118 protein-coding genes, 15 tRNA genes, 1 other RNA gene and 5 pseudogenes (2 of these 139 cut by a window edge) are annotated in these 115,343 nt (G+C 15.8%); 94 read left to right on the top strand and 45 right to left on the bottom strand.

The window, feature by feature from the left end; all coding sequences use genetic code 11:
• The 48 genes and pseudogenes from NAREPO1_RS00985 to rplQ form a co-directional block, all read left to right on the top strand.
• Positions 1-340, top strand: partial view of a hypothetical protein gene (locus NAREPO1_RS00985; RefSeq protein WP_130624147.1) — the final stretch only. The gene continues 662 nt to the left of window position 1, outside the view; 340 of the gene's 1,002 nt are visible here — the last part of the coding sequence; its start codon lies beyond the left edge, outside the window; the stop codon is at positions 338-340.
• A 103-nt stretch (positions 341-443) separates the two neighbouring features.
• Positions 444-1,403, top strand: a pseudogene (recA, locus tag NAREPO1_RS00980) (recombinase RecA); the annotation flags it as partial.
• Between the two features lie 63 nt (positions 1,404-1,466).
• The gene (locus NAREPO1_RS00975; protein ID WP_130624145.1) at positions 1,467-2,789 is read left to right on the top strand and encodes an alanine--tRNA ligase-related protein; all 1,323 of its coding nucleotides are present in this window, start codon (positions 1,467-1,469) and stop codon (positions 2,787-2,789) included.
• A 27-nt stretch (positions 2,790-2,816) separates the two neighbouring features.
• Positions 2,817-2,990: a carbon storage regulator CsrA gene (gene csrA, locus NAREPO1_RS00970; protein WP_130624144.1), complete on the top strand. Its 174-nt coding sequence runs from the start codon at positions 2,817-2,819 to the stop codon at positions 2,988-2,990.
• Between the two features lie 18 nt (positions 2,991-3,008).
• Positions 3,009-3,097: transfer RNA gene (locus tag NAREPO1_RS00965), tRNA-Ser, on the top strand.
• Between the two features lie 9 nt (positions 3,098-3,106).
• Positions 3,107-3,181, top strand: a tRNA-Arg gene (locus NAREPO1_RS00960).
• Positions 3,182-3,244: 63 nt separating this feature from the next.
• Positions 3,245-3,317 (top strand) — tRNA-Thr (locus tag NAREPO1_RS00955).
• A gap of 15 nt (positions 3,318-3,332) precedes the next feature.
• Positions 3,333-3,416 (top strand) — tRNA-Tyr (locus tag NAREPO1_RS00950).
• 30 nt (positions 3,417-3,446) lie between these two features.
• Positions 3,447-3,518: transfer RNA gene (locus tag NAREPO1_RS00945), tRNA-Gly, on the top strand.
• Between the two features lie 49 nt (positions 3,519-3,567).
• On the top strand, positions 3,568-4,752 hold the full coding sequence (gene tuf, locus NAREPO1_RS00940; protein WP_130624143.1) for an elongation factor Tu: 1,185 nt from the start codon (positions 3,568-3,570) through the stop codon (positions 4,750-4,752).
• Between the two features lie 33 nt (positions 4,753-4,785).
• Positions 4,786-4,983 carry a preprotein translocase subunit SecE gene (gene secE / locus NAREPO1_RS01235; protein ID WP_130624142.1) on the top strand — a complete coding sequence of 66 codons (198 nt, stop codon included), beginning with the start codon at positions 4,786-4,788 and terminating at the stop codon, positions 4,981-4,983.
• Positions 4,984-4,989: 6 nt separating this feature from the next.
• Positions 4,990-5,532 (top strand): transcription termination/antitermination protein NusG, encoded by a 543-nt coding sequence (nusG, locus tag NAREPO1_RS00930; protein ID WP_172597198.1) that lies wholly within the window; start codon positions 4,990-4,992, stop codon positions 5,530-5,532.
• A 32-nt stretch (positions 5,533-5,564) separates the two neighbouring features.
• The gene (gene rplK, locus NAREPO1_RS00925) at positions 5,565-5,984 is read left to right on the top strand and encodes a 50S ribosomal protein L11 (protein ID WP_130624140.1); all 420 of its coding nucleotides are present in this window, start codon (positions 5,565-5,567) and stop codon (positions 5,982-5,984) included.
• A gap of 18 nt (positions 5,985-6,002) precedes the next feature.
• Positions 6,003-6,689, top strand: a complete 687-nt coding sequence (locus tag NAREPO1_RS00920; RefSeq protein WP_130624139.1) for a hypothetical protein — start codon at positions 6,003-6,005, stop codon at positions 6,687-6,689.
• 18 nt (positions 6,690-6,707) lie between these two features.
• The gene (gene rplJ, locus NAREPO1_RS00915) at positions 6,708-7,202 is read left to right on the top strand and encodes a 50S ribosomal protein L10 (RefSeq protein ID WP_130624138.1); all 495 of its coding nucleotides are present in this window, start codon (positions 6,708-6,710) and stop codon (positions 7,200-7,202) included.
• A 29-nt stretch (positions 7,203-7,231) separates the two neighbouring features.
• Positions 7,232-7,591 (top strand): 50S ribosomal protein L7/L12, encoded by a 360-nt coding sequence (gene rplL, locus NAREPO1_RS00910; protein ID WP_130624137.1) that lies wholly within the window; start codon positions 7,232-7,234, stop codon positions 7,589-7,591.
• A gap of 86 nt (positions 7,592-7,677) precedes the next feature.
• On the top strand, positions 7,678-11,667 hold the full coding sequence (gene rpoB / locus NAREPO1_RS00905) for a DNA-directed RNA polymerase subunit beta (protein WP_130624136.1): 3,990 nt from the start codon (positions 7,678-7,680) through the stop codon (positions 11,665-11,667).
• A gap of 7 nt (positions 11,668-11,674) precedes the next feature.
• Positions 11,675-15,700: a DNA-directed RNA polymerase subunit beta' gene (gene rpoC / locus NAREPO1_RS00900; RefSeq protein WP_130624135.1), complete on the top strand. Its 4,026-nt coding sequence runs from the start codon at positions 11,675-11,677 to the stop codon at positions 15,698-15,700.
• A gap of 99 nt (positions 15,701-15,799) precedes the next feature.
• The gene (rpsL, locus tag NAREPO1_RS00895) at positions 15,800-16,168 is read left to right on the top strand and encodes a 30S ribosomal protein S12 (protein ID WP_130624134.1); all 369 of its coding nucleotides are present in this window, start codon (positions 15,800-15,802) and stop codon (positions 16,166-16,168) included.
• Between the two features lie 17 nt (positions 16,169-16,185).
• Positions 16,186-16,662 (top strand): 30S ribosomal protein S7, encoded by a 477-nt coding sequence (rpsG, locus tag NAREPO1_RS00890; protein ID WP_130624133.1) that lies wholly within the window; start codon positions 16,186-16,188, stop codon positions 16,660-16,662.
• 13 nt (positions 16,663-16,675) lie between these two features.
• Positions 16,676-18,775: an elongation factor G gene (gene fusA, locus NAREPO1_RS00885; protein ID WP_130624132.1), complete on the top strand. Its 2,100-nt coding sequence runs from the start codon at positions 16,676-16,678 to the stop codon at positions 18,773-18,775.
• Positions 18,776-18,780: 5 nt separating this feature from the next.
• Positions 18,781-19,095 carry a 30S ribosomal protein S10 gene (rpsJ, locus tag NAREPO1_RS00880; RefSeq protein WP_130624131.1) on the top strand — a complete coding sequence of 105 codons (315 nt, stop codon included), beginning with the start codon at positions 18,781-18,783 and terminating at the stop codon, positions 19,093-19,095.
• A 15-nt stretch (positions 19,096-19,110) separates the two neighbouring features.
• Positions 19,111-19,737: a 50S ribosomal protein L3 gene (rplC, locus tag NAREPO1_RS00875; RefSeq protein WP_130624130.1), complete on the top strand. Its 627-nt coding sequence runs from the start codon at positions 19,111-19,113 to the stop codon at positions 19,735-19,737.
• A gap of 19 nt (positions 19,738-19,756) precedes the next feature.
• Positions 19,757-20,365 carry a 50S ribosomal protein L4 gene (rplD, locus tag NAREPO1_RS00870; protein ID WP_130624129.1) on the top strand — a complete coding sequence of 203 codons (609 nt, stop codon included), beginning with the start codon at positions 19,757-19,759 and terminating at the stop codon, positions 20,363-20,365.
• Positions 20,362-20,715, top strand: a complete 354-nt coding sequence (gene rplW, locus NAREPO1_RS00865; RefSeq protein WP_130624128.1) for a 50S ribosomal protein L23 — start codon at positions 20,362-20,364, stop codon at positions 20,713-20,715. Before rplD ends, rplW begins: the two co-directional genes overlap by 4 nt.
• On the top strand, positions 20,705-21,535 hold the full coding sequence (gene rplB / locus NAREPO1_RS00860; protein ID WP_130624127.1) for a 50S ribosomal protein L2: 831 nt from the start codon (positions 20,705-20,707) through the stop codon (positions 21,533-21,535). The genes rplW and rplB overlap by 11 nt, the downstream gene beginning before the upstream one ends.
• A gap of 5 nt (positions 21,536-21,540) precedes the next feature.
• Entirely contained in the window at positions 21,541-21,822 is a 282-nt protein-coding gene (rpsS, locus tag NAREPO1_RS00855) for a 30S ribosomal protein S19 (RefSeq protein ID WP_130624126.1), read from the top strand.
• A gap of 7 nt (positions 21,823-21,829) precedes the next feature.
• The gene (gene rplV, locus NAREPO1_RS00850; RefSeq protein WP_130624125.1) at positions 21,830-22,186 is read left to right on the top strand and encodes a 50S ribosomal protein L22; all 357 of its coding nucleotides are present in this window, start codon (positions 21,830-21,832) and stop codon (positions 22,184-22,186) included.
• Positions 22,170-22,796, top strand: a complete 627-nt coding sequence (gene rpsC / locus NAREPO1_RS00845) for a 30S ribosomal protein S3 (protein WP_130624124.1) — start codon at positions 22,170-22,172, stop codon at positions 22,794-22,796. The genes rplV and rpsC overlap by 17 nt, the downstream gene beginning before the upstream one ends.
• Before the next feature lie 13 nt (positions 22,797-22,809).
• Positions 22,810-23,223 carry a 50S ribosomal protein L16 gene (gene rplP / locus NAREPO1_RS00840; protein WP_130624123.1) on the top strand — a complete coding sequence of 138 codons (414 nt, stop codon included), beginning with the start codon at positions 22,810-22,812 and terminating at the stop codon, positions 23,221-23,223.
• Complete coding sequence (gene rpmC, locus NAREPO1_RS00835) at positions 23,213-23,395, top strand: 50S ribosomal protein L29 (protein WP_130624122.1); 183 nt, start codon at positions 23,213-23,215, stop codon at positions 23,393-23,395. The genes rplP and rpmC overlap by 11 nt, the downstream gene beginning before the upstream one ends.
• Before the next feature lie 4 nt (positions 23,396-23,399).
• Entirely contained in the window at positions 23,400-23,651 is a 252-nt protein-coding gene (locus NAREPO1_RS00830; protein WP_130624121.1) for a small ribosomal subunit protein uS17, read from the top strand.
• 11 nt (positions 23,652-23,662) lie between these two features.
• Positions 23,663-24,037, top strand: coding sequence for a 50S ribosomal protein L14 (rplN, locus tag NAREPO1_RS00825; protein ID WP_130624120.1), 375 nt, complete (start codon positions 23,663-23,665; stop codon positions 24,035-24,037).
• Positions 24,038-24,063: 26 nt separating this feature from the next.
• Entirely contained in the window at positions 24,064-24,285 is a 222-nt protein-coding gene (gene rplX / locus NAREPO1_RS00820; protein WP_232616960.1) for a 50S ribosomal protein L24, read from the top strand.
• A gap of 8 nt (positions 24,286-24,293) precedes the next feature.
• A complete protein-coding gene (rplE, locus tag NAREPO1_RS00815; protein WP_130624118.1) occupies positions 24,294-24,836 on the top strand; it encodes a 50S ribosomal protein L5 in 543 nt (180 codons plus the stop codon).
• Between the two features lie 11 nt (positions 24,837-24,847).
• On the top strand, positions 24,848-25,153 hold the full coding sequence (gene rpsN / locus NAREPO1_RS00810) for a 30S ribosomal protein S14 (protein WP_130624117.1): 306 nt from the start codon (positions 24,848-24,850) through the stop codon (positions 25,151-25,153).
• 7 nt (positions 25,154-25,160) lie between these two features.
• Entirely contained in the window at positions 25,161-25,547 is a 387-nt protein-coding gene (rpsH, locus tag NAREPO1_RS00805; protein WP_130624116.1) for a 30S ribosomal protein S8, read from the top strand.
• 14 nt (positions 25,548-25,561) lie between these two features.
• Positions 25,562-26,125: a 50S ribosomal protein L6 gene (locus NAREPO1_RS00800; protein ID WP_130624115.1), complete on the top strand. Its 564-nt coding sequence runs from the start codon at positions 25,562-25,564 to the stop codon at positions 26,123-26,125.
• 3 nt (positions 26,126-26,128) lie between these two features.
• The gene (gene rplR, locus NAREPO1_RS00795; RefSeq protein WP_130624114.1) at positions 26,129-26,503 is read left to right on the top strand and encodes a 50S ribosomal protein L18; all 375 of its coding nucleotides are present in this window, start codon (positions 26,129-26,131) and stop codon (positions 26,501-26,503) included.
• A 38-nt stretch (positions 26,504-26,541) separates the two neighbouring features.
• Positions 26,542-27,024: a 30S ribosomal protein S5 gene (rpsE, locus tag NAREPO1_RS00790; protein ID WP_130624113.1), complete on the top strand. Its 483-nt coding sequence runs from the start codon at positions 26,542-26,544 to the stop codon at positions 27,022-27,024.
• A gap of 20 nt (positions 27,025-27,044) precedes the next feature.
• Positions 27,045-27,482 carry a 50S ribosomal protein L15 gene (gene rplO, locus NAREPO1_RS00785; RefSeq protein WP_130624112.1) on the top strand — a complete coding sequence of 146 codons (438 nt, stop codon included), beginning with the start codon at positions 27,045-27,047 and terminating at the stop codon, positions 27,480-27,482.
• Positions 27,483-27,516: 34 nt separating this feature from the next.
• Positions 27,517-28,803 (top strand): preprotein translocase subunit SecY, encoded by a 1,287-nt coding sequence (locus tag NAREPO1_RS00780; protein WP_130624111.1) that lies wholly within the window; start codon positions 27,517-27,519, stop codon positions 28,801-28,803.
• A 21-nt stretch (positions 28,804-28,824) separates the two neighbouring features.
• The gene (rpmJ, locus tag NAREPO1_RS00775; RefSeq protein ID WP_130624110.1) at positions 28,825-28,941 is read left to right on the top strand and encodes a 50S ribosomal protein L36; all 117 of its coding nucleotides are present in this window, start codon (positions 28,825-28,827) and stop codon (positions 28,939-28,941) included.
• A 44-nt stretch (positions 28,942-28,985) separates the two neighbouring features.
• Positions 28,986-29,333 carry a 30S ribosomal protein S13 gene (gene rpsM, locus NAREPO1_RS00770; RefSeq protein ID WP_130624192.1) on the top strand — a complete coding sequence of 116 codons (348 nt, stop codon included), beginning with the start codon at positions 28,986-28,988 and terminating at the stop codon, positions 29,331-29,333.
• A 25-nt stretch (positions 29,334-29,358) separates the two neighbouring features.
• On the top strand, positions 29,359-29,754 hold the full coding sequence (gene rpsK / locus NAREPO1_RS00765) for a 30S ribosomal protein S11 (RefSeq protein WP_130624109.1): 396 nt from the start codon (positions 29,359-29,361) through the stop codon (positions 29,752-29,754).
• 55 nt (positions 29,755-29,809) lie between these two features.
• Positions 29,810-30,430, top strand: a complete 621-nt coding sequence (rpsD, locus tag NAREPO1_RS00760; RefSeq protein WP_130624108.1) for a 30S ribosomal protein S4 — start codon at positions 29,810-29,812, stop codon at positions 30,428-30,430.
• Between the two features lie 29 nt (positions 30,431-30,459).
• Positions 30,460-31,476, top strand: coding sequence for a DNA-directed RNA polymerase subunit alpha (locus NAREPO1_RS00755; protein ID WP_130624107.1), 1,017 nt, complete (start codon positions 30,460-30,462; stop codon positions 31,474-31,476).
• Positions 31,477-31,495: 19 nt separating this feature from the next.
• Positions 31,496-31,858, top strand: coding sequence for a 50S ribosomal protein L17 (gene rplQ / locus NAREPO1_RS00750; protein ID WP_130624106.1), 363 nt, complete (start codon positions 31,496-31,498; stop codon positions 31,856-31,858).
• On the opposite strand, the gene NAREPO1_RS00745 is transcribed toward rplQ, so the two are convergent.
• The 10 genes from NAREPO1_RS00745 to thrS all read right to left on the bottom strand — a co-directional run bounded on the left by NAREPO1_RS00745 (position 31,848) and on the right by thrS (position 41,178).
• Positions 31,848-32,774 (bottom strand): methionyl-tRNA formyltransferase, encoded by a 927-nt coding sequence (locus NAREPO1_RS00745; protein WP_130624105.1) that lies wholly within the window; start codon positions 32,772-32,774, stop codon positions 31,848-31,850. The genes rplQ and NAREPO1_RS00745 overlap by 11 nt on opposite strands.
• A gap of 4 nt (positions 32,775-32,778) precedes the next feature.
• On the bottom strand, positions 32,779-33,231 hold the full coding sequence (gene def, locus NAREPO1_RS00740; protein WP_130624104.1) for a peptide deformylase: 453 nt from the start codon (positions 33,229-33,231) through the stop codon (positions 32,779-32,781).
• A 168-nt stretch (positions 33,232-33,399) separates the two neighbouring features.
• Entirely contained in the window at positions 33,400-33,846 is a 447-nt protein-coding gene (locus NAREPO1_RS00735; RefSeq protein ID WP_130624103.1) for a SufE family protein, read from the bottom strand.
• A gap of 2 nt (positions 33,847-33,848) precedes the next feature.
• Positions 33,849-35,063 carry an aminotransferase class V-fold PLP-dependent enzyme gene (locus NAREPO1_RS00730; RefSeq protein ID WP_130624102.1) on the bottom strand — a complete coding sequence of 405 codons (1,215 nt, stop codon included), beginning with the start codon at positions 35,061-35,063 and terminating at the stop codon, positions 33,849-33,851.
• Positions 35,064-35,092: 29 nt separating this feature from the next.
• Positions 35,093-37,351 carry a phenylalanine--tRNA ligase subunit beta gene (locus NAREPO1_RS00725; RefSeq protein WP_130624101.1) on the bottom strand — a complete coding sequence of 753 codons (2,259 nt, stop codon included), beginning with the start codon at positions 37,349-37,351 and terminating at the stop codon, positions 35,093-35,095.
• 5 nt (positions 37,352-37,356) lie between these two features.
• On the bottom strand, positions 37,357-38,358 hold the full coding sequence (gene pheS, locus NAREPO1_RS00720; RefSeq protein WP_130624100.1) for a phenylalanine--tRNA ligase subunit alpha: 1,002 nt from the start codon (positions 38,356-38,358) through the stop codon (positions 37,357-37,359).
• A gap of 1 nt (position 38,359) precedes the next feature.
• On the bottom strand, positions 38,360-38,707 hold the full coding sequence (gene rplT, locus NAREPO1_RS00715) for a 50S ribosomal protein L20 (RefSeq protein WP_130624099.1): 348 nt from the start codon (positions 38,705-38,707) through the stop codon (positions 38,360-38,362).
• Between the two features lie 28 nt (positions 38,708-38,735).
• Positions 38,736-38,939 carry a 50S ribosomal protein L35 gene (locus tag NAREPO1_RS00710; protein ID WP_130624098.1) on the bottom strand — a complete coding sequence of 68 codons (204 nt, stop codon included), beginning with the start codon at positions 38,937-38,939 and terminating at the stop codon, positions 38,736-38,738.
• Between the two features lie 12 nt (positions 38,940-38,951).
• Complete coding sequence (gene infC / locus NAREPO1_RS00705) at positions 38,952-39,488, bottom strand: translation initiation factor IF-3 (RefSeq protein WP_130624097.1); 537 nt, start codon at positions 39,486-39,488, stop codon at positions 38,952-38,954.
• Positions 39,481-41,178, bottom strand: coding sequence for a threonine--tRNA ligase (gene thrS / locus NAREPO1_RS00700; protein WP_130624096.1), 1,698 nt, complete (start codon positions 41,176-41,178; stop codon positions 39,481-39,483). The genes infC and thrS overlap by 8 nt, the downstream gene beginning before the upstream one ends.
• Before the next feature lie 85 nt (positions 41,179-41,263).
• Between thrS and NAREPO1_RS00695 the strand changes: the two genes are divergently transcribed.
• Positions 41,264-41,740, top strand: a complete 477-nt coding sequence (locus NAREPO1_RS00695; protein ID WP_130624095.1) for a metal-dependent hydrolase — start codon at positions 41,264-41,266, stop codon at positions 41,738-41,740.
• A 75-nt stretch (positions 41,741-41,815) separates the two neighbouring features.
• On the opposite strand, the gene NAREPO1_RS00690 is transcribed toward NAREPO1_RS00695, so the two are convergent.
• A complete protein-coding gene (locus tag NAREPO1_RS00690; RefSeq protein ID WP_130624094.1) occupies positions 41,816-42,871 on the bottom strand; it encodes a PCRF domain-containing protein in 1,056 nt (351 codons plus the stop codon).
• Positions 42,872-43,028: 157 nt separating this feature from the next.
• Between NAREPO1_RS00690 and lolB the strand changes: the two genes are divergently transcribed.
• Both lolB and pth read left to right on the top strand, forming a co-directional pair.
• The gene (lolB, locus tag NAREPO1_RS00685) at positions 43,029-43,700 is read left to right on the top strand and encodes a lipoprotein insertase outer membrane protein LolB (protein WP_130624093.1); all 672 of its coding nucleotides are present in this window, start codon (positions 43,029-43,031) and stop codon (positions 43,698-43,700) included.
• 6 nt (positions 43,701-43,706) lie between these two features.
• Entirely contained in the window at positions 43,707-44,270 is a 564-nt protein-coding gene (gene pth, locus NAREPO1_RS00680; protein ID WP_130624092.1) for an aminoacyl-tRNA hydrolase, read from the top strand.
• Here the strand turns inward: pth and aroB are convergent.
• From aroB to NAREPO1_RS00625, 11 genes and pseudogenes are all read right to left on the bottom strand, one after another.
• Positions 44,267-45,361, bottom strand: coding sequence for a 3-dehydroquinate synthase (aroB, locus tag NAREPO1_RS00675; protein ID WP_130624091.1), 1,095 nt, complete (start codon positions 45,359-45,361; stop codon positions 44,267-44,269). The two genes, pth and aroB, sit on opposite strands and share 4 nt — an antisense overlap.
• Positions 45,333-45,893: a shikimate kinase gene (locus tag NAREPO1_RS00670; RefSeq protein ID WP_130624090.1), complete on the bottom strand. Its 561-nt coding sequence runs from the start codon at positions 45,891-45,893 to the stop codon at positions 45,333-45,335. Before NAREPO1_RS00670 ends, aroB begins: the two co-directional genes overlap by 29 nt.
• Before the next feature lie 73 nt (positions 45,894-45,966).
• Positions 45,967-46,695, bottom strand: coding sequence for an RluA family pseudouridine synthase (locus NAREPO1_RS00665; RefSeq protein ID WP_130624089.1), 729 nt, complete (start codon positions 46,693-46,695; stop codon positions 45,967-45,969).
• A 4-nt stretch (positions 46,696-46,699) separates the two neighbouring features.
• Positions 46,700-47,800 (bottom strand): chorismate mutase, encoded by a 1,101-nt coding sequence (locus tag NAREPO1_RS00660; protein ID WP_130624088.1) that lies wholly within the window; start codon positions 47,798-47,800, stop codon positions 46,700-46,702.
• Between the two features lie 8 nt (positions 47,801-47,808).
• Positions 47,809-48,855 carry a 3-deoxy-7-phosphoheptulonate synthase gene (locus tag NAREPO1_RS00655; protein ID WP_130624087.1) on the bottom strand — a complete coding sequence of 349 codons (1,047 nt, stop codon included), beginning with the start codon at positions 48,853-48,855 and terminating at the stop codon, positions 47,809-47,811.
• A gap of 103 nt (positions 48,856-48,958) precedes the next feature.
• On the bottom strand, positions 48,959-49,276 hold the full coding sequence (locus tag NAREPO1_RS00650) for a 50S ribosomal protein L19 (protein WP_232616959.1): 318 nt from the start codon (positions 49,274-49,276) through the stop codon (positions 48,959-48,961).
• A 15-nt stretch (positions 49,277-49,291) separates the two neighbouring features.
• Positions 49,292-50,021: pseudogene (gene trmD, locus NAREPO1_RS00645) on the bottom strand (tRNA (guanosine(37)-N1)-methyltransferase TrmD).
• Positions 50,022-50,036: 15 nt separating this feature from the next.
• Positions 50,037-50,279: a 30S ribosomal protein S16 gene (rpsP, locus tag NAREPO1_RS00640; RefSeq protein WP_130624085.1), complete on the bottom strand. Its 243-nt coding sequence runs from the start codon at positions 50,277-50,279 to the stop codon at positions 50,037-50,039.
• Complete coding sequence (gene murB / locus NAREPO1_RS00635) at positions 50,273-51,349, bottom strand: UDP-N-acetylmuramate dehydrogenase (RefSeq protein ID WP_130624084.1); 1,077 nt, start codon at positions 51,347-51,349, stop codon at positions 50,273-50,275. Before murB ends, rpsP begins: the two co-directional genes overlap by 7 nt.
• Entirely contained in the window at positions 51,346-53,241 is a 1,896-nt protein-coding gene (mnmG, locus tag NAREPO1_RS00630; RefSeq protein WP_130624083.1) for a tRNA uridine-5-carboxymethylaminomethyl(34) synthesis enzyme MnmG, read from the bottom strand. Before mnmG ends, murB begins: the two co-directional genes overlap by 4 nt.
• The gene (locus NAREPO1_RS00625; RefSeq protein WP_130624082.1) at positions 53,232-54,296 is read right to left on the bottom strand and encodes a transglycosylase SLT domain-containing protein; all 1,065 of its coding nucleotides are present in this window, start codon (positions 54,294-54,296) and stop codon (positions 53,232-53,234) included. The genes mnmG and NAREPO1_RS00625 overlap by 10 nt, the downstream gene beginning before the upstream one ends.
• 263 nt (positions 54,297-54,559) lie before the next feature.
• Here NAREPO1_RS00625 and trmB point away from each other — a divergent pair.
• The 3 genes and pseudogenes from trmB to NAREPO1_RS00610 form a co-directional block, all read left to right on the top strand.
• Positions 54,560-55,114: pseudogene (gene trmB / locus NAREPO1_RS00620) on the top strand (tRNA (guanosine(46)-N7)-methyltransferase TrmB); the annotation flags it as partial.
• Between the two features lie 15 nt (positions 55,115-55,129).
• Positions 55,130-56,284 (top strand): phosphoglycerate kinase, encoded by a 1,155-nt coding sequence (gene pgk / locus NAREPO1_RS00615; protein WP_130624080.1) that lies wholly within the window; start codon positions 55,130-55,132, stop codon positions 56,282-56,284.
• 111 nt (positions 56,285-56,395) lie between these two features.
• Positions 56,396-57,055 (top strand): ribose-5-phosphate isomerase A, encoded by a 660-nt coding sequence (locus tag NAREPO1_RS00610; protein ID WP_130624079.1) that lies wholly within the window; start codon positions 56,396-56,398, stop codon positions 57,053-57,055.
• 7 nt (positions 57,056-57,062) lie between these two features.
• Here the strand turns inward: NAREPO1_RS00610 and asnS are convergent, their stop codons facing one another.
• Complete coding sequence (asnS, locus tag NAREPO1_RS00605; protein ID WP_130624078.1) at positions 57,063-58,391, bottom strand: asparagine--tRNA ligase; 1,329 nt, start codon at positions 58,389-58,391, stop codon at positions 57,063-57,065.
• Between the two features lie 84 nt (positions 58,392-58,475).
• Here asnS and NAREPO1_RS00600 point away from each other — a divergent pair.
• A tRNA-Ser gene (locus tag NAREPO1_RS00600) sits at positions 58,476-58,562 on the top strand.
• Here the strand turns inward: NAREPO1_RS00600 and NAREPO1_RS00595 are convergent.
• The gene (locus tag NAREPO1_RS00595; protein ID WP_130624077.1) at positions 58,560-60,356 is read right to left on the bottom strand and encodes an Rne/Rng family ribonuclease; all 1,797 of its coding nucleotides are present in this window, start codon (positions 60,354-60,356) and stop codon (positions 58,560-58,562) included. The two genes, NAREPO1_RS00600 and NAREPO1_RS00595, sit on opposite strands and share 3 nt — an antisense overlap.
• A 180-nt stretch (positions 60,357-60,536) precedes the next feature.
• On the opposite strand from NAREPO1_RS00595, the gene NAREPO1_RS00590 reads away from it, so the two are divergent.
• From NAREPO1_RS00590 to NAREPO1_RS00570, 5 genes are read left to right on the top strand one after another with little or no spacing between them, the layout of a single operon-like run.
• A complete protein-coding gene (locus NAREPO1_RS00590) occupies positions 60,537-61,460 on the top strand; it encodes an RluA family pseudouridine synthase (RefSeq protein ID WP_130624076.1) in 924 nt (307 codons plus the stop codon).
• A gap of 2 nt (positions 61,461-61,462) precedes the next feature.
• Positions 61,463-61,639: a 50S ribosomal protein L32 gene (gene rpmF, locus NAREPO1_RS00585; RefSeq protein WP_130624075.1), complete on the top strand. Its 177-nt coding sequence runs from the start codon at positions 61,463-61,465 to the stop codon at positions 61,637-61,639.
• Between the two features lie 25 nt (positions 61,640-61,664).
• Positions 61,665-61,904, top strand: a complete 240-nt coding sequence (locus tag NAREPO1_RS00580) for a phosphopantetheine-binding protein (protein ID WP_130624074.1) — start codon at positions 61,665-61,667, stop codon at positions 61,902-61,904.
• Positions 61,905-61,923: 19 nt separating this feature from the next.
• Positions 61,924-62,880, top strand: a complete 957-nt coding sequence (locus tag NAREPO1_RS00575) for a DNA polymerase III subunit delta' C-terminal domain-containing protein (RefSeq protein ID WP_130624073.1) — start codon at positions 61,924-61,926, stop codon at positions 62,878-62,880.
• Positions 62,873-63,226 carry an HIT domain-containing protein gene (locus tag NAREPO1_RS00570; RefSeq protein ID WP_130624072.1) on the top strand — a complete coding sequence of 118 codons (354 nt, stop codon included), beginning with the start codon at positions 62,873-62,875 and terminating at the stop codon, positions 63,224-63,226. The genes NAREPO1_RS00575 and NAREPO1_RS00570 overlap by 8 nt, the downstream gene beginning before the upstream one ends.
• Here the strand turns inward: NAREPO1_RS00570 and mnmA are convergent.
• Positions 63,221-64,291, bottom strand: a complete 1,071-nt coding sequence (gene mnmA / locus NAREPO1_RS00565; protein ID WP_232616963.1) for a tRNA 2-thiouridine(34) synthase MnmA — start codon at positions 64,289-64,291, stop codon at positions 63,221-63,223. The two genes, NAREPO1_RS00570 and mnmA, sit on opposite strands and share 6 nt — an antisense overlap.
• 351 nt (positions 64,292-64,642) lie before the next feature.
• Between mnmA and murJ the strand changes: the two genes are divergently transcribed.
• Positions 64,643-66,187, top strand: coding sequence for a murein biosynthesis integral membrane protein MurJ (murJ, locus tag NAREPO1_RS00560; protein ID WP_130624070.1), 1,545 nt, complete (start codon positions 64,643-64,645; stop codon positions 66,185-66,187).
• Here murJ and argS read toward each other — a convergent pair.
• Together argS and NAREPO1_RS00550 are read right to left on the bottom strand one after the other, a co-directional pair.
• Positions 66,184-67,944: an arginine--tRNA ligase gene (argS, locus tag NAREPO1_RS00555; RefSeq protein WP_130624069.1), complete on the bottom strand. Its 1,761-nt coding sequence runs from the start codon at positions 67,942-67,944 to the stop codon at positions 66,184-66,186. The two genes, murJ and argS, sit on opposite strands and share 4 nt — an antisense overlap.
• A gap of 9 nt (positions 67,945-67,953) precedes the next feature.
• Complete coding sequence (locus NAREPO1_RS00550; RefSeq protein ID WP_130624068.1) at positions 67,954-68,433, bottom strand: RNase H family protein; 480 nt, start codon at positions 68,431-68,433, stop codon at positions 67,954-67,956.
• A gap of 49 nt (positions 68,434-68,482) precedes the next feature.
• On the opposite strand from NAREPO1_RS00550, the gene dnaQ reads away from it, so the two are divergent.
• The 7 genes from dnaQ (at position 68,483) to NAREPO1_RS00515 (ending at position 72,622) form a co-directional block, all read left to right on the top strand.
• Positions 68,483-69,178 carry a DNA polymerase III subunit epsilon gene (dnaQ, locus tag NAREPO1_RS00545; RefSeq protein WP_130624067.1) on the top strand — a complete coding sequence of 232 codons (696 nt, stop codon included), beginning with the start codon at positions 68,483-68,485 and terminating at the stop codon, positions 69,176-69,178.
• 33 nt (positions 69,179-69,211) lie between these two features.
• Positions 69,212-69,285 (top strand) — tRNA-Asp (locus NAREPO1_RS00540).
• Positions 69,286-69,344: 59 nt separating this feature from the next.
• Complete coding sequence (gene lon / locus NAREPO1_RS00535) at positions 69,345-71,684, top strand: endopeptidase La (protein WP_130624066.1); 2,340 nt, start codon at positions 69,345-69,347, stop codon at positions 71,682-71,684.
• 374 nt (positions 71,685-72,058) lie between these two features.
• Positions 72,059-72,340, top strand: a complete 282-nt coding sequence (locus NAREPO1_RS01230) for a phosphatase PAP2 family protein (protein WP_232616962.1) — start codon at positions 72,059-72,061, stop codon at positions 72,338-72,340.
• 29 nt (positions 72,341-72,369) lie between these two features.
• Positions 72,370-72,441 (top strand) — tRNA-Asn (locus tag NAREPO1_RS00525).
• Between the two features lie 18 nt (positions 72,442-72,459).
• Positions 72,460-72,533 (top strand) — tRNA-His (locus NAREPO1_RS00520).
• Positions 72,534-72,548: 15 nt separating this feature from the next.
• Positions 72,549-72,622: transfer RNA gene (locus tag NAREPO1_RS00515), tRNA-Pro, on the top strand.
• Positions 72,623-72,639: 17 nt separating this feature from the next.
• Here the strand turns inward: NAREPO1_RS00515 and gltX are convergent.
• Positions 72,640-74,031 carry a glutamate--tRNA ligase gene (gene gltX, locus NAREPO1_RS00510; protein WP_130624065.1) on the bottom strand — a complete coding sequence of 464 codons (1,392 nt, stop codon included), beginning with the start codon at positions 74,029-74,031 and terminating at the stop codon, positions 72,640-72,642.
• 75 nt (positions 74,032-74,106) lie between these two features.
• Between gltX and NAREPO1_RS00505 the strand changes: the two genes are divergently transcribed.
• Positions 74,107-74,178 (top strand) — tRNA-Val (locus tag NAREPO1_RS00505).
• A gap of 11 nt (positions 74,179-74,189) precedes the next feature.
• Positions 74,190-74,262 (top strand) — tRNA-Lys (locus tag NAREPO1_RS00500).
• Positions 74,263-74,268: 6 nt separating this feature from the next.
• Here NAREPO1_RS00500 and ligA read toward each other — a convergent pair.
• The gene (ligA, locus tag NAREPO1_RS00495) at positions 74,269-76,020 is read right to left on the bottom strand and encodes an NAD-dependent DNA ligase LigA (RefSeq protein ID WP_130624064.1); all 1,752 of its coding nucleotides are present in this window, start codon (positions 76,018-76,020) and stop codon (positions 74,269-74,271) included.
• 102 nt (positions 76,021-76,122) lie between these two features.
• Between ligA and NAREPO1_RS00490 the strand changes: the two genes are divergently transcribed.
• The 5 genes from NAREPO1_RS00490 to rsmA are packed head-to-tail and all read left to right on the top strand — an operon-like array spanning position 76,123 to position 81,570.
• Entirely contained in the window at positions 76,123-76,389 is a 267-nt protein-coding gene (locus NAREPO1_RS00490) for an HPr family phosphocarrier protein (RefSeq protein WP_130624063.1), read from the top strand.
• Between the two features lie 22 nt (positions 76,390-76,411).
• Positions 76,412-78,085 carry a putative PEP-binding protein gene (locus tag NAREPO1_RS00485; protein WP_130624062.1) on the top strand — a complete coding sequence of 558 codons (1,674 nt, stop codon included), beginning with the start codon at positions 76,412-76,414 and terminating at the stop codon, positions 78,083-78,085.
• A gap of 31 nt (positions 78,086-78,116) precedes the next feature.
• Positions 78,117-79,499: a metallopeptidase TldD-related protein gene (locus tag NAREPO1_RS00480; RefSeq protein WP_130624061.1), complete on the top strand. Its 1,383-nt coding sequence runs from the start codon at positions 78,117-78,119 to the stop codon at positions 79,497-79,499.
• A gap of 21 nt (positions 79,500-79,520) precedes the next feature.
• Positions 79,521-80,786: a hypothetical protein gene (locus NAREPO1_RS00475; RefSeq protein WP_130624060.1), complete on the top strand. Its 1,266-nt coding sequence runs from the start codon at positions 79,521-79,523 to the stop codon at positions 80,784-80,786.
• 10 nt (positions 80,787-80,796) lie between these two features.
• Entirely contained in the window at positions 80,797-81,570 is a 774-nt protein-coding gene (gene rsmA, locus NAREPO1_RS00470; RefSeq protein WP_130624059.1) for a 16S rRNA (adenine(1518)-N(6)/adenine(1519)-N(6))-dimethyltransferase RsmA, read from the top strand.
• A gap of 15 nt (positions 81,571-81,585) precedes the next feature.
• Here rsmA and ileS read toward each other — a convergent pair whose 3' ends face one another.
• Complete coding sequence (gene ileS / locus NAREPO1_RS00465; RefSeq protein ID WP_130624058.1) at positions 81,586-84,405, bottom strand: isoleucine--tRNA ligase; 2,820 nt, start codon at positions 84,403-84,405, stop codon at positions 81,586-81,588.
• Positions 84,406-84,518: 113 nt separating this feature from the next.
• On the opposite strand from ileS, the gene rpsT reads away from it, so the two are divergent.
• Positions 84,519-84,761 carry a 30S ribosomal protein S20 gene (rpsT, locus tag NAREPO1_RS00460; protein ID WP_130624057.1) on the top strand — a complete coding sequence of 81 codons (243 nt, stop codon included), beginning with the start codon at positions 84,519-84,521 and terminating at the stop codon, positions 84,759-84,761.
• Positions 84,762-84,830: 69 nt separating this feature from the next.
• On the top strand, positions 84,831-86,039 hold the full coding sequence (locus NAREPO1_RS00455) for a hypothetical protein (protein WP_130624056.1): 1,209 nt from the start codon (positions 84,831-84,833) through the stop codon (positions 86,037-86,039).
• Between the two features lie 8 nt (positions 86,040-86,047).
• On the opposite strand, the gene tsaD is transcribed toward NAREPO1_RS00455, so the two are convergent.
• Positions 86,048-87,079 carry a tRNA (adenosine(37)-N6)-threonylcarbamoyltransferase complex transferase subunit TsaD gene (tsaD, locus tag NAREPO1_RS00450; protein ID WP_130624055.1) on the bottom strand — a complete coding sequence of 344 codons (1,032 nt, stop codon included), beginning with the start codon at positions 87,077-87,079 and terminating at the stop codon, positions 86,048-86,050.
• A gap of 110 nt (positions 87,080-87,189) precedes the next feature.
• Between tsaD and rpsU the strand changes: the two are divergent.
• From rpsU to rpoD, 3 genes and pseudogenes are all read left to right on the top strand, one after another.
• Positions 87,190-87,336 (top strand): annotated as a pseudogene (gene rpsU / locus NAREPO1_RS00445) (30S ribosomal protein S21); the annotation flags it as partial.
• Between the two features lie 25 nt (positions 87,337-87,361).
• On the top strand, positions 87,362-89,116 hold the full coding sequence (gene dnaG / locus NAREPO1_RS00440; protein ID WP_130624053.1) for a DNA primase: 1,755 nt from the start codon (positions 87,362-87,364) through the stop codon (positions 89,114-89,116).
• Positions 89,117-89,186: 70 nt separating this feature from the next.
• A pseudogene (gene rpoD, locus NAREPO1_RS00435) lies at positions 89,187-90,725 on the top strand (RNA polymerase sigma factor RpoD); the annotation flags it as partial.
• Positions 90,726-90,731: 6 nt separating this feature from the next.
• Here rpoD and NAREPO1_RS00430 read toward each other — a convergent pair.
• The 4 genes from NAREPO1_RS00430 to glyA form a co-directional block, all read right to left on the bottom strand.
• Positions 90,732-90,806 (bottom strand) — tRNA-Ile (locus tag NAREPO1_RS00430).
• A gap of 47 nt (positions 90,807-90,853) precedes the next feature.
• Positions 90,854-93,319, bottom strand: a complete 2,466-nt coding sequence (locus NAREPO1_RS00425; protein WP_130624051.1) for a valine--tRNA ligase — start codon at positions 93,317-93,319, stop codon at positions 90,854-90,856.
• Positions 93,320-93,325: 6 nt separating this feature from the next.
• Positions 93,326-94,819, bottom strand: a complete 1,494-nt coding sequence (locus NAREPO1_RS00420; protein ID WP_130624050.1) for a leucyl aminopeptidase — start codon at positions 94,817-94,819, stop codon at positions 93,326-93,328.
• A 173-nt stretch (positions 94,820-94,992) separates the two neighbouring features.
• Positions 94,993-96,246 carry a serine hydroxymethyltransferase gene (gene glyA, locus NAREPO1_RS00415; protein ID WP_130624049.1) on the bottom strand — a complete coding sequence of 418 codons (1,254 nt, stop codon included), beginning with the start codon at positions 96,244-96,246 and terminating at the stop codon, positions 94,993-94,995.
• A gap of 107 nt (positions 96,247-96,353) precedes the next feature.
• Between glyA and murA the strand changes: the two genes are divergently transcribed.
• Entirely contained in the window at positions 96,354-97,622 is a 1,269-nt protein-coding gene (gene murA / locus NAREPO1_RS00410) for a UDP-N-acetylglucosamine 1-carboxyvinyltransferase (RefSeq protein WP_130624048.1), read from the top strand.
• On the opposite strand, the gene NAREPO1_RS00405 is transcribed toward murA, so the two are convergent.
• Positions 97,609-98,964: a trypsin-like peptidase domain-containing protein gene (locus tag NAREPO1_RS00405; protein ID WP_130624047.1), complete on the bottom strand. Its 1,356-nt coding sequence runs from the start codon at positions 98,962-98,964 to the stop codon at positions 97,609-97,611. The genes murA and NAREPO1_RS00405 overlap by 14 nt on opposite strands.
• A gap of 134 nt (positions 98,965-99,098) precedes the next feature.
• Here NAREPO1_RS00405 and rplM point away from each other — a divergent pair, with 134 nt between their 5' ends.
• Together rplM and rpsI are read left to right on the top strand one after the other, a co-directional pair.
• Positions 99,099-99,536 (top strand): 50S ribosomal protein L13, encoded by a 438-nt coding sequence (gene rplM / locus NAREPO1_RS00400; protein ID WP_130624046.1) that lies wholly within the window; start codon positions 99,099-99,101, stop codon positions 99,534-99,536.
• 11 nt (positions 99,537-99,547) lie between these two features.
• Positions 99,548-99,943, top strand: coding sequence for a 30S ribosomal protein S9 (rpsI, locus tag NAREPO1_RS00395; protein ID WP_130624045.1), 396 nt, complete (start codon positions 99,548-99,550; stop codon positions 99,941-99,943).
• Here rpsI and NAREPO1_RS00390 read toward each other — a convergent pair.
• The 3 genes from NAREPO1_RS00390 to NAREPO1_RS00380 all read right to left on the bottom strand — a co-directional run bounded on the left by NAREPO1_RS00390 (position 99,933) and on the right by NAREPO1_RS00380 (position 101,423).
• Positions 99,933-100,505 carry a hypothetical protein gene (locus NAREPO1_RS00390; protein WP_130624044.1) on the bottom strand — a complete coding sequence of 191 codons (573 nt, stop codon included), beginning with the start codon at positions 100,503-100,505 and terminating at the stop codon, positions 99,933-99,935. The two genes, rpsI and NAREPO1_RS00390, sit on opposite strands and share 11 nt — an antisense overlap.
• A gap of 37 nt (positions 100,506-100,542) precedes the next feature.
• Positions 100,543-100,908, bottom strand: an RNA gene (rnpB, locus tag NAREPO1_RS00385) — RNase P RNA component class A.
• A 17-nt stretch (positions 100,909-100,925) separates the two neighbouring features.
• Positions 100,926-101,423 (bottom strand): redoxin domain-containing protein, encoded by a 498-nt coding sequence (locus NAREPO1_RS00380; protein ID WP_130624043.1) that lies wholly within the window; start codon positions 101,421-101,423, stop codon positions 100,926-100,928.
• Positions 101,424-101,603: 180 nt separating this feature from the next.
• Here NAREPO1_RS00380 and aroC point away from each other — a divergent pair, with 180 nt between their 5' ends.
• The 4 genes from aroC to NAREPO1_RS00360 all read left to right on the top strand — a co-directional run bounded on the left by aroC (position 101,604) and on the right by NAREPO1_RS00360 (position 104,118).
• The gene (aroC, locus tag NAREPO1_RS00375; RefSeq protein WP_130624042.1) at positions 101,604-102,674 is read left to right on the top strand and encodes a chorismate synthase; all 1,071 of its coding nucleotides are present in this window, start codon (positions 101,604-101,606) and stop codon (positions 102,672-102,674) included.
• Between the two features lie 32 nt (positions 102,675-102,706).
• Entirely contained in the window at positions 102,707-103,822 is a 1,116-nt protein-coding gene (gene dnaX, locus NAREPO1_RS00370) for a DNA polymerase III subunit gamma/tau (protein WP_130624041.1), read from the top strand.
• Positions 103,823-103,873: 51 nt separating this feature from the next.
• Positions 103,874-103,946, top strand: a tRNA-Gly gene (locus NAREPO1_RS00365).
• A gap of 88 nt (positions 103,947-104,034) precedes the next feature.
• Positions 104,035-104,118 (top strand) — tRNA-Leu (locus tag NAREPO1_RS00360).
• Here the strand turns inward: NAREPO1_RS00360 and cysS are convergent.
• A complete protein-coding gene (cysS, locus tag NAREPO1_RS00355) occupies positions 104,119-105,276 on the bottom strand; it encodes a cysteine--tRNA ligase (RefSeq protein WP_130624040.1) in 1,158 nt (385 codons plus the stop codon).
• Between the two features lie 54 nt (positions 105,277-105,330).
• Between cysS and ybeY the strand changes: the two genes are divergently transcribed.
• The 7 genes from ybeY (at position 105,331) to NAREPO1_RS00320 (ending at position 113,366) form a co-directional block, all read left to right on the top strand.
• The gene (ybeY, locus tag NAREPO1_RS00350) at positions 105,331-105,777 is read left to right on the top strand and encodes an rRNA maturation RNase YbeY (protein ID WP_130624039.1); all 447 of its coding nucleotides are present in this window, start codon (positions 105,331-105,333) and stop codon (positions 105,775-105,777) included.
• 28 nt (positions 105,778-105,805) lie between these two features.
• Entirely contained in the window at positions 105,806-108,271 is a 2,466-nt protein-coding gene (leuS, locus tag NAREPO1_RS00345; protein ID WP_130624038.1) for a leucine--tRNA ligase, read from the top strand.
• A 20-nt stretch (positions 108,272-108,291) separates the two neighbouring features.
• Positions 108,292-109,251: a hypothetical protein gene (locus tag NAREPO1_RS00340; RefSeq protein ID WP_130624037.1), complete on the top strand. Its 960-nt coding sequence runs from the start codon at positions 108,292-108,294 to the stop codon at positions 109,249-109,251.
• Positions 109,236-109,604, top strand: coding sequence for a ribosome silencing factor (gene rsfS, locus NAREPO1_RS00335; protein WP_130624036.1), 369 nt, complete (start codon positions 109,236-109,238; stop codon positions 109,602-109,604). Before NAREPO1_RS00340 ends, rsfS begins: the two co-directional genes overlap by 16 nt.
• Positions 109,591-111,438: a penicillin-binding protein 2 gene (gene mrdA, locus NAREPO1_RS00330; protein ID WP_130624035.1), complete on the top strand. Its 1,848-nt coding sequence runs from the start codon at positions 109,591-109,593 to the stop codon at positions 111,436-111,438. Before rsfS ends, mrdA begins: the two co-directional genes overlap by 14 nt.
• Positions 111,439-111,440: 2 nt before the next feature.
• On the top strand, positions 111,441-112,523 hold the full coding sequence (gene rodA, locus NAREPO1_RS00325) for a rod shape-determining protein RodA (RefSeq protein WP_130624034.1): 1,083 nt from the start codon (positions 111,441-111,443) through the stop codon (positions 112,521-112,523).
• A gap of 93 nt (positions 112,524-112,616) precedes the next feature.
• Positions 112,617-113,366 carry a Bax inhibitor-1/YccA family protein gene (locus tag NAREPO1_RS00320; protein ID WP_130624033.1) on the top strand — a complete coding sequence of 250 codons (750 nt, stop codon included), beginning with the start codon at positions 112,617-112,619 and terminating at the stop codon, positions 113,364-113,366.
• 7 nt (positions 113,367-113,373) lie between these two features.
• Here the strand turns inward: NAREPO1_RS00320 and rplI are convergent, their stop codons facing one another.
• The 5 genes from rplI to NAREPO1_RS00295 form a co-directional block, all read right to left on the bottom strand.
• Positions 113,374-113,835, bottom strand: a complete 462-nt coding sequence (gene rplI / locus NAREPO1_RS00315; RefSeq protein WP_130624032.1) for a 50S ribosomal protein L9 — start codon at positions 113,833-113,835, stop codon at positions 113,374-113,376.
• Between the two features lie 36 nt (positions 113,836-113,871).
• Positions 113,872-114,108, bottom strand: a complete 237-nt coding sequence (rpsR, locus tag NAREPO1_RS00310) for a 30S ribosomal protein S18 (protein WP_130624031.1) — start codon at positions 114,106-114,108, stop codon at positions 113,872-113,874.
• Positions 114,101-114,421: a 30S ribosomal protein S6 gene (rpsF, locus tag NAREPO1_RS00305; protein ID WP_130624030.1), complete on the bottom strand. Its 321-nt coding sequence runs from the start codon at positions 114,419-114,421 to the stop codon at positions 114,101-114,103. Before rpsF ends, rpsR begins: the two co-directional genes overlap by 8 nt.
• A 25-nt stretch (positions 114,422-114,446) precedes the next feature.
• A complete protein-coding gene (locus NAREPO1_RS00300; RefSeq protein WP_130624029.1) occupies positions 114,447-115,223 on the bottom strand; it encodes an RNA methyltransferase in 777 nt (258 codons plus the stop codon).
• A 110-nt stretch (positions 115,224-115,333) separates the two neighbouring features.
• On the bottom strand, positions 115,334-115,343 hold the end of the coding sequence (locus NAREPO1_RS00295) for an SPFH domain-containing protein (protein WP_130624028.1). 716 nt of this gene lie beyond the right edge of the window; 10 of the gene's 726 nt are visible here — the last part of the coding sequence; its start codon lies beyond the right edge, outside the window; it ends in the stop codon at positions 115,334-115,336.

Here is a 115,343-nt window from a genome sequence, read left to right as displayed (position 1 = left end):
AAATAATTTCATGATAGAAAAAATACTATTTTTTAGCGAAAATATATTTATTTATAAAAATAATATTTATAAAAAGAATTATCTATTGGTAGAATTAATTTCAAATATAAACGATATAAATTTATTTTTTAATAAATTAGAGTATAATAAATGTACTTTATTAATAATAAATGATTTTTTTTCTTTAAAACATAATTTAAAGTTAAATAATATTATAAAATTTTTGTTAAATAAAAAATTTTTATTTTCTATATTAATATCTAATTATGATTTATCTTATATAATTAATTTATTAAAAATTTATAAAATTGATAAATTAGATATAGATTCCATTTCTTAAATAAAATATAAAAAATATTTAAATTTTATAATAAAAAATTTATATAATATATATAGTTGTATAAATTTAAAAATTATAAATACAAAATAAAATAAAATATTTTATGGAAGACAAAGAAAAATTATTATCAATAGCACTTGATCATATAGAAAAACAATTTGGAAAAGGTTCTATAATGAAATTAGGAGAAGATAAAACTATGGATATAGAAACTATTTCTACAGGATCTATTAGTTTAGATATAGCTTTAGGGGCTGGAGGTTTGCCTTTAGGAAGAATAGTAGAAATATATGGACCTGAATCTTCTGGTAAAACTACTTTAACTCTTCAAATTATAGCAGAAGCTCAAAAAAATAATAAAATTTGTGCTTTTATAGATGCGGAACATGCTTTAGACCCTATATATGCAAAAAGAATAGGGGTTGATATTAATAATTTATTATGTTCTCAACCTGATACTGGAGAACAAGCATTAGAAATATGTAATTTATTAACTAAATTTAAAGCTGTAGATGTAATAGTTGTAGATTCTGTAGCAGCATTAGTTCCAAAAGCTGAAATAGAAGGAGAAATAGGAGATTCACATATAGGAATAACTGCAAGAATGATGAGCCAAGCTATGAGAAAATTAGCTGGTAATTTAAAAAATTCTAATACATTATTAATATTTGTTAATCAAATAAGAATGAAAATTGGAGTAACTTTTGGAAGTTCTGAAACAACTACTGGAGGTAATGCATTAAAATTTTATTCATCTATAAGATTAGATATAAGAAGAATTGGATTTGTAAAAAATGTAGAATTAATAATAGGAAATGAAACTAGAGTAAAAGTAGTTAAAAATAAAATTTCTTCACCATTTAAGCAAGCAGAATTTGAAATAATATATGGACATGGTATAAATAGATATGGTGAAATAATAGATTTAGGAGTACAAAATAATTTTATTTTAAAATCTGGATCTTGGTATAGTTATAATGAAAAAAGTTTAGGGCAAGGAAAAATTAATGCATGTAATTTTTTAAAATCTAGATTAGATATTTATAATGATATAGAAAAAAAATAAAAGATGCTTTAATTAAAAAAAATAACGATAAATAAATGTTAAAATTATAAAAAATATAATATGAATTACATAAAATCCCTTGATGAAATAAGAAATATATTTATAAATTTTTTTAAATTTAATAATCATATTTTAATTAATGGTAGTTCTATAATTCCTTATAATGATAATAGTATATTATTTACAAATTCTGGTATAAGTCAATTTAAAAAAAAATTATTAGGAAATAAAAAATTTCAAAATAAAAATGTTATTACGATACAAAAATGTCTTAGAGTTGGTGGTAAACATAATGATTTAGATCAAATAGGTTATAGTAATTATCATCATACATTTTTTGAAATGTTAGGAAATTTTAGTTTTAATGGTTATTTTAAAAAAGAATCTATTTGTTTAATATTTGAATTAATTACAGGATCTAAATGGTTTAATATTTCAAGAAATAATTTAATAATTACTGTTCATAATATTGATGATGAATCTTATAAAATATGGTTAAGTTTAGGAATAAATAAAAATAATATATTTAAAATAGGAAGTAGTAAAAATATATCATATTCAGACAATTTTTGGAAAATGTCAAATTATGGTTTATGTGGTACAAGTACTGAAATATTATATATTAATGATTATAATTTGAAAAAATCTAAAAATCTTATTAAAGATAGTTTAGAAATATGTAATATCGTATTTATACAATTTAATTTATTAAGAAATGATAAATTAATTAATTTACCATATAAATCTATAGATACAGGAATTGGTTTAGAAAGAATTTCATCTGTTATACAACAGGTTGATTCTAGTTATAAAATAGACGTTTTTAATAAAATAATTAATGAAATATTAAATTTAAATTTATTTGTTAATATAAATAATAACTATATATCTTTAAAAGTTATATCTGATCATATAAGATCTATAATATTTATAATAAATGAAAATATATATCCTTCTAATGAAGGAAGAGGATATATATTAAGAAAAATAATAAGAAGAGCTATATGTTATGGGATTTTTGCTGGTATTAATGAAAAGTTTTTATATAAATTAGTAGAACCTGTTATTAATATAATGTTTTTTTATAAAAAAGATTTTAATAATATAGATAATATTAAAAATATTATTTTAATAGAAGAATCAAAATTTTTAAATATATTAAAAAATGGAATAAAAATATTAAATAACAAAATAAAAAAAAATGATAATATTTTTTTAAATGGAGATTTTATATTTAAATTACATGATACATATGGATTACCTATATTTTTTATAGAAAAATATCTAAAATATAAAAATATAAAATTTGATAAAAAAAAATTTATTATATTAATGAAGTTACAAAGAAAAAATTCATCTATAAATAATAAAAAATTTTTATAAATATAAAAAATATTGGTGTATATTTTAATGTTAATTTTAACAAGAAAATGCGGAGAAAAATTAATTATAAATAATGATATAATAATTACTATATTAAATATAAAAGTAAAAGATAGTCAAATTAAAATTGGAATAGATGCGCCAAAATTAATTAAAATATATAGAGAAGAAATTTTTAATAAAATAAAAAAAAATATCTAAATATTAAATATTATTTTTGATGAGATGGCTGAGTGGATTAAAGCACTTCTCTGCTAAAGAAGAATGTAATTAATTTTACATCGAGGGTTCGAATCCCTCTCTCATCATATTTTAAAGTACTCGTAGTTCAAATTTGGTAGAATACTCGGATACGAACCGAGAGGTTAGAGGTTCAAATCCTCTCGAGTGCATATAATATTTTTTTGTTGATTTTATTTTATAAAAATGATAAAAATTATATATATAGTTGTTTTGCCGACATAGCTTAGTTGGAAGAGCATCTGACTTGTAATCAGAAGGTCAAAGGTTCGAATCCTTTTGTCGGCATTTTGTAGTTTTTTTGGTGAGGTTCCTGAGCGGCCAAAAGGAGCAGACTGTAAATCTGTTGTCAATAAGACTTCGAAGGTTCAAATCCTTCCCTCACCATATTTATTATTTGTTGATTTTTTTTTATTTGCGAACATAATATAATGGTTATTATATTAGCCTTCCAAGCTAAGTATGTGGGTTCGATTCCCACTGTTCGCTTTTTAAAAAAATATTAATAAAATATAATTAAATAATGGTAATATAAAAAATGTCAAAAGAAAAATTTAATAGAACTAAAACTCATATAAATGTTGGGACTATAGGTCATGTTGATCATGGTAAAACTACTTTAACTTCAGCTATAACTATAGTATTATCAAAAAAATTTGGTGGTAATATATATAATTTTGATCAGATAGATAATGCTCCAGAAGAAAAAAAAAGAGGTATAACTATAAATACATCTCATGTTGAGTATGATACTAAATTAAGACATTATGCTCATGTAGATTGTCCAGGTCATGCAGATTATATTAAAAATATGATTACTGGAGCAGCTCAAATGGATGGTGCTATATTAGTTGTTTCTGCTAATGATGGACCTATGCCTCAAACTAGAGAACATATTTTATTAGCTAGACAAGTTGGAGTACCAAAAATTATAGTTTTTATAAATAAATGTGATCTTGTTGAAGATAATGAAATATTAGAATTAATAGAAATGGAAATAAGAGATCTATTATCAAAATATGGTTTTTCAGGAGAAGAAACACCAATAATAAAAGGTTCTGCTTTAAAAGCAATAGAAGGAGATGTAAAATGGGAAAATAGTATTATAGATCTATCAGAAACTTTAGATAAATATATACCAGATCCTAAAAGAGATATAGATAAACCGTTTTTATTACCAATAGAAGATGTTTTTTCAATACCTGGCAGAGGAACTGTTGTTACTGGAAGAATAGAAAAAGGTATTATTAAAATAGGAGATGAAGTAGAGATTGTAGGTATTAAAGATACAATTAAAACAATATGTACAGGAATAGAAATGTTTAGAAAAATTTTAGATGAAGGTAGAGCTGGAGAAAATGTTGGTATTTTATTAAGAGGTGTTAAAAGAGATGATGTTGAAAGAGGGCAAGTTTTATCAAAACCAGGATCAATAAAACCATATACTAAATTTAAATCTGAAGTTTATATATTAACTAAAGATGAAGGAGGTAGACATACTCCATTCTTTAATGGATATAAACCTCAATTTTATTTTAGAACAACTGATGTTACAGGTATAATAGAACTTCCAGATAATGTAGATATGGTTATTCCAGGAGATAATATAAATATTGTTTCTGAATTAATATCTCCTATAGCTATGGAAAATGGTTTAAGATTTGCTATTAGAGAAGGAGGAAAAACAGTTGGAGCTGGATTAGTTACAGAAATTATATTATAAAAATTTTTTAGTAATAAAATAAAAAAATAGTATATGAAAAAAAAATTTAATATTAAATTATTTTTTCTAAATATTAAAAATGAATTTAATAATATTTCTTTTCCTAAATATATTGATACATTTTATTTCTCATTATTTATTATTTTTTTAATTTTTATAATATCTTTATTTATATATATATTAGATTATGTTATTATAAAAATCATATATTATTTAATAAAATTTAAGTAAAATATTGTGGAAAATATAAATAATAAATGGTATGTATTAAAAGTATTATCAGGTTCTGAAGATAAAGTTTTAAAATATATAAAATACTATTCTAATTATTTTAATGTTGATAAATATTTTAAACAAATTATCATACCTAAAGAAGAAATAATAGAAATAAAAAATGGAAAAAAAATAAAAAGTAAAAGAAAATTTTTACCAGGTTATATTTTATTAAATATGGAAGTTAATGATAAAACAATAAATATGATTAATAAAATAAAAAATGTTTTTGGCTTTATTAAAAGCGGTTCTCATTTATCATATATACCAGATGATAAAATTAATAATATTTTAGAAAAAATAAAAATATCATGCGAAAATCCAAAACCAAAAATATTATTTAATATTGGAGAAATAATTAGAATTAAAGATGGACCTTTTGTTGATTTTAATGGTAAAGTTGAAAATATTGATTATTCTAAAAATAGAATTACAGTATATGTCTCAATATTTGGTAGAAATACTCCAGTTAATTTAAATTTTTCTCAAATAGAAAAAATAATTTAATTTTTATAGTTTATTTATATTATATATAATTTATGAAAAAAATAATTTCTTATTTAAAGTTACAAATATATGCTAAAAAAGCTACTCCTAATCCTCCTATAGGATCAATTTTAGGTCAAAAAGGAATTAATATAATTTCTTTTTGTAATAAATTTAATGATAGAACAAAAGATTTTTCTGATATTTTAGTTTCAGTATTTATTACTATTTATGATGATAAATCTTTTGATTTTATTATAAAAACAACTCCTACTTCTATTCTTTTAAAAAAAGAATTAAATATAAATAAAGGATCTTCAAATTGTAAAAACAAAATAATAGGTAGTATAAGTAAAAGCAAAATAGAAGAGATATCAAAAATAAAATTTAATGATATGTTAAATGATGATATAAATATTATATCAAAATCTATTATTGGAACAGCTAAATCAATGGGAATAGAAATAATATAAAGTATAAAACTTATTTTTATGAATAATAATAAAAATGAATATATAAAAATAATAAAAAATATTAATAAGGAAAAAATATATAACTTAAACGACTCTATTAATATATTAAAATCTATTTCATATAGAAATTTTATAGAAAATATAGAAATAGTTATTGTTTTTAATTTAAAATTATTAAAAATTAATTTTAACAATTTATATGGTAATTGTTTATTACCATATTCTAATGGGATATTTCCTAAAATATATATTATATCTTTATATGAAGATAAAAATAATATAGAAAAATTAGGTTTTAATTTTATAAATATTAATGATAATAATATTAAAAAATTAAATTTTAAATTTTCTAATTTATTTTTTATTAAAAATAATATATATATTAATAATAAAAATAATAATTTTATAAAAAATTTAATTAAATATATGATTTTTGATAAAAAATACGGAAATCTAATAAATAATTATGATTTTATAGAAGATAACATAAAAAATGGTAAAAAAATTTTTTATAGATGTAAAAATGGAATATTGAATTTAGTAATTGGGAAAATTAATTATAAGAATGAATATTTAGTAGATAATATAATTTCTTTTTATAAACATTTATTAAATAATAAAATAATAATTAATAATAAAAAAAATATATTTAAAAAAATTTATATAACTTCTACTATGGGAATTAGTTTAAAAATAAATATATAAAAAGAAAAAATACCTTATATGAATAATAAAAATTTTATTATAAAAAAAAATATAATAGATAAATTTGATATTTTATTTACTAAATTTAAAATATTTTTTTTTATTAATATTAATAATATGCCTTCTAGAGATATTAATATTTTTAGAAAAAATTTAAAAAAAAATAATTCTGTTTCTTTTTTTATTAAAAAAACATTATTAAATAATTATTTTAAAAAAAATAAATTAAATAATTTAATTAATTTAAATATATTTGAACAAAATTTAATAATATTTTCAAATGAAGATGTTTTAAATATAGTTAAGTTTTTAGTAAATTTTATTAATATTATAAATATTAGTAAAATTAGTTATTTATATTATAATAAAAATATATATGATACTAATTATATAAAATATTTATATAATATTCCTACTTATGAAAAATCTATATTTAATTTAGTAATAATTCTAAAATATTTATCTATTGGTAAATTTTTAAATTTATTGCATATAATAAATAAAAAACATTAAGAGTTTATTAATTTATATATAAAAAGATTATGATTTCAAAAGAAGATATTGTAGAAACTATATCAAATATGTCTGTTTTAGAAGTATCTGAATTAATATTAATGATAGAAAAAAAATTTTCTATAAAATATTCTGATATTATTTTAAATAATAATAAAAAAGAAAATATAGAAGAAAAAAAAATATTTAATTTAACATTAAAATCTGTAGGTTCAAATAAAATATCAGTTGTTAAATTAGTTAGATCTATTACAAATTTAGGATTAAAAGAATCTAAAGATTTAGTTGAATCATGTCCTGTTATAATAAAAGAAAACATTGATAAAGAAGAATTTATTAAAATTAAAAAAATGTTTGAAGATATAGGATCTATTGTTGATTTAAATTAAACTAATATTTTAATAAAAATATTTTATATATATTTATTATATTATATATATATTTTTTATTAATATTTTAATAAAATGATAAAATAATGAATATTTTAAAAAAGAATTTTAGAAAAAGTTTTAATAAATATAATTCAATTATAGAATTACCAAATTTATTAGATATACAAAAAGAATCTTTTTCAAAGTTTATAGAATTTGGAATAAATAATATATTAAATTCTATATTTCCTATATTTAATTATAATAATAATATAGAACTTAGATACATAAATTATAATATAGAAAAAAATGTTAATGTAGATTCTGATGAATGTAAATTAAAAGGATTAACTTATTCAATTTGTTTAAAAATTATATTAGAATTAATTATTTATAATAAAAATAATGAAATAATTAATAAAATTGAACAAGAAGTTTATATTGGAGATATTCCTAATATGACAAAAAATGGATCATTTATAATTAATGGAGTAGAAAAGGTAATTGTATCTCAATTACATAGAAGTCCTGGAGTTTTTTTTGATATTGTAAAAGAAAAAAATATACAATTAAAAAACTTATATAACGCTAGAATAATTCCATATAGAGGATCATGGATTGATTTTGAATTTGATATAAAAGATTGTATATTTGCTAGAATAGATAGAAAGAAAAAATTTCCAGTTACAATGTTTTTACATTGTATAAATTATTCTAATAAGGATATAATAAATCTATTTTATAAAATTTTAGAAATAGACATTATAGATAATAAATTTTATATAAATATAGATTTTTTATTGAATAAAAAATCTAATTTTAATATATATATTGAAAATGTTTTAGAAATTAATAAATCAGAAATTTTTACATTAGAGATTATATTAAATTTAAAAAGTAAAAATATAAGTTTTTTAGAAATAGAAGATAATGAAATTATTAATAGTATAATATTTGATGATTGTTTTGATAATAGTAAAAATATATTTTTAAAATCTTTTAGTAAAATAAGTAAAGATTTAGTAAATAAAATTTTAAAATTTTGTAATAAATTATTTATAATAGATATTTTAAATTCTAGTTATGGGTTATCTATATTTAATACGTTGAAAAAAGATTATACTATTGATTATAAAGATTCTATAAATGAAATACAAAAATATATTAGACCTGGTGAATTTTCTTCTTTTGAATCGTCAGAATATTTATTTAAATCTTTATTTTTTAAAAAAAATAAATATGATTTATCAAATGTTGGTAGATTGAAAATAAATCAATCTATAAACAATTATGATAGTAATGAAAATATATTAAATAATAATGATATTATATTAATATTAAAAAAATTAATTAATATAAAAAATGGAATATATAAAATAGATGATATAGATAATTTAGAAAATCGTAGAATTAAATTAGTAGGAGAAATGATAGAAAATCAATTTAGAATAGGATTGTTAAGAATAGAAAAAAATGTTAAAGACAAATTATCAGTAGTAAATGATTTATGTAATATAACTCCACAAAAAATAATAAGTTCTAAACAGCTTTCTGCAACAATAAAAGAATTTTTTAATTCTAGTCAGTTATCTCAGTTTATGGATCAAAATAACCCTTTGTCAGAAATAACTCATAAAAGAAGAATATCATCTTTAGGTCCTGGTGGATTAACAAGAGAAAGAGCTGGATTTGAAGTTAGAGATGTTCATTATACTTATTATGGAAAATTATGTCCTATCGAAACTCCGGAAGGGCCAAATATAGGTTTGATTAATTCTTTATCTATATATTCAAGAGTTAATAAATATGGTTTTTTAGAAACTCCATATAGAGTTGTAAATAATGGAATAGTTACTAATAAAGTTAAATATTTATCTTCTAATGAAGAATTTAATAATATAATAGTTCAAGCTAATTATAATTTGGATAAAAATAATAAATTTAAAGATATTAAATTAATATGCAGATATAATGGAGAATTTAATTTATTTAATTCAAATGATATTAATTATATGGATATATCAAATCAACAAATAGTTTCTGTTGGTTCTTCATTAATACCTTTTTTAGAACATAATGATGCTAATAGAGCATTAATGGGAGCTAATATGCAAAGACAAGCAGTTCCATTAATGATTTCTGAATCTCCATTAGTTGGAACTGGTATGGAAATAATAGTTTCTAAAGATACTAATTATACTATATATGCTAAAAGAGGAGGAATAGTTAGTTATTTAGATAGTGACTGTATTATTATAGAAGTAAATAATGAAGAGGTAAATGAAAGTAATCCATTATATATTGATATATATAGATTAAAAAAATTTAATAAATCTAATCAAAATACATGTATAAATTATATACCTATTGTAAATATAAATGATAAGATTAATAAAAATGATATAATATCTGATTCACAATCAACAAATTTTGGAGAATTATCTTTAGGCAAAAATATAAGAGTAGCATTTATGTCTTGGTATGGATATAATTTTGAAGATTCTATGATAATTTCTGAAAAATTAGTAAGAGATAATATATTTACAAGTATACATATACAAGAATTTTCTTGTATATGTAGAGAAACAAAATTAGGAAAAGAAGAAATAACAGCTGATATTCCTAATATTTCTGATTCTTTACTTTCAAAATTAGATGAATGTGGAATAATATATAAAGGTTCTTATGTTAGTCCAGGAGATATATTAGTTGGAAAAGTTACTCCGAAAAATGAAACTCAATTGACTCCAGAAGAAAAGTTATTAAGAGCTATATTTGGAGAAAAAGCTTCTGATATAAAGGATACTTCATTGAGAGTTCCTAATGGTATTTTTGGAACTGTAATAGATGTTCAAATATTTATAAAAGATGGAATTAAAAAAGATAAAAGATATATTGATATAGAAAATGATAAATTAAATAAATTTAAAAAATTTATTGATGATGAAAAAAATATATTATCAAATATTTTAATAAATAATATAAAAAATTTATGTATAAAAAATAATATTAATTATGATTATAATAATTTAAAAAATAAACAATTTGAATATTTATTAAAAGATAATAAAATTACAAATGATTTAAAAAAAATAATAAAATACTTAGAAAGTATAGATAGTATATATGATAACAAATATGCTTTATTTAAAAATAAGATTATTCAATATGATGATTTGTCTAATGATATATTAAAAATAGTTAAAATATATATAGCTACTAAAAAATATATTCAAATAGGAGATAAGATGGCTGGTAGACATGGAAATAAAGGAGTAATATCTAAAATAAATTCTATAGAAGATATGCCTTTTGATGAATATGGAAATACTATAGATATTATACTTAATCCATTGGGAGTACCATCTAGAATGAATATAGGTCAAATATTAGAAGCACATTTAGGATCTTCTTTAAAGAATATAGGAAAAAATATTCAATATTTATATGATAAATATAATGATATAGAAAGAATAAGAAAATATTTAAGTAAAATATATAATTTTGATAAGAAAGATAATATAATAGATTTTAATAAATTTACAAATTCAGAAATATATATTATTTATAATAATATAAAAAATGGTCTTAAAATTTCTACTCCTGTATTTGATGGAATTAATGAATACGAAATTAAAAAAATGCTAAACTTATCAAATTTGCCAGATTCTGGACAAATTGATTTATTTGATGGATTTACTGGAGATAAATTTGATAGAAAAGTTACTGTTGGATATATATATATGATGAAATTAAATCATTTAGTTGATGATAAAATGCACGCTAGATCTACTGGATCTTATAGTTTAATTACTCAACAACCTTTAGGAGGTAAAGCTCAATTTGGAGGTCAAAGATTTGGAGAAATGGAAGTTTGGGCTTTAGAGGCTTATGGAGCCGCATATACATTAAAAGAAATGTTAACAGTTAAATCAGATGATGTAGATGGTAGATCTAATATGTATAAAAATATAATTTATGGTAATAATAATATTGAATCAAATATACCAGAATCATTTAATGTATTATTTAATGAAATAAAATCTTTAGCTATAAATATAGAACTTAATGAAAAAACAAAAAATAATGAGTAAATAAATAATGAATAATTTATATAAAAAATTTAATTCAATAAAATTGTCTATAGCTTCACCTGATATTATAAGATCATGGTCGTATGGAGAGGTAAAAAAGCCTGAAACTATAAATTATAGAACATTTAAACCTGAAAGAGATGGATTATTTTGTTCTAAAATTTTTGGTCCTATAAAAGATTATGAGTGTTTATGTGGAAAATATAAAAAGGTTAAATTTAAAGGAATAAAATGTGAAAAATGTGGTGTTGAAATTATAGAATCTAAAGTTAGAAGAATTAGAATGGGTCATATAGAATTATCTTCTCCTGTTGCTCATATATGGTTTTTAAGATCATTACCTTCAAAAATAGGTTTATTATTAGATATGTCTATTAAAGACATAGAAAAAGTTTTATATTTTGAATCTTATATTATAACTAAAAGTAATAATAATAAATTTCCAATAGGAAAAATAATATCTGAAAAAGAATTTTTAGATATTAATAATTTTGATTTTGAAGTTAAAATGGGAGCTGAAGCAATTCAGATTTTATTAAAAAATATAAATTTACAACAAGAACTTATAAAATTAAATAAAATATTAAGTTATACTCAATCAGATTTTAAAAATAAAAGAATATTAAAAAGAATTGATTTAATAAAATCTTTTATAAATTCTAATAATAAACCTGATTGGATGATATTAAATGTATTACCTATATTACCTCCAGATTTAAGACCTTTAGTTCCATTAGACGGTGGAAGATTTGCTACATCAGATTTAAATGATCTTTATAGAAGAGTAATAAATAGAAATAATAGATTAAGAAAATTAATAAATTTATCTGCTCCTGATATTATAATAAAAAATGAAAAAAGAATGTTACAAGAATCTGTTGATTCTTTATTAGATAATAGTCGTCAAGATAAAACTATAAGTTCTAAAAGACATTTAAAATCATTATCTGATATGATAAAAGGTAAACATGGTAGATTTAGACAAAATTTATTAGGAAAAAGAGTTGACTATTCTGGAAGATCTGTTATAACTGTTGGACCATATTTAAAATTGAATCAATGTGGAATTCCAAAAGAAATGGCTTTAGAATTATTTAAACCATTTATTTATAATAAACTTATTGAAAATGGTATATCAAACAATTTAAAGTCTTCTAAAAAAATTGTTGATTCTAAAGATTCTATTGTTTGGGATGTATTATTAGAAATAATTAAAGATTATCCAATTCTTCTTAATAGAGCTCCTACTTTACATAGATTAGGTATACAATCTTTTTATCCTATATTAATAGAAGGAAAATCTATTCAATTGCATCCATTAGTATGTACAGCATATAATGCAGATTTCGATGGAGATCAAATGGCTATTCATATACCTATATCAATAGAATCTAAGATAGAATCTAAAATATTAATGATGTCTACTAATAATATTTTATCTCCTTCAAATGGAGATCCTGTTATAATACCTTCTCAAGATATAATAATAGGAATATATTATCTAACTGTTAATATAGATGAAAATATAAAATATAATTCAATATTTTCTAATTTAAATGAAGTTAAAAAATATTATGATATGAATATTATAAGTATTCATACAAATATAAAAGTTAGAATATTAGAAATTATAAATAATGAAGAAATATATAATATAGTATCTACTACTGTAGGAAGAATATTATTATGGGATTTTTTTCCAAAAAAATTAAGATTTAATTTAATAAATAAATGTTTAAGAAAAAAAGATATATTAAATCTTATTAATATAAGTTATAAATTACTTGGTATAAAAGATACTATAAAATTAATAGATAATTTAATGTATATTGGTTTTATATATGCATCTAAATCTGGAATTTCTGTTAGTCTTGATGATTTAGTAATACCAGATAAAAAATTTAATATAATAAATAAAGCTGATATTGAAGTAGAAAATATACAAAATCAGTATAAATCAGGATTATTAAGTAATGAAGAACGTTATAATAAAATTATTAATATATGGTTAAATGTTAGTGAAGAAATAACTACTGAAATGATAAATAATTTATCTAAATATAAAAATAGTTCTAATTATAAAGAATTATTAAATAGTATTTTTATAATGTATGATTCAGGAGCAAGGGGTTCTTCAACTCAAATTAGACAATTATCAGGTATAAGAGGTTTAATGACTAAACCAGATGGTTCTATAATAGAAAATCCTATAAAATCTAATTTTAAAGAAGGATTAGATGTTTTTCAATATTTTATATCAACTCATGGAGCTAGAAAAGGTTTAGCTGATACTGCTTTGAAAACGGCAAATTCTGGATATTTAACTAGAAGATTAGTAGATGTAGCGCAAGATTTAGTAATAACAAAATATAATTGTAATACAAAAGAAGGAATATATATATATGATATATTAGAAAATGAAAAAATAAAAGAAGAAATATATAATAAAATTTTTGGAAGATTTATTATAAATGATATATGTATTAATAATAAAATCATAATACGTGATAATACAATAATAGATAGTAATATTTGTAATATAATAGAATTTAATTTAATAAATAAATTAAAAATAAGATCTGTTATAATGTGTGATAATGAATTTGGAATATGTTCTGTGTGTTACGGAATAGATTTATCAAATGGAAATATTGTTAGTCAAGGAGAATCTGTTGGAGTTATTGCTGCTCAGTCTATAGGTGAACCTGGTACTCAATTAACTATGAGAACTTTTCATATAGGAGGAGCTGCTTTTAGTAACTCCATAATAGATTCAAATATATATTCCAAATATTCGGGAATATTAGACTTTAATAACCTTAAATATGTTAAAAATAAATTTGATCAATTTGTAGTTATATCAAAAAATTCTGAAATTAAAATATTTAATAATAATGAATTACAAGGCAAATATAAAATTCCATATGGATCAATAATATATAAGATGAATAATGATTTTGTAAAATCTGGAGATTTATTAATAAAATATGATCCATATTATATACCTATAATTTCAAATATTGACGGTAGAGTAAAATTTAAAGATATAATAGTAGATAAAACTGTTATAAATAAATTAGATGAAATAACTGGAATAGATTTTATAATGATAATAGATTATCATGATAGATTAATAGAAAATAGAAATTTTTTACCAACAATAGAAATTATAAATAGTAATAATGAATCATATCAATTTATAATTCCTGATAAATCTATAATTCAAGTTCATGATAATGAGTATATTAATTGTGGAGATATTATAGCAAAAATACCTCAGAATAAAGGATCAATAAAAGAAGATATAACTGGAGGTTTACCTAGAATTTCTGATTTATTTGAAGTTCGTAATCCTAAAAATCAAGCTATTTTAGCAGAAGAAAATGGAATTATTTTTATTAATAATTTACCTAAAGGTAAAAGAAAAATTATTATAAAATCTATTGATAATAATAAAATACTATATGAAACAATAATTCCAAAATGGAAAAATTTACAAGTTTTAAATGAGAGTTTAGTAGAAAAAGGAGATATTATATCAGATGGTCAAGCTTCTTTAAATGATATATTAAGATTAAGAGGATTAAATAAATTAATTAATTTTATGATAGATGAAATACAATCTATATATAAATTACAGGGAGTTAAAATAAATGATAAACATATAGAAATTATAATTAAACAAATGTTGAAAAAAGTTTTAATAATTGATCCAGGAGAATCATTTTTAAATAAAAATGATAGTATAGAGTTTATAAAGGTAAAAAAAATTAATTATGATTTAAACAAAAAAAATAAAAAAAATATTAAATACCAACATATTTTATTAGGAATTACAAAATCATCATTAATAACTGATTCATTTATATCTTCAGCATCATTTCAAGAAACTACTAGAGTTTTAACAGAATCTTCTATATTAGGAAAAATAGATTTTTTAAAAGGATTAAAAGAAAATGTTATTGTAGGCAGATTAATACCTGCTGGAACTGGGTATATTGACTATCAAAAAAAAATGAATTTTGAAAAATAAAAAATAAAATAAAATTAATTTATTAGATTTTATTATTAAAATTTAGTATAATTAATTTATTTATTTTTTTTTTAAATTTAATTTCAATTATATTTTAAAGTGACTACTATAAATCAATTAATAAAAAATTCTAGAAAAAAGAAAAAATATAAAAGTAATACATTGGCATTAAATAAATGTCCTCAAAAAAGAGGGATATGTATTAAAGTTTATACTATTACTCCTAAAAAACCCAATTCTGCTTTAAGAAAAGTTTGTAGAGTAAGATTAACTAATAATTATGAAATAACAGCATATATATCAGGAGAAGGTCATAATTTACAAGAACATTCTTCAGTTTTAGTAAGAGGTGGAAGAGTTAAAGATTTACCTGGTGTTAGATATCATGTTATTAGAGGAATATTAGATTGTAATGGCGTTAAAGATAGAAAAAAAAGTAGATCTAAATATGGAACAAAAAAAATATAAATTTAAAAAATAATTTTATGTCTCGTAAAAATTTATCATTTAATAAAAAAATATTACCAGATTATAAATTTAATTCTAAAATAATATCTAAATTTATAAATTTATTAATGTTAAAAGGAAAAAAAACTTTAGCAAGATATATTGTTTATAAATCTTTAGATATTTTTTTTAATAAAATAAATAACTTTGATATATTAAATTTTGAAAAAAATGTAATAGAAAAAGTTAAACCAATTATTGAAGTAAAATCTAGAAAAATTGGTGGATCAAAATATAGTATACCTGTTGAAATAAGTATTAATAGAGCAAACACTTTAGCTATTAGATGGATAATAAATTCAGCTAGAAAAAGATTAGAAAATAAGTTTATGTTTATTAAATTATCTAATGAATATATTGATATATTAAATAATAAAGGGTTTTCTTTAAAAAAAAGAGATGAAATTCATAAGATAGCTGAATCAAATAAAGCTTTTACTCATTATAAACTATAAATAAAAAATTTTTATGACTAATATAAAAAATTATAGAAATATAGGAATAAGTGCTCATATAGATGCTGGAAAAACAACTTTAACAGAAAGAATACTTTTTTATACAGGAATAAATAGAAAAATTGGTGAAGTTCATGATGGTTTAGCAACTATGGATTGGATGAAACAAGAACAAGAAAGAGGTATTACAATAACTTCTGCTACTACAACTTGTTTTTGGTCTGGAATAGATAATAAATATGATCAACATAGAATTAATATAATTGATACACCAGGTCATGTTGATTTTACTATAGAAGTGGAAAGATCTATGAGAATATTAGATGGAGCTATAATGGTTTACTGTTCTGTTGGTGGAGTTCAACCTCAATCAGAAACAGTTTGGAAACAAGTTAATAAATATTCTATACCTAGAATAGCATTTATAAATAAAATGGATAGATTAGGTTCTAACTATTTTGATATAATTAATCAAATAAAAAATAAGTTAAATTGTAATGCAGTTCCTTTATTTTTGCCTATAATCTTAAAAGATACTTTTTTAGGATTAGTTGATTTAATAGAAATGAAATCTATTTATTGGAATGAAAATAATTATGGATCTGAATTTTTTTTTGATAAAATTCCAGATGATATGTTAAATATATCTAATTATTGGAGAAATAATTTAATAGAAATTTCTGTAGAATCTTCTGAATCTTTATTAAATAAATATATAGATAATAATTTATCTAATAAAGATATTATATTTGGATTAAGAAAAAAAACATTAGATAATTCTATTATGTTAATAACATGCGGGTCTGCATTTAAAAATAAAGGAGTTCAGCCATTATTGGATATGATAATAGAATATTTGCCATCTCCGTTAGATATTCCTGATATAAAATGTATAGAAATTGGTAAAGAAAATAAAAAAGAAATATATATTAATGCATTAAATAAAAATTTTTCAGCCTTAGTTTTTAAAATTTATTCAGATCCATGTATAGGAAATCTAACATTTTTTAGAGTATATTCTGGAAATATAAAATCTGGAAATTTTGTATTTAATTCAAATAAAAATTGTAAAGAAAGATTAGGTAGAATTGTTCAAATGCATGCTAATAATAAATTTGAAATAAAAGAAGTTAATTCAGGTGATATAGCAGCAGTAATAGGATTAAAAAATGTTTCAACTGGTGATACTTTATGTGATATAAAATTTAATCCTATTATTTTTGAAAACATAGAATTTCCAAATCCGGTTATTTCTATAGCTGTTGAACCTAATACAAAATTAGATCAAGATAAAATGAGTATAGCAATATCTAAATTATTGCAAGAAGATCCATCATTTAAATCTTATGTTAATAACGATACTGGACAAACAATAATTTCTGGAATGGGAGAATTACATTTAGAAATATTAACTGATAGAATGAAAAGAGAGTTTAATATTGATTTTAAAATGGGAAAACCTGAAGTTTCATATAGAGAAACTATAAAAAAACTAGTTAGAAAAGAAGGTAAATATATTAGACAAACTGGAGGTAGAGGTCAATTTGGACATGTATTTATTCAAATAGAACCTTGTTATGATAAAAATTATATATTTGTTAATAATATAATAGGAGGAGCGATACCAAAAGAATATATACCATCTATTGATAAAGGTATACAAGAACAAATGAAAATAGGAATTTTAGCAGGATACCCTATTGTTAATATAAAAGTTTCATGTTATGATGGATCATATCATCCTGTAGATTCATCTGAAATAGCATTTAAAATAGCTGGATCTATTGCATTTAAAAAAGCTTTTTTAGATGCAGATCCAGTAATATTAGAACCAATTATGAAAGTAGAAGTTATAACTCCTATAGAATATATGGGAGATATTATAGGAGATTTAAATAAAAGAAGGGGAATAATAAATAATATAAAAGAAAATTTTAATAATAAAATAATTATTTCTTATGTTCCATTATCAGAAATGTTTGGTTATTCAACAGATTTAAGATCTAAAACTAAAGGTAGAGCCAATTATTCTATGGAATTTTTAAAATATAAAGAATCTCCTAAATATATATTAGATAAAATAATTAATAAAAAAAATATTAATAATAAATAATTTTTATGATTAATAAAAATAAAATACGCATAAAATTAAAATCATTTAATTTTAAATTTATAAATAATTCTTCAAAGGAAATAATAAATACTGCTAAAAAAACAGGAGCAAATGTTATTGGACCCGTTTTTTTACCTACTAGAAGAGAAAGATATACAATATTAACCTCCCCTCATGTAAATAAAGATGCTAGAGATCAGTATGAAATTTTGACTTATAAAAGATTAATAGACATTAATAATATATCTAATAAAACAATAGATGCATTAATGAAATTAGAATTAAATTCAGGCGTTAGTGTACAAATAATTTTACTTTAAATTTTTTAAAAAAATATGATATATATGATTGGTTTTAAATGTGGCATGACTAGATTTTTCTTAGAAAGCGGCTCTATTCCTATAACTGTAATTAAAATTTTTGATAATAGAATAATATCAATAGATAATATTAATAATAATAGATCTATTATTAAAATAACTTCTGGAGTAAAATTAAAAAAAAAATTTAATAAACCATTTTTAGGTATTTTTAATAAAAAAAAAATAACTCCAAGTTCTATAATAAAAAGTTTTATTATAGATAATGATTATTTAAAAAATAATATTAAAGATAATTTGTTTATTAAATTAGATTATTTTTTAAATTTTAGTAAAGTAAATATAACAGGAATATCTAAAGGAAAAGGTTTTTCTGGTGTTATAAAAAGATGGAATTTTAAATCACAAGATGCTTCTCATGGAAATTCGTTATCACATAGAGCTTCAGGATCTATAGGTCAAAATCAGTCACCTGGTAGAGTACATAAAGGTAAAAAAATGGCCGGTCATTATGGATGTGATAAAATAACAATAAAAAATATTAAAATATTTAAAATAGATATTAATAATAAATTACTTTTTGTAAAAGGATCTATTCCTGGTTATAATAATAATAATGTATATATAAAATTTGTATGTTAAATCTTCTTAATTTATCATTATGAAAATAATTTTAAAAGATACTAAAAAAGAAATAGATATTTTAGATAATATTTTTAATGTAAAATATAATGAATCTGTTATACATCAAGTATATGTTTCATATTTATCTAATATTAGACAAAATACTAAATTAAATAAAAATAGATCTAATGTTTCTGGATCTAATAAAAAACCATGGAAACAAAAAGGAACTGGTAAAGCTAGATCTGGTTGTATTAGAAGTCCTATTTGGAGATCTGGAGGTGTTACATTTGGTAATCAAAGAAAAAATTATGTATGTAAAATAAATAAAAAAATGTATAAATTAGCATGTAAATCTATGTTTTCTAAATTTATAAATATTAATTCATTTATAGTATTCAATGAATTTTATGTCAATTCTATAAAAACAAAATATTTATATAATAAAATTTTTAATATAGTTAAAAAAAATAAAACTGTTATTTTAATAGATAAATATAATGAATATTTAATTAAATCTTCTAATAACATTTATTTTTTATATGTTAAGTGTATTTTTGATATAAACTTAATAAGTTTATTAAATTTTAATTATATTATCTTAACAGAATTTACTTTAAGAAATCTAGAAAAATTATTATTATGATTATTAATATAAAAAATTTATATTTGTTTGATATAATTAAAAATATTTATATATCTGAAAAATCTAATTTTTTATTAGAAAAATCAAACATTTTAGTATTTAAAGTAAATAATAAATATAATAAAATAGATATAAAAAGATCTATAGTTTATTTTTTTAATTTAAAAATAAAAAAAATAAATGTATGTTTAGTTAAGAAAAAAAAAAATAAAAAAATAAAAAATAATAAATTTGGATATAGTAAATTATGGAAGAAAGTTTATGTTATATTAGAATCAAATCAAAAAAAGATTTTTTTAAATAAATTAAATGAAATAAATAGTAGTAATATAATAGATTATGAAAAGTAATATTATTAAATATAAACCAACATCACCAGGAATTAGACATTTAAGAAGATTAAAAAATAATTTCTTATTTAAAGGTAAAAATAAGAATAAGAAAATGATTTTTCCTATAAAAAAAACTGGTGGTAGAAATAATCAAGGAAAAATTACAGTTAGACATATAGGAGGTGGTCATAAAAGAAAATATCGTATTATAGATTTTAAAAGAAATAAAGATAATATATTTGCAAAAGTTATTAGATTAGAATATGATCCTAATAGGTCGTGTAATATAGCTTTAATTGTTTATAGTGATGGTATAAAAAAATATATTTTATTACCAAAAAATTTAAATATAGGAGATAAAATTATATCTGGAAGTAAAGTTGATATAAAAATAGGAAATTGTATGGAGATAAAAAATATTCCTATAGGAACTAATATACATAATATAGAAATGTTACCAAAGAAAGGAGGTAAAATATCTAGATCCGCAGGATCTTATTCTCAATTATTATCTAAAGATAAAAAATATTCTATAATAAAATTAAAATCTGGTGAAATAAGAAAAATTCTTTCTTCTTGTAGAGCTACTATAGGAGAAGTAGGAAATGAAAAAATGTTTTTACAATCTTTAGGAAAAGCGGGAGCTAATAGATGGAGAGGAACAAGACCAACAGTTAGAGGAACAGCTATGAATCCTGTTGATCATCCTCATGGAGGTGGTGAAGGAAAAAATTTTGGTAAACATCCTGTTACACCTTTAGGTATTAAAACTAAAGGTAAAAAAACTAGAAAAAATAAAAGAACAAATAAATTCATCATTAAAAAAAGAAAAAAATAAAATTTATGTCTCGTTCTGTTAAAAAAGGTCCTTTTATTGATTTACATTTAATAAAAAAGGTAGATAATTTATTAAAAAATAAAGATAATAAAATAATTAAAACTTGGTCTAGAAGATCTGTTATTTTTCCTAAAATGATAGGTCTAACTATAGCTGTTCATAATGGTAAAAAGCATATACCAGTGTATATAACTGAAGAAATGGTTGGTCATAAATTAGGAGAATTTTCACCTACTAGAACATATAAAGGGCATATTACAAAAAATAAAAAAATAAATAAAAAATAAAAAATATATGAATATATATTCAAAGTACAAATTTGCTAAATCTTCTGATTTAAAATTAAGAATTGTTGCCAATTCTATAAATAAAAAATTGTCTGCTGAAAAAAATATGCATATATTATCTTTATCTAACAAAAAATCTTCATTTTTAATAAATAAAGCATTAAAATCTGCTATATTTAATGCAATAAATAATTATAATATAAATATTAATGATTTATTTATAGAAAAAATATTAATTAATAAAGGGCCTTATATAAAAAAAGTTTTTCCTAGAGCAAAAGGTAGAGTTAATTATATAAAAAAAAGAACTAGTCATATAATAATAAAATTAAATATTAAAAAAAAAGATGGGACAAAAAGTTAATCCTATAATATTTAGATTAGGAATAAATAAATTTTGGAATTCTATATGGTATTCAGATAAAAAAAAATTTTTAGATAATTTAAGAAATGATTATTTAATAAGAAATTTTATTAATATTTATTTACATAAAGTTCCAATATCAAATATAATAATAGAAAGATTATCTAGTAATATTATTATTAATATATATACTTCTAAACCAGGAATTATAATAGGTAAAAAAGGAGAAGATTTAATAAAGTTAAAAAATAAAATTAGTGGTATATCAAAAATAGAAACTTTAATTAAAGTTTTTGAAGTTAAAAATCCCGAATTAGATGCAAAATTAATTTCTGAAAATATATCTTTTCAAATAAAAAAAAAAAAATCATTTAGAAAAGTTATTAAAAGATATATACAACAATCTATGAAATATGGAGCTTTAGGTATAAAAATTAAAATAAGTGGAAGGTTAGGAGGTTCGGATATAGCAAGATCAGAATGGTACAAAGAAGGAAGAATTCCATTACACACAATAAGATCTAATATAGATTATAATTGTTCAATATGTAAAACTACATATGGTATAATTGGAATAAAAGTTTGGGTATTTAAAGGAATGATTTTTTAAAAAAAAAAAAAATATGCTACAACCAAAAAATTCAAAATATACTAAATGTCATAAAAGTAAGACAAAAGGAATTTTAAATATGTTTATAAATTTTGGTTCATTTGCCATAGTTTCTATGGAAAGTGGAAGAATAACTTCTTTTCAAATAGAATCTACAAGAAGAGTTATAACTAAAATTTTAAAAAAAGAAAGTAAGATATGGATAAGAATATTTCCAGATAAACCTTTTACAAAAAAGCCATTAGAAGTTAGAATGGGAAAAGGAAAAGGAAATTTAGAATATTGGGTTTCTTTTATAAAACCTGGATCTATATTATATGAAATAGATAATGTTGATGAAAAATTAGCGAATAAGTCTTGTAAACACGCTTCTTTTAAATTACCAATAAAAATAATACTTATGAAAAAAAGATTATATGAAATATAATGAAAATGTTTATAACAAATTATTAATGATGTTAAATAATAAAATTAAATTAAAGATAAAATTAGCTAATAATCTTTTAAAAAAAACTCATTTAATAAAAAAAAATAATAAAAATATAGCAAGGATAAAAATGATGATTTCATATAAAAAAAAAAATAATAATAAAAAATGAAAAAATGAATAATTTGAAAATATGTAAATTTTTAAAATGCTGTGTTATAAAAAAAAATGGAAATAAGTCTATTATAGCTTCTTATTTAAGAATTAAAAAACATAATCTTTATAAAAAAAATATAAAACTTAATATTAAAATTAAAATTCATGACGAGTATAATATTTCTAATATAGGAGATATAATTTTAGTAAGATATTTTAGACCAATATCAAAAACTAAATCATGGATTCTATATAAAAAAATAAATAGCTAAAAAATAAAATTATGATACAAGAACAAAGTATTTTATATGTTGCTGATAATTCTGGAGCAAAAAAAGTATTATGTATTAAGGTTTTAGGAGGATCTAGAAAAAAATATGCATATATAGGTGATATTATAAAAATATCTGTTAAAGAAATATTAAATAATAAGAGTAAAGTAAAAAAAGGAGAAGTTTTAAAAGCTTTAATTATAAGAATTAAAAAAAAAATATATAGAAAAGATGGAACTTTTATAAAATTTGATAATAATTTTTGTATATTATTAAATGATAAAACATTACAACCTATTGGAACAAGAATATTTGGTCCTGTTACTAAAGAGTTAAGAGATAAAAATTTTATGAAAATAATATCATTAGCAAATGAAGTTTTATAATTTTAATCTTTAACATTTTATTTATTATGAAATATAAAATAAAATTAAATGATGTAGTAAAAATTATATATGGAAAAGATAAAGGAAAAATTGGTAAAATAATAAAAATAAAAAATAATTTTGTATTTGTAGAAAATGTAAAATTAGTAAAAAAACATGTTAAACCTTCACCTAATTTAAATAGAGTTGGTGGAATTATTTATATTGAATCTAAAATTCATATATCTAATGTTACTTTAATAAAGTAGTTTTTTTTATGAGTATATTAAAATTATATAAAGATTATGTTATTAATAATATGATGGAAAAATTTAATTATAAATCTATAATGGAAGTTCCATATATATATAAAATAACATTAAATATAGGAATAGGACATTTAGCTTCAGATAAAAATATATTGAATAAATATATAAAAAATATATCTTTAATATCTGGTCAAAAACCTATACTAACAAAATCAAAAAAATCAATATCTAATTTTAAAATAAGAGAAAATTTTGTTATAGGTTGTAAAGTTACATTAAGAAAATATAATATGTGGTTATTTATTGATAGACTAATTTATATAACTATTCCAAGAATAAGAGATTTTAAAGGATTATCAATTAAATCTTTTGATAAATTTGGAAACTATAATTTCGGTATAAAAGAACAGATAGTTTTTACTGAAGTTGATTATAATGAATCTAATAATATGAAGGGATTAGATATTTGTATTTCAATAAAATCTAAAAAAATTAGTGAATCTTTAGAACTTTTAAAATTATTAAATTTTCCATTAAAAATAGAAAATTAAAAAAAAATAAAATGACAAAAAAATCAATTATATTTAGAAATAATAAAAGAATATTATTATATAATAAATATTATAAAAAAAGATTGTATTTAAAAAAAATAATATCTAATAAAAATATACAAGAAAAAGAAAGATGGGAATCTATGTTAAAATTACAAAAGCTTCCTAAAAATTCTTGTAAAATAAGAATAAGAAATAGATGTTATATAACAGGAAGATCAAGATCATATTTAAGAAGATTTGGATTAAGTAGAATAAAACTAAGAGAAATGGCTATGTTAGGATTAATTCCAGGATTAAAAAAATCTAGTTGGTAAATATACAATGAATATACAATGTACATTATCAGATATGTTTATTAGAATTAAAAATACAAAATTTAATAAAAAGAAAAATATATATTGTTTTAATTCAAAAATAAATAAAAATATATTAAATATTCTTTGTAAAGAAGGATATATAAACAAATTTAATATATTTAAAAAATATATTATAGAAATAAATTTAAAGTATTATAAAAATAATTCTGTAATAGATGATATTATATTAATAAGTAAACCAAGTTTAAGAGTTTATTATAATATTAATAAAATAAAAAAAATAAGTATTAAAAATGGAATAATAATTATTTCTACTTCTAAAGGAATTATGACTCATAAAGATGCTAGATTTTTTAATATAGGCGGAGAAGCTATATGTTATGTATATTAAAAAAATAAAATAAAATGATAAAAAATATAAAAAAAAATAAAAAAATAAAAAATATTTTATTAATACCAGACAATATAAATATTGATATAAAAAAAGATAATATTATATCTGTATGTGGTAAATTGGGTAAAATAAATATATTATTTAATAAATTTTTAGAAATAAATATATACAATAAAAAAATAATTATAAATCCTATTAATAATTATTTTAGAATAAATATTAAATCATTAATTCATACATATATATCTTTAATAAAAAATGCAATTATAGGAGTAGATATAGGATATACCAAAAATTTAATATTATATGGAATAGGATATAAAGTTGAGTTAAAAGATAATTTTTTAATATTTAATTTAGGATTTTCTCATAGTATTTTATATAAAATACCTAATAATATTAATATAATTTGTAAAAATAACATTGAATTATCTATAAATGGAATAGATAAACAATTTGTAGGGCAAGTATCTAGTGATATATTTAATTTAAAAAAACCTGATCCTTATAAAGGGAAAGGTGTAAGATATTTAGGACAAAAAATATTTTTAAAAGAATCTAAAAAAGTTAAATAAAATATGAAAATTAAAAATAAATTTATTCATAACAAAATAAAATCTAAAAAAATAAAAAAAAAAATAAAAAATAAAAATACAAATATATTTACTGTTTATAGAACATCAAGGCATATTTATGCTAAAATATTATCTGTGGATAAATCTAAAATAGAAGTTTATGCTTCTACTACAGAAAAAAAAATATTAAAACTTTTAATAGATAAAAAAATATATACAGGGAATAGAAAATCAGCAGAAATAATAGGAGAAATAATAGCAAAAAGAGCAATTGAAAAAAACATAAAAAAAGTTATATTTAATAGATCTAGATTTAAATTTCATGGAAGAATAAAATCTTTAGCAAATAGTTCTAGAAATAATGGATTAATATTTTAAAAAATAAAAAATATATACGAAAAAATTTAATAATAATTATGGAGTTTATAGAAAAGTTAATATCTATAAAAAGAGTTTCAAAAACAGTAAAAGGAGGTAGAATATTTAGTTTTTCATCTTTAACTGTAGTGGGTAATCAAAATGGAAAAGTTGGATTTGGTTATGGAAAATCTAAAGAAGCTCCTATATCAATACAAAAATCTATAAATAATGCGTATAAAAATATAATAGATATTTATATTAATTCTAATAAGAGTATATATTATGAATCTTATGGAAAATATATAAAATCTAAAGTATTAATAAAACCTTCAAAAGGTACTGGTATAATAGCAGGTAACACTGTAAGATTAATATTTCAATTATCTGGTATAAAAAATATTATCACTAAAATATATGGTTCTACAAATCCAATAAATGTAGTAAAAGCAACTATTATAGCAATAAAAAAAATAAAATCTATACAATATTTATCAAGAAAAAGAAATAAAAATATAAAATACTTATTAATAAATAAATAAAATATAAAAAAAATATTTATATGAAATTAAATAATATTAAATGTTCTAAAGGATCTAAAAAAAAAAAAAAAAGAATTTGTAGAGGAATTAGTTCTGGTTATGGAAAAACTGGAGGAAGAGGTCATAAAGGACAAAAATCTAGATCAGGTTCAAAAATAAGAATAAATTTTGAAGGAGGGCAAACTCCATTTTATAGAAAAGTGCCTAAATATGGATTTAAAAATAATATAAATAAAAATATATATAAAAAAACATTAACTACTAATGATATAAAAAAAATACATTCTAATATAATAAATTTAGATATTTTAAAAGAAAATAAATTAATAAATAAAAGTATAAAAGAAGTTAAAATAATATTAAAAGATAAAATTATTAATCCAATTTCAATAATTGGATTAAAATTGTCTAATGGTGTAATTAATAATATAAAACTTATAGGAGGTAAAATTGAATAATAAATTTTATTTAAATTTAAAAACATATTTAGATATGTATAATTTTTTTTCTTTTAATATAGGAAAAAAATTTATAAAAATTATTTTATTTTTAATATTATTTAGAATTGGATCATTTATACCAATATATAATATTAAAATGTCATTTATAGTAAATAAATTTATAGATTTTAATGATCATCCTATATTAAAAATATATAATTTATTTTCTGGAGGGTCTTTAGTTAAATTTTCTATATTTTCTATGGGAATGATGCCTTATATATCTTCTACTATTTTAATTCAATTTTTGTCAAATACTGTTCCATATTTTATAAAATTAAAAAATGATTTTAATTCTAAAAATATATATAATTTATATATATATATATTTACATTTATAATATCTATTATAAATTCATTTATAACTTTGTTAAGTATTAATAGGATATTCAATATAATTGATATTAATATTATTTCTTTTATATTTTCTATGATTAGTTTAATATCAGGAACTTTTATATTAATATGGTTATCTAATAAAATAACTGATATAGGAATAGGAAATGGAGGCTCAATTATGGTATTTATTGGAATAATAAATAATTTACCAACTTATGTAACAAAAATAATCAAAAAAATATTTAATAATAGTATAAAATTTGAAATAATATTATTAATATTAATACTAATAATTTTATATATTTTAATATATGCAATTACTTTTATAGAATGTAGTCAAAGAAAAATAATTATAAACTACCCAAAACAATATATTTTTAATAAAAATTTTACTAATATATTTTCTCCTTCATATTTACCAATTAAAATTAATATATCAGGTATAATGCCAATATCATTTTCTTCTACATTAATTACATTTTTTAGAATGTTGATATATAACATATATATATATACAAAATTTAATATATTTAATTTAATATTATTATTTTTAAAATCAGGAACATTATCATATATTATAATTTATGCTATTTTAATATTTATATTTAATTATGCATATTCTTTTATATCATTTAATATTAGTAATACGTCCAACAATCTAAAAAAATCAGGAATATTAATACCAGGAATACGTCCTGGAATTAATACTGAAATATATTTAAGTAAAATAATTAATAATTTAATTTTTATAAGTTTTTTATATATATTTTTTATATATATTATTACTGAAATGTTAAATAAAATAAATTTAATTAATGTGAGTGGTTCATCTTTATTAATAGTTGTTGTTATTTCTATAGAAATTATAAATCAATTACAAAATAATTTAATTTCAAATAAATATTCTTTAATATTAAAGAAATTAAATTTAGATTATTAATTTTTTAAAAAAAATATTTATATGAAAGTAAGAGTTTCTATTAAAAAAATTTGTAATAATTGCAAAATAATTAAAAGAAATAGTATAATTAGAGTTATATGTAATAAAAATCAAAAACATAAACAAAGACAAAAATAAAAAAAATTTTTTTATTTTTTTTTGAACAAAAATTGGTTTTAAAATTGATTAGAATATATGGAGTTAATATTCCTGATAATAAACAAATATTAATAGCATTAACTTATATTTTTGGAATAGGAATTTCTACATCTAGAAAAATATGTAATAAATTAAATATAAAATATAGTACTAAAATATGTGATATTGATTCAAAATTAATAGATGAAATAAGAAAAGAAATATCTTATATAAATATAGAAGGAGACTTAAAAAAAAATATATTATCCAATATAAAAAGATTAATTAATATAGGATCATATAGAGGTATAAGACATAAAAGAGGATTGCCTACTAGAGGGCAAAGAACAAAAACAAATGCTAAAACTAGGAAAAAATATAAAATTTTCTAAAAAAGAAAATAAATTTTTTTAAATTATGAAAAAAATAAAATTTTTGAAAAAAATAAAAAAAAAAAGAAAACAAATTAATGAAGGTATAGTAAATATACATTCTTCTTTTAATAATACTATAATTAATATAACTGATTTATATGGAAATACATTAGGGTGGGCAACTTCTGGCAGTTCTGGGTTTAAAGGTCATAGAAAATCAACTCCGTTTGCTGCTCAAATAGCTGCTGAAAAATGTTCTAAATATGTTAAAGAAAATTATGGATTAGAATTTGTTTATGTTAAAGTATCTGGTCCTGGTCCTGGAAGAGAATCTGTTATAAGAGCAATATATAATTCTGGATTTCAAATAAATAGTATAATGGATGTAACTCCAATACCTCATAATGGATGTAAACCTCCTAAAAAAAGAAGAGTTTAATTTTAAATTAAAATAAAAAAAATTTTTTAAAATTTAAAAAAAAATATAAAAAAATATGTCTAAATATATCGGTCCTAAATTAAAACTAATTAGAAGAGAAAAAACTGATTTATATTTAAAATCTGGAATAAAAAATATAGAAAATAAATGTAAAATAAATCAAACTCCTGGACAAATTCATCTAAGAAAATCAAGAATTTCTAATTATTCTATACAATTAAGAGAAAAACAAAAATTAAAAAGAATATATTGTATATTAGAAAAACAATTTTATAATTATTATAAAAAATCTATAAAGAAAAAAAGAAATACTGGTGTAGTATTATTACAAATGTTAGAATCAAGATTAGATAATATTGTATATAGAATGGGATTTGGGTCTACTAGATTAGAATCAAGACAATTAATAAATCATAAATTAATAAAAGTAAATGGTAAAATAATAAATATACCTTCTTATAATTTATTACCTAATTCTAAAATAGAATTATCTGAAAAAATGATAAACAATGTAAAAATAAAATTTTCTATAAATTTAATGAAAAATAGAGAGAATATTCCATGGGTTAATATAAATGAGAATGAATTATATGGTTTTTTTTTATATATACCAGATAGAAAGGAATTTTTAAAAGAAATAAATGAAAATTTAATAATAGAATTTTACTCTAGATAAATTTTTAATAAAATTAATTTATAAAATTTATGAAAAATTTAGATACTAATATAAATGTAGAAAATATAAGCAAAAAAGAATCAATTATAACATTAAGCCCATTAGAAAAAGGATTTGGACATACAATAGGAAATTCTATGAGAAGAATATTATTATCATCAATACCAGGATATGCTATAACTGAAATTGAAATAGATAATATATTTCATGAATATTCTAATAAATATGGTATAAAGGAAGATATTATTAATATAATATTAAATATAAAAGAAATATCAATAAAATTAATTAATGATGATATAGGTATATTAAATATATATAAAAATGAAATTGGTCCTGTAAAATCTAGTGATATAACTTCAGATAAAGAATTTTTTATATATAATAAAGATCATGTTATATGTAATATAACAAAAAATGATGTTTCTATAAATATAAAAATGAAAATACAAAAAGGAATTGGATATATATCATCATCAGAAATCAATAATAAATATATTAATTATAATGAAAAGAATATAATGTCTCATAAAATATTTATAGATGCTATATATAATCCAATAGAAAATGTATCTTATAAAATAGAAACAACTAAATTCAAAGAAAATTTAGATTTAGATAAATTAATAATTCATATAATTACGAATGGAACTATAGATTCAAAATATGCTATAGAGTATGCTTCTAAATTATTAATAAATAAATTAAATATTTTTAATTTTAATAATTATAATAATAATATTAATAATAATAATAATGAAAAAATAATAATAAAAAATAATAATAATTTAGAAAAAAATAATGTAAATCCAATATTATTTAAATCTATAGATAATTTAGATTTAACTGTAAGATCATATAATTGTTTAAAATTAGAATCTATAAACTATGTATATGATCTAGTTTCAAAAACAGAATTTGAATTATTAAAAATACCAAATTTAGGTAAAAAATCTTTACTAGAAATTAAAAATATATTATCATTATATGAATTAAAATTAGGAATGAATATAAATGATAAAAATTTATTAAATTTAAAAAAATAAAAAAATTTTTAGAATTTTTATGAATCATAAAATAATAGGTAGACATTTAAATAGAACTAGAAGTCATTATAAATTAATGTTAAGGAATATGTGTAATTCTTTAATAAAATATGAAAAAATAAAAACAACTTTACAAAAAGCAAAAGAGCTAAGAAGAGTTATAGAAAAAATAATAAACATATCAAAAAAAAATTGTCTACATAATAAAAGAATAATATTTTCAAAAATAAGAAATATGGAAAATACAAAAAAAACAATTAATGTATTTGGAAAATATTTTTCTAATATTAATGGAGGATATACAAAAATTATAAAATATTATAAATTCAGAAATGGAGATAATGCTAATATGGTTTATATAATAATAAATATTAAAAAATAGTTTTCTTTTTTAAATTATTAAAAAAAGTAAATATATCGTTTCTCATATATAATATATTTTTTTTATTTTGTATTTTTATTTTAATTATTTCTAATAACCCATATTTTAATATTATAAATACTTTTTTTTTAAAAAAAAATATATTTCCTATTTTTTTATTAAATTTAATTTTACTAAATCTATATTTTGAATCTATTATTTTAATTTTTTTATCATTAAAAATAAAATAACATATTGGCCATATATTAAAAGATTTTATTTTTTTATATTCTAAAAATGAATTATTATTAAAATTTAATAATGCATCACTTTTTGTAATTTTTCTAGCATAACTTTCTATATAATTATTTTTTACTTTTAAATTAATATAATATTCTATTTTTTCTAATATATTATTTAATACAATACCAGACATATTAGATAATTTATTTGATAGATATTTATAATCAAAATGTTTTTTTATTTTATATTTAATTTGAAATATTATATTTCCATTATCAAATATATCATTCATTTTTATAATAGATATTCCTGTGTATTTATAATTTTTAATTATAGCCCAATATATTGGAGCAGGTCCTTTTAAACTTGGTAATAATGATGGATGAATATTTATACATCCGTACTTTGGAATATTTAATATAGTATTATTTAATAATAAACCAAAAGATGAAACTATAATTATATCTGGATTAATGTTTTTTATTATATTAATAATTTCATTGGAAAAATTTTTTATTTTTAAAAAAAATATTTTATTTTTTATAGCAAATTCTTTTATTTTATAAAAATTAATTTTTTCTTTAAAAATAATTAAAGATATAATATATTTTTTATTTAAAATAAATAATTGATTCAAAGAAAAATAACAAGAACCCATAAAAATTATTTTTAAATTATTTTTTTTTAAAAACATTTTTTTATTTATTTTTTTTTAAATGATCTATTATTAAAATTCCATATAAATGATCTATTTCATGTTGTATACATGAAGACAATATGTTACTTGCTTTTAACTTTTTTTTTTTTAAATCTATATCTAAATATTCAATTTCTATATTTTTATATCTTATTATATTTAAAAAAAAATTAGGTATAGATAAACATCCTTCACAAAAACTAACATAACCTTTTTTATTTTTTATTATAGGATTAATTAAAACTATTTTATTATTATCTATATCTATAGTTATTATTTGTTTATGTATATTGACTTGAGTAGCCGATAAGCCTATTCCATTATAATAATACATTGTATCAAACATATTTTTTACAAAAATATTTATTTCATTTAAATTTTCTTTATCAGAAACTAATTCTGCTTTTTTTCTTAAATTTTCATCGGGATAAATTAATATACTTAAAATTGACATTTTTTTATTATTTTATTATTTTATTATTGTTTTAAATATTATTATAAAATAATATTTTATTTTTTAAATATTTTATAAAATAAAAAAAATTTATAAAATAATAAATAATATCTTATTATATAAAAAAAATAATAAAATATTAGAGTTATAATAAATTTATTTTTTTTATTATTTTATTATTTTTAAAATTTTATATTTCATAAATTGATATATATTTATAAATTTGTAATTTTTAATTTTTAATTTTTTTATAAAAATATTTTCTATTATATAATGAATATTTTTTTTATTTAAAAAAAAATCAATATTTTTATTATTAAAATATATATGGATAATTGAAATTAATCCTTTCATAATTAAAGATTCACTATCAGAAAACATTATTATTCTTTTATTATTATATAAACAATAAAACCATATATTACTATCACATGAATTTATAATAGTATTTTTATTTCTAATACTATTATCTTTTAGTAAATTTTTCTCTAATTTTATAATATATTTATATTTATCTATTAGATTATTAATTTTATTAAAATCATATAATATATTATTAATATTTGTATTAGAATTATTAATAGATTTTATTAAAATAAAATTATTATTTAACATTTTTAAAAAAATTTTTTTTTAATAAATTTTAGATTTTCTATAAAAAAATCTATATCATCAAAATTTGTGTACATAGCATATGATATTCTACATACTCCTGATATTTTATATAAATTCATTATTGGTATTGAACATTGATGTCCTGTTCTAATATATATATTAGAATTTTTTAATAAAAACCCTATATCATTACAATTTATATTTTTTATATTAAATGATATTATACTTAATTTATTATAAATATTATCACAATAAATAATAATATCTTTAATTTTTTTTAATTTATTTATAGAATATTCTAATATTTTATTTTCCCAATTATAAATATTATTTATTCCTATTTTATTAATAAATTTTATAGATTCATTAATGCCTATTACAGATGCTGAATTCATTGTTCCAGTTTCAAATTTCCAAGGTGAATCAACAAAAATAATTTTATTATTATATATATTTTTAATTATTGACCCTCCTAATTGCCAAGGTTTCATTTTATCTAAAATTTTTTTTTTTCCATATAAAATTCCTATACCCAGTGGTCCATACATTTTATGACCAGAAAAAACATAAAAATCACAATTTATTTTTTTAACATCAACTTTTATATGTGATATAGCTTGAGATCCATCTACTAAAACTAATATATTTTTGTTTATATTTTTAATAATACAAATTATTTCTTCTATATCATTTAATACTCCTAAAACATTTGAAACATGAGTTATTGAAATAAATTTAGTTTTATTATTTATAATTTTTTTTAAAAAATTTTTTTTAAAATAACCATTTTTTTTATTAATAGGTAAAATTTTAATTTCTATATTTTTTTTTTTTAATAAAAATTTCCATGTAACAAAATTAGAATGATGTTCTATATTTGAAATTATTATATTATCACCTTTTTTTAAAAACTCATTATTATATAATAATGAGTTTGAAACTAAATTTATACTTTCTGTAGCTCCTTTAGTGAATATTATTTCATTATAATTAGAATTTATAAATTTGGAAATTATTTTTCTAGTATACTCTACTTTATTATTTAATGAATTACTATATAAACTTTTATTATATGATAAATATTCATATTTATAAAAATTATATTCTTTATTAATAACGCTTATTGGTTTATATGTGCTAGCAGCATTATCTAAATATAATCTATTTTTTTTTTTAAAAATAGGAAAATATGATCTTATTTTTTTTACACAATACATAAAAAAATTTATTAAATTTTTAATAATATTTATTTATAATAAATGTTAAATTTCTTTTTTAAATATTCTAAACAAGAGATAATAAACTTATTTATATAACTATTTTTTATATGTTTAATATATTTAATATAAATTCTTAATAAAAGACATTTATTATTATTTTTAATATAAAATTCTTTAATTTCAATTTTATAAATATTTGAATTATATGAATATAAGCTAGCTATTATATTATCTATATTAATATTTAAATTAATTTCTATTGATATATCTCTATCAATTAAATTAAATTTCGATATATTATTATTAACATTATTATTTTTAATATTTTTTTTTATATTTTTTAAATAACTTAAATTTATTTCAGAATATATTATTGAATAATTATTTATATTTTTATTTTTTATTAATTTATTATTTAATATTCCTAAAATTCCTAATATTTTTTTTTTATTATATATATATATGCTGTTATTTTTATTTAAAAAATATACATTTTTTTTTTTAAAAAAAAAATCGTTATTATTAATAAATAATAATAAAATATCTTCTATTTCTGATTTGATTTTATTAAATATATTATCATAAGATATATCATTTTTTATAAAATCATTATTTATTAAATTTAATGTAGATAAAAATTCTGTTTCTATAAATTTATTATTATTTTCAAAACAATTACCTATTTCAAATATTTTTATTTTATATATTTTTCTATTTATATTATATATAACATTATTTAACAATCCTGTTAATAATGATATTCTCATTGTATTAAGTTTATTTGATAAAGGATTTTTTATATATACAAATTTATTTTTTTTATAAAATATTTTTTGTAATTTACTATTTGATATACTAAAGTTTATAACTTCATTATATCCATTAAATACTAGAAAATTTTTAATTTTATTTAAATATTCATTTGCATCATAATTATTAATATTTAAATTAGATAATATTTTTTTACATGGGATATTATTTATATTATAATTTTTTAATACTTCTTCTATTATATCTTCTTCATAATTTAAATCTGATCTATAATATGGTATATTAATTGTTAAATTGTTTTTTATTATTTTATATTTACAATATATTTTTTTTAAAATATTAATTATAGTACAATTTCTTATAGGCAATCCTATAATTTTTCTTATTTTATCAAAATTAATATTTATAATTTTATTTTTAATTTTATTGTTAAATATTTTTATTTTATTTTTACATATTCCTCCATATGTATTTATAATTAATTTTGATAAATTATTCATTAAAATATCAACAAAAAAGGGATCAGTATTATTTAATAATTTATAATAATTATTTTTTAAATATTTATTATATAAATAATCATTTATATTATTTGGAATAAATATTATACATCCTATAAATATTTCTTTTGTATTTTTATTTATAAAAATATTATTTTCTATATTTGGAATAAATGAAAAATTATTATTTTTAATATTTAATATTCCACATTCATTTTTTTCATTTTTTATGCATTCTATTATTATTTTATTATTTTTTATAAATTCATAATCTATAATATGAACATAATAACCAGTTTGCAAAAATACATACTTTACTATATCTTCTATATTATTTTTTATATTAATATTATGTATATTTAAAATATTTTTTATTATTATAGAAGTGCTATTATTTATATTTAAATCTTTAATTATATAATTATAATAATATATAAAATTATTACATTTTATATCTAAATCAATTTTATATATATCATTATTACAAATATTTTTAATATTATTATTTTTATATTTATTTAAAAATTTTGTTTTATTTATTTCTCTTAGTAAACCTAAAATATTTGTACAATCAGGTCTATTAAATGGTATTGAAATATCTAATATTGTATCTTTATTTATATTTATAAATTTATTAATATTAGTTCCTATTTTAATTTTTTTTATATTTAATTTAAAAAATACATTATTACTTATATAATATTTATTTTCTTTATTTATATTACTAATTTCTTTTATTAATAGAATTATTTGACCTTTTTTAAATATACTAATATTTGTATATATATCAATTAATTTTATATATTTTGATTTTATTTTTAACAAAAAAATATTATTTTTATTTTTTTTTTTAAAAATTATTTTTCCTATAAAAATATTAATTTTATTATTAAATATTTTATTTTTAGAATTTATTTCTATTCCTATTTTTTTTAAATTATTTATTAATTTAATTAAGTTTACTTTAGTTTCTGTAATAAAATTATTTTTTATTAAATTTAGACTAAATCTCATTATTATTATATTTTATGTTTAAAATTGTTTAATACATTTATATTATTTTCATAAAGTAATTTAATATTTTTAATCCTATATTTTATCATGATTAATCTTTCTATACCAATTCCAAAAGCAAAACCAGAATATAAATTATTATTTAAATTTAAATATTTTAATATTTTGTTATGTATCATTCCAGCTCCTAATATCTCTATCCATCTATCATTAAAAAATATATCCATTTCTATTGAAGGTTCTGTAAATGGAAAATAAGAAATTCTAAATTTTATTTTTATATCATTATCATTTAATATAAATTTTACTATATTTACTAGTATAAATTTTAAATTAGATATACTTATATTTTTATCAATATATATACCATCCATTTGATGAAACATAAAAGAATGTTTTTTCCCTTTGTCTTTTCTATAAACTTTTCCATACGATATTATTTTTATTGGAATATTTCTATTATTAATTCTAGTTTGTATACTAGAAATTTGTGTTCTTAATAAATAATTATCGTTTATCCAAAAAGTATCATTATAATTTCTAGATGGATGTTCTAAATGTATATTTAATAAATCAAAATTATGTTTTGAATCTTCAATTTCTTTCCCATTAATTATATTAAAACCTAAATTTAAAAATTTATTCTTAAGTTTGTTTATTATTATAGATATTAAATTTAAACTACCAACATTATTTAAATACGTAGGAATTGTAATATCTAAAAATTTTTTATTATTTTTTTTTTTTAATAAGTAAATATTTTTTATATTATTTTTATAAATAATGTTTACTTTATTTTTTATTATATTAATTAGTTTTCCTATATCTTTTTTATTTATTTCATTTATATTTGAAAAATTTTTTATTATATTATATATATAACTTTTTTTACCAATTAATTTAGATTTAAATATATTTAAATCATTTATATTATAAAAATTTTTAATATTATACTTTTTAATATCATTTAGTATATCATTTAATTTTATTTTTATTTCTTTATACATTTTATTTTATTATATAATTTATAATTTTTTTAAAATCATTTTGTTTAAATTCTGCAATATAAGATAATATTTTTTTATTAATATTTATTTTTTTATTTTTTAATAAAAAAATAAAATTATTATATGATAAATTATTTTTTTTTAATTCAGCATTTATTTTTATAATCCATGTTTTTCTAAAATCTCTTTTTTTAACTTTTCTATGTATATATGAATATTGACAAGATTTTATAACAGACTGTTTTGCAGATTTAAAATTTTTAGATCTTGCACTATAATATCCTTTTGCTTGTTTTAATATTTTTTTATGTTTATTTCTTGATTGAACACTATGGTTAACTCTAGTCATTTTTTTTTAAAATTATTAATTTTTTAAATTATATTGATTTTAATATTCTTTTTTTATTTTTTTTATTCAATAAATAAAACAACTTTCTTAAGTTTCTTTTTTTTTTAGAATTTTTTTTTCTTAAAAGATGTTTTGTATTAGAATGTTTATATTTTATTTGTTTATTATTATTATTTATAATAAATCTTTTTTTAATACTTTTTAAAGTTTTTATTTTATTATTTTTATTCATAAAATATTTATTTTAATTTTTGCTAGATAAAATCATAATTATTTGTTTATCTTCTATTTTATTAGAAATAAAATGTATTTTGCAAATATCATCTAATTCTTCATAAATTTTTTTAAATAATGAAAAACCTATACTGTTATGTACTATCTCTCTACCACTAAATTTTATAATTATTTTAACTCTATTTTTTTTATTTAAAAAATTTCTAATTTTTTTTAATTTAATTAGATAATCATTATTATCTATATTAAGTTTCATTTGTATTTCTTTAATTTGAATAAAACTTTGTTTTTTTTTTAAATTTTTTAAAAATTTATTTTTATTATATATATATTTATTATAATTTATTATTTTACATATAGGAGGATTTATGTTTTTATTTATTAAAACTAAATCAAGATCTTCTTTTTTATACTTTTTTATAGCATCTTTTGTATAAAAGATACCCAATTGTTTTCCATTTATATCTATTAATCTTATCTTTTCAAAATTAATATCATAATTTATAAGATATCTATTATCTATTATTTTATCTTTATTATTAACCATTAAAAATTTCGTTATGTTTTTTTAAATTAATTTCTTTTATTATTTTTTTTAAAAATTTATTTAAAGATATTAAATAATAATTTATATTATTTATACTTTTAATAGTAATTTTTTTATTTTTTTTTTCTTTTTCTCCACAAATTATAATATATGGAATATTATTTAATTTATGTTCTCTTATTTTATAATTTAAAGTTTTGTTTCTAATATCTATTTTTACTCTAATTTTTAAAAATAATATTTTTTTAAAAATTTTTTTAACATAATCTATTTGTTTTTCTGTAATAGATAAAATTATAATTTGAATAGGAGATAACCATAATGGATATTTATTTAAATAATGATTAGATATTATTCCTATAAATCTTTCTATGGAACCTAATATAGCTCTATGTATAATAATAGGAAACTTTTTATTATTATTATTATCTATATAAGAAGCATCTAAATTTTTTGAAGTAAAAAAATCTAATTGTATAGTTCCACATTGCCACGATCTATTATATAAATCTTTTAATACAAACTCTATTTTAGGACCATAAAATGCTCCATTGCCACAATTTATATTAAAAATAATTTTTTTTTTATTTAAGATATTTTTAATAATATTTTCAGAATTATTCCATATATCTTCATTTCCTATCTTAATATTAGGTCTTGTTGATAAAAATATATCAATATTTTTAAAATTAAATATATTATACACTTCAAATATTATATTTATAGATTTAATTATCTCATTTTCTAAATCTTTTTCTGAACAAAATATATGAGTATCATCTTGAAAAAAACTTCTAGTTCTCATTAAATTATGTAATGATCCTGAAGATTCATTTCTATGACAATTTCCAAACTCTAATATTCTATAAGGTAAATCTTTATATGATTTTACTTCTTTTAAAAAAAATTTTATATGACAAGGACAATTCATCGGTTTTATATAATAATTAATATTATTTATAACTAAATTATATATATTTTTTGAATAAAAAATAGAATGTTTTGTTTTGTTCCATAAAGAGCTATTTAATATTATAGGAGTTTTTACTTTAAAATAATTATCATATAAAAATAATTTTTCTGTTATATATTTTTCTAATTCATTAAATATTATTACACCATTATTATTCCAAAATATCATACCAGGAGATTCTTTAAATATATAGTACAATTTATTAAATTTATTTTTTTTTATATTATTATTATTTTTTATTATATCTAAAGTATTTTTTTCATTACCGCATATTCTATATATTATTTTATTTTTATACCATGTTTGATATATTTTTTTTTCTATATTTAAATTATTAATATTTATATTAAAATTAAACTCTCTTAAAGATATATCTATAAAATTATCTATTTTGTATATAAAATATATAATATTTGATTTTGTATATTTTTTAAGATTATTATAACTATATATATTTTTATTATTTTTAAAATATTTTAATAAATTTATATTATCAATATTAAATTTTAATATTTTTTTATTTAGCGTATTTAAATTTAATATATTTTTTTCTATATCATATATATTTTTTGTTTTTATATTTTTTTTATATATAAAATCACAAAAAAAATAATTTTTTATTATCCCAAAATTAACTATATATGAATGAACTAGCATTTTATTAATAGAATATTTTAATAAATATAAATATATTGAGCAAGAATTATTTATGTTCATAATTTTTTATTATAAAATATAAATTTTATTATATAAATATTTAAATTAAATTTTAAATTTAAAAAAAAAATAAAAAGTAAATATTATGAATATCAAAGATCATATAATATTTAATACAATTTCTATTTTTGTATTAAAAAATTTTAAAATATTAAAATTTTCTATAATAGAATGGAATATATTATTAATAACTTCGATAATATTTTCTTTTTTTCCAGATATAGATCATCCAATTTCTTCAATAGGAAACAAATTAAAATTTATTTCAACATTTATAAATAAATTTTTTGGACATAGAAAAATTACTCATAGTATATTATTTTTAATTATAATATATTTTTTATCTAAATATATTTTATATAAAAATAATTTTTATTTAAATAAATCAATACATTATGGAATAATTTTAGGCTGTATAAATCATATGTTAGCAGATATGTTAACTAAACATGGAATATGTTTATTATGGCCAATAAAATTTAAATTTAAATTTAATAAATTTTTTTTATTTATAATTATAATATTAATATTCTTATTATATACTTATAATTTACATCAATAATGTAAATAAATTATAGTATTATTATATGTATAATATAATAATATATTATTTAAAATAATATAGATAGTAAATTAATTATTTTTTTTCTAATATATTTAATAATATATCTAATTCTCCATTTAAAATATAAAATAATTTATTATATATAGTTATATTAAATCTATGATCTGTAATTCTATTTTTTACAAAATTATAAGTTCTTATTCTATCTATTCTATGCCCTGTTCCTAATAATTTTTTTTTTATTATATTATTTTTTTCCTTTATTTTTTTTTCTTCTATAAAATTTATTTTAGATTTTAAAATTGATATAGCTTTTGATTTATTTCTATGTTGTGATCTTTCATCTTGACATTCTACAACTATTCCTGTTGGAATATGAGTAACTCTTATTGCAGAATCAGTAGTATTCACATGTTGACCACCAGAACCTGAAGATTTAAATGTATCTATTTTTAAATCTGATAAATTAATATCTTTTTTAAGATAATTTTCTTCTATTATAGGTGTAACAGCAACTATACATGTTGATGTATGTATTCTATTTTTAGATTCTGTTTCAGGAATTCTTTGAACTCTGTGTCCTCCAGATTCAAATTTTAATTTTTCATAAGATATTTCATTTAATACTTTAATTACTATTTCTTTATATCCTCCTTTGTTATTTAAAATTTTATTTATTAAAAAAAAATTCCAATTTTTTTTATAAAAATATTTAATATACATTTTATATAAATTTTCTATAAATAATGAAGATTCATTTCCTCCAGTTCCTAATTTTATTTCTATTAAACAACCTTTATTATTATAATTTATTTTTTTTAAACTTTTTTTTATAGATTCAATATTAAATAATATATTATTTTTTTCACTATTTAATAAATTTATTTCTTCTTTTATAAGTATTTCTATTTCTTTGTCATTTATATTACTTACTTTATATATTTCATTATTAATTTTAATTAATTTTAAATTATTTTCTATTAAATTGTTATAACAATTTAATTTATTTTTTAAAATTTCTAATCTATTTTTATTATTTTTGTTTTTTTTTAAAATATATATATTTTCTTCAATTTCTAATTTTAATATATTAATTTTTTTTATTGATTCTATAATATCATTATTCATATTTTAAAAGTATCCAATAAATTTTATATTTTTTTTTAATTTAATAATTATTAGTATATAATATATATAATTTTAATATAAATTTATTTAATTTATTTTAATAAAATAAATAATTTTAAATTTTTATATTTATAAAATCAATTAATATTTAATAATTATGTATAATAATTTTTTTTTAAAAATATTTATAAAATTAATTTATATTTTTCATAATAAATTATCATTTAAAAATAATTATTTTTTAAATAAAAATTATGTAGAAAATATAAGTTATATAAATAATGAAAATTTAAATTTAAATAAAAACAAAATTAAGTGGAATAATCATAAAAAAAATATATCAAATATAAAAACATTCCAAATTAGTGGTGCTTTAGTTTATAAAAATGGAATAAAAAGAATGTTATTAAATTTTTATTTAGATAATTTTGATAAAGATTATTTCAAATTTGAATTATCTACATTTTTTGGATTAAAATTAATGGAATTTGTAAATAATTCAAGTGATTCATATTATAAAAATATAGGTTCTGATCCTGTAAAAAATAGTAATCCTCAAAGTTTATTTGAGCAAATGTCTAAAACTAATATACCAATAAGTAATATAAAAAATTGGATAATAGGGCTTCCTGGAAAATATACTTTATTTTTTTTAAATAAAAATGGATATATAAGAGAAATGAATTATATTGACGATTGTAACAAAAAAAATTATAAAATTTTTTATGAATATAATGATAATTTTAATCCAGTATTGCCTAAAAAAATAAAAATTATACAAAATGATATTATGTTAGATATAACAATTAAAAAATGGAATATTAATTAAAAAAAAATGAATGCTATAATAGGGATAGGTAATTTAAATAAATATACAAATACTAGACATAGTATAGGAATATATTTTATTAATAAATTATTAAAAAAAATAAATTTAAAATTAATATTTAACAAAGATATAAATGGATTTTATTGTATATATAATATAAATAATATAGATAATATTATTTATATTCCAAATTCTTATATTAATAATTGCGGGTATAATATAAAAAAATTATTAGAAAAATATAACATAAAAAATAATAATTTAATTGTTATACATGATGATATATATTTTTTACCAGGTATTTCTAAAATGCAATTTAATATTAGTGATGGAGGCCATAATGGAATAAAAGATATTATTTATAATTTAAATTCTAAAATGTTTTATAGAATAAGAATAGGGATAGGAAAACCTAAACTTAAAAATTTTTTAAATAATTTTGTATTGTTAAAACCAACAAATTTAGAAAAAAAATTAATAGATAATTCTATAAATAAATGTATTATTTCAATATTTTATTTTATAAATAATAATCCTAATTTTGCAATGAATTATTTAAATAGAATTTAATGATTTTTTATGGCATATTTAATATCATTTATATTTATATCATTTACTATTTTAGCTTTTCCTATTTTTTCTAATAAAATTAAATTTATATTTATTTTATTGTTAGAATTTATAGAATTTTTTTTATCTCTGTTCATATAATTTATATAATCATTAAACTTCATATTACTTGGTCCCTTAATTGGTAATTTAAACATTAATATTAAATTTTTTATTCTATTTAATTCTAAATATGTTATTTTATTCAACTTAAATGATAATTTAGAAGCAATTATCATACCTGCAGATATAGACTCTCCGTGAGTCCAATTTCCATAACCCATAAAAGCTTCTATAGCATGACCAAATGTATGTCCAAAATTTAATATATTTCTTATATTTAAATCTTTTTCATCTTTATTTATTAATAAAGATTTTAATGTGCAGCATTTTTTTATACAATATAAAATTGTTTTTTTATCTAATTTTAATATTTTAAATATATTTTTTTCTATCCAAATAAAAAAATTATAATCTAATATTAGAGAATATTTAATAATTTCAGCTATACCAGATAATAATTCTTTATTTGGCAAACTGTATAAAAATTTAGTATCTGTAAATACAAATTCTGGATTATAAAATGTTCCAATCATATTTTTTCCTAAAGCATGATTTATAGCAGTTTTACCTCCTATTGAAGAATCAACTTGTGATAATAATGTAGTTGGTATTTGTACATATTTTATTCCTCTTAAATATATAGAAGATACAAATCCAGTTAAATCTCCTATAACTCCTCCTCCTATTGCTATTAAATATGTTTTTTTATTATAATTAAAATTTAATAATGCAGTTATTATATTATTTAATATATTTATTGATTTACTAAATTCTCCATCTGGAATTATATAATATTTATAATATAAATTATTTATATTTTTTTTTATTATATATCTAAAATATTTTTTAAATAAAAAATCATTTGTAATAAACATTATTTTATGATTATTTTCTATTTTAGAAAAAATATTTATTTTATTTAATAAGTCAAAATCTATTAATATTTCATATTTTTTTATTCTATTTGAAAATATTTTTATTTTTTTCATTTTTATATAGTAAATTTTTATTTAAAATAAATAAAATATCTTTTAAGATTTTATTTATATTTTTATTATTTGCATCAATTATTATATTAGATATATCTTTATATAAAGATTCTCTATTTTTAAAAATTTTATCAATATAATTTTTATTTTTTATATAATTATTTAATAATGGTCTATTTTTAGCATTTATAATTCTTTTTATACATTCTTTAATATCTAATTTTATATAAATTATAATTCCTATTTTATTAATAATTTTTATATTTTTTTTTGTTAATATACCTGCTCCTGTTGATAATATGAATTTAGATTTATTTTTTATATAAATAAGAAATTCATTTTCTTTTTCTCTAAAAAATTGTTCACCGTATAATTTAAATATATTATTTATATTTAAACTTAATATATTTTCTATTTCATTATCTGAATCAAAAAAATTTATATTTAATATTTTAGATAATTTATTTGCTATTGTTGTTTTTCCTGATCCTGTATGACCTATTAAAATTAAATTAGTATAATTTTTGAACATATTAATTTATAAGTAATAATTTTGAATAAGTTATATATTGTTATATATATCATAATATAAATTAATGCTATTTTCAACTATAAATTTCTATAAATTTAATTAATTTATTTATATCATCAGGACATTTAGAAATGCATTTTATATTTTTTTTAGTTATTGGATGTATAAATTTTATTTTATATGAATGTAACGCTTGTCTTTCAAATAAAAATTTTTTTTTCTTTAAAAAATCAAAAGATTTTTTGTAATTAGAATTGTTATTTATGTATTTTTTATCTCCAACAAGAGTATAACCAATATTAGACATATGAACTCTTATTTGATGTGTTCTTCCTGTAATTATATTTATTTTTATTAAAGTATGAAGATATAATTTTTTAATTACTTTATAATAAGTTATTGATTTTTTTCCATATTCTTCATTTATACACATTTTATTTCTTTTTTTATCTCTAGAAATACTTTTATATATAGATCCTCCAGATAACATTTCTCCTGTAACAACTCCTATATACTCTTTGTATATTTTTTTTTTATAAAAAAGTTTTTTAAGTTTAAAATAACATAAATTATTTTTAGCTATAATTATTAATCCAGTTGTATTTTTATCTAATCTATGTACTAATCCATTGTTTTCTATATTACTAAGATCTTTTATATTATTGTTTATAATATTTATTAAATTTATATATTTATTATTTAAATTAACTATTAAATTACAAGGTTTATTAATTATAAACAAATATTCATCTTCATAAATAATGTTTATATTATTTATAATATTTGAATTTGTATTATTCATGTTTTTAGTATATATTTAAAGATCTTAATAATAAATTATTATATTTTTCTAAGATAAGTATATTGCTTTTTTCTATTTTTAATATATTATTTATACATAATTTAATATTTAAATATTTTTTGTTTTTTATATCATTAAGCAATCTATTCATATAATAAATATATTCTTTTATATATTTTTCTATATTATGAAAGTTTATTATATTTTCTAAATATAATTCATTATTTTTTATAAAAAATAATATAAAACACATAAATATTTTATTTAACGGAGATGAATATTTAAAAATTTTTTCTAAATCTATATTTTTATTTTTTATTAAATATATATATGTTATAAATATAAAATATTTTAATGATTCATTTTTTATAATATATTCATTATAAATAGTATAATCTAATTCTATTAAATTTATACCCCATAATTTAAGTTGATTAAAGAACCATATAAATTTTTCTTTATCATTTAAATAACAAATTATTATTGAATTTTTAGTAATATAATTTGAATCATATTCTTTTGTTATACATATTGATAAAAACGGCATCTTATAATTAGAAATAATTTTTACAGATAAATGTTTATTATAAGATAAATCTATTATAATACACTTTTTTTTTATTAAATGTACTATTTTATTTAAAGTGATCTTAAATTCTGATATTGGAACTTGTATAAAAATTACATTTGTTAATTTAATATATTTTTCATCTTTTTTGTCAAAATTAATATCTAATTCATAAATTTTATAATTTGATTTTAAAAATAAATTTTTAAATAAATTTTTATTTTTACCTATAAATAATATTTTATATAGTTTGTATTTTTTTATTTTTATATATTTATTTTCTATTGAATAAGATTCATACATTATTCTTTTTAATATATCTTTTATTAAATCATTAGAAATATTAATTCTTTTATTTTCAATTATTTTATTATAAATAACATCTTTTTCTCTTTCTTTTATATATGATGGTATATTTAACTTATTTTTTAATATTGATAATTTATGAACTTTTTTCAATCTTTTTTCTATTAAATCCAATATTTTATTATCGATTATATCTATTTTTTTTCTTATATTTTCTATATTCTTTATCATATTGAAATTTATTTTTTATTTATTTTTTTTAATTTTTTATATATATTATTAATAATATATTCAGTTTCATCCCAACCAATACATGAATCTGTAATTGATATTCCAAATTTTAAATTATTTAATGAATTACAGTATTGATTTCCTTCAAAAAGATTACTCTCTAACATTATTCCAGATATATATTCATTTCCATTTATTTTTTGTTCTATAATATTATCTGATACTTTTTTTTGTAATTTATAATTTTTATAAGAATTATCATGACTACAATCTATAATAATTGATTTATTTAAATTTTCTTTTTTTAGTATATCAATATAAGAATTTATTTTATCACTGTAATAATTTGGACCATTTTTACCACCCCTTAAAATTATATGAGTATTATTATTACCATTGGAATCTAATAAACATATTTTTCCATCATCTTTTATACTTATAAAAGTGTGTTTTGTTGAAGAAGATTTTATTGAATTTATTGAAGAATTTATTGTACCATCTAAACTATTTTTAAATCCTGTTGGAATATCTAATGATGATACTATTTCTCTATGAATTTGTGATTCTGAAGTTCTAGCTCCTATAGAAATCCAACTAAATAAATCATCAAAATATTTAAAATATATTGGATTTAGCAATTCTGTTCCAATTGGTATATTAATTTTTATTAAATCTACTAATATTTTTCTTGATATGATTATTCCATCTTCTATTTTGTTTGTATTATTAATATATGGGTCATTTATAATACCTTTCCATCCTATTGAAGTTCTTGGTTTTTCTAAATATGTTCTCATTACTATATATATATAATTTTTTACTTTTTTATATAAATTATATAATTTTTTCCCATATTCTATAGAAGATTTATAATCACTTATAGAACATGGCCCGCAAATAATTAAAAATTTATTATTTTTTTTATTTATAATATCTGAAATTGTATTTTTATTATTTATTATTTTTAATTTATTTTTTAAATTTAATTTATATTTACTTTTAATTTTTTTTGGTGTTATTATTTTTTTTTCTAAATAATTTTTATTAGTTATCATAATTTATTTAAATTAATTAATTTGATTATATATATATATTACTATAATTAATTTAATATTTCAATTAATTAATTTATGTAATATTATTATATAATTATATAATTTATAATCTTGAAATTTTTCTTAAAAAATATAATTTAGATTTTCTATATTTTTTGATTTTATTTATTACAATTTTTTTTATGTTAGGAGCATGAATATAAAATGTTTTTTCTACTCCTACATTATAGGATATTTTTCTAACTATTATTGATGTTAAAAAAGATTTATTTTTTATAGATATAATTAATCCAGAAAATATTTGATTTTTTTTTTTATTTGAATCTATATAAAAATTAACATCCACAAAATATCCAGATTTTAATTTTAAATTATTATTTTTTAATTGACTCAAATTTAAATTTTTTATGATATTTTTCATATTTATTATGTTGTTTTATTTATTTATAAAATTCTTAAAATTATTTAAGAATATTTTTTTTAATTTTTTTAAATTTATTTTATTTATTAAATCGGGTCTATTTATCCATGTATTAATTAATGATTGTTTTAATCTCCATTTATAAATTTCAAAATGATTTCCAGATAATAATATAGATGGAACTTTCATATTTAAAAAAATATATGGTCTTGTATAATGAGGAAAATCTAATAAATTATTATAAAATGATTCATTATTAATAGATATTTTATTTTTAATTACTCCTGGGAATTAATCTAGAAATAGAATCTATTAATACAATTGCAGGTATTTCTCCTCCACTTAATATATAATCTCCTATTGATATTTCATAATCTATTTTAGATTTTATTCTTTCATCTATTCCTTCGTATCTACCACATATTATTATAATAGATTTAAATTTTGATAAATTATTAATATAATTTTGATTTAATTTTTTTCCTTGTGGAGATAGGTATATGATTTTTGATTTTTTATTATTTTCTTTAGCTTTTAATATTGATTTGTATAATGGATTACAAGATATAACCATACCTCCGCCACCATATGAATAATTATCTATTTTTTCTCCTAAACTTACAAATTTTTTTAAATCTAAAATAATTAATTTTATTATATTGTTTACAATAGCTTTTTTTATTAATCCATAATTAAATATATTTTTAAAAATTTTAGGAAACATAGTTATTATTATAATTTTCATATTTAAAAAATTTTTTTATTTTAAATAATGAAATTTATTTATTATAAATTTAACTCTATTTGAAATTTTTGATCCACATTTTTTCCAGTATATAAATCTATTAATATTTATATTAAATTGATTTTTTTTATCAAATGGATTAAAAAAACCTATTTTTTCTATAAATTTACTATTTTTAGATGATTTAGATGAAGCTACTACTATTCTATAAGATATTTTATTTTTTCTACCTATTTTAGATAATTTTATATTTAACATAATAAATTTAAATTATATTTTAAAAAATTAGTAAAAATTTTTTTACTATTTATACATTTATTATTAAGTATTAAAAAAACTTCTAATTCTAATTTTACATTAAATTTTATTAATACAATATAATAAATTATTTTTATTATTGAAATTAAATTATATCCATTATAATTTCCTTTATTAATAATTATTAATGAATTTTTATCATTTATAAAAAAATTTTCAATAATTAATCCTTTTATTCCACATTGTTCTATTAGCCATCCACCATATATTTTGTATTTATATTTTTTTTCCAAACTATAAGGAATATTATTATATTTCTTTTTTAAATATTTAATTTTTTTTTTATTTATTATTGGATTAATAAAAAAACTTCCTGAATTTCCATAAATATTATAATTAGGTATATTTTTTTTTCTTATTTTACATATAAAATTATATATTTTATTAGCTGTTATATTTTTTTTAATAAAAAAATATTTATTATTAAATATACTATGAGATATATTTGGTTTCCATTTTTTAGGAATTATTAATCCTATAGATAAAATAAATATATTTTTTTTATTATTTTTATTTTTAAATATGCTATTTCTATATGAAAATTTACAATCTTTATTACTAAATCTTATTATTTTATTATTTTTTAAATTTAATATGTCAACATATTCACAAAAATTTTTAAATTCAGAACCATAAGCTCCTATATTATATATTGATGCAGAACCAATTTTCCCAGGTATCATAGCAAGATTTTCTAATCCAAATATTTTATTTTTTAAAGTATATTTAATTATTTTATTCCAATTTTCTCCAGAGTTTATATGTAATTTCCAATTTATTTTATCACTTTTATTTTTTATTCCTAATATTTTATTTATTATAATAATTCCATTAAAATTGTTTAAAAAAATAGTATTAGTTCCATTCCCTATAATTATAAAATTTATTTTTTTAATAATTAACATATTATATATATTAATTAAATCTATAACAGAATGTATTTTTATTATTTTTTTAGCTTTAGAATTTAATCTAAAACTATGAATTTTTTTTATAGAAATAAATTTCATTTTCTATTATTTTTAATCCAAATAATTAATATAAAAATAGATGATGATGTTATATTTGGTATTTTTAATATATCTTCTATATTATTTGGTCTGTATTTATATAATAAATATTTTGATTCATTAGATAATCCAGATATATTGTTATAATTTATATCTTTAGGTATTAACATTTTTAAAAATTTATTTTTTATATCAACTTCTTTTTTTTGTTTTAATATAAAATATTCATATTTTATATCTATTTCTATTAATTTATAAATTTCTTCAATATAATTTTTATTCTTATTATAAGTGTAATCTATTATATTTAATATATCTTTATAAGATATTTCATTTAATTTTAATAATTCAAATGCATTTATTTCTTTTTTTTCTATATTTATTTTTTTATTAATTTTATTATTAATTTTTTTTATATCTATATTTAAATTTTTTAGTCTGTTTTTTTCATTTAATATATTATTTTTTTTATTAACAAAAATTTTCCATCTAAACTCATTAATTAAACCTAAATTATACCCATATTTTGTTAATCTCATATCAGCATTATCTTCTCTTAAAAAAAATCTATTTTCAGACCTAGATGTAAACATTCTATATGGTTCAATAACTCCATTATCACATAAATCTTTTATCATTAATCCTATATAAGAATATTCTTTTTTTGGATACCAAGATTCCATATTTTTAGAAAATAATGCAGCATTTATGCCAGATATAATTCCTTGAGAAGCAGCTTCTTCATATCCTGTTGTACCGTTTAATTGCCCAGATATAAATAATCCAGATATAATTTTGCTTTCTAATGTATAATAAAGATTTTTAGGGTCTAAAAAATTATATTCTACAGCATATCCTGGTCTTGTTATTCTACATTTTTCTAATCCCTTTATAGATTTTATTATTTTAAATTGAATATTTATAGGTAAACTAGTAGATATTCCATTTGGATATATTTCATTACTAAATAAGCTTTCAGGTTCTAAAAATATATGATGACTTTTTTTATCTTTAAATTTTATTATTTTATCTTCTATAGATGGGCAATATCTTGGTCCTATACTACATATTTTATTTGTATACATTGGACTATAATGTAGATTTTTATATATTATATTATGTGTATTTTCATTTGTATATGTTATATAACAATATATTTTTTTTAAATTATTATTTTGTTTAATAAAAGAAAACATTGGTATAGGATAATCGCTTTTTTGAAAATTTAACTTATTAAAATTTATAGTTTTTAAATCTAATCTAGGTGGAGTTCCTGTTTTTAACTTATTTATAGAAAATGGAAATATTTCTTTTAATTGATTAGATAAATATGTAGATGATATATCATTAGATCTTCCACCTTTATATTTAAATTTTGTTCCTATATATATAAATCCATTTAAAAAAGTTCCTAAACATAAAATAACAGATTTAGAAAAAAAATTAAACCCTAATACAGTAGATATACCATTTATTTTATTATTATTTATTAATAACTTTATAACTTTATCTTGAAATACATATAAATTTTTGTTACTAAATAATATTTTTTTTACTTCTCTACTATATATATATCTATCAGCTTGAGCTCTAGTAGATTGAACAGCTAATCCTTTACTAGTATTCAATTTTCTAAATTGTATACCAGATCTGTCTATAGCCATTGACATTATTCCGCCTAATGCATCTATTTCTTTAACAAGATGACTTTTACCTATTCCTCCTATTGAAGGGTTACATGACATTTGTCCTATAGAATCAATATTATTTGTTATTAATAATGTTTTACATCCCATCTTAGAAGACGCATTAGAAGCTTCTACTCCAGAATGCCCTCCACCTATAACTATTACATCAAAAAAATTTTTATTAATATTTTTTTTTAAATACATAATTTTTTATTGAATTCTAAATTTTTATAATTAATATATAATCTATTAACTTTTTTTAAATATTTTTTAGTTTCTTCAGATGGATGATGATTTATAATAAAATTATATACATCATCATTACTCATATTGTTTATTATATTTATTGATTCATTAAAATCATTAGAAAAAATTTTTAATATAGAATTAGTGCCTCCATTATATGAAGATATTATTAAATATCTTAATGATATTAAATTTTTTATTTTACTTAAATAAATATTCTTTAATATATATATATATGCAACACCCATATCTATATTATTTTTTTCATTAAATAAACATTCTACACTTATTTTTTTTTTCTTATTAAATACTTTTAAAACATCTGCACATGATTTGTTTTCTATTATTTGCATTAATCCAATAGCTCCATATTTACTAATAGCAAATTTATTAAAATTAGATTCAGCTTTTATAATTGATAGTATTAATAAATAATCTATATTATATTTATTTGATATTAATTTAATAATATTTATTAAATCGTTTTTATTATCTATATTTTTTATTAAATTAATTTTTAACGTATACATATTTTTACCATTACTTCTAATATAGTAAATTTTTTTACTTAATAGAATTTCAGTAAATTTTTCTAAATTATTTTTAATATTTTCTAAATAATCTGAATAGTCTAATAAAAAACTTTTAATATATATATATCTATCTATATTAATTTTTTTATTATAAAAATAATATAATATATTTTTTAATGAAAATATATTTTTTATTTCATTTGTAATAATTTTTAATGCTATTTTTTTATTTTTACATATACAATTTATTGTTATATTTTTATTATTTAAATCAATATAATTTCTAATTAAAAAATTATTTTTATATGTAACAAAAGAGTCATCATCAATTGAAAATTCTTTCCATATATAATAATTATATTTTTTGAATTTATTTATACTTATTAAACTAGTATAATATAATTTATAATTATTAATACTATTTGATATTTTCATTGTAATATACATCAAATTTATAACAATTATAAAAGTTTTATACATAATATTCTTTTTATTTTATAAATTTTAAAAAATGTAAAATAGTAGAAAATATTTTATTACAATTAAAAAATTTTTTTTAAATAATATTATAAAATAATTCTATATTATTAATAAAAAAAATAAATAATCTATAAAATACAAATTTGTTTTTTCAAATTAAATTAAAATGATATGAGAAATAGAATTACCAAATCTCAAAAATATTATATAAAAAAATTTATACAAAAAATATCTATTAATAATATAAAAAAAAAAATAATTTAAATAATTTTTTTTTAAATAAAAACAATAAAATTATATTAGAAATAGGTTTTGGAAATGGATCATATATGATAAAAGATTCTATTAATAAAAAAGAAAATAACTTTTTAGGAATAGATAATTATTTATTTGGAATAGGTAATTTTATTAAAAATATTAATTTATATAAAATAAATAATATTAAAATAATAAAATGTGATGCAAAAAAAATAATTTCTAAATATATAAAAAATAATTCTATTTATGAAATAAGAATATTTTTTCCAGATCCATGGAATAAAAATAAACATAAAAAAAGAAGATTAATAAATAAAATATTTATAAAACAACTTTTAAAAATATTAGAATTTAATGGTACTATACATATAATAACAGATTCATTAAATTATTTTGAGTATATATTAGATAATTTTAATTATTTATTAGATAAATTAAATTTTTTTATAAAAAATATAATTTGTTATAAAAATATATTTATAAATACAAATTTTGAAAAAAAAAGTATATTAAAAAATAATAATATTTATTATATATATATACAAAAAAATAAATTTTAATTTTTATAGGAAAATATGTTGAGTATAAAAGATATAAAAATAAACAACAAAATATTACTTATAAGGTCAGATTTTAATGTTCCAATAAAAAATAATAAAATTTTATCAGACATTAAAATATTGGATTCATTAGAAACAATTAAATATGCTTTGTCTAATAAAGCGTATATTATTATATTTTCTAATCTTGGAGATAATTATAATAAATATTTTCCATTATTTTCTTTAGAAATAATAAAAAAATATTTAGAAAAAAAATTAAAAGTAAAAATAAATTTAATAAAAAATTATTTATATAAAAAAAATATAAATGTTAAAAAAAATGAAATTTATTTATTAGAAAATGTTATGTTTAATAATGGAGAAATAAAAAATAATGAAAATTTATCTAAAAAATATGCAAGTTTATGTGATATATTTGTTATGGACTCTTTTTCTTATTCTTTTATGTTTCATTCATCAACATATGGAGTAGCAAAATTTGCAAAAATTTCATGTTGTGGATTATCTTTTTATAAAAAAGCAAATAATTTATATACAATTTTTAATCAAAATAGAAAAATAGTTTCTATTATAGGAGGATGTAATATAAATAAAAAAATACTTTTTATAAAAAAAATTTCTATTATATCTTATAAAATATTTATAGGTGGTGTTATAGCTAATGATTTATTATTATTTAATAATTATAAAATAGGTAAATCAATTATAGATTATGATATAAATGATAATAATAATAAAAATAATTCATTAGAAGATTTAAATAATATTATTTTGCCAAATGATGTTAAAACTTCTATAAATATATCTAAAAATTCTATATGTAAAAATAAATTAATAAATAATATAAATAGTAATGATATAATTGTAGATTTAGGATCCAAATATATAAAAAATATTATTGATAATATAGAAAATATTGATATATTATTATGGATAGGATCTATTGGAATATTTGAAATATCTAATTTTTCTAATGGAACAAAATTAATTTTAGATAATATATCTAAAAATAAAAATTTAAAATCTATTATTGTTGGATATAGTAATTTTATTTCTTTAAAAAAATTTAATTATATAAAAAAAATATATTTTTATTATATAGATAGTTATACATTATTTAAATTTATTGAAAATTTTAATATACCTATTATTAAATATTTTACATAAATTATTATATATAAAATATATATATTATTTTAAATTATAATATAAAATAATATTTTATTTTAATGATATAATATTTTAATAGATAATATAAAAAACTAAATTTTATAAAAAATGTTAAATATAAATGAATTATTATTAGAAACTTTAAAACATATAAAATCTGATATTATTTTGGGAATAGCTTATGATAATTTTACTATTGAACTTATTAAATTAATAGAAAAAAAAAATAATATTGGTAATAAATTAAATTGTGTATCTAGTTCATTAAATATAATTAATAAATTTAAAGATTATAAAATAAATTTTAATAAATTAGAAGATGTAGATTATATAGATTTATATATAAGTAGTGTAGATGAAATAGATAATAATATGAATATACTTAATGGTAAAAATGGTTCATTTACAAATGAAAAAATAATGTTAAATTTATCTAAAAAATTTATATGTATAACAGATGATTCTAAAAAAGTTCAATTTATAGGATATAAATCTCCTATTTCTATAGAAATTATAAATTCATCTATAAAATTTATATATAAAAAAATAAATGATATAAATGGTAAATGTATATTAAGAAATAATTTTATAAGTGACAATGGAAATTTAATAATAGATATATATAATTTAAATATAGAAAATCCAAAATTTTTAGAAATTTATTTAAATAGTATACCAGGAGTAATAGAAAATAGTATTTTTTCAAATAAAAATCCTGATATAATTATAAACTCATCAGAATTTGGTATAGAAAATAAAATTTTTTAATTTTTTTTTAAAAATTTATATTATCAGGAAATCTTGGAAATGCAGATACATCTCTTATATTTTCAATTCCTGTTATTAATAATATCAATCTCTCTAATCCCATTCCAAAACCTGAATGTATAACGCTACCATATTTTCTTATATCTTCATAATATTTATTTTTAATATTATTTAATTTCATTGATTTTTGTAAAATATGTAATCTATTTTCACGCTCTGATCCACCTATTATTTCTCCTATTTCAGGAAATATTAAATCCATAGATAATGATAATTTTTTATTACATCTTTTTACATAAAATGGTTTCATTATATATGGATATTTTATTAAATAAATAGGTAATTTAAATTTTTCTAATAAAAATTTTTCATGATAAGAAGTTATATTTTCTCCCCATTTAATATTAAATTTATTTTTATTTAATAAATTTATAATATTAGAATATTCCAATATTATAAATTTATTATTTATATATTGTTCTATTTTTTTTATAGAATTTTTATTAATTTTATTATTTATATATTCAATATCTTTATAATTTTTATTTAAAATTTCTTTAAATATTTTTTTTATAAAAAATTCAGAAAAATTTATTATTTTATATAAATTAAAAAATGATATTTCTAATTCTAACATCCAAAATTCAGCTAAGTGTTTTTTTGTATTTGATTTTTCTGCTCTAAAAACAGGACCAAATGAATATACTTTTGACATTGAACAAGCATAAGATTCAAGATTTAATTGTCCAGATACTGTTAAAAAAGCTTTTTTTCCAAAAAAATTTTTATTATTTTTTAAAGTTCTGTCTATAATAAACATATCACTAGAACCTTCTGTATCAAATTTAGTTATTATTGGAGTTGGAATCCATAAAAAATTATACTTATTCATAAATTTATGAATATAGTAAAAAATATTATTTCTTATTCTAGAAATTGAATTAAAAATATAAGTTCTAGATCTTAAATGAGTTATTTCTCTTAAATATTCAAAACTATGTTTTTTTGATGATAATGGATATTTATTTAAATTATATACTATTCCTAATATATTTATTTTTTTTGCTATTAGTTCGATTTTTTGTTTATGTCCTTTAGATTTAATTAATTTACCAAAAATTTTAATAGAAGATCCTATAGATAATTCTTTTTTAATTAGTTCATTATTTATTATTATTTGTATACAATTTAATGAAGATCCATCATTAACATCAATAAAAATTGATTTTTTTTTAAAATCTCTTTTGTTTTTTACCCAACCGTATATATTTATATATTTATCTAAAAATCTATTATAATTATTAAGTATATTTTTGATCAATAATATATGTTTCATATTTTTATTTATTTTTTTTTTAAAAAATGTTAATATACAAATTATAATATATATTTAAATGTTTAAATATTTTTTATAAATTATAGAGGAGTGGCTGAGTGGTTTAAAGCAACGGTCTTGAAAACCGTAAATATCTTTTGATATTCTAGAGTTCGAATCTCTACTCCTCTATTTTTTATTAATTTTTTTATTTTTTTTAAAAAAATAAAAATTTCTTTTTTTAAAAGATTTTTTATTTCTATAAATATAATTATTTCTTTTATATAAAAATTTTTTTAATATAATATTTTTAATCTTGTTTATAAAATTAAAAATATAATTTTTTATTAAATAGTATATATTTTTTATTTTATTTATATTATTTATTTTAGTCATATTTTCATTTAAAAAATTATTATTTATTAAATTATTTGTATTTTTATATTTAAAATGTTTAATATTTTTTTTATAAATATAAGGTATTAAATAACTAAATATATTTTTTTCTTCTCCATTTTTTATTCTTGTTATTATATAATTAGGAGTTTTTATTTTATCATATGGAATTATTATTATTTTAATTAAATTAGATCTTTTTTCTTCTATTTCATTTATATTCTTTCTTTTTTCATTTAATAAAATAGTCCCAATTAATATAGGAACTATTACATGGATTTCTTTAGTATTTTCTTTTAATGATTCTTCTTCTATTAATCTTAAGATTAAATATAATAAAGATCTATTATTTCTTATAAATCCATTTCCTTTACATCTAGGACAAATATAATAATTAGATTCATTTAAAGAATTTGTTAATCTTTGTCTTGAAATTTCTAATAATCCAAACTTAGATATATTACCAAATTTTATTTTAGCTCTATCCTGATAAGTAAACTTTTTAAAATTATTTTCTATCTCTAAACAATTTTTTTTACATAACATATCTATAAAATCAATTATTATTAATCCTCCTAAATCTCTTAATCTTAATTGTCTAGCTATTTCATTAGAAGCTTCTAAATTAGTTTTAAATGCTGTTTCTTCTATATCTAAACATTTTGTTGATTTAGAAGAATTAATATCTATTGCAGTCAAAGCTTCTGTAGTATCTATAGTTATAACCCCTCCTGATGGTAATCTAATATTTCTTTTAAAAGCTGTTTCTATTTGGGATTCGATATTATGATAACTAAATATTCTATAATTACCAAAATAAAATTTTATTTTATTTATAAAATCATTTTTACCTAAATCCTTTAAGCATATTTTAGATTTTTTTATAAAACTTTTATTGTCAATTATTATTTCAGATATATCTTGAGTTAAATAATCTCTAAATATTTTAATTAATATATTATTTTCTTCACAAATTGTTGCAGGAGAATCTATACTATTATAAATGTTTTTAATTTTTTCCCAATTTTTTATTTTTAAATTTAAATCATACTGTATATCTTCTATAATTTTACCTACACAAGAAGTTCTTATTATTAATCCCATATTATTAGGAAATTTTAATTGACTTAATATTTCTTTTAATATTTTTTTATTTTTATTATCAATTCTTTTAGATATACCAAATGATTTAGAATTATTAGGAAATAAAATTATATATGATCCAACTAAACTTATAAAAGTAGTTAAAACAGCACCTTTATTAAATCTTTCTTCTTTTATAACTTGAACTAATAAATCCTGACCTTTATACAAATTATTTATATTTCTATTTATTGTTTTAGTATCTTTTTTTATAAAATAATCGTCTGATATATTTTTTAATGATAAAAATCCATGTTTTTCATAACCATAATTAACAAATACGGATTCTAAACTATTTTCTATATGTTCTATTTTACCTTTATATATATTATTTTTTTTTTGTTTATTATTATAATTTTCTATATATAAATCATATAACCAATTATCATTTATAAGAGCTACTCTTATTTCTTCTTCATTGCTTGTATCAATTAACATTTTTTTCATAAATTTAAAAAAATTTTATTAAAATAAAATAATGCAAATTTAATATAAAAAATTTTTTAAAATAATTTTATGAAATTAAAAGGTAAGTATAAAAATATTGTTATATTTATTAATATAGAATATATTATCTATAAGATTTTTTATAAATTCAATAAAAATATTTCTTAATATTTATTAACAATGAAATTTTTTAATATTAAATATATAGATTTAAATAGAAGAATAGATAATTGGTTTTTTTCAAATTATAAAAATGTTCCTAAATCATTAATATATAAAATTATAAGAAAAGGTTATGTAAAAATAAATAATAGTATTGTAAAACCAGATTATAAATTACAAATTAATGATAAATTAGATATAATTTATAATTTATTTAATAAAAAAAAATATTCTTATATTAAATATAATGATAAAGAATTTATAAAAAATAAAATACTTTATGAAGATAAATATTTATTAATAATAAATAAACCTCATGGAATATCAGTTCATAATGGATTAAGTAATACATTTAATATAATTTCTTATATAAAATCAGTATATAATAATAATTATAATTTGGTTCATAGATTAGATAAAAATTCATCTGGAATATTAATAATATCTAAAAATTTATCTATTTTAAAAAAAATAAATTTTTTATTTAATGAAAATTCCATATTTAAAAAATATATAGCATTAGTATATGGAGCATGGAATATAAAAAATAATATAATTAGATTACCAATACATACTTTTATAGATAAAATAAGTAAAAAAAAAAAATCTATTATAAGTAATCATTTAGGTAAAAAATCTATAACTAAAATAAATGTAATAAAATATTTTAAAGATATGACTTTAATAGAAGCAATTCCTATAACTGGAAGAACTCATCAAATAAGAATTCATACAAGTTTTATTGGAAATCCAATAGTTATGGATAATATATATGGAAATAAAAATTATAATAAAATTGTTTTAAAATATGGATTAAAAAGAATGTTTTTACATTCAACTTACATAAAATTTATTCATCCAATATATAATAAAGTAATAGAAATTAATTCACCATTAGATAATAAATTATCTGATTTTATAAAAAAAATATCACAATTATAATTATGGCTGTTCAAAAAAGAAAAAAAACAAAATCAAAAATAGGTATGAGAAGATCTAATAAAAAGTATATTTTTAAAAATATATTAAAAAATATATATACTGGAGAATATCATATATATCATAGAATAACAAAAAATGGATTTTATAAAAATAAATTATTAAATTTAAAAAAAAAATAATAAACAAATCAATATTAAAAATTTAATGAATAAAATAGAACAAAAAATAAAAAATATTATATCAAATAAATTTAATATAACTCATGATAAATTAATTTTAATAAAATCTTTTAAAAAAGAATTAAATATAGATTCATTAGATATAATAGAAATAATTATGGATATAGAAGATGAATTTAATATAGTGATACCAGATGAATATGTAGATAAATTAGATAATTTCTATGAAATTAAAAATTATTTAAATAAAATTTTAAATAAATAAAATATATATATAATATTTTGTGAATATAAATTTTAATTTTTATAAAAATACATATAATAATATTATCTATGTAATTTCAAAATATAATATAAACTCTATTATATTGGTTTTAAATTCTAATTATGATGGATTAATTTTATTTAAAAAAATAGTTAAATGGTTCATATGTATTAATAAAAATAATAATACATATTGTAATTTATGTAATAATTGTTTAAAAAAAAATACAGATAATGTTAATAATAATTATATTATATTAAATTTAGATTACAAAAATGAATCAGAAATTTATAATTTATATAAATATATTTATCAATATAAAAAAATATTAATTTATATAAATACTTCAAATATAAATTTTAAATATTTAATTATTATATCTAAATATTTAAATAAAAAAAATATATTATTTATATTTAAAATATTAAAATTAGAAAATTTTAATTTATATATTTTAAATAAATCATATAAAATCTATATTAGTAATTTAGATAAAAAAAAAATATTTAATTTTTTAAAAAAAAAATTTTTTATAAATAAAATAGAAATGAAAATAATAAATAATTTAGAAAAAAAATCTATTTTTAATATATTTAATATAATAAAAAAATTTAAAAATAAAAGAAATGAATTATTTTATAATATCAATTTTTTTTTAAAAGAAAAGAAAATTGATAATTTATTTAATTTTTTTTTACAAAATAAAGAGGATTTTATATTAAAATTATTTATTCTTATAATTATAGATGTAATCTATTTTAAATTAAATATTAAATTAAAATTTAATAAAGATAAATTTAGGTTAATATATAAATTATCAAAAAAGATGAATATTGATTCTTTATTTATAATATTAAATAATTTTATTATTTATGATAAATATTATTTAGATATTAATTCTTATATAAAAAATAATATTTTATTATATAATATTTTATTATTAGATAAATATATATTTAAAACTAAAAATGATTAAAAATAATAATAATGATATTTTTTATAAAATAATTAATAGATTAATATATTCAGAAATAGTATTTCAAGATAAATTAATAACAATTTTTAAAGATAAATATCCATTAGCTCCTATACATTTACTGATAGTTACTAATAAAAAAATAAAAACTATAAATGATATTAATTATAAAGATAGAATTATAATAGGCCATTGTTTTTATATTGCTTCTAGAATTTCTAAATTATATAAAATATCAGAAACTGGTTATAGATTAATATCAAATTGTAATAAAGATGCTTGTCAAAAAATTTTTCATTTTCATATACATTTATTAGGTGGAAAATACTTAGGAGATATTTTATAAAATTTCTTTATGTATTATTCCACCTCCTATACAGTAATTATTAATATAAAAAACAACAGATTGTCCTGGAACAACTATTCCATTTAAATTATCAAAAATTATAATTAAATAATTTTTATTTATAATATATAATTTACAACTTATACAATTTATACTATATCTTATTTTAGCGGTAATTTTAATACTTAAAAAATTTGATTTAAAAAATATCCAATCTATATTTTTTACAATTAATCCTTTATATAAAAAGTTTAAATTTTTATTTTGTGATACATATAAAATATTTTTTTTACAATCTTTTTTTATTATATACCAAGGTTTTGAATTATAATTTTTTATACCACCTAAGTTTAATCCTTTTCTTTGTCCTATAGTATAATAATAATGTCCATCATGGTTTCCAATATATTTATTATCTAATGTTAATATTTTTCCATATTTTTTTTCTATGTATTTTGATATAAATTTTTTAAAATTTTTATTATTTATAAAACATATTCCAGTAGAACTTGGTTTATTATAATTAAATAATTTATTTTTTTTAGCTAATTTTCTTACATTATATTTTGTCATATCTCCTAAAGGAAATATACAATATTTTAATATTTTTTGATTTAATGAATATAAAAAATAACTCTGATCTTGATATAAATCTTTTGATTTTTTTAAAAAATATTTATTATTAATAAATTTTAATTTAACATAATGACCAGTAGATATATAGTCAAATTTTATACTTTTCATAAATTTTATTAATTTATTAAATTTAACATATTTATTACATAAAATATCTGGATTAGGAGTTTTGCCTTTTTTATATTCTTTTATAGTTTTTATAAATACCTTTTCCCAAAATTCTTTAGAAAAATCTAATATATGTAATTTTATTTTCAATATATTATTTGTTATATTTATAACATCTAATAAATCTTTTGAATTATTACATATGTTAAAATTCCAATTATTTATAAAAATAGCTTCTACTATATATTTTTGCTTTAGCAAATATGCTGAAACTGATGAATCAACTCCTCCAGACATTGCTATTAAAACTTTTTTACACATATTAATTTTAATAATTATAAGTTATAATAGACTTTATTATTTGATATAATTTAAATAAAAATATTTTTTTAAGATATAATATAATTATATAAAATAAATATTTTTTAATCATATATTAAAAAATTATTTTATAATAAATTTATAAAATAAATAATATTTTATTTTAAAAAAAAAAAATAAATATTTATTTAAATATATATATATAAATAATAATATATTATTAAGATAAATATATTTAAAAAAAATTAAATATTTTTTATTTTTATTTTATATCGTAAAAAAAAAATTTAATATTTTTTATATTTCAGTTTTTAAAAAATATTTTTTTAAAATTTAATAAATTATAATAATATGAATTTACTGAAACCCCTGATATATGTTAGTTTAGCTACTTTTATTTCTAAAATTTTAGGATTTATTAGGGATATAATTATAGCTAGAACTTTTGGTGCTACTGTAATGACAGATGCATTTTTTATTTCTTTTAAGTTAATTAATTTATTAAGAAGAATATTTGCTGAAGGTGTTTTTTTTCAAGTATTTATTCCTATTTTAATTAATTATAAAAAAAATTTTGATTTAGATTCTACAAAAAAATTTATTAGTTATGTATTAGGAATGTTAATAGTATCTTTATCAATAATAATTTTTTTAGGAATTGTATTTTCTCCAAATATATTAAAAATTACAGCTCCAGGATTTGTTAATACAGATTTTAAATTTTCATTAAGTACAAAAATATTAAGAATAACATTTCCTTTTATATTAATAATTTCATTATCATCTATATTTAGTGCAATATTAAATACATGGAACATGTTTTTTATTCCTGCATTTTCAGCTATCTTTCTTAATGGAAGTATGATATTTTTTACTATATTTTCAAATAAAATATCTAACCCTCCTGTTTTATCATTAGCATGGTCTGTTATAGTTGGAGGTATATTACAGATAATATATCAATTAATATACTTAAAAAATATAAATATGCTTATATTGCCTAAATTTACATTAAATGATAATGGAATATGGATTATGTTTAATAAAATGTGGCCTGTTTTAATAAGTATGTCTATACATCAAATGTCTATAATATTTAACACTATATTTACATCATTCTTATCATCAGGATCTGTATCATGGATGTATTATGCTGATAGAATAATGGAGTTTCCATCAGGAATTTTAGGAATAGCATTAAATACTATATTATTTCCTTCTTTATCTAGAAGCGTAACAAATAAAGATGAAGAAGAATATTCTAAATCATTAGATTGGGGGTTAAGATTATGTTTTATACTATCTATTCCAATATCATTTGCATTAATAATATTATCTAAACCTATAGTATTTTCTATGTTTCAATATGGAAAATTTTCTTATTTTGATGCGATTATGACTCAAAAAGCCTTAATAGCATATTCTATTGGTTTAATTGGTATTATATTAGTTAAAATATTAACTCCTAGTTTTTATTCTCATCAAGATACAAAAACTCCTTTAAAAGTTTCATTAATATCTTTTTTTGCAACTCAAATTTTAAACTTTATATTAATCGCAAAATTAGAACATATTGGATTATCATTATCTATGGGTATTACAGCATGTTTTAATTCAGCTTTATTATATTGGTATTTAATAAAAAAAGGATTATTTATTCCTAAAAATGGATGGAAACAATTTTTTAAAAAAATAATAATATCTGTATTTATTATGTCTTTATCTTTAATAATAATATTAGAATATATGCCTGATTGGGAAATAGGAGGAATTTTATCAAGATTATCTAGATTAATATTTATAATATTATTTGGATTCTTAATTTATATATTATCTTTATTATCATTAGGTTTTAGATTAAAAGATTTTTCATACACTTCAAAGTATAAAAATTAAATTTTCTTAGGAATTTTAATTCCTAAGAAATACAATCCAATTTTTATTATTTTAGATATCAATAATATTAAATTTAATGAATTATATTTATTTTTTTCTAATAATAAAAAATTATTGTTATGATAGTAATTAGTAAATTCTATTGATAATTCATATATATAATTACATAATATATTAAATGTACCATAATTTATAACAGTTTCTAAAATTTCCTCAAATCTTACTATTAATATAGATATATTTAACTCATTATTATTACTTATATTAATATTTGATTTTTTTATAAATTTTATTTTTGATAAATTTTTTATATTTATTTTATTAAAAATGGAATTTATTCTCATATATGAGTAATAAATATATATTAACTTATTATTATTTAATAAAAATATTTTATTCCAATCTATTATATAATCTGTTAATCTATTTTTTGACAAATCAAAATATTTTAAAGATCCTATTGCTATAATTTTAGAAATATTTTCCATTTCTTTTTTATTATCTAATAATAATTTATTTTTATTTATAATAAATTCTTTTGTTTTTTCTATATATTTATTTATTAATTTTATTAATTTTAAATTATTTTTATTTCTTGTTTTAAATGGTTGTTTATTATTATCTAATATCATCCCAAAACTATAATGATCAAATCTAACATTTTCATTTATATAATTTGCTTTTTTAGATATATGTAATGAGTATAATAAATGATCTTTCTGTCTTTTATCTATAAAATATATTATTCTGTCAGCAAATAAATATTTACATCTATATCTTATAGAAGCTATTTCAGTTATTGAATATAAATAAATTTTTTTTTTTCTAAGTACAACACTCATCATTTTCCCAAATTTATTTTTATAATTTCTTAATGGAGCTATAATAGATTTATTTTTTTTAATTGCTATTTTTTTATTTTTTAAATCTTTAATTATAAATGGTATGAATTTTTTATAAAAACTTTCCCCTAAAATATCATTATTGTTTAATTTTAAATCAAGTAATTTATAAATTTTATCATTATTTTTTGTAGATAAATTTATAATTGATTTCCATATTTTTACATATTTTTTGTTATTATCAATTAATTGTTTAAAGTAATAATTAGATTTAATTTTAAAATTTTTATCTGTATTAAATTTATTTTTAGAATTTATATATATTAATTCTAAATCTGAAATAGATAAATTAGATATTTTATTTTCTATATTTCTAATTTTTATTTCATTAATTATCATTCCAAAATTTATACCCCAATCTCCTATATGATTAATTTTTATAACATTATATCCTAAAAATTTTGATATTCTAAAAAATGAATCACCTAGTATAGAAGATCTTAAGTGACCAGCATGCATCTCTTTTGACATATTAGGAGATGAATAATCGATTACAATATTATTCTGATTTTTTTTTTTAGATATATTTAATCTTTTAGAAATTAATATTTTTTTTAATTCTTTTTCCATCCATTCTTTTTTTAAAAAAATATTTATAAAATTAAAATTTATTATATTTATTTCTTTAATAAAATTTATTTTTTTTAGTTCTAATTTTAAATTATTTATTATAAATAAATAATTATTTTTTTTATTAATTTTATCTTCTAAGTTTTTAATACCATATATTTGATAATCACCAAATTTTCTGTATTTTATAAATTTTATTTTTATAAGATTTATATTATAAATTATTTTTTTTTTTGCTAAAAAATTTTTTATAAAATCAAATAAAAATTTTTTTATATTTAACATAAATATTTTTTATAATTTATTATTATTTTTAATATACCACTTATCTATTTCTGTTGGATTTTTAGCTGCTTTTTTTGCTAAATTATCACATAAAATATTATTATAGTAAGAATTTTTTTTTATCCAATTCCATTTTATTATATATAGCTTAGATAAATTATATAATTTTATCCATAAATCTATATTTTTAATTTTTTTTTTTTTACATGATTTCCAATTATTATTTATCCATATAAAAATCCATTTTGTTATTCCATTTTTTAAATATAAACTATCAGTATAAATATTTATATTATTATTTTTTATATAAATATTTTTTAATGAAAATATAGCAGACATTAATTCCATTCTATTATTAGTTGTAAAATAATATCCTTTACTAATAAATATATTTTTACAATTATTATAATTTTTAATTATAATTCCATAACCACCAGGTCCTGGATTTATCAAACATGAACCATCTATAAATATATCGAAAATTTTCATTTTTTTTTATATAATTATTTATATATTTTATAATTAATTTTATATTACTATGAATGAAAAAAGAATAGTTTTAGATACTGAAACTACTGGAATAAATAAAAATGGTATATATTATATTAATCATAAAATAATAGAAATAGGAGCTGTTGTTATAATAAATAGAAAAATAACTAATAAAAAATTTCATTATTATTTAAATCCAAATAAAAAAATAAGTTATGATGCATATAAAGTTCATAAAATAAGTAATGATTTTTTAATTAATAAACCACTATTTAAAGACATATGTAATGAATTTATAAAATTTATATACGGATCAATATTAATAATACATAATGCAAAGTTTGATATAGATTTTATTAATTATGAATTAAAATTAATTAACCATAAAATAAAAAATATTTTAAATATATGTAAAGTTATAGATAGTTTAGATATTGCTAGAAAGAAATTTCCTGGAAAAAAAAATAGTTTAGAAGCTTTATGTGAAAGATTTAAAATAGATAAAAAAAATTTACATAGTGCTATAAATGATTCTAATATATTAGCTAAAATATTTTTACTATTAACAAGAGGACAAAAAAAAATAAGTTTTAAATTAAATAATAACAATAATAATAAAATATTAAAAAATAATATTAATAATGAAATAATTAAATATAAAATAACGTATGCTAATAATAAAGAAATAAAATGTCATAAAAATTTCTTGCAATATATTGAAAAAAAGTATAGATTAAAATAAAATATAATTTAATATTTTTCTAATTTAAAGTTTGGTGCGATAGTTCAGAAGGTTAGAATATCGGCCTGTCACGCCGAAGGTCACGGGTTCGAATCCCGTTCGCACCGTTTAAAATATTTAAAAGTAATTTAATTTTATAAAGATATATAATTAAACTTATTAAAAAATGGATGAAAAAAATAAAAATAAATATACTTTACCAATATTACCACTAAGAGATATAGTTATATATCCTAATATGTTAGTTCCATTATTTGTTGGAAGAGAAAAATCTATTAAATCTTTAAATAAAGCTATTAATAATGATAAAAAAATTATATTAGTAACGCAAAAATCATCTATAGAAGATTATCCTGCTGATAAAAATAATTTATATTCAACTGGAACAATGTCTAATATATTACAAATATTAAAATTACCAGATGGAACTATAAAAATACTAATAGAAGGAATTAGTAGAGTTTATATAGATGATTTAATTAATAATGGTGAACATATTGAAGCAAATGTAACAGAAGTAAATTCATATGAATCAAATTCTAAAGAATATAAAGTAATGATAAGAACTTTAATTAATCAATTTGAAACATATATCAAATTAAATAAAAAAATATCTCCAGAAATAATAGGTTCTATAAATAATATAGAAGATAAATCAAAAATAATAGATACTATAGCTTCAAATATACCTATAAAAGTAAAAGATAAACAATATATATTAGAAGAAATTAACTTAAATAAAAGATTAGAATTTTTAATAAAAAATATAGAATATGAAATTGAATTATTACATATAGAAAAAAAAATAAGAAATAGAATAAAAAAACAAATGGAAAAAGGTCAAAGAGAATATTATTTAAATGAACAAATAAAAGCTATTCAAAAAGAATTAGGAGAAATAAATAATACTCCAGATGAATATGAAATTATAAAAAATAAAATAAATTTATTAAAATCTTCTAAAGAAATAAAAAATAAATTAGAAAATGAATTAAATAAATTAAAAACTATGTCTTCTATTTCTGCAGAATCTACTGTAATTAGAAGTTATATTGATTGTATTTTATCTATACCATGGAAAACTAAAAGTAAAATTAAAAAAGATTTAAAATATGCAAAAAATATTTTAGATAATAATCATTATGGATTATATGAAGTTAAAGAAAGAATTTTAGAATATCTAGCAGTTCAAAATAGAAATAATAAAATATCTGGACCAATAATTTGTTTAATAGGTCCTCCTGGAGTTGGAAAAACTTCTTTAGGACATTCTATAGCAAAATCTACTGGAAGAAAATTTGAAAGAATATCTTTAGGAGGATTAAGAGATGAAGCTGAAATAAGAGGACATAGAAGAACATATATAGGATCTATGCCTGGAAAAATAATTCAAAAAATGTCAAAATGTGGAGTTATAAATCCATTAATATTATTAGACGAAATAGATAAAATGTCATCTGATATTAGAGGCGATCCATCTTCAGCATTGTTAGAAGTATTAGATACAGAACAAAATAAAAAATTTAATGATCACTATTTGGAAATAGATTATGATTTATCAAATGTAATGTTTATAGCAACAGCAAATTCTATGAATATATCTAAAACATTATTAGATAGAATGGAGATAATAAAAATAAGTGGATATTCAGAAGCAGAAAAGATTAATATAGTAAACAAATATATAATTCAAAAACAATTAAAATCAAATGCATTAAAAGCAAACGAAATTAATATATCAAATTCTGCAATTATATCAATAATAAGAAATTATACGAAAGAATCAGGATTAAGAAATTTAGAAAGAGAAATATCTAAAATTTTTAGAAAATGTGTAAAAAGAATTTTAATTAGTAATAGTAATAAACTAATTAAAATAACAAAAAATAATTTAAAAAAATTTTTAGGAATAAGTAAATTTGATTATAAAAAAGTAAAAGATAGTGATAATTTTATAGGAAAAGCTACAGGTTTAGCTTGGACAGAATTAGGAGGAGAAATATTATATATAGAATCATCTTTTGTACCAGGTAAAGGAAAATTAATATATACAGGATCTTTAGGAAAAGTTATGCAAGAATCTATAAAAATAGCATTAACTGTAATGAGATATATATTAAATAAAATTAATAAAAAATTTAATTATTATAATTATGATATACATGTTCATTCTCCAGAAGGAGCTATACCAAAAGATGGACCTAGTGCTGGTATAACAATTTGTACTTCATTAATATCTGCATTTACTAATATTTCTATAAAATCAGATATTGCAATGACAGGAGAAATTACATTACAAGGGGATGTATTACCTATTGGTGGATTAAAAGAAAAATTATTAGCAGCAAAAAGAGGCGGAATAAAAAAAGTTATTATACCTTATAAAAATTTAAAAAATTTATATAGTTTTGATAAAAATATAATATCTAATTTAGATATATTACCAGTAAAAAATATAAAAGATGTTATAAGTAATTCATTTACTAAAGATATATTTAAAACTTAATAAAAATAATATGATTTTAAAAAATAAAACGCTCTTTTTAATTTTTATTATATTTTATATTATAAATATTTTAGTTATAAGTATACTTTTTTTTATTATAAATTTATTTAATAAAAATTTTATTTATAATATTTTTTTTTTATATTTTTAATTATATATTTTTATTATTTATATATATAATAAATATATTTTATTTTAAAAAATATTTAAATAAAAAAAATTTTATTTTTTTTATATATAAAATAATTTTAATAAATATAATAGAACATTTTTTAAAAATTTTTATAAGAAATATTTTCAAAATAAAAAGACCTAGTGAAAATAATATTTTATATATAAAAAAAAATATTTTTTATTTTAAAAATATAATTTTTTTGAATAAAATATTTAATTTTATAAATAAAAAAATTTTATTTAAAAATAATAATTATTCCTTTCCATCAGGTCATACATTATTATTTTATAATATATTATTTAATTTTATATATTATAAAAATTTATTAAATATAAATATTATAGTTATATTTATATTAAATTTTATAATAATATTTTTATTAATTTTTAGAGTTATATTTAAAATTCATTATTTAACTGATATACTATTTAGTATTATTATAAATTTTATAATAAATATTATAATATTTTATATATTTTAAAATTAATATTTATTTTATAAATAAAAAAATCCTCTGTAGTTCAGTGGTAGAACGATGGACTGTTAATCCATGTGTCACTGGTTCGAATCCAGTCGGAGGAGATTATATATTATTTTATGGTGATTGTAGCTCAATTGGAAAGAGCTTTGGATTGTGATTCCAAAGGTTATGGGTTCAAGTCCCATCAATCACCCCTTACAAATTTTATCGGTGAGTAGCGCAGTCTGGTAGCGCAACTGGTTTGGGACCAGTTGGTCAGAGGTTCAAATCCTCTCTCGCCGATTTTATTATTATTTTATTTATTTAATAATATTTATTTTATCTAATCTATTAATAGATATATTTTTTCCTAATATATATATTATAATTGATATACTTGTTGTTTTTAATTTTCCAGATATTAATATTCTTATAATTTTATAAATATAATGTTTATATTCGATTGAATATTTATTTATTTCTTTACACAAAGATATATTTATATTATCTAAATTCCATTTATTAATAAAAAAAATATTATTTTTAATATTATTAATTGTATTAATAATATTAAAATTATTTATTGTTAAATTATTTTTTAATAAATTAATATTTAATTTTGGTTCTATATACAAAAAATCATTATTTTCTATAATTTCATTAAATGTAAAATATGAATTTCTAAATAATTTTAATATTCTAAAATCATTTTTAATTTTTATTTTTTTTAAATTAATAAATTTTCTAAAAAATTTATATATTTTATTTATATCTGTATAACATAAATAATTTTTATTTATTTGTAATACTTTTTTGTAATCAAAAGTTATTTGTGATTTATTTATTTTATATATATTAAAATTATTTATTATTTCTTTTTTAGAAAAAACATTTTTATTAATATTTTCAAAACAAGAATTACCTATACTTGATAGATAATGTATTATAGATTTAGATAAAATTCCATTATATTTAAAATATTTTAAATTCAAATTATTTTTTATTTTAGATATTTTATTCTTATTTTTGTCTAATATTATAGGTATATGTATATATTCTGGAACTTTATAATTCATTGCATTGAATATATTTATTTGTTTTGGTGTATTACTTATATGATCAGATCCTCTTATTATATGAGTTATTTTTGAATAAATATCATCTACAACAACACAAAAATTATATGTTGGTAATTTGTTTTCCCTTCTTATTATTAAATCATCTAATTCATTACTATTAAATTTTATTAATCCATATATTTTATCATTTAAAATTATTTCTGTATTTATAGGATTTTTAAATCTTATAACATGTAATTTATTTTTTAAATCATAACTTGAAAAATTTTTATATCTACAAAATTTATTATATTTTTTATATTTTTTATTTTTTTTAAATATTTTATTATTAATTTTACAAAAACATGGATATGCTAATTTAGATTCTAAAAGTTCATCTATTATTTTATTATATATATTTATTCTATCAGATTGTATTATAACTTTATTATCCCAATTTAAACCTAACCATTTCATATCTTTTATGATATTTTTTTTAAAAATTTTATTGGAATCATTAATATCTGTATCTTCTATTCTTAATAAGAATTTACCATTATTTTTTTTTGCAAATATCCATGAATATAATGCTATTCTTATATTTCCTATATGTAAATATCCATTAGGACTTGGAGCAAATCTTGTTATTATCATTTTATATTTTTTTTTTAATTTAAAATAATATTGACCATTTTATATATTAAAAGTATACTATATAATTATAAATTTAGGTAATTAGCTCAGAGGTAGAGCATCTCTTTTACAAGGAGAGGGTCATTGGTTCAAGTCCAATATTACCTACTATATAAAGAGGGTTGTTAGCTCAGAAGGTAGAGCAGTTGACTTTTAATCAATTGGTCGCAGGTTCGAGTCCTGCACGACCCATTTCTTTTAAAAAATAATATTTATATATTTTTGTGTAATCTCTTTTATAAAATTTATATTTTTTATTTTAGAAAAAAATATATTTATATTTTTTAATTGATTTTTATTTAAATCTTTAATATAAATATTATTTAATGTAAATAATTCTTCATATTTTTTAATATTGTTACATATTATACTTAATGTTTTTTCTCCTATATTTTCTATATTTAATGCATATAAAAAATTTTTTATATTAATATTTACTTTACCATTAATTGTTTTATATATTGAATTTACTTTTTTATTATTTTTAATATATTTGTTTAATATATTTAAATCTAATTTAAATATATCTATAATATTTTTAACAAAATTATCATCTATTAATTCACATATATTTTTTTTATTTAAATATTTTATATATATGCATTTTTTAGAAAAAAAATGACTTATTTTATATTTAATTTTAGATTTACAAAAAAAATTATTACATTTTAATATATCTTTATATAAAGATAATTTATAATTACATGATAAACAATTTTTAGGATAAAATATATTTTTTATTTCATTATTTCTTTTATCTTTTATTACATTTTTTATAGTTGGTATTAAATTTCCTGATAAGTATATTAATATATAATCACCTATCATTAGATCCAAACTTTTTATTTTTTTTATATTATGTAAAAAAATTTTTTTTATATTAATACCTGATATATTTATACTTTTTATTTTACCTATTGGAATAAAATTTCCATTTTTAGTTATATTAAATGTTACATCTGTTAATATTGTTTCTTTATATGTTGAATTGAATTTATACGCTATAGACCAATTTGGATATTTACTTGAATTTCCTAATATGTTTTGTAATTTTATAGAATTTATTTTTAATATTACACCATCTATTAAGTATTTATATTTATTAAATTTATAATTATCTTCTATAAAATTTATATATTTTATAGATTCTTTTATTGTTTTACAAATTTTTCTTTCAACAGTTTCAAAACCTAATTTATTAATATAATTTAAAAGATTATTGTGTTTTTTAAATTTATTTAAACTTTTATTTAAAAAAAAACAATATCCAATACCATGTGCAATAAAATTTAATAATTTATAATAAATTTTATTTTTTATTTTATTTCTTATAATTCCTGATACAGCATGTCTTTTATTTACAAAAATTTTATTATATTTTTCTTTAATAATTTTGTTTATAAAATCAAAATTATAATTTGATATACATAATTCTCCTCTTATTTCAACTAAACTTGGACTTTTATAATTTAAAAAAACTATTTTATCAGGAATATTTTTTATAAAAAATTTATTTTTTGTGATATCTTCTCCATATTCACCATTGCCTCTTGTTAAAATTTTATATAAATTATTATTTTTATATATAATATTTATAGCTATACCATCTAATTTTAATTCACAACAATATTCTTTTATTTTAATATTATTTTTTTTTATAATATTTTCTTCAAATTTATATATTTTTTTTATTGAATATGTGCTTTTAATAGATATCATTTTTAATATATGTTTATGACTATTAGAAGTTAAATGTAAATTGTTATTAATATTATTTATATAATAATTTTTTATTAAATTTGGATATTTTTTACTTAATATTTCTAATTTGTTATATAAAAAATCATATTCATTATCTGATATAATAGATTTATTTAAAATATTATAATTATAATTAAAATAATTAATTTTTTTAATTAAGCTAATAATTTTTAATTTTATTTTATTCATTTTTTTTCTAAAATATTTTTTTTATTTATAAATATAACTTATTTTTTATATAAATTAATTATAAATTATATATAAATAATTAAAATATATGTATTTAATTTTATGTATATAAAAAATATTAAAATAAATATAAAACAAGGATTCCACATAAGACCATTGGTTAAAATAGTAAATTTTTGTAAAAATTTTAATTTAAATTTATATATATTAAAATATAATTATTTTGCAAACGGAAAAAATTTATTTGAATTACAAAAATTAAAAATTATAAATAATGATATTATAACTATTGTTATATATAATAAATATAAGATTGAAACTATATATTTATTAGAAAAATTATTAGAATCAATTAATAAAGAAAATTAATAATAAATTTTTTAATTTTTATATGATATTAAATAATGGAATTATTGTTTCTAAAGGTTTAAGTAAAGGATCAGCTTTTATAATTAAAAAAGAAAATTTTATTGAAGAAAAAAAAATATCTAAAAAAGAAATAGATATAGAATTAAATAAATTTTTATTATCTTATAAATTAACTATTAATGAATTAGAAAATATAGAAAAAAGAGCAAAAATTGTATTTAATAATGATAATAATGAAATATTTAAAGCTGAAATTTTAATATTAAAAAATAAAAATATTATAAACGAAATAAAAGATTCAATTTGTAAAAAATTATATTCATCTGAATATTCAATATATTATGTAATTAAAAAAAAAATAAATAATATCTTTAATAAAGATAATATTTATAAATCAGATTATATAATTGATATTTGTAATAGATTAATAAATAATATAAATAAAAAGACATTATTATCAATTAATAATAATAATATAATATTAATTTCTAAAAATATTTTGCCTTCATATATATTAGAAATTAATAAAAATATATTAGGAATAATATCAGAAAATGGTAATTATATATCTCATTCTTGTATAATTGCTAGATCTCTAAGAATACCTATGATAGTAGGAATAAAAAATATATATAATATTATTAAAAATAATGATTATATAATATTAGATGCAATAAATAATAAATTATTTATTAATCCTAATTCTTTAGAAATATATAAATTTAACTTAAAATATAAAAAAAAAATAAAAAAAGAAAATAAAAATAAATTTATAAAAAAAAATATTTTTTTAAATAAAAATATAAAATTTTATATAAATATAAACTCTAGTTACGATATTGAAAAATTATATAAATATAATATTTATGATATAGGGTTATGTAGAAGTGAATTCTTATTTAATAATAAGAATATATATGAAGAAAATTTTCAATTTAATCAATATAAAAAAATTTTAAATATATTAAAAAATAATACTTTAACAATAAGAATTTTTGATATATTAAGAAATAATTTTTTATGTAATAAAAATAATATATATAAAGAAGAAGAAATATTTTTTAAAAACAAAAAAATAAATTATTTTAATTTAAAAAATATATTAACTATACAAATACAAGCTATTTTAAGAGCTTCTTACTTTGGAAATATAAGAATATTATTACCAATGATATCTATATATGAAGAAGTAATTGAAATAAAAAAAATAATTAAAAAAGTAAAACTTTATTTTATAAAAAATAAAATTTTGTTTGATAAAAATATAAAAATAGGAATTATGATAGAAACTCCATCTATAATTATGATTTTAAATAAAATAATAAAATATATAGATTTTTTTGTTATAGGATTAAATGACTTAACTAGGCATACTTTAGCTTTTGATAGATCAAACGCAAATTTCTTTTCATATAAATCTATTTATCCATCAATAATTATTTTTATTAAAAAAATTATAGATATTGTTGGATTAAAGAAAGAGTTATATTTATGTGGAGAAATATTAGATAATAAAAATTATATAAAATTATTAATAAGTTTAGGTATTAAAAAATTTAGTATAAATATTGTTGATATTAATAGATTTAATAAAATAATTAATGATATTGATATAAAAAAAATAAAAAAAAATAATTATTTAATATTAAATCAGTATAAAATAAATAATATAATTAAAATTTTAAATAAATGTTAATTTTTTTTAAAATATAAAATAATATAATAAGATGAATTTAAAAAATAAATCAGAAATTGATATAATAAATAATTTATTTAAAAAAAATAAATTTTATATAGAATTATTAAAAAAAATTTTAAATTATATATTTATTATTAAAAAAGTAAATTTTTCATATATAAATATTAAATATAATATATGTTTAGAATATTCAATAAAAAATAATGTTTTTTTTTTAAATAAGAAATATAATTCTTATATTAATATTTTTTTATATATTAAAAACAAATTTATTAATATTAAAACTTACAATTTTAATATAGAAAATATAAAAAATGAGATAAATAAATATATTAGTTTTACCACTTTAATTAATAATAATCATATTTATATACCAGATTATCATTTAATGTGTTTTTATCCTAAAAATTTAAATTTGTTAAATTTTGATGATATTTTTTATAACAAAAATAAATTTAATATAATACAAAATATTAAAAATAATATTATTGATTATAGTAAAAAATATAATTCTATAACTAAAGTAGATGATGTAACATTTTATGAATTATATGAAAATTTTATATATGGAAATACATATAATGTTATAAATAATTTTTATTCAAGTTATTATAATATAAATTGCACAATATCATCTAAAAATAAATATAATATTACACAAAAATATGATTATATTAATGAAAGATCTAAAAAAATTATTAATAAAATAGATAAATTTGGTTTTAATATTGTAAAAGAATCTTTTTTAGAATTAAATTATATAAAAATTAAAAGTTCTATATCAAAAATAATTATAAAAAATAATATAGTTTCAAATATATTTTTAGATTTTTCTAGATCTATAAATGGTAAAAATATATATTTAAATAAAAGTTATTTAAAAAATTATTTTAATAAGAAAATATTTCCAAGTTGGATGAATATTATAGAAGATCCTCATATTTTAGAAGAAATAGGATCTTGTCCGTTCGATAAGGAAGGAATAGAAACAAAAAAAAAATTTATAATAAAAAATGGAATATTAAAAAATTTTTTATTAGATAGTTTTTCGTCTAAAATGTTAAAATTATTTAATACAGGAAATGCTAATGGAATATATAATTGGATTTTTATTATAAAACATAAAAAAGTTTTATTTGATGATTTAATTAAAGAAATGTATAATGGAATATTAGTAACGAATATTATAGGTGAAGGATTAAATATTTTTACTGGTGATTATTCTCAAGGAATTTCTGGGTTTATAATTAAAAATGGTATAATAGATACATTTGTAAATGAAATTACAATATCTGGTAATTTGTTACAAATATTTAAAAATATTTTATTAATGAGTAATGATTATAATAATAAAAGTATAATAAAATCAGGATCTATAATGATTGATAATATTAAAATATCAGGTTTATAAATTTACAAGTTATTTTTTAAAATGAATAATATTATATATTTTTTTTTATTAGTTTTTCTTTTTATAAAAGAATCTTTTGCAAATGATATTATATATAATGATAAAATAATTGCAGTAATAAATAATAATTTAATATTAAGTAATGATTTAGAATCATATTGTAAAATTGAATCTTTAGAAAGTTTAAATAATGATAATAATCTAAGTTTTAAAAATATTATTTTAAATAAAATTTTAATAAATAAGATAATAAAAGATATTTTTAAAAATAATATTATTATAAATAATATAGATATAAAAATTGATAAATATTTAAATAATATTTCAAAAAATTTATGTTTAAATAAAAAAGAATTTTTACATTATATAAATAAAAATAATTTAAAAATAGAAGAATATAAAAACTTTATTAAAAAAAAGATATTAATTAATAAAATAATAAAAAACAAAATATATAATATAAATTTAATAAATAAAAATGATATATTAGATTTTAAAAAAAATAGAGAAAATAATTTAATAATTAATGATATATTTAATACATATAATTTAGATTTAATAAAAATAAAAAATAATAATTTTGATAAAAATAAATTTGATATATATAAAATAATAAAAAATTTAGAAGACAATAATAACAAAAAAATAAAATATAATAAAAAAAATAATATTATTGAAGTAAAAAATTTTAATTGTTATTTTAATAATTTACCATATATTTTAAAATTAAATATTAATAAAAATTATAATAATAATAAAAATATAATAGGTCCAATATATATATCAGATTTTATTTATTTTATTAAAATTAATTCTATTAAAAAAATAAATAATAAAAATAAAATAAAATTATTTACATTTGATTATTTTTATAATAACGAAATAAATGATAAAGTTAATAGTGATAATAATTTAAATTATATTAATGGTATAAAAAAAAAAATATTAAATAATTATAAAAATAATAACATGTATGAAAATTACAAAAATATTATTTGTAAAAAATATTTTTTATATCATTTTAACAAAAATAAAAAATTCAAAATTTATTTAGAAAATATAAAAAAAAATAAGTGTACAGACTTTTTTGAATATAAAAATAAATGGGGTTTTATATATTTAAAAGAATATGAATATTATAATTATGATGAATATTTAAAAGATAATTTTATAAAAGAATATATATTAAAAAGTAAATCAATGTATTTAATAAAAAAAATGATAGATAACTATATAAATAATAATTATATTAAAATTCTAGATAAATGTTATAAAATAAATATTTAAAATATTTTAAATGATAATAAAAAAAAAATTAGGACAACATTTTATAATAAATAATAATTTAATAAAATATTTTATAGACTTAATAGATATAAAAAATAATAATATTATTTTAGAAATTGGTGCTGGATTTGGATATATAACAAGTTTTTTAGTAAAAAAAACAAACAATTTAATTTTATTAGAAATTGATAAAAATTTATATAATTTTTTATTAAAAAAATTTAAAAAATATAAAAAAATATTTATTTTAAATAGAGATGCTAGATATGTAAATATTGAAAAAATTAAATTAATGTTTATTAACAAAAATTATAAATTAAAAATAATAGGTAGTTTACCTTATTGTTCATCAATACCTATTTTATTAAATTTAAACAAATATTATAAAATAATAGATAGTGCTTATTTTATAATTCAAAAAGAAGTTGCAGAAAAATTAAAATGTTCAAATGGGTTCAATTCAAAATTAAGTGTAATAATAAATATATTTTTTAATATAGAAATTATTAATTATAAAATATATCCAAATTCGTTTTTTCCAATACCAAAAGTAAATTCTTCTATTATAAAATTAACTCCTAAATTTAATATAAATATATCAAAAATAAATTTTTTAAAATTTAAATTTTTACTTAATTTAATTTTTAATAAAAAAAGAAAAATGATAAAAAATAGTCTAAAATCATTTATTAATTTTGATAAAATAAAAAATATCTGTGACCCTAATTTTAGACATAATAAACTTTCATTAAATGATTTTTATAACCTACATAAATATATATAATTTTTAAAAAAAAATTTATGCAAAAAATCTTTTTTCTTCTTTATAATTAATTATATTTATACATCTTTTACAAATTTTATTTTTTATATATTTTTTTCTATAAAAATTCCAACATCTATTACATTTTTTTTTATAAAAATTGTGAAAAGTTTTTATTTTTATAAAATTTATTTTAGAGAATTTTAAATTATTATTAATAGTATTATTATTATTATTAATTTTTTTTAATTTTACTAAAAGTACATGAGATACTATAAAAATATATTTTAATTCATTTTTTAAAATATTTATTTTATTGAAAAATTTTTTTTTATTTATTATATATAATATAATATCCATTTCCATAAATGTTTGTATATACTTTTTTTTTATTTTTTCTTCTAAAATAATATTAATTTGATGTTTTATATTAAAAATTATATTCCAAAAATCTTCATTAAATTTTTCATTTTTATTAAATCTTTTTAATTTATACCATTTTTCAATAAAAACTAATTTGTTTTTTTTATTAGGTATAAAATTGTCGTATATTTCATTAGACATAAATGATAATATTGGAGATATAATTATAGATATTGATTTTAATATATGAAAAATGGCTGTTTGAGAACTTCTTCTATATTTTGAATCACTATTAAATATATATTGTCTATCTTTTATTATTTCAAAATATGTAGAACTTAAATTTATAATACAAAAATTTGATATTAAAGTTATAACATTATTAAATAAATAATTATTATAATTATGCATAATTTTTTCTTGAACAAAATATAGTTTATTTATAATCCATTGATCTATTTTAACCATATTATTAAATTTAACACAATTTATATTAGGATTAAAATCATATAAATTAGATATTAAAAATCTTAATGTGTTTCTTATTTTTTTATATATATCTGATACTCTATTTAAAGTTTCTATAGAAATTTTTATATCTTTATTATAATTGGAGGACGCTATCCATAATCTTATAACATCACTTCCATATTTATTTATTAATATATTAGGATCTATAACATTTCCTAATGATTTTGACATTTTTTTATTTAAATTATCTAATACAAAACCATGAGTTATAACTGTTTTATATGGTTCTTTATTTAATAAAGCCGCATTTATTAAAAGAGAAGACATAAACCAACCCCTATATTGATCTTGACCTTCTAAATATATATCTGCTCTTTTGTATTTTTTCATTCTTTTATATAATGATGACATAAATATTAAAGAAGAACCAGAATCAAACCAAACATCTAAAATATCTTTAGATTTATAAAATAAATTGTAATCTTTTTTTTTTAAAAAATCTTTGATGTTTAAATTATTCCAATATTCTATTCCATATTTTTTAATTTTTTTAGAAATTTTTTTTATAAATAGATAACTTTTAGGATGAATCTCATTGTTATTTTTATTTATAAAAAATGTAATTGGTATACCCCATTTTCTTTGTCTAGATATACACCATTCTAATCTATTATATAACATATTTTGTATTTTGTTTTTCCCCCATTTTGGAATCCATTTAACATTTTTAGTTAATTCTATTGCTTTTTCTCTTAAATTTTTATGTTCTAAATTAATAAACCATTGATATGTTAATCTAAAAAAAATTTTAAAATTGTGTCTATAACAAAAAGGATATTTATTATATGTATTTTTATATAAAAAAATTTTATTATTTTTAAATAAAAAATTTTTTATTATTAATTTATATTCATCTATATATATATATTTTTTATATTCATTATAAAATAGAAATCCATTTTCATTTATAGAATTTAAAATATCTAAATTATTTTTTATCCCTAATTCATAATCAATTAAATTATGTCCTGGTGATATATTAATTATGGATTCTATATTTTTATCTATACTATCATTATTTATTATATTTATATTTTTTTTATTAAGTGGATTTATACATCTTAAATTTATTAATTTTTCCCCCTTTATAGTATTTATATTTATATAATTAATATTTTTTAAGTTATTATTTTTTAAAATTTTATTAAATAAAATATATACTTCATTTTTATAAAAAATTATATTGTAAAATATATTTTTATTTACAGATATAGATGTAACATCATTTAATGTCCAAATTGTATTTGTATATGATATTAAATATATTTTAAATTTTAAATATTTTTTTTCAATATTTATTGTATTTACATTGATTAATTCAAATTTAATATACAATGATAATGATAATTCATTTTTATATATAACTTCCATTTCTGATATAGATGATTTACATTTTATACACCAATATACAGGTTTGAATTTTCTTTCTAAATATCCTAAATTAAATAATTCTCCTAATATATTTATTATTTTAGATTCTATATTAAAATTTGAAGTATAATAAAAATTTTTCCAATCAGCAATTATTCCTAATTTTATAAAAGATTCTTTTTGTTTTTCTATTTCATTATTTGTATAATTTCTACATTCTTTAAAAAAAGAATTAGTATTTTTAAGATTAAGTAATTCTATATTAGAATTATTATTTTTAATTTTAAGTTCTATTGGTAATCCATGACAATCCCATCCAGGTATAAAAGATATATTATATCCAGATAATAATTTAAATTTTACTATTATATCTTTTAAAATTTTATTTACCGCATGACCTATATGAATATTTCCATTTGCATAAGGAGGCCCATCATGTAAAAAAAAAATCTTATTTTTTTTTCTTTTTTTTATTATAAAGTTATATATATTTTTATATTTTATTTTTTTTATAAGTTCTAATTCATTATTTATTTTATTTTTAATTGAAAAAGAAGTTTTTGGAATATTTAGATTATTTATGAATTTCATAGTAAAATTAATTATTTAAATTAAATTATTATATAATATAATTATATATTTTTTTATATTATTATTGAATAATATTTTTTTTAAAAAAAATAAATAAAGATTAAGAGGTTAAATTGAAAAATAAAAAATTTGTACTTAAAAATATAAGGAATAAAAAAAGAAATTCTTATGCAAAATCTACTATAAAAACATTATTAAAAAAAATAAATATATATAAAAAGAATAATGAATTAAATAATGATCATATAATAAAAATTCAGTCTTATATAGATAAAAAATCTAATAAAAATATAATAAATAAAAATAAAGCATCTAGAATTAAATCAAAAATAATGAAATTAAAAAATAATATTTAAAAAAAACACAAAATAATATATATTTTTTTTATATATATTTTTTAATTTTATAAAATATTATTAAAATTTATGAAAATATATCTTGTTGGAGGAGCTATAAGAGATTCATTATTAAAGTTACCTATAAAAGAAAAAGATTGGGTAGTTGTTGGATCAGATATAAATAATATGATTAAATTAGGATATAAACAAGTTGGTAAAAAATTTCCAGTATTTATACATCCTAAATCTAAAGAAGAATATGCATTAGCTAGAAAAGAAATTAAAAATAATGTTGGCCATAAAGGTTTTATTTGTTTTTTTTCTAAAAAAACTACTATAATTGATGATTTATATAGAAGAGATTTAACTATAAATGCAATTGCTAAAGATTCTTATAATAATATAATAGATCCTTTTAATGGAATCAAAGATATAAAAAATAGAATAATAAAACATGTGTCTAATAATTTTTCTGATGATCCTTTAAGATTATTAAGAGTTGCTAGATTTTATTCATATTTATATCATTTAAATTTTAATATCTCATTGAGCACAATAAAGATGTTAAAAAAAATATCATATAGTGGAGAATTGAAATATATATCTTATGATAGAATATGGAAAGAATTAAAAAAAACTATGTTAACAAATAATCCAATATGTTTTTTTAGAGTTTTAATTATTTCTAATTCACTTAATATAATTTTTCCAGAAATAGGTTATTTATTAAATAATATAAATAATCAATTTTTTTTTAAAAAAAAATTTTTTAAAAAAAATAAAAATATAAATCATTTAGAAAAAAATTACATAATAAGATTTTTATCTTTGTTTTATATAATATTTAAATATTATATAAGAAGTAATAAAAATATTAAAAAAAAAATATTTATTTTTAAAAATAAAATTAATATTTTATCTATAAAATTTAATTTACCAAAAAAAATAAAATTTATTCTTAAAAAAATAGATTTAATATATAAATTAGATAGAGAATTAAATAATTTTAATTTATTTAAAATAATAGATATATTACATTTATTAAAAATAAATAATAATTTAGAATTATTAAATATAATAATAAAAATATCTTTTATAAACTTAGATAAAAAGATAGTTTTTATAGATAAAAAAAATAAAATTAATTATTTTAAAAAAGATTTAATAATAAAAATATTTAAATTAATTAATTGTATTTCTATAAAAGATATAATTTTAGAAGGATTTATAAATAAAAATATAAATAATGAATTAATTATAAGACAGAAAAAAAAAATTTTATTATATTTTAAATAAATTAAAAACTAAACATTTTCTATTGACCATTTTGTATTAATAAATATATTTAATTTGTTATTTGGAAAATAGTATTTATTATATAAAATATTCATATAACAAGCATAAGCAATCATTGCACCATTATCAGTACAAAATCTTATTTTTGGAAAAAATATTTTTATATTTTTTCCTTTGAAAAATGTTTTAAATTTTTTTCTTATAAATATATTTGAACTTACTCCACCTGAAATTAATAATGTTTTTACATTAAATTTTTTTAAAGAATTAAATGATTTTTTAATTAATATATTAGATAATGTATTTTGTAATTCTAAAGATATATTATATTTTAATCTATTATCTATTTTTTTATATTTATCAATTATATTTATAATATAAGTTTTTAATCCAGAAAAACTAAAGTTTAAATTATTATTATTAATAATTGGAATTGGAAATTTATATATGTTTTCTGTACCAAATTTTGATAATTTATATATTTCTGGACCTCCTGGATAATTTAATTTTAATTTTTTTGCTATTTTATCTATAATTTCACCTATAGAATCGTCTAAAGTTTCTCCTATTATTTTATAATTACCTATTTTTTCTGAAAAAATTAATTTAGTATTTCCTCCAGATATTATTAAACTTATGAAAGGAAAAATTTTATTTATATTATATTTTTTATATATTAAAGAAGATAATAAATGACCTTCTAAATGATTTATTTCGTAAAATGGTTTTTTTATTGAATAAGATAATGATTTTGAAAAACATGAGCCTATAACTAATGATCCAAATAATCCAGGACCAGCTGTACAAGCTATACAATCTATATCATTATTTATATTAATATTATATTTTTTTATTGTTTTTTTAAAATATTCATATATATTATTTGAATGATGAATAGATGCTAAATTAGGAACAACTCCACCATATTTTTTGTGTATTAATTGATTAAATATTTTATTAAATACAAAAGTATTTTTTATAGAATCGAAAATTGATATTCCAATATTATCACAAGATGTTTCTATTCCTAATATTTTCATAATTTATTAATATTTATAAAATAATATTATTATTATTATAATAAAAAAAAATATTTTATAATATATTAAATAACAATTTATATTAATAATTAAATAATTTTTTTTATAATATGCCAATTTTAAAAATAAATAAAAATGAAATATTTGAGGTTTCATTAAGAAAATTTAAAAGATTATGCGAAAAATCAGGAATATTGTCTGAATTAAAAAAAAGAGAATTTTATGAAAAACCTTCTTCTAAAAGAAAAAAAATAAAAAACAAAAAAAAATAAATATATAAAAATGAAATTATTAATGAAAAAAAATAATTATAACAATATTGATTATGATTTTATAAATAAAATTATAGAATATACAGATATAATAGATATTTTGTCTAAATATATTAATTTAACTAAAATAGGTAATAATTATTTTTCTATATGTCCGTTTCATAAAGAAAATAATCCTTCATTTATTGTAAATAAAAGTAAAAAATTTTATTATTGTTTTGGATGTAAAGTATATGGAAATATAATAAACTTTTTAATTTTTTTTAAAAAAAAAACATTTATAGAAGTAGTAAATGAATTATCTAGTTTAAATGGTATATATATAAATAGTAATAATATATATAAAAAAAAATATAATTTATATTCTGAATCTATGAAAAATATTAATAAATTATATATTGAAAATTTATTTAATAAATTTAATTTTTATAAATTAAGTTTTTTTTTTATTAAAAAAAAATGGAAATTAAATGTTATTAAATTATTTAATATAGGATATTCTTCACATTTATTAATAAATAAATTTTTAAAAATAAATAAAATAAATTTAAATATATTAGTTAATATAGGGATATTAAAGAAAAAAAATAATAATTATATTGACATATTTTATAATAGGTTAATTTTCCCTATATTTGATTATATAAATGGTAATATAATAGGTTTTGGAGGAAAAAATTTATATAAAAAAAATTTACCTAAATATATAAATTCTTCAGATAGTAAAATATTTAAAAAAAAAAACTGTATATATGGATTATATCAAGTTAAACAAATATATAATAATAATATATCTAAATTATTATTAGTAGAAGGATATACTGATGTAATATCTTTATTTAATATAGGTATAAATTATGCTGTATCTTCTTTAGGATGTAATTTAACTAATGATCAAATAAAAATATTATTTAATAATACAAATGAATTAATATTGTGCTATGATGGTGATAAATCAGGATTTAATTCATTATATAATTTAATAAATAAAATATTATTATATCTTACAGATGATAGAAGAATAAGTTTTATTATTATGCCAAAAAATGAAGATCCAGATTCTTTATTACAAAAAATAAAAAAAGAAGATTTTATAAATATAATTAATTCTTCAATAGATATATTTGATTTTATATTTAAATTTTATGAAAATAACTCAAATTCTTTTTATAATAAAATAAATATAATTAATAATTTGATAAAATATATTGATTTAATTCCTGGTAAGTTAATGAAATTTTTTTTTAAAAAAAAAATTTGTAAAAAATTTAATATTGATATTAATGAATTAAATAGTTTTTTATATAAAAAAAATGAAAATTATATATATATAAATAAATTTATCAATAATCCTATAAGGATTTTAATAAAATTTTTACTAGATAAACCAGAATTACATAAACTTATTATAATACCATCAGAATTAAAGATTATAAATAATTATGAAATGATAATTTTTTTAAAAATTATATTTATTTGTTATAAATATAATATAAATAAAAATTTACTTTTATTTTTTAAAAATTATAAATATTTTAATTATTTATATAAAATATCTAAAATAAATATATTGATAAAAAATGATAACAATAATAAAATTTTTTTACATGTTTTAAATAAAGTATATCTATTATTGTATTATAATAATTATGATAATATAATTAAAAAAATAAAATCTATTAAATTATTAAATGATATAGATAAAAAATATTTAATATTTTTAAATAAAAAAATACTAAAATTAAGTAAAAATTTTGTTTTATAAAAAAAAATATTTTTTTTAAATAAAAATTATAAATTACATTATGTTAAATGATACTTTTTTTAAAAATAATAATTTTAAAAATAACAATTATGAAGAAGAAGTAAATTTTAGAAAAAATAATAATAAAAATGAATTGAAATTAACTTATACAAATAGTAATAAATTTTCTAGCCCTACTAAAACTTATATGAGAGAAATGGGAATAATAAATTTATTGACTAGAGATAATGAAATAAAAATATCTAAAGAAATAGAATATGGATTATATGATATACAGATTGCAATATCAGAATATCATTTATTATTATTCAAATTCATAAAAGAATATAAAAATAGTTATAATGAAAGTAGTAAAATTTCAGAATTAATAGTAAAATTTTTAGATTATAAAAAAAATAGTAATGATATAGAAAATGAGTGTAATATAGATTTAGATTTTGTTAAAAATAAATATAAATATTTAAATAATAAATATAATGAATTTATTTATTGTTTGAATAAATATGGACGTTATTCTCGTATAACTAATAAAAAATTAAAAAAAATACAATCTATATTTTTAAATTTTAAAATTTCTAATGTTTTTTTAAATTATTTAGTTAAATATGTATATAATATAGTAAAAAAAATTAATAAATATGAAAAGAAGATCAAAAATATATTTTTATTTAAATTTAAATTTAATAGATTAAGATATAAAAATAAATTTTATAATAATAATTATTTAAAAAATATTAAAAATTATATTGATAAAAATAATAATTTTTATTATAAAAAAGTATTTTTTGTTTTAAAAATTAAAAAAATTGAATATATTTCAAAATTAAATATTTTTCATATAAAAAGTATATATTTTAGAATAAAAAATGGATTAAATAAATCAGAAAAAGCAAAAAAAATAATGATTGAATCTAATTTAAGATTAGTAATATCTATAGCAAAAAAATATACAAATAGAGGATTACAATTTTTAGATTTGATACAAGAAGGTAATATAGGTTTAATGAAAGCTGTTGATAAATTTGAATATAGAAAAGGTTATAAATTTTCTACTTATGCTACTTGGTGGATAAGACAATCAATAACTAGATCAATTGCTGACCAAGCAAGAACAATAAGAATTCCAGTTCATATGATAGAAACTATTAATAAATTAAATAGAATTTCTAGAAAATTTTTACAAGAAGAAGGGAAAGAACCTTCTTTATATGAATTGTCAAAAAAAATGTTAATCTCTGAAGAAAAAATAAAAAGAATATTAAAAATATCTAAAGAACCAATATCTATGGAAACTCCGATAGGAGATGATGATGACACATATTTAAGTGATTTTATTGAAGATACATCAAATAAATTACCATTAGAATTAGCAACAGAAGAAGATTTAAAAAATGCAATAAAAAATATTTTAAAAAGTTTAACAGAAAGAGAAGCTAAAGTTTTAAAAATGAGATTTGGAATAGATAATAATACTGATCATACATTAGAAGAAGTAGGAAAAAAATTTGACGTTACTAGAGAAAGAATAAGACAAATAGAAGCAAAAGCTTTAAGAAAATTAAAACATCCTAGTAGATCTGATATATTAAAAAATTTTTTAGATGAATAAAAATAATGGCTCCTGTTGGATTTGAACCAACGACCTAACGATTATGAGTCGTTTGCTCTTACCAAACTGAGCTAAGGAGCCATTAAATTGAATTATATATTTATATAAAAAAATAATCAATTTTTTTTTTATATTTTAATATTAATATAATTATTTTTAATATTTTTTTTTTTAAAATTTATATAAATTTTATCTATTTTTAATAAAAAAATCATTATGTTTTTATATTTTTTTATTATATATAAATATTTTTTATCATTTAAAACAATATAATTTATAATATTTTTACCTTTTTTTATATATTTTCTAGTTAAAATTATTAATTCTTGCAAATAAATAATTTTTTTTTTTAAAATATTATCTCTATCTATTGTAATTTTTTTATAATTAATATTTTGAAAAATAATAGATTTATTTTTTTTTTTCAAAAAAATATCATTATTAATTAATATCCATATTTTTTCTGTTATAAATGGTATAACAGGATGCAATAATTTTATTATATTAATAATCACAAACAATAAAACATTTTTTATTTCATTAATATATTTTTTTTTATATTTTTTGAAATAAAATTTTGTCATTTCTATATACCAATCGCAAAATTTATGCCAAAAAAAATTATATATTAAATTTATAAAAATATTAAATTTATATTTTTTTATAAAAAATATTGAATTTTTAATAATTTCATTTAACTCAATTATTATCCATTTATTAATATCTAATTTTATTTTTATTTTATAAAAATTACATTTTTTTATATTTTTGCAATTATTGATTATATATAAACTAGAATTCCATAATTTATTACAAAAATTTTTATAATTATATATATTATTTATATTAAAATTTATATTTTTACTATTATTTAATGATAATAATGTCATTCTTAAAGAATCTATTACATAATAATTTTTTTTATTATTATTTAATAATTTTCCATTTATTATATTTATTGGATCTATTACATTATTATTAGATTTAGACATTTTTTTTCCATATTTATCATTTATTAATCCAGTTATATATATTTTTTTAAAAGGTATATTATTTTTTTCATCTTTTAATAAAAATGAAGTCATCATTATCATTCTAGATATCCAAAAAAATATTATATCATAACCAGTAATTATTATATTAGTTGGATGAAATAACTTAAATTTTAATGTTTTTTTTGGCCATCCTAATGATGCAAAACTAAATATACTAGATGAAAACCATGTATCTAATACATTTTTATCTTTGTATAATTTTATATTTTTATTTAAATTATATTTATTAAACAGATCTTTTTTATTTTTTCCAACATAAATATTTTTATCTTTATCATACCATGCTGGTATTCTATGCCCCCACCATATTTGTCTAGATATACACCAATCTTTCATAGAACTTATATATTTTAAATAAATTTTTTCATAATTTTTTTGTATAAATTTTATTTTTTTATTTTTTATAAAATTAATAGAATTTTTTAATAATGTATTTGTTTTTATAAACCATTGATCTGTAATTTTTTGAATTACATAAGAATTATTTCTATTATTAAATGGTATATTTAATTTATCACTTATTTTTTTTTCTATTATATTTAATGAATTTAATAAATCTAATATTTTTTTTCTACAATTTGTTATATTTAAATTGTATAATATTTTTGGTAATTTCATTATATATATAAATTTTTTATTTTTATCTATTATATCAATATATTTTTTTATTTTTCCATTATTTGAAAATATATCTATAATTTGTAAATTATGCTTAATAGCTAAATCAAAATGATTTATATTATGACCTGGTATTAAATTTATAAAATTACCATTTGATTCATTAACATGTTTATCAAAAATTATTGGAATTATTCTATTAACTATAGGTAATATAGCTTTATTATTTTTAAAAGAATTAAATAATTCTATATTATTAGTAACAATAGCTGTAGTGCCTAATATTTTTTCTAACTCATTAACAAATACTATTACATTTTTATTAGAATTTAATAATTTATATTTAATAAAAAAACTATCACAAGTTATATTTTTATATGAAACTTCTAAATCCGAAATAGCTGTTTTTAATTTTATATCCCAATTTACAATTTTTTTATCTTTATAAATTAATTGATTATTATATAATTTTATAAACGCGTATTTAACTGATTTTTTAAAATCTTTATCCATTGTGAATCTAATATTTTTCCAATTTATAAAATTTCCTAATGATTTCATTTGGTTTAGTATTGAAATATCTAATTCATTTTTAAAAGATTTTGTTTTTTTTATTAGAAATTTTTTATTATTTTTAAAATTTTCTTTATTAAATTTTTTTTCTATTAAAATTTGTGTTGCAATTCCAGCATGATCTAATCCAGGTTGCCATAGAACATTTTTACCATTCATTTTATTGAATCTTATTAAAAAATCCATAATTGTTTGTTGAAATGTATGTCCTATATGTAATTTTCCAGTTATATTTGGAGGAGGCAATATCATAGAATAATTATTATTGTTTGAATTTTTATTTTTAAAAATATTATTTTTTTCCCAATAATTATATATACTTATTTCAAAATTTTTTTCTATTTTCATTAAAAATTATCTAATATTTTTTGATTTATTAATTAAAAATTGAGTTAATAAATAAACAGGTCTTCCAGTTGATTTTTTATTTTCATCATATGCTGTTCCAGCAATATCTAAATGTATCCAAATGGAATTTTTTTTAATAAAATTAAATAAAAAACAAGCAGCAGTTATAGTTCCACATTTTCCATCTCCTAAATTCTTTATATCAGCTATATTAGAATTTATTTGATTTTGATTATCTTTTATTAACGGTAATCTCCATACTTTATCATCTATTTCATTAGATGCTACTATTATTTCATTTGATTCAAAATCATTATTAGAAATTAATCCACTAAAATTATTTCCTAATGATATAATACAAGCTCCAGTTAATGTTGCTATATCAATTATAATTGATGGATTAAATTTATAAGAATAAGTAATTGAATCACATAATATTAATCTTCCTTCAGCATCTGTATTTATAATTTCAACAGTTTTTCCAGACATTGTTTTTACTATATCACCAGGTCTATATGATTTTTTATCAATTAAATTTTCAGATAATGATAATATTCCTATTACATTAATATTTAATTTTAATTTATTTATAGCGTATATAATTCCATATACAGAAGCGGCTCCACACATATCAAATTTCATTTCATCCATATTATAAGAGTTTTTTAGAGATATTCCTCCAGTATCAAATGTAATACCTTTACCTATTAAAACTATAGGATTTTTAAAATTATTTTTACATCCATTATATTTTAATATAGACATTATTGGATTATTAGATCCCATAGAAACTGATAAATATGCGTTCATTCCTAAAGATTCCATTTTTTTTTTATCAATATTTTCATATAAAATATCTCTATTATTTAAAGATAATTCTTTACATTTTTCTGATATATATAATGGATTACATATATTAGATGGAAGATTACTTAGATTTTTTGTAAGATTAATAGCATCTGTAATTATATTTATTTCATTTAAAATATTATTTAAATATTCAAAATCATTATCATCAGATAGAATTAAATTTATTTTTTTTATATTAATTTTAATATTATCTTTTTTAAATCTATCAAATTTATATATATTATCTTTTATAATTTTAGTTGTAATTCTTATTTTCCAATTATAATCTCTATTTATAACTGGTATTAAAGTTAACAAACATGAACACTCATTAATATTTGTATCAATTAATATATTTATAAATTTTTTTATTAATATTTTATATTCATAATCATCAAATTCTAAATTATTAATACATTTAATTATTATTAAATTATCTAATTTTAAATCGTTTATATCATATAAAATTATATTTTTATATTTCAATTTATTGTAAAATAATTCTTTTTTTATTATTTTTTTAATATATTCATTACATATTAATTTATTATTATATTCAAAATTTTCATTATCAAAAACATATGAAAATACTGATTTTCTATAATTTATATTTTCATTAAATTCTTTATTACTTATTAAATTTATTTTCATATTTATTTATATATAAATATTATTAAGATGTTTTATTTTTTTAATTTAATTATATATTAAAAAAAAAAATTATTATATATAATATAATATATTTATAAATAAAAAAAAAATATAAACATTATTAATTTTAAAATTAATAATTTCAAAATATTAATTTATTTTTTTTTTACATTTTAATATATTGGAAATTTTTTGCATATATTATAAATTATTTTTTTAAAATTATTATTTATTTTATTTCTATATTTTATATCTGTAATTATATTGCAAATAATATTTGTTATTATATTTATATATTTAGGTGTTATATTTCTTCTTGTTATAGATGTTGTTCCTATTCTAATTCCCGATGTTATATTAGAATTTAATTTATCATTTGGTATTAAATTTTTGTTAACTATTATATTATAATTATTTAATATATTGGATATTTCTAATCCTGTTAAATTATATTTTCTTAAATCTAATAATAATAAATTACTTTCTATAGAATCAGATACTAATTTTATATTTCTATTTTTAAAAATATTTGCCATTTGTTTTATATTTTTTATAATATTTTTTTGATATATTATGTATTTATTGGACATAGCTTCTTTAAAACATATAGCTTTTGCTGCTATAACATGCATTAAAGGACCACCTTGTATTCCAGGAAATACAGATTTATCTATTTTATTATAAAAACTTATATCTTTATTTTTTGATAAAATAATTCCACCTCTTGGTCCTGATAATGTTTTATGTGTTGTGGATGATACTATATCTGCAAAATAAATAGGATTAGGATAAATTTTGGCTGCAACTAATCCAGCAATATGAGACATATCAACAAAAAAATAAGAATTAAATTTTTTTGCAATATTACTTATTTTTTTCCAATCAATTATACCAGAAAAAGATGAAGAACCAGCTATTATCATTTTTGGTTTATATAATTTTGATAATTTGTATATATTGTTATAATTTATTTCTCCTTTTTTATTTAATTTATAATATTTAAAATTATATAATTTACTTGATATATTAAATATTGAACCATGTGTTAAATGACCTCCATGTTTTAAATCCATACTTAAGACAGTATCTCCTATGTTTAATAAAGAATTATATACTGCTAAATTTGCTTGTGATCCTGAATGTGGTTGAACATTTACATAATCGCAATCAAATATTTTTTTTGCTCTCATAATTGCTATTTTTTCTATTTCATCTACATATTTACATCCTTCATAATATCTTTTATTAGGATATCCTTCAGAATATTTATTTGTTAAACATGATCCTTGCGCTTTCATAACATCTATTGATGAGTAACTTTCCGATGCAATCAAATTTATTTGATTTTTTTGTCTTATATATTCTTTATTTATTAAATCAAAAATTTTATTATCATATATTTTATTATTTATTTTTTTTTTTTTCATAATTTTATATTAAATTAATATTTAATATTTTTTATTATTATATTATTTATTATATATATAATATAATATATTTTAGTTATAAAATTATAAAATTTTAATATATTAATATGAAAAAAATATTTGTGTATGGAGGAAATAAAGTAAATGGAGATGTAAAAATATCAGGATCTAAAAATTCATCATTATCAATAATAATATCTTCTTTATTATCAAATGAAGATATTTTAATTAAAAATATCCCTAATATAAAAGATATAAATGTTTTACTAAAAATTTTAAAATTATTAGGTTCTAAAATAAATTTTATAAATTCAAATCTTTATATAAATAATAAAAATATAAATAAAAATATAATACCGTTATATTTATCTAAATTAATACGTTCTTCTATTAATATTATACCTTCAATATTATTAAGATTTGGAGAAGTTAAAATTTCATTTCCTGGAGGTTGTAATTTTTGTAAAAGGCCTATAGATTTACATATTAAAGTTTTTAAAGATTTTAATATAAAAATTATAAATTTAAATAAAAAATATATTGAATTAAAAATGTTTAAAAAAATAACTAATAAAAAGATATATATAAAAAAAATAAGTGTAGGAGTAACATTAAATGCAATTTTTTTATCAGTTTTGTCTTATGGAAAATTTATAATAAATAATGTTTCGACTGAACCTGAGGTAATAGATACAATAAATTTTTTAAATACAATAGGGGCAAATATAAATATTATTAATAATACTTTAATAATTTATGGTGTTAAAAAATTATATGGAGGTGTATATAAAGTTTTATCAGACAGAATAGAAACAGGAACATTTTTATTATCTTGTGTACTAAATAAAGGAAGTTTATATTGTTTAAATACTAATAACAAATATCTTACAAAAATAATAGATGTATTAAAAATTTCTGGAGCTAATATTAAAACAGGAAATGATTATATATATATATCTATGTATAAAAAACATAAACCTGTAACTTTTAGTAGTAATGTATATCCAGAATTTCCAACAGATTTACAACCTATATTTACAAATTTAAATATTATAAATAATAATAAAATATCATATATAACAGAGAATATATTTTTTAATAGATTTTCTCATGTAAATGAGTTAATAAATATGGGAGCTAATATAAAAATATTATCAAATTTTAAAATATTATGTACAGGTGTAAATAATATATTTGGTAAAACAATATATGCTAAAGATTTAAGATGTTCTATGTCATTAATATTAGCAGGAACTTATGCAATAGGGCAATCTGTTATAATAGATAAAGGAGATTATATAGATAGAGGATATGAAAATATATTTTATAAATTAAAATCTATAGGAATAAATATTTTATATTTTAATTATTTTTGATAAAGAATAAAATTTTATTTCCATTTCTTAATATATATATATAATTTATCACAATTTTATCATTTACTATTTTTTTTAATTGTCTTATATTATTAATAACAAAATTATTAATTTTTATTATAAAATCATTTTTTCTTATACCAATTTTATATAATTTTGAATTATTTTTTATATCTATTATTTTAATTAATTTATTTTTGTTTTTTAGTATTTTTTTTAAAAAAATTTCATTAAACATTGGATAAATTGTTTTTTTATGCTTATTTTTATTTTTACATAATTTTAAATGTATAATTTTAAATTTATTATTTCTTAAAATTTTAAATTTTAAAATTTCATTTATAAAAGTTAAATTAATTAAGGATTTTAATTCAAAAAGATTATTTATTTTTTTATTATTTATAGTAACAATTACATCTCCAGACCTTATTCCATATTTTTCAGCAGGAGAATTTTTAATTACTTCATTTACAAATATTCCATTTATAATATTTGTTTTTAATATATTAGAAGTTTTATTATTTAACTCTATACATTTTATTCCAATATAACCTCTTTTTATATTTCCATATTTTATTAATTGAGTACTTAATTTTTTTATTGTATTACTTGGTATAGCAAATCCTATACCTATATTACATCCATTTGGAGTAAGAATTGCTGTATTTATTCCTATTAGTTCGCCTTTTACATTTAATAACGCTCCACCAGAGTTGCCTTTATTTATAGAAGCGTCTGTTTGTATAAAATTTTCTAATCCATTTATTATATTTAACCCTTTTCTTCCCAATGCTGAAACTATTCCTGATGTTACAGTTTGACCTAATCCAAATGGATTACCTATTGCTATAGCTAAATCTCCAACTTTTATTAAATCTGAATTACAAAATTTTATTTCTTTTAATAAATAATTAGAATTTTTTATATTTACTTTTAATAAAGCTATATCATATATATAATCATTTCCTATTATATTTGCATCAAACTCTTTCCCATCGTAAAATTTTATTTTTATTTTGCTAGCATTATTTACTACATGATTATTAGTTATAATATATTTATTTTTAGAATCTATTATTACTCCAGATCCTAATCCTTCAAAATATTTTTTATTATAGTTTCTTTTATTAAAAATATTTTCTCCAAAAAAAAATTTAAATTCTTTAGGTATATCAATGTATATTTTTTTTCTATTTATAGTATATATACTAACTACAGACGGAGAAGTTTCGTCAACTATATTAGATAAACTATTATTTAAAAAATAAGAATATGCTAAATTTTTTGAATTTATAAAAAAATATATTATAATTAAAATTAATTTAAACTTTAAATATTTCATAATTATACAAAATTAAAAATTTTTTATTTTTTATTTTATGATTAGTTTTATTATATATTAAATTGTATTTATTATGAAATTAATAATATTAAATTGTTTATTTTTTTTAAATTAAATTAACTTAATAAAGTATTATGTTTTTTAATGAAAGTTTTACAAAGACTATAAGTAATGATAAGAAAAAATGGTATATATTAGATGCTAACAATTATATATTAGGAAGATTAGCTAGTAAAATATCGATTATATTACAAGGAAAACATAAATCAAATTATAAAAATAATATAGATAATGGTGATTATATTATAGTTATAAATTCTTCAAAAATTATATTTTCTGGAAATAAATTAAATAAAAAAAAATATTATAGACATAGTGGTTATATAGGTAATTTAAAAACATATATTTTGAAAGATTTATTTTTAAAAAATAGTAATTTAGTTTTAATAAATGCTGTAAAAAATATGTTACCTAGAAATAAATTAAAAAAAATATTTATTAATAAATTAAAGGTATATAAATATTCTAATCATAATCATATTTCACAAAATCCAACAATTATTAAAATATAATATAATAATATATGAAAAATTATTTTTATGGAACAGGTAAAAGAAAAAATGCTATATCTAGAGTATTTATAAAAAATGGTAATGGTAATTTTGTTATTAATAATAAAAAAATTGATATTTTTTGTAGAAATAATTTTATAAAAGAAAATATTATAATTTATCCAATTAAAATAGTTAATCTTGATTTAAAAAAATTTGATATTTTAATAACAGTAAAAGGAGGTGGTGAATTTGGACAAATATATTCTATAAGACATGGAATATCAAAAGCTTTATTAAATTATGATATAAATTATAAAAGTATACTTAAAAAAAATAAATTAATTACTAGAGATTCTAGAAAAGTAGAAAGAAAAAAATTTGGTTTTAAAAAATCTAGAAAAAGAATTCAATTTTCTAAAAGATAATATTTTTATTAAAAAATATTTTATTATTTTTAAAATTATTTAATATTTCATTTAAGTTATTTAAATTTTTAATATCATTTTTAAATATAAATATATAAATTTTATTGTTATGTACATATATTTTATTTTTTAATAAATAAATTTTTTTATTTATAATAATATTTTTATATATTTTAAATTTTAATAATATATCATTTATTTCAGATATGTAATTACTTTTTTTACAAATAGTTTTATTATATATATTTATATCATTGTTTATATTATTATTTAAAATATTTTCTATAATTTTTAAATTTTTAATATTATTTATATTTCCTAAAATTAATAATATATTATTATTTAATATTATTGATATTTTTATATTATTTATTTTTTTATTTTTTTTTATTAAAAATATGATTTTATTTTTTAATATATTGTTTTTTATTTTATTTTTTAAATTTCTATTATCTAAAATAAATTTGGTTATTAAAGAAAAAGAAATAGTATAAAAAGTTTTATTAATTCCATTTAAAAATAATGATAAAATAACAAAAAGTTTTAAAATTATAAAATTCATAAAAATTTTTTTTTAGAAAAAAAATAATATTAAAAATTAATTAGAATACTGTTAAGCCGGATTCTGTTTAAAATAGTCATTAATCTAGATTAATATTCACATATTAATTCAATCGACTTACCTAAAGTTTATTTTTTTAAATAAAAAAATATTACGAGCAGTAAAAACTTATTTTTAGTCTTTCTCCTGATGGAAGTTTACATTTTAAATTTTGTTACCAAAAATTAAAGGTATGCTCTTACCATACCATTTCACCCTTACTTTTTTTTATAAAAGCGGTATATTTTCTGCTGCACTTGTCATAGATTTTCATCTTCCAGACGTTATCTGGCATCATTGCTCTTGGAGTCCGGACTTTCCTCTTATTTATAAAAAAAAAATAAGCGACTATTTTAGTATCATATAAAATTTAATATTATTTTATTTCTTATTTAAAAAATTTATTATATTTAAAATACTTATTATATTTATTTTAAAAAATATATTATATTGTATTAACTCAAATCTTATTATATTACATTTATCTATTATAAAAATAGATTTTAATGCCATTCCTGTGTTTTCATTTTCTATATTATAAAATCTAATTATTTCTCTTTTTTTATCAGATACTATTGGGAAATTTATATTCCCTATTTTATTGTTTTTTTTTATAATATTTTTCCATTTTAAATTAGCAAATTCTGAATCGCATGATATTCCTATAATTTTTGCATTATTTTCTAAAAGTTTATTGTAGTTTTTATTAAAAAATATCATTTCTTCTAAATATATATTTAAAAAACTCATAGGCCAAAAAAATAATATTCCTATTTTTTTATTTAAATAATTTTTAAAATTAAAATTATTTACTATTTTGTTATTTTTTAATATAGCAGAAGCTATAAAATTTGGTGCTTGTTTATTTACTATAGACATAATTTATATATATTTTTTTTAAAAAAAATAATTTAAAAATAATAAAAGTAATTTTATATATATATTATTACATAATATTATTATTTTTAAAAATATTATATTTTATATAATTAATTGAATTAATTATATTAATGATGTATATTATTAATATATATATAAATAACTAATTATTGGTGTTTTATGTCAGGAAATAGTTTTGGTAAAATATTTAAAGTTTCAACATTTGGCGAATCACATGGAATTGCTTTAGGTGGAATAATTGATGGAATGCCTCCTAAATTTTATTTATCTGAATCAGATATTCAAAAAGAATTAGATAGAAGAAAACCTGGAAATTCAAAATATACATCATATAGAAAAGAAAATGATAAAATAGAAATATTATCTGGTTTATATAATGGAATGACTACAGGAGCAAGTATAGGTATCTTAGTTAAAAATAATGATTTTAAATCTGAAGATTATAATAATATAAAAGATATATATAGACCTGGTCATGCAGATTATACATATTCTATTAAATATGGACATAGAGATTATAGAGGTGGTGGTAGATCATCGGCTAGAGAAACTGTAATTAGAGTAGCTGCAGGAGCTATAGCAAAAAAATATTTAAAAAATGTATTTAATACAGAAATAAAAGGGTATATATCACAAATTGGAAATATAAATTGTGAATTTTTAGATTGGAAGTATATAAATTTAAATGATTTTTTTTGTCCTAATGATTACATAATAAATGATTTATCAAATTTAATAAATAAATTAAGAGAAAATGGAGACTCTATAGGAGCTAAAGTTAGTGTTGTTATTACAAATGTTCCATATGGACTTGGAGAACCAGTTTTTGATAAGTTAGATGCTGATTTATCTCATGCTATTATGAGCATAAATGCTGTAAAAGGTATAGAAATAGGTGATGGTTTTAATGTAATTTATCAAAAAGGTAGTGAAAATAGAGATAATATGTCTTCAAAAGGGTTTTTAAGTAATCATTCTGGTGGTATATTAGGAGGTATAAGTACTGGTCAAGATATATTAATAAATGTTGCTATAAAACCTACATCAAGTATATCTATAGAAGGAAATACTATAGATAAATATGGCAATGATGTTAAAATTTTAGTAAAAGGTAGACATGATCCATGTGTTGGTATAAGAGCCGTTCCTGTTATTGAATCTATGATATCTATTGTTTTAATGGATCATGTATTAAGATATAGATCTCAATGTAATAGTTTATTAAAATAATAAATATTTTTCATAATTTATAAATATATTATATGTATGATAATTTATATACAAAATGGAGACCAAATACTTTTAATGATATAATAGGTCAAAAAAACATAGTAAAATATTTTAAAAATGCTATTTTTTTTAAAAAAATACATCATTCTTATATATTTACTGGGTATAATGGAATAGGTAAAACTACAATAGCTAGATTATTAGTAAAATCTATTAATTGTATTAATATTAATGAATTATTAATAAAAAGTAATAATTTCCCTTGTAATACATGTGAAAATTGTATTTTAATAAATGAAAATAAATTTTATGATTATATAGAAATTGATGCTGCTATAAAAAATAGCATAGATGATATAAAATTATTATTAGAAAATATAATATATTATCCTATTAAAAGTAAGTATAAGATTTATCTTATAGATGAAATACATATTCTATCTAAACAAGGATTTAGTGCATTATTAAAATCATTAGAAGAACCTCCAAATTATATTAAATTTATACTTGCTACTAATGATATAAAAAAAATACCAGAAAATATTTTATCTAGATGTATTGTTCTAAATTTTGAAAAAATATCTATTTGTGATATAGTGAAAAGATTAGTTTTTATATTAGATAATGAGAATATAAAATATACAAAAAAATCATTGTATAATATATCAATTTTTTCAAATGGTAGTATTAGAAATTCTTTAAATATATTAGAACAATGTATATTAATATCTAATAATAATACAATTAATATTGATATTGTAAATAAAATATTAAATATATGTGATATTAATTTATTATTAGATATTATAAATTCTATTGTTATAAATAATATATGTTTATTTAATAAATGTATAAATTATATAAATAAATATACATTTAATTATAATAATATATTTATTAATATTATAAATATATTACATATATTATTTATGTTAAAAATAGATAAAAATTATATAATAAATCCTATTTTATATTCAGAAAATGATATAAAAAAAATTTTATATATATCTAATAATGCTTCTATTAAAAATTTAAATTTATTTATAAAATATTTATTTAAGTATAATAAATATATAAATTATTATTTTAATGAAAAAATAGGATTTAATTTATTTTTTATAAGAATATTTTATATTATTAATAATTAAAAAAATATTGATAAAGATTTTTAATTTTTATATAATAATATAAAATTATATGCGGGAGTAACTCAGTTGGTAGAGTATAACCTTGCCATGGTTAAAGTCGCGAGTTCGAATCTCGTCTCCCGCTTTTATTTAGCGCGTTGACAGAATGGTTATGTAGTGGATTGCAAATCCATTTTATTCTGGTTCGATTCCAGAACGCGCTTTTTTTTAAAACCCAGGTGGTGAAATTGGTATACACAAGGGACTTAAAATCCCTTAGCTTTTATGCTGTACGAGTTCGAGTCTCGTCCTGGGTATTATTTAAATCCTAATATTTTCATTATTAATTTAACTTCTTTTAAAATATTGTATAAATATTTATTTTCAATATTTCTATTTTTTATATTTTTTATTGTATTAAATAATAAATCATATATTTTTGGGATATTAAAATCATCATTCATATAATCAATGAATTTATTAAATATATATTTTTTTTTTATTATTGTTTTTTTTTTTAAATTAATCTCTGTTTTATTTAAATATTTATTTGAAAAAAAAATATTTATTTTATCTAATTCTATATTTGATTTTTCTATTTTAGAAATATTAAAGTTTATTGGTTTTTCATATTTTTTTTTAGTAAGATAATATCTTATTGTATTTATATTAAATTTATTTAATAGTTTATTTATTCCTATATAATTATTTAATGATTTTGATATTTTATTATTTTTAACATTAACAGTTCCAATATGAATCCAATATTTAATATTAAAATTTTTATATAAACAATTAGATTGTGCTATTTCGTTTTCATGATGAGGAAATAATAAATCATATCCTCCCCCATGAATATCTATTTGATCTCCTAATATTTTATTGCTTATAACTGAACATTCTATATGCCATCCAGGTCTTCCATAACCCCATGGAGATTTCCATAGTAATTCATTTTTATTATTATTGTTTAATTTCCATAATACAAAATTATTATTTGTTTTTCTATTTGATAATTTTCCATAATAATTATATGAAGATGTATTAAAAATTACATCTCCATTTTTATCTATAAAAGCATTTTTATTTTTTATTAAAATTTTAATATTATCAATAATATATTTTATATTATCTGTAACTTTTGGTTCATAGTTTGGTTTAGTTATATTAAATTTATTAAATATTATATTATTTTTTTTTATAAAATATTTTGTTAATTTTATTACATTAATTTTTTTATCTATTGATTTTTTAATTATTTTATCATCTATATCTGTAATATTTCTTACATAAATTATCTTATAATTTAAGTATTTTAAATATCTTATTATAATATCAAATATTAAAAAAGTTCTAATATGTCCTATATGACAATAAGAATATGGAGTAATACCACATACATATATTTTTATTAGATTATCATTATTAATGAATATTTTTTTCTTTTTACTGTAAGTGTCAAATATTTTTAACATATTATGTTTTATTTTTTTTTTAAATAATTATTACATTATTATATAATAATTAATATGAGTGTTAAATTAAATATAATTTTTAATAAAGTAAGAAAAAATAATTATTTTCCAACTAAGATAGATATATTTAATATAATAAATTATTTAATTATAAATAATAATAATACATATAATATATGTTTATATATAACAAATAATAAAGAAATTACTAAATTAAATAATATATATAAAAATATAAACAGATCTACAAATATATTGACTTTTAATTCAAAAATTTATTATTTTAAAAAAAAGATTTTATTTTGCGATATTATAATGTCTAAAGATAAAATAGAAGAAGAATCAAAAATATATAATATAAAATTATATTTATATTGGATTCACATAATAACTCATGGGTTTTTACATATTTTAGGATATACTCATAAAAATAATATTGATAATTATATTATGAAAAACAAAGAACTTTTTATATTAAAAAAATTCAAATTAAAAAAATAAAAGTTACTAAAAAAAATAAAATATATTTATGAAATTATATAATCATAAAATTATTGAAAAATTTGTTCAAAATTTTTGGAAAAAATTTAATACTTTTAAAGTAAGTAATGATAAAACATTAAAAAAATATTATTGTTTATCAATGTTTCCATATCCTTCAGGAAAATTACATATTGGTCATATAAGAAGTTATACTATTGGTGATATTTTTGCTAGATTTAATAGAATGAATGGTAAAAATGTTTTATTTCCAATTGGATGGGATTCTTTTGGTTTACCAGCTGAAAATGCTGCTATTGAAAATAATTTGTCACCTAAAAAATGGACTTTTAATAATATAAATTATATGAGAAAACAATTAAAATTATTAGGATTTAGTTTTGATTGGGATAAAGAAATTATAACATGTAATGAAAATTATTATAAATGGGAACAATTTTTATTTAAAAAATTATATAAAAAAAAAATTATTTATAAAAAGTATTCTTCTGTAAATTGGTGTAATAAAGATAAAACTGTATTAGCTAATGAACAAGTTATAAATAATAAATGTTGGAGATGTAATAATTATGTATCTATAAAATTTATAAAACAATGGTTTATTAAAATAACAAATTATTCAGATGAATTATTAAATAATATAAATAAATTAAAATTTTGGCCAAAAGAAGTAAAAAATATGCAGAAAAAGTGGATAGGAAAAAATAAATGGATAGTTATTAAATTTAATTTAATTAATTTAAATAATAAAGAAATTATAATAAATTTCAAAAATATATATGATTTTTTAAATATAAAATTTATTTTTATATCTTTAAAAAATAAATTATCAAAATATATATTGTCATTTATAATGAATAAAAAAAATATTAAATTATATAACAATAATGTAATAGAACATATAAAAAAATATGGATATATTAAAACAAATATATTAGCTATAAATAATTTAATTAACAGATTTATTAATATAAATATTATAGATTCTAATTATATGATTTATATATATAAAAATAAAATTTACAATAATAAACTTATTGATATAAATTTAAAAAATTATTTATTTTTTTTAAATAAAAAAAAATACAAAAATGAAAAAATATTATATGAAGATATATTATATAATACATATTCTATATCAAATAATATAATGAGAGATGATAATATTTTAAAAATAAATTTTAATTTTAAAAAAACATATACATATAATTTAAAAGATTGGTGTATATCTAGACAAAGAAATTGGGGTGTTCCAATACCCATGGCAACAAAAAATGATAAAATAGTAGAAATTCCTGATATTTATTTACCAATTAAAGTTAAAAATTATTATTCAAATGATAAAGAAAAAATTTATATAAATAATAATATATTTTATTTAGAAAATGATACATTAGACACTTTTATACAATCTTCTTGGTATTATATACGATTTACATGTAATAAAAGTAAATATTTAGTAAATAAAGAAAATGTTGATTATTGGCTTCCAATAGATCAATATATAGGAGGTATAGAACATGCTACTTCTCATCTATTATATTTTAGATTTTATAATAAATTATTAAGAGACCTAAATTTTATAAAATATGATGAACCAGCAATTAAATTACTTTGTCAAGGAATGGTTTTATCTGAATCTTATTATTATATAAATAAAAAAAATAATATAATTTGGGTCCCTTTTTATGAAATAAAAAAAAAAATTGAAAATAATAATATTAAATATTTTGATAAAAATAATAATGAAATATTTTATAATGGATTATGTAAAATGTCTAAATCAAAAAATAATGGAATAAATCCTTCTGAAATAATAGAAAAATATGGAGCAGACACTTTAAGAGTTTTTATAATATCTTTAGCTCCTGTTAATAAAAATATAATTTGGAAAGAAAATAATATTATAGGTATTTATAAATTTTTAAATAAATTATGGTCATTAGTTTTAATTCATTTAAATAATAAAAAAATAAATTTAAATAAAAAAAAAAATTATTTATATTTAAATAAAGAATTTTTTAATAAAATAAAAAATATAACTTTTGATATAGAAAAAAAACAAACTCTTAATACATCTATTTCTAATATTATAAAACTTACTAATATAATTTATAATATTATTATAAATGATAAATATAATTATAATTATGATATTATAAATAATTTTATAAAAACTTTAATAAAATTATTATATCCATTTGCTCCACATATATCATTTATATTATGGAATAAATTAGGAATGTCTAATATAGATTTTGAAAAATGGCCAGATTATAATAATTATTCATATATAGAAAAAGAGAATACATATTTAATATACATAAATAATAAGTATAAATTTAAAATTCATTTTAAAAAATATATAAATAATAAAAAAATAATAAAGATTATAAATAAATTAAATAATTTTAAATTATTTATAAAAGATAAAAAAATAAAAAATACATATATAAATAATGAAAAAAAAATAATTAATTTTTTACTTTTTTAAATATTTATTTAAAAAAAAATATGAAGGATATAATTTTAAATTTAAAATATAAAAATTATATATTTTTTTGTAAGGATTTATATATAATAAATGTATTAAAATCTAATATAATAAAAATTTTAAGTATAAAAAAAAAAATAATAAATAAATTTATTTTAAATGATATTGAAGATTGTAATGATTTATATTTAAATATAAGATCTAATAATATTTTTGATATAAAAAAAATATATATAATTACAATTGACAAAAAAGAAATATTTTTATTTTTATTAAAATATATTAAAGAATATAAAAATTGTATATTATTGATAATATGTATTTTTTTTATTAAAAATTTACTTTTTTTAAAAAAAAATAAACTTTTTATAATAAAAAATTATATAATAAATAATTATAAAACATTTACAAATTTTTTAATAAAATATAATTATATATCTTTAAAAGATAATAAAAATAAATATTTGAATTTAAATATATTAAAATGGTTATATTATTTATATAATAATAATATAAATATTATTATTATATTAATAAATATATTTATAAAAAAGAAAAATATTATAAAAAATATACTTAAAAATGATCTAATAATAATAGATATTTATAATTTTTGTTATATATATTCTTTAATAATTTTTAATTATAAATTGTTTATAATAAGTTTATTAATTATTAAAAAAAATTTTTATAGTAAATCATATGAATTTTTAATTATTATAAGTAATTTTTTAGAATCAATAATATATATTAAATTAGGTATAAATAAAAATATATATTACATAAATAATATAAATAACAAATTTGATAAAAATGATATTATTTTTTTTTTAAAAAATATAAATTATAATAATTTATTAAATATTTTAATTATTATAAAAAATATAGAATATAATAGAATTATGAATAACAATTTTGAAAATGAAATTATATGGAATAGTTTAGAAAAATTGTCATATGTTTTATGTTTAAAAAAATAACTTTTTTAAAAATATATATGGTTTTAAATATTAGAAATATAATAAAATTTATAAAAAAACTTGAAGTAAAAGATATATCTTTGTTTCACGTTTATAATAAATTTATTATTATTGATTATATTTTGATATGTACAACAAATTCTGAAAATCATTCTAAATTTATATATAAAGAAATATATAAGAATTTTAAATATAATATTAATAAAAAATTAGAATTTGATATAAATTTTAAATGGATATTAATAGATTTAAACGATATTATATTGAATGTAATGCAAAAAAATACTAGAAATATATATAATTTAGATAACATTTATAAAAGAAATTATATTAAAATTGATGATATTTTATAATAAAAATTATAAAAAATGTAACTTATCTGTATTTAATAAAAGAATAATTATTTTTGTATTTTTATCAATTATTTCAATATTAATTATAATAATAAGGTTATTTTATATACAAGTAATAAATTTTAATAAATATTATAGTAGATCTTATAATAATTGCACAAAAAAAATATTATTAAATACAAAAAGAGGTTTTATATTTGATAAAAATAATATAATTTTAGCAAAAAATATAACAGTTTTTAAATTGGTAATATATAAAAATAATAATTTAAAAAATGATATTATAAATATTAGTAAATTAATAAATCTTTCAAAAGATGATATAAATGAAATAAATTTATTAAAAAATGAAGATTGTAAAAAAAAATTAATAATTCTAAGTAAAGATTTTTCTTTAATAGATATAAAAAATTTTTTAGTTAATAAATATTTATTTCCAAATATAAAAATTAAAAAAAAATATATTAGACATTATCCATTTAAAAATATATGTTCACATTCTATAGGTTATATATCTAGAATAAATAACAAAGAATTGAATAAATATAATCATAAAAAAAAAATATATAATGTAGATGATTATATAGGTAAAATTGGAATAGAAAAAAAATATGAAAAATATTTGAAGGGAAAAAATGGATTTAAAGAAATAAAAATTAATAATTTAGGAAAAATATTAGGATTAAGAAAAACATCATTACCATTATATGGTAATGATGTTTATACTTCATTAGATATAAATTTAAGTATATATGTTAGAAATTTAATTAAAAAAAGTAAATCTGCAGTTATAATATCAGATATTAATGGAAAAATTTTATCATTAGTATCTAATCCAGATTTTGATTTAAATAAATTTTCTAAAAAAATTACGAATGAAGAATATAAAAATATTTTAAATAATAATTCATGTCCTATGTTAAATAGAGCAACTCAGGGAATATATCCTCCCGCATCTACTGTAAAACCATATATTTTAATAAGTTCTTTAAACAAAAAAATAATTAGAGAAAATGATTTAATATTTGATGATAGTACTTGGACTATGCCTAAATTTTATAAAGTATATAATGATTGGAATAAAAATGGAAGAGGATGGATAAATTTATATAATGCAATAGAAGAGTCATCAGATATATATTTTTATAATTTAGCATATATATGCGGAATAGATAATATATATGATTTTATGTCCAATTTTGAATATAACAAAAAAACTGGAATAGATATAGAAGAAAATAACGGAAATTTACCAAATGAATATTGGAAAAAAAAAGTTTTTAAAAATAAATGGTTAGATGGTGATACAATATCTGTTGGAATAGGACAAGGATATTGGTATTCTACTCCAATACAAATGTTAAAGTCGCTAATTATATTATTAAATAATGGATTAATAAAAAAACCTGTTATTTTAGATTATATATATGATTATAATATTGATAATATTATTAATATAAATAATAATATTAAAAATAAATACATTAAATATAAAATAAATATAAAATATTTTAATTTAGTAAAAAATAGTATGTATAATGTTGCTCATGGGAAAAATGGAACTCTTAAAAATTCTTTTTTAAATTCTAAATATAAAATTGGATCAAAGACAGGGACGGCTCAATTATTTTCATTACAAAATAATAAAATTTATGATGAAAAAAAATTGCCTATTGATTTAAGAGATCATAAAATGATAGTTGCTTTTGCTCCATTTGACAATCCTAAATTTATATTAACAATAATTTTAGAAAATGGAGGATTAGAAAATTATAATATAGGATATATAACTAGAAAAATATTTGATTATTTAATTTTAAAGACAGATAAATAAACATGAATAAAAAAATAACTATTGATTATATATTAATATTATTAATATATTTTATATTAATGTTTAGTATGATAATTTTATTTAGTTCTAGTAATAAAGATATAAATATATTAAAAAAACTTATTTTTAATATAATTATAAGCAATTTGGTAATGATTCTTATATCTAAAATTGATAAAAGAAAATTAGAAAATTATTCTATATTAATATATTTAATTTCTATATTATTTTTAGTTATTGTTCATATATATGGAAAAAATATTAAAGGTGCAAAAAGATGGATAAAAATAGGATATTTTATATTTCAACCATCAGAATTTATTAAAATATCTAATAATTTAATTTGTAGTTATTTTATTAAAAAATTTGGATGCCCTAATTCAAATATATCATTATTTTATTATCTTTTTATATTATTATTACCTGTATTTTTTATATTTATACAACCAGATTTAGGAACTTCTATTATTTTATTAATATCTGGTTTATTTATTTTATTTATATCTGGCATAAATTTTGAATTTATAAAAAAAATATTATTATTTTTTACAATATTATCTATTTTAAGTTGGAAATTATTTATGAAAAATTATCAAAAAAATAGAATAATATCTTTATTTAAAAATATAGATAATTATAGTACAGGATATCATATAATGCAATCTAAAATAGCTATAGGTTCAGGAGGATTTTTTGGAAAAGGTTTATTTAAAGGCACACAAAATAAATTTAAATTTGTTCCAGAAAATAATACTGATTTTATATTTTCTGTAATAGGAGAAGAATTTGGATTATTAGGAATAATGTTATTAATTACATTATATTTAATAATTATATATAGAATGATATGTATATCTTATAAAACTAATGACATTTTTTCTAAAATATTAATATCATCATTTATATTTACATTTTTTTTAAATATTATTATAAATATAAGTATGACTATAGGTATATTGCCAGTAGTTGGAATTCCATTACCTTTAATAAGTTATGGAGGATCTTCTCTTTTATCTAATTTTATTAAAATTGGAATTATATTATCTATAAATTCATCTATTGAAGATTTTGAAATAAATTTTTAATATTATTTTATTTTTAAAATAATATATAATTAATATATAATATAATTTTATATGTAATAATTTTTTTTATTAAATTTAAATTTAAAAAAATAAATGTTTAATGATATTTATAAAGATTCTAATTCTAATAGTTATGATGTATATTGTTCTGAATTAATTCATAAATTTATATTAAAAGTTTATTGTTGGATGTCTTTTGGATTGTTTATAACATCATTAGTATCTTTTTATGTTTCAAAATCTTCATATTTATTATATTTTTTACATGATAATATATTATTTTTTATAATATTATCATTTATTCAATTATATATAATGTTTGTATTATCTAATTATACAAAAGAATTAAGTGAAAATAATATAATAACATTATTTATTATGTATTCTATATTAACTGGAATAAATTTATCAACTGTATTTTTAATTTATACTTCTTATGAAATAAGTTATTCTTTTTTATCTATTTTAATAACATTTATATTAATGAGTATATATGGTTATTTTTCTAAAAGTAATTTAATAAAATTGAATAATATACTTTTAATGTTTTTATTAGGAATATTTATATCATCTATTATAAATATATATTTTAGTAATTATTTATTTGAATGGATTATATCTTATATAAGTATTTTTATATTTATAGGATTAATAATTATAGATACTAAAAAAATAAAAAATTTAGGCTCAAAATTAATATATAATGAAGATTATTTACTTATAAATAAATATTCCATATTAGGAGCTTTAATATTATATTTAGACTTTATAAATTTATTTTTAATTCCGTTAAAAATAATTAAAAATAATAATAATAATAATAATAAAAAAGAAAAAAAATAATTTTTTTTTAATTTTTATTTAAAATATTTAAATTAAATGAAAATTTAATATTAAATTTTTTTATAAAAATTTTATAATTTCCTATTTTTTGTATTTTATTATTATATATAATTATATTTTTTTCTTTTAAAAAATTTACATTTTCTATATTATTTAATAATATAAATATATTTTTTTTATTTATTGATCCAAACAATTTTCCATTTTTATTTGATTTAACATTAATATTTATTGAATATTTTAATAATTTTATTTTATTAATAAGATTATTTAATGATATTAAATTTTTATTATTAATTTCTTTTTTTTTATCTTCTTCTAAAAATATTTTATTAATATTTTTATCATCTTTTAATATACATATTTTATATGGAATTAAATAATTAAAAGCATATCCATTTTTAACTTTTATAAAATCTCCTTTTTTACCTAAATTATTAAAATTTTTTACTAATATTAAATTAATCATATTTTTCTTATTTTTTTTTAAAATATTTTTTATATTTTATTTTTTAATTTTTATTGTTTGTTTATCTGTATAAGGTATTAAAGATAAAAATCTAGCTATTTTAATTGATTTTGATATTTTATGTTGATATTTAAGTTTTGTTCCAGTTGTTTTACTAGGTAAAATTTTATAACATTCAGAAACATATTTATTTAATAAATTAATATCTTTATAATCGATAATTATATTTTTTTTTCTATATATTTTTTTTCTTATATTATTTTTGTTATTCATATTTATATAATTTAGAAAATTTATTTGTTGGATTTTTTATTTTTAATATTAAATATCTTATAATAATTTCATTTGTTTTTATTAAATTTTCTATAACTTTTATTATATTAACATTACATTGTATATTTGTTAATAAAAAATAAGCTTTATTATTTTTTTTTATAGGATAACATAAATCTCTTATTCCTATTTTTTCAAATTTATATATTTTACCTAAATTATTATTTATTATTTCAGAATAATTAATAATTATTTCATCAATTTTATTTTGAAAAATTGGATTTATTAAAATCATTATTTCATAATATCTCATAATTAATAAAAAAATTTGTATTATTTTAAAATTTATTTATAAAAAAAGTTTGTCTAATTGATTCAAATAAACATATCCCAACTGCTACTGAAACATTTATTGAATTAATATACCCATATGTTGGTATTTTTACTATTAAATCAGAATATTTTTTAGATATTTCTGTTATACCTTTATCTTCAGATCCAAAAATATAAACTATTGGTAATTTTAAATTATTATTATAAATAATATTATTGCTTTTATCAGATGTAGATACAATTTTAATTTTATTTTTTTTAAATATATTTAATATATATTTAATATCATTAAATTTCATTATATTTAAATTATTAATAGCTCCACTAGAGGATATATTAGTTCCATAATTATTCAAAGATGACGAATTTTTTTTAGTTATTAAAACAATATTTATACCCGCAGCATCAGCATTTCTTATACATGATCCTAAATTTCTAGAATCTTTTATATTTTCTAATATTATAAATAACTTTTTATTATTATTATTATTAATAAAATTTAATAATTTTATTTTATCAAAAGAATAAGATATATTATTTTTTATTTTAATACAAAAATTTTGATTATTTTTTTTTAATTTTTCCCCTATTAAATTTGTAATATATTTTTTGTTAACAAATTTTATTGGAATATTTAAATAATTAATTTTATTCAATATAACTTTTAATTTTAAATTTTCTTTTATATTTATATTTTTATATAAAAAAAAAATATCTATTAATTCTTTTTTTACATTTAAAAAATAATTTATATTATGAAATCCATAAACAATATTATTCATAATACTTTTTTTTTGATTAATATTTTTTTTAATTATTTTTTATTTTTTTTAATAATTTTAAATTTTTTATTACAATTTTTATATATATACTATTTTTTATTAATATTTTTTTATTGATAT

It is taken from the genome of endosymbiont of Euscepes postfasciatus, from assembly GCF_004296535.1.
Lineage (GTDB): Bacteria > Pseudomonadota > Gammaproteobacteria > Enterobacterales > Enterobacteriaceae > Nardonella.
The sequence above is the reverse complement of the archived record's forward strand: the minus strand, read 5'-3'. Positions and strand labels throughout refer to the sequence as shown.

Coding starts and splice junctions, on each gene's coding strand:
- rpoB (WP_130624136.1), top strand. CDS start 7,678: ATGAATATTTTAAAAAAGAATTTTAGAAAAAGTTTTAATAAATATAAT.
- NAREPO1_RS00320 (WP_130624033.1), top strand. CDS start 112,617: ATGTTTAATGATATTTATAAAGATTCTAATTCTAATAGTTATGATGTA.
- rpsN (WP_130624117.1), top strand. CDS start 24,848: ATGACAAAAAAATCAATTATATTTAGAAATAATAAAAGAATATTATTA.
- murA (WP_130624048.1), top strand. CDS start 96,354: ATGAAAAAAATATTTGTGTATGGAGGAAATAAAGTAAATGGAGATGTA.
- rplM (WP_130624046.1), top strand. CDS start 99,099: ATGTTTTTTAATGAAAGTTTTACAAAGACTATAAGTAATGATAAGAAA.
- NAREPO1_RS00570 (WP_130624072.1), top strand. CDS start 62,873: ATGATTAAAAATAATAATAATGATATTTTTTATAAAATAATTAATAGA.
- fusA (WP_130624132.1), top strand. CDS start 16,676: ATGACTAATATAAAAAATTATAGAAATATAGGAATAAGTGCTCATATA.
- NAREPO1_RS00755 (WP_130624107.1), top strand. CDS start 30,460: ATGAAAAATTTAGATACTAATATAAATGTAGAAAATATAAGCAAAAAA.
- NAREPO1_RS00480 (WP_130624061.1), top strand. CDS start 78,117: ATGAATTTAAAAAATAAATCAGAAATTGATATAATAAATAATTTATTT.
- mnmA (WP_232616963.1), bottom strand. CDS start 64,291: ATGTGTAAAAAAGTTTTAATAGCAATGTCTGGAGGAGTTGATTCATCA.
- rpsP (WP_130624085.1), bottom strand. CDS start 50,279: ATGTTAAATATAAAATTATCTAAAATAGGTAGAAAAAATAAAATATCT.
- rpsK (WP_130624109.1), top strand. CDS start 29,359: ATGAAAAAAATAAAATTTTTGAAAAAAATAAAAAAAAAAAGAAAACAA.
- mnmG (WP_130624083.1), bottom strand. CDS start 53,241: ATGTATTTAAAAAAAAATATTAATAAAAATTTTTTTGATGTAATAGTT.
- rplN (WP_130624120.1), top strand. CDS start 23,663: ATGATACAAGAACAAAGTATTTTATATGTTGCTGATAATTCTGGAGCA.
- rsfS (WP_130624036.1), top strand. CDS start 109,236: ATGTTTAAAAAAATAACTTTTTTAAAAATATATATGGTTTTAAATATT.
- NAREPO1_RS00580 (WP_130624074.1), top strand. CDS start 61,665: ATGAATAAAATAGAACAAAAAATAAAAAATATTATATCAAATAAATTT.
- ileS (WP_130624058.1), bottom strand. CDS start 84,405: ATGAAATTCATAAATAATCTAAATATTCCAAAAACTTCTTTTTCAATT.
- NAREPO1_RS00390 (WP_130624044.1), bottom strand. CDS start 100,505: ATGAATTTTATAATTTTAAAACTTTTTGTTATTTTATCATTATTTTTA.
- leuS (WP_130624038.1), top strand. CDS start 105,806: ATGAAATTATATAATCATAAAATTATTGAAAAATTTGTTCAAAATTTT.
- lon (WP_130624066.1), top strand. CDS start 69,345: ATGGATGAAAAAAATAAAAATAAATATACTTTACCAATATTACCACTA.
- rpsE (WP_130624113.1), top strand. CDS start 26,542: ATGGAGTTTATAGAAAAGTTAATATCTATAAAAAGAGTTTCAAAAACA.
- NAREPO1_RS00710 (WP_130624098.1), bottom strand. CDS start 38,939: ATGAATAAAAATAATAAAATAAAAACTTTAAAAAGTATTAAAAAAAGA.
- NAREPO1_RS00735 (WP_130624103.1), bottom strand. CDS start 33,846: ATGTTAAATAATAATTTTATTTTAATAAAATCTATTAATAATTCTAAT.
- rplP (WP_130624123.1), top strand. CDS start 22,810: ATGCTACAACCAAAAAATTCAAAATATACTAAATGTCATAAAAGTAAG.
- NAREPO1_RS00405 (WP_130624047.1), bottom strand. CDS start 98,964: ATGAAATATTTAAAGTTTAAATTAATTTTAATTATAATATATTTTTTT.
- rplQ (WP_130624106.1), top strand. CDS start 31,496: ATGAATCATAAAATAATAGGTAGACATTTAAATAGAACTAGAAGTCAT.
- rplB (WP_130624127.1), top strand. CDS start 20,705: ATGAAAAGTAATATTATTAAATATAAACCAACATCACCAGGAATTAGA.
- NAREPO1_RS00780 (WP_130624111.1), top strand. CDS start 27,517: ATGTATAATTTTTTTTCTTTTAATATAGGAAAAAAATTTATAAAAATT.
- secE (WP_130624142.1), top strand. CDS start 4,786: ATGAAAAAAAAATTTAATATTAAATTATTTTTTCTAAATATTAAAAAT.
- rplK (WP_130624140.1), top strand. CDS start 5,565: ATGAAAAAAATAATTTCTTATTTAAAGTTACAAATATATGCTAAAAAA.
- NAREPO1_RS00490 (WP_130624063.1), top strand. CDS start 76,123: ATGTATATAAAAAATATTAAAATAAATATAAAACAAGGATTCCACATA.
- NAREPO1_RS00590 (WP_130624076.1), top strand. CDS start 60,537: ATGAAATTTTTTAATATTAAATATATAGATTTAAATAGAAGAATAGAT.
- lolB (WP_130624093.1), top strand. CDS start 43,029: ATGTATAATAATTTTTTTTTAAAAATATTTATAAAATTAATTTATATT.
- rpsS (WP_130624126.1), top strand. CDS start 21,541: ATGTCTCGTTCTGTTAAAAAAGGTCCTTTTATTGATTTACATTTAATA.
- NAREPO1_RS00420 (WP_130624050.1), bottom strand. CDS start 94,819: ATGAAAATAAATTTAATAAGTAATAAAGAATTTAATGAAAATATAAAT.
- argS (WP_130624069.1), bottom strand. CDS start 67,944: ATGTTAAATATAAAAAAATTTTTATTTGATTTTATAAAAAATTTTTTA.
- NAREPO1_RS00690 (WP_130624094.1), bottom strand. CDS start 42,871: ATGAATAATGATATTATAGAATCAATAAAAAAAATTAATATATTAAAA.
- NAREPO1_RS00920 (WP_130624139.1), top strand. CDS start 6,003: ATGAATAATAATAAAAATGAATATATAAAAATAATAAAAAATATTAAT.
- ybeY (WP_130624039.1), top strand. CDS start 105,331: ATGAGTGTTAAATTAAATATAATTTTTAATAAAGTAAGAAAAAATAAT.
- NAREPO1_RS00800 (WP_130624115.1), top strand. CDS start 25,562: ATGATAAAAAATATAAAAAAAAATAAAAAAATAAAAAATATTTTATTA.
- rpoC (WP_130624135.1), top strand. CDS start 11,675: ATGAATAATTTATATAAAAAATTTAATTCAATAAAATTGTCTATAGCT.
- rplT (WP_130624099.1), bottom strand. CDS start 38,707: ATGACTAGAGTTAACCATAGTGTTCAATCAAGAAATAAACATAAAAAA.
- dnaX (WP_130624041.1), top strand. CDS start 102,707: ATGTATGATAATTTATATACAAAATGGAGACCAAATACTTTTAATGAT.
- NAREPO1_RS00485 (WP_130624062.1), top strand. CDS start 76,412: ATGATATTAAATAATGGAATTATTGTTTCTAAAGGTTTAAGTAAAGGA.
- gltX (WP_130624065.1), bottom strand. CDS start 74,031: ATGATAATAACAAGATTTGCTCCAAGTCCTAATGGATATTTACATATA.
- NAREPO1_RS00745 (WP_130624105.1), bottom strand. CDS start 32,774: ATGTTTTTAAAAAAAAATAATTTAAAAATAATTTTTATGGGTTCTTGT.
- rpsJ (WP_130624131.1), top strand. CDS start 18,781: ATGATTAATAAAAATAAAATACGCATAAAATTAAAATCATTTAATTTT.
- rpsI (WP_130624045.1), top strand. CDS start 99,548: ATGAAAAATTATTTTTATGGAACAGGTAAAAGAAAAAATGCTATATCT.
- tsaD (WP_130624055.1), bottom strand. CDS start 87,079: ATGAAAATATTAGGAATAGAAACATCTTGTGATAATATTGGAATATCA.
- NAREPO1_RS00300 (WP_130624029.1), bottom strand. CDS start 115,223: ATGAATAATATTGTTTATGGATTTCATAATATAAATTATTTTTTAAAT.
- rpsC (WP_130624124.1), top strand. CDS start 22,170: ATGGGACAAAAAGTTAATCCTATAATATTTAGATTAGGAATAAATAAA.
- rpmJ (WP_130624110.1), top strand. CDS start 28,825: ATGAAAGTAAGAGTTTCTATTAAAAAAATTTGTAATAATTGCAAAATA.
- NAREPO1_RS00455 (WP_130624056.1), top strand. CDS start 84,831: ATGAAAATATATCTTGTTGGAGGAGCTATAAGAGATTCATTATTAAAG.
- NAREPO1_RS00550 (WP_130624068.1), bottom strand. CDS start 68,433: ATGAAAATTTTCGATATATTTATAGATGGTTCATGTTTGATAAATCCA.
- NAREPO1_RS00625 (WP_130624082.1), bottom strand. CDS start 54,296: ATGTATAAAACTTTTATAATTGTTATAAATTTGATGTATATTACAATG.
- pheS (WP_130624100.1), bottom strand. CDS start 38,358: ATGTATAAAGAAATAAAAATAAAATTAAATGATATACTAAATGATATT.
- NAREPO1_RS00975 (WP_130624145.1), top strand. CDS start 1,467: ATGAATTACATAAAATCCCTTGATGAAATAAGAAATATATTTATAAAT.
- rplI (WP_130624032.1), bottom strand. CDS start 113,835: ATGATTAATTTAATATTAGTAAAAAATTTTAATAATTTAGGTAAAAAA.
- rpmC (WP_130624122.1), top strand. CDS start 23,213: ATGAAATATAATGAAAATGTTTATAACAAATTATTAATGATGTTAAAT.
- rpsH (WP_130624116.1), top strand. CDS start 25,161: ATGAATATACAATGTACATTATCAGATATGTTTATTAGAATTAAAAAT.
- infC (WP_130624097.1), bottom strand. CDS start 39,488: ATGGTTAATAATAAAGATAAAATAATAGATAATAGATATCTTATAAAT.
- murB (WP_130624084.1), bottom strand. CDS start 51,349: ATGAAATTTATTTCTATAAAAAAAATTCATAGTTTTAGATTAAATTCT.
- NAREPO1_RS00665 (WP_130624089.1), bottom strand. CDS start 46,695: ATGAATAATACAAATTCAAATATTATAAATAATATAAACATTATTTAT.
- NAREPO1_RS00425 (WP_130624051.1), bottom strand. CDS start 93,319: ATGAAAATAGAAAAAAATTTTGAAATAAGTATATATAATTATTGGGAA.
- pgk (WP_130624080.1), top strand. CDS start 55,130: ATGTTGAGTATAAAAGATATAAAAATAAACAACAAAATATTACTTATA.
- murJ (WP_130624070.1), top strand. CDS start 64,643: ATGAATTTACTGAAACCCCTGATATATGTTAGTTTAGCTACTTTTATT.
- NAREPO1_RS00830 (WP_130624121.1), top strand. CDS start 23,400: ATGAATAATTTGAAAATATGTAAATTTTTAAAATGCTGTGTTATAAAA.
- rplC (WP_130624130.1), top strand. CDS start 19,111: ATGATATATATGATTGGTTTTAAATGTGGCATGACTAGATTTTTCTTA.
- rplO (WP_130624112.1), top strand. CDS start 27,045: ATGAAATTAAATAATATTAAATGTTCTAAAGGATCTAAAAAAAAAAAA.
- dnaG (WP_130624053.1), top strand. CDS start 87,362: ATGAAATTATTAATGAAAAAAAATAATTATAACAATATTGATTATGAT.
- NAREPO1_RS00670 (WP_130624090.1), bottom strand. CDS start 45,893: ATGTTCAAAAATTATACTAATTTAATTTTAATAGGTCATACAGGATCA.
- ligA (WP_130624064.1), bottom strand. CDS start 76,020: ATGAATAAAATAAAATTAAAAATTATTAGCTTAATTAAAAAAATTAAT.
- aroC (WP_130624042.1), top strand. CDS start 101,604: ATGTCAGGAAATAGTTTTGGTAAAATATTTAAAGTTTCAACATTTGGC.
- rplW (WP_130624128.1), top strand. CDS start 20,362: ATGATTATTAATATAAAAAATTTATATTTGTTTGATATAATTAAAAAT.
- asnS (WP_130624078.1), bottom strand. CDS start 58,391: ATGAAACATATATTATTGATCAAAAATATACTTAATAATTATAATAGA.
- rplX (WP_232616960.1), top strand. CDS start 24,064: ATGAAATATAAAATAAAATTAAATGATGTAGTAAAAATTATATATGGA.
- rplV (WP_130624125.1), top strand. CDS start 21,830: ATGAATATATATTCAAAGTACAAATTTGCTAAATCTTCTGATTTAAAA.
- mrdA (WP_130624035.1), top strand. CDS start 109,591: ATGATATTTTATAATAAAAATTATAAAAAATGTAACTTATCTGTATTT.
- NAREPO1_RS00650 (WP_232616959.1), bottom strand. CDS start 49,276: ATGAAAAATATCATAAAAAATTTAAATTTGAGTCAATTAAAAAATAAT.
- NAREPO1_RS00380 (WP_130624043.1), bottom strand. CDS start 101,423: ATGTCTATAGTAAATAAACAAGCACCAAATTTTATAGCTTCTGCTATA.
- glyA (WP_130624049.1), bottom strand. CDS start 96,246: ATGAAAAAAAAAAAAATAAATAATAAAATATATGATAATAAAATTTTT.
- rplD (WP_130624129.1), top strand. CDS start 19,757: ATGAAAATAATTTTAAAAGATACTAAAAAAGAAATAGATATTTTAGAT.
- dnaQ (WP_130624067.1), top strand. CDS start 68,483: ATGAATGAAAAAAGAATAGTTTTAGATACTGAAACTACTGGAATAAAT.
- NAREPO1_RS00725 (WP_130624101.1), bottom strand. CDS start 37,351: ATGAGATTTAGTCTAAATTTAATAAAAAATAATTTTATTACAGAAACT.
- csrA (WP_130624144.1), top strand. CDS start 2,817: ATGTTAATTTTAACAAGAAAATGCGGAGAAAAATTAATTATAAATAAT.
- rpsR (WP_130624031.1), bottom strand. CDS start 114,108: ATGAATAACAAAAATAATATAAGAAAAAAAATATATAGAAAAAAAAAT.
- tuf (WP_130624143.1), top strand. CDS start 3,568: ATGTCAAAAGAAAAATTTAATAGAACTAAAACTCATATAAATGTTGGG.
- cysS (WP_130624040.1), bottom strand. CDS start 105,276: ATGTTAAAAATATTTGACACTTACAGTAAAAAGAAAAAAATATTCATT.
- def (WP_130624104.1), bottom strand. CDS start 33,231: ATGTCAATTTTAAGTATATTAATTTATCCCGATGAAAATTTAAGAAAA.
- rsmA (WP_130624059.1), top strand. CDS start 80,797: ATGATAATAAAAAAAAAATTAGGACAACATTTTATAATAAATAATAAT.
- rplJ (WP_130624138.1), top strand. CDS start 6,708: ATGAATAATAAAAATTTTATTATAAAAAAAAATATAATAGATAAATTT.
- NAREPO1_RS00655 (WP_130624087.1), bottom strand. CDS start 48,855: ATGATAACTAATAAAAATTATTTAGAAAAAAAAATAATAACACCAAAA.
- NAREPO1_RS00595 (WP_130624077.1), bottom strand. CDS start 60,356: ATGAAAAAAATGTTAATTGATACAAGCAATGAAGAAGAAATAAGAGTA.
- rpsG (WP_130624133.1), top strand. CDS start 16,186: ATGTCTCGTAAAAATTTATCATTTAATAAAAAAATATTACCAGATTAT.
- rpsF (WP_130624030.1), bottom strand. CDS start 114,421: ATGAGATATTATGAAATAATGATTTTAATAAATCCAATTTTTCAAAAT.
- NAREPO1_RS00730 (WP_130624102.1), bottom strand. CDS start 35,063: ATGTATTGTGTAAAAAAAATAAGATCATATTTTCCTATTTTTAAAAAA.
- NAREPO1_RS00610 (WP_130624079.1), top strand. CDS start 56,396: ATGTTAAATATAAATGAATTATTATTAGAAACTTTAAAACATATAAAA.
- NAREPO1_RS00475 (WP_130624060.1), top strand. CDS start 79,521: ATGAATAATATTATATATTTTTTTTTATTAGTTTTTCTTTTTATAAAA.
- NAREPO1_RS00695 (WP_130624095.1), top strand. CDS start 41,264: ATGAATATCAAAGATCATATAATATTTAATACAATTTCTATTTTTGTA.
- NAREPO1_RS00340 (WP_130624037.1), top strand. CDS start 108,292: ATGAAGGATATAATTTTAAATTTAAAATATAAAAATTATATATTTTTT.
- rodA (WP_130624034.1), top strand. CDS start 111,441: ATGAATAAAAAAATAACTATTGATTATATATTAATATTATTAATATAT.
- thrS (WP_130624096.1), bottom strand. CDS start 41,178: ATGAACATAAATAATTCTTGCTCAATATATTTATATTTATTAAAATAT.
- NAREPO1_RS00660 (WP_130624088.1), bottom strand. CDS start 47,800: ATGATAAAGAATATAGAAAATATAAGAAAAAAAATAGATATAATCGAT.
- rplR (WP_130624114.1), top strand. CDS start 26,129: ATGAAAATTAAAAATAAATTTATTCATAACAAAATAAAATCTAAAAAA.
- pth (WP_130624092.1), top strand. CDS start 43,707: ATGAATGCTATAATAGGGATAGGTAATTTAAATAAATATACAAATACT.
- rplL (WP_130624137.1), top strand. CDS start 7,232: ATGATTTCAAAAGAAGATATTGTAGAAACTATATCAAATATGTCTGTT.
- aroB (WP_130624091.1), bottom strand. CDS start 45,361: ATGAAAAAAATAAAAATATTTTCAAATAGAATAAAAAAATATGAAATA.
- rpsD (WP_130624108.1), top strand. CDS start 29,810: ATGTCTAAATATATCGGTCCTAAATTAAAACTAATTAGAAGAGAAAAA.
- rpmF (WP_130624075.1), top strand. CDS start 61,463: ATGGCTGTTCAAAAAAGAAAAAAAACAAAATCAAAAATAGGTATGAGA.
- rplE (WP_130624118.1), top strand. CDS start 24,294: ATGAGTATATTAAAATTATATAAAGATTATGTTATTAATAATATGATG.